At 72.3% G+C, this 115,343-nt stretch carries 98 protein-coding genes (1 of these 98 running past the window's edge); 45 read left to right on the top strand and 53 right to left on the bottom strand.

Features of this window, described 5'->3' with window-relative positions:
* From ASF17_RS15660 to pyrE, 3 genes are all read right to left on the bottom strand, one after another.
* Window positions 1-141, bottom strand: the 5' portion of a protein-coding gene (locus ASF17_RS15660) for a phosphopantetheine-binding protein (protein WP_055801141.1). Its footprint begins 87 nt before the window's first position; 141 of the gene's 228 nt are visible here — the first part of the coding sequence; the start codon lies at window positions 139-141; the stop codon falls past the left edge of the window.
* Window positions 142-216: 75 nt separating this feature from the next.
* The gene (locus tag ASF17_RS13545; protein ID WP_055801137.1) at window positions 217-2,118 is read right to left on the bottom strand and encodes a hypothetical protein; all 1,902 of its coding nucleotides are present in this window, start codon (window positions 2,116-2,118) and stop codon (window positions 217-219) included.
* Window positions 2,115-2,666 (bottom strand): orotate phosphoribosyltransferase, encoded by a 552-nt coding sequence (gene pyrE / locus ASF17_RS13540; RefSeq protein ID WP_235476645.1) that lies wholly within the window; start codon window positions 2,664-2,666, stop codon window positions 2,115-2,117. The genes ASF17_RS13545 and pyrE overlap by 4 nt, the downstream gene beginning before the upstream one ends.
* A gap of 109 nt (window positions 2,667-2,775) precedes the next feature.
* On the opposite strand from pyrE, the gene ASF17_RS13535 reads away from it, so the two are divergent.
* Window positions 2,776-3,612 (top strand): exodeoxyribonuclease III, encoded by an 837-nt coding sequence (locus ASF17_RS13535; RefSeq protein WP_055801131.1) that lies wholly within the window; start codon window positions 2,776-2,778, stop codon window positions 3,610-3,612.
* A 33-nt stretch (window positions 3,613-3,645) separates the two neighbouring features.
* Here ASF17_RS13535 and ASF17_RS13530 read toward each other — a convergent pair whose 3' ends face one another.
* The 3 genes from ASF17_RS13530 to ASF17_RS13520 are packed head-to-tail and all read right to left on the bottom strand — an operon-like array spanning window position 3,646 to window position 6,362.
* Window positions 3,646-4,566: an AEC family transporter gene (locus ASF17_RS13530; RefSeq protein ID WP_055801128.1), complete on the bottom strand. Its 921-nt coding sequence runs from the start codon at window positions 4,564-4,566 to the stop codon at window positions 3,646-3,648.
* Between the two features lie 34 nt (window positions 4,567-4,600).
* Complete coding sequence (locus ASF17_RS13525; RefSeq protein ID WP_235476642.1) at window positions 4,601-5,230, bottom strand: sugar transferase; 630 nt, start codon at window positions 5,228-5,230, stop codon at window positions 4,601-4,603.
* Entirely contained in the window at window positions 5,223-6,362 is a 1,140-nt protein-coding gene (locus ASF17_RS13520) for a DegT/DnrJ/EryC1/StrS family aminotransferase (RefSeq protein WP_055801121.1), read from the bottom strand. The genes ASF17_RS13525 and ASF17_RS13520 overlap by 8 nt, the downstream gene beginning before the upstream one ends.
* 49 nt (window positions 6,363-6,411) lie before the next feature.
* Between ASF17_RS13520 and ASF17_RS13515 the strand changes: the two genes are divergently transcribed.
* The 4 genes from ASF17_RS13515 (at window position 6,412) to ASF17_RS13500 (ending at window position 14,398) form a co-directional block, all read left to right on the top strand.
* Complete coding sequence (locus ASF17_RS13515; protein ID WP_055801118.1) at window positions 6,412-7,515, top strand: threonine aldolase family protein; 1,104 nt, start codon at window positions 6,412-6,414, stop codon at window positions 7,513-7,515.
* Window positions 7,516-7,599: 84 nt separating this feature from the next.
* Window positions 7,600-10,122, top strand: coding sequence for a M60 family metallopeptidase (locus ASF17_RS13510; RefSeq protein ID WP_055801113.1), 2,523 nt, complete (start codon window positions 7,600-7,602; stop codon window positions 10,120-10,122).
* A gap of 111 nt (window positions 10,123-10,233) precedes the next feature.
* Complete coding sequence (locus ASF17_RS13505; protein ID WP_055801110.1) at window positions 10,234-10,836, top strand: nitroreductase family protein; 603 nt, start codon at window positions 10,234-10,236, stop codon at window positions 10,834-10,836.
* Window positions 10,837-10,951: 115 nt separating this feature from the next.
* Window positions 10,952-14,398 carry a M60 family metallopeptidase gene (locus tag ASF17_RS13500; RefSeq protein ID WP_055801106.1) on the top strand — a complete coding sequence of 1,149 codons (3,447 nt, stop codon included), beginning with the start codon at window positions 10,952-10,954 and terminating at the stop codon, window positions 14,396-14,398.
* A 22-nt stretch (window positions 14,399-14,420) separates the two neighbouring features.
* On the opposite strand, the gene ASF17_RS13495 is transcribed toward ASF17_RS13500, so the two are convergent.
* A complete protein-coding gene (locus ASF17_RS13495; RefSeq protein WP_055801103.1) occupies window positions 14,421-15,626 on the bottom strand; it encodes a sensor histidine kinase in 1,206 nt (401 codons plus the stop codon).
* Window positions 15,620-16,276: a response regulator transcription factor gene (locus ASF17_RS13490; RefSeq protein WP_055801100.1), complete on the bottom strand. Its 657-nt coding sequence runs from the start codon at window positions 16,274-16,276 to the stop codon at window positions 15,620-15,622. Before ASF17_RS13490 ends, ASF17_RS13495 begins: the two co-directional genes overlap by 7 nt.
* 145 nt (window positions 16,277-16,421) lie before the next feature.
* On the opposite strand from ASF17_RS13490, the gene ASF17_RS15770 reads away from it, so the two are divergent.
* The 4 genes from ASF17_RS15770 (at window position 16,422) to ASF17_RS13470 (ending at window position 20,054) form a co-directional block, all read left to right on the top strand.
* Window positions 16,422-16,988, top strand: coding sequence for a hypothetical protein (locus ASF17_RS15770; protein WP_055801095.1), 567 nt, complete (start codon window positions 16,422-16,424; stop codon window positions 16,986-16,988).
* Window positions 16,985-18,106, top strand: a complete 1,122-nt coding sequence (locus ASF17_RS15765) for a peptidoglycan-binding protein (protein ID WP_055801092.1) — start codon at window positions 16,985-16,987, stop codon at window positions 18,104-18,106. Before ASF17_RS15770 ends, ASF17_RS15765 begins: the two co-directional genes overlap by 4 nt.
* Before the next feature lie 89 nt (window positions 18,107-18,195).
* Complete coding sequence (locus tag ASF17_RS13475) at window positions 18,196-18,858, top strand: ABC transporter ATP-binding protein (protein ID WP_200913503.1); 663 nt, start codon at window positions 18,196-18,198, stop codon at window positions 18,856-18,858.
* Between the two features lie 47 nt (window positions 18,859-18,905).
* Window positions 18,906-20,054 (top strand): ABC transporter permease, encoded by a 1,149-nt coding sequence (locus ASF17_RS13470; RefSeq protein ID WP_235476641.1) that lies wholly within the window; start codon window positions 18,906-18,908, stop codon window positions 20,052-20,054.
* Window positions 20,055-20,109: 55 nt separating this feature from the next.
* On the opposite strand, the gene ASF17_RS13465 is transcribed toward ASF17_RS13470, so the two are convergent.
* The 4 genes from ASF17_RS13465 to ASF17_RS13450 form a co-directional block, all read right to left on the bottom strand.
* Entirely contained in the window at window positions 20,110-21,108 is a 999-nt protein-coding gene (locus ASF17_RS13465) for a glycosyltransferase family 4 protein (RefSeq protein WP_055801087.1), read from the bottom strand.
* Window positions 21,109-21,148: 40 nt separating this feature from the next.
* A complete protein-coding gene (gene galE / locus ASF17_RS13460; protein ID WP_055801084.1) occupies window positions 21,149-22,171 on the bottom strand; it encodes a UDP-glucose 4-epimerase GalE in 1,023 nt (340 codons plus the stop codon).
* A 75-nt stretch (window positions 22,172-22,246) separates the two neighbouring features.
* Window positions 22,247-23,587, bottom strand: coding sequence for a hypothetical protein (locus ASF17_RS13455; protein ID WP_055801081.1), 1,341 nt, complete (start codon window positions 23,585-23,587; stop codon window positions 22,247-22,249).
* Complete coding sequence (locus tag ASF17_RS13450; protein WP_162236427.1) at window positions 23,584-25,032, bottom strand: O-antigen polymerase; 1,449 nt, start codon at window positions 25,030-25,032, stop codon at window positions 23,584-23,586. The genes ASF17_RS13455 and ASF17_RS13450 overlap by 4 nt, the downstream gene beginning before the upstream one ends.
* 125 nt (window positions 25,033-25,157) lie before the next feature.
* Between ASF17_RS13450 and ASF17_RS13445 the strand changes: the two genes are divergently transcribed.
* Entirely contained in the window at window positions 25,158-26,561 is a 1,404-nt protein-coding gene (locus tag ASF17_RS13445; RefSeq protein WP_055801074.1) for a polysaccharide biosynthesis tyrosine autokinase, read from the top strand.
* 34 nt (window positions 26,562-26,595) lie between these two features.
* The gene (locus ASF17_RS13440) at window positions 26,596-27,213 is read left to right on the top strand and encodes a phosphoribosylanthranilate isomerase (RefSeq protein ID WP_055801071.1); all 618 of its coding nucleotides are present in this window, start codon (window positions 26,596-26,598) and stop codon (window positions 27,211-27,213) included.
* On the opposite strand, the gene ASF17_RS13435 is transcribed toward ASF17_RS13440, so the two are convergent.
* Window positions 27,210-29,399, bottom strand: coding sequence for an ATP-dependent Clp protease ATP-binding subunit (locus ASF17_RS13435; protein ID WP_082475388.1), 2,190 nt, complete (start codon window positions 29,397-29,399; stop codon window positions 27,210-27,212). The genes ASF17_RS13440 and ASF17_RS13435 overlap by 4 nt on opposite strands.
* Before the next feature lie 154 nt (window positions 29,400-29,553).
* On the opposite strand from ASF17_RS13435, the gene ASF17_RS13430 reads away from it, so the two are divergent.
* From ASF17_RS13430 to ASF17_RS13415, 4 genes are all read left to right on the top strand, one after another.
* On the top strand, window positions 29,554-33,369 hold the full coding sequence (locus ASF17_RS13430; protein ID WP_156357438.1) for a hypothetical protein: 3,816 nt from the start codon (window positions 29,554-29,556) through the stop codon (window positions 33,367-33,369).
* A 58-nt stretch (window positions 33,370-33,427) separates the two neighbouring features.
* The gene (locus tag ASF17_RS13425) at window positions 33,428-33,853 is read left to right on the top strand and encodes a DUF3060 domain-containing protein (RefSeq protein ID WP_055801065.1); all 426 of its coding nucleotides are present in this window, start codon (window positions 33,428-33,430) and stop codon (window positions 33,851-33,853) included.
* A gap of 161 nt (window positions 33,854-34,014) precedes the next feature.
* Window positions 34,015-37,398, top strand: a complete 3,384-nt coding sequence (locus tag ASF17_RS13420) for an Ig-like domain-containing protein (protein WP_055801060.1) — start codon at window positions 34,015-34,017, stop codon at window positions 37,396-37,398.
* 127 nt (window positions 37,399-37,525) lie between these two features.
* On the top strand, window positions 37,526-37,987 hold the full coding sequence (locus tag ASF17_RS13415) for a hypothetical protein (RefSeq protein ID WP_055801056.1): 462 nt from the start codon (window positions 37,526-37,528) through the stop codon (window positions 37,985-37,987).
* 34 nt (window positions 37,988-38,021) lie between these two features.
* Here ASF17_RS13415 and ASF17_RS13410 read toward each other — a convergent pair whose 3' ends face one another.
* The 5 genes from ASF17_RS13410 to dnaK all read right to left on the bottom strand — a co-directional run bounded on the left by ASF17_RS13410 (window position 38,022) and on the right by dnaK (window position 43,432).
* Complete coding sequence (locus tag ASF17_RS13410) at window positions 38,022-39,188, bottom strand: class I SAM-dependent methyltransferase (RefSeq protein WP_055801053.1); 1,167 nt, start codon at window positions 39,186-39,188, stop codon at window positions 38,022-38,024.
* 29 nt (window positions 39,189-39,217) lie between these two features.
* Window positions 39,218-39,661, bottom strand: a complete 444-nt coding sequence (locus ASF17_RS13405; RefSeq protein WP_200913500.1) for a heat shock protein transcriptional repressor HspR — start codon at window positions 39,659-39,661, stop codon at window positions 39,218-39,220.
* A gap of 55 nt (window positions 39,662-39,716) precedes the next feature.
* Window positions 39,717-40,724 (bottom strand): DnaJ C-terminal domain-containing protein, encoded by a 1,008-nt coding sequence (locus tag ASF17_RS13400; protein ID WP_055801050.1) that lies wholly within the window; start codon window positions 40,722-40,724, stop codon window positions 39,717-39,719.
* Between the two features lie 120 nt (window positions 40,725-40,844).
* On the bottom strand, window positions 40,845-41,543 hold the full coding sequence (locus tag ASF17_RS13395) for a nucleotide exchange factor GrpE (protein WP_235476640.1): 699 nt from the start codon (window positions 41,541-41,543) through the stop codon (window positions 40,845-40,847).
* A gap of 8 nt (window positions 41,544-41,551) precedes the next feature.
* Complete coding sequence (gene dnaK / locus ASF17_RS13390) at window positions 41,552-43,432, bottom strand: molecular chaperone DnaK (protein WP_055801049.1); 1,881 nt, start codon at window positions 43,430-43,432, stop codon at window positions 41,552-41,554.
* A gap of 204 nt (window positions 43,433-43,636) precedes the next feature.
* Here dnaK and ASF17_RS13385 point away from each other — a divergent pair, with 204 nt between their 5' ends.
* Complete coding sequence (locus tag ASF17_RS13385) at window positions 43,637-45,004, top strand: MFS transporter (RefSeq protein ID WP_055801046.1); 1,368 nt, start codon at window positions 43,637-43,639, stop codon at window positions 45,002-45,004.
* A 2,934-nt stretch (window positions 45,005-47,938) separates the two neighbouring features.
* Window positions 47,939-49,249 (top strand): GNAT family N-acetyltransferase, encoded by a 1,311-nt coding sequence (locus ASF17_RS13375; protein ID WP_055801040.1) that lies wholly within the window; start codon window positions 47,939-47,941, stop codon window positions 49,247-49,249.
* Between the two features lie 112 nt (window positions 49,250-49,361).
* Here ASF17_RS13375 and ASF17_RS13370 read toward each other — a convergent pair whose 3' ends face one another.
* From ASF17_RS13370 to ASF17_RS13345, 6 genes are read right to left on the bottom strand one after another with little or no spacing between them, the layout of a single operon-like run.
* Complete coding sequence (locus ASF17_RS13370) at window positions 49,362-50,552, bottom strand: glycoside hydrolase family 1 protein (RefSeq protein ID WP_055801037.1); 1,191 nt, start codon at window positions 50,550-50,552, stop codon at window positions 49,362-49,364.
* A 50-nt stretch (window positions 50,553-50,602) separates the two neighbouring features.
* Entirely contained in the window at window positions 50,603-51,496 is an 894-nt protein-coding gene (locus ASF17_RS13365) for an alpha/beta fold hydrolase (protein ID WP_055801033.1), read from the bottom strand.
* Window positions 51,493-53,226 (bottom strand): ABC transporter ATP-binding protein, encoded by a 1,734-nt coding sequence (locus ASF17_RS13360; protein ID WP_055801028.1) that lies wholly within the window; start codon window positions 53,224-53,226, stop codon window positions 51,493-51,495. The genes ASF17_RS13365 and ASF17_RS13360 overlap by 4 nt, the downstream gene beginning before the upstream one ends.
* A complete protein-coding gene (locus ASF17_RS13355) occupies window positions 53,223-54,281 on the bottom strand; it encodes an ABC transporter permease (RefSeq protein ID WP_082475387.1) in 1,059 nt (352 codons plus the stop codon). Before ASF17_RS13355 ends, ASF17_RS13360 begins: the two co-directional genes overlap by 4 nt.
* The gene (locus ASF17_RS13350; RefSeq protein ID WP_055801025.1) at window positions 54,278-55,258 is read right to left on the bottom strand and encodes an ABC transporter permease; all 981 of its coding nucleotides are present in this window, start codon (window positions 55,256-55,258) and stop codon (window positions 54,278-54,280) included. Before ASF17_RS13350 ends, ASF17_RS13355 begins: the two co-directional genes overlap by 4 nt.
* Window positions 55,255-56,922, bottom strand: coding sequence for an ABC transporter substrate-binding protein (locus ASF17_RS13345; RefSeq protein WP_055801022.1), 1,668 nt, complete (start codon window positions 56,920-56,922; stop codon window positions 55,255-55,257). Before ASF17_RS13345 ends, ASF17_RS13350 begins: the two co-directional genes overlap by 4 nt.
* A gap of 267 nt (window positions 56,923-57,189) precedes the next feature.
* On the opposite strand from ASF17_RS13345, the gene ASF17_RS13340 reads away from it, so the two are divergent.
* Complete coding sequence (locus tag ASF17_RS13340; RefSeq protein WP_055801020.1) at window positions 57,190-58,590, top strand: FAD-binding oxidoreductase; 1,401 nt, start codon at window positions 57,190-57,192, stop codon at window positions 58,588-58,590.
* A 78-nt stretch (window positions 58,591-58,668) separates the two neighbouring features.
* On the opposite strand, the gene ASF17_RS13335 is transcribed toward ASF17_RS13340, so the two are convergent.
* The 4 genes from ASF17_RS13335 to ASF17_RS15655 form a co-directional block, all read right to left on the bottom strand.
* Window positions 58,669-59,925 (bottom strand): LacI family DNA-binding transcriptional regulator, encoded by a 1,257-nt coding sequence (locus ASF17_RS13335; RefSeq protein ID WP_055801017.1) that lies wholly within the window; start codon window positions 59,923-59,925, stop codon window positions 58,669-58,671.
* Window positions 59,926-60,046: 121 nt separating this feature from the next.
* Window positions 60,047-60,799, bottom strand: coding sequence for a LysM peptidoglycan-binding domain-containing protein (locus tag ASF17_RS13330; RefSeq protein WP_082475386.1), 753 nt, complete (start codon window positions 60,797-60,799; stop codon window positions 60,047-60,049).
* 317 nt (window positions 60,800-61,116) lie between these two features.
* Window positions 61,117-63,306, bottom strand: coding sequence for an acyltransferase family protein (locus ASF17_RS13325; protein WP_055801012.1), 2,190 nt, complete (start codon window positions 63,304-63,306; stop codon window positions 61,117-61,119).
* 320 nt (window positions 63,307-63,626) lie between these two features.
* A complete protein-coding gene (locus ASF17_RS15655) occupies window positions 63,627-66,251 on the bottom strand; it encodes a S8 family peptidase (protein ID WP_055801008.1) in 2,625 nt (874 codons plus the stop codon).
* Between the two features lie 251 nt (window positions 66,252-66,502).
* On the opposite strand from ASF17_RS15655, the gene acs reads away from it, so the two are divergent.
* Together acs and ASF17_RS13310 are read left to right on the top strand one after the other, a co-directional pair.
* The gene (gene acs / locus ASF17_RS13315) at window positions 66,503-68,566 is read left to right on the top strand and encodes an acetate--CoA ligase (protein ID WP_055801006.1); all 2,064 of its coding nucleotides are present in this window, start codon (window positions 66,503-66,505) and stop codon (window positions 68,564-68,566) included.
* Window positions 68,567-68,685: 119 nt separating this feature from the next.
* Window positions 68,686-69,483 (top strand): isocitrate lyase/PEP mutase family protein, encoded by a 798-nt coding sequence (locus ASF17_RS13310; RefSeq protein ID WP_055801002.1) that lies wholly within the window; start codon window positions 68,686-68,688, stop codon window positions 69,481-69,483.
* A 133-nt stretch (window positions 69,484-69,616) separates the two neighbouring features.
* On the opposite strand, the gene ASF17_RS13305 is transcribed toward ASF17_RS13310, so the two are convergent.
* The 11 genes from ASF17_RS13305 to ASF17_RS13255 form a co-directional block, all read right to left on the bottom strand.
* Window positions 69,617-70,768, bottom strand: coding sequence for a YihY/virulence factor BrkB family protein (locus tag ASF17_RS13305; RefSeq protein WP_082475385.1), 1,152 nt, complete (start codon window positions 70,766-70,768; stop codon window positions 69,617-69,619).
* Window positions 70,769-70,868: 100 nt separating this feature from the next.
* Window positions 70,869-71,240 (bottom strand): DUF3618 domain-containing protein, encoded by a 372-nt coding sequence (locus ASF17_RS13300; RefSeq protein ID WP_055800999.1) that lies wholly within the window; start codon window positions 71,238-71,240, stop codon window positions 70,869-70,871.
* Window positions 71,221-71,649, bottom strand: a complete 429-nt coding sequence (locus ASF17_RS13295) for a phage holin family protein (protein WP_055800995.1) — start codon at window positions 71,647-71,649, stop codon at window positions 71,221-71,223. The genes ASF17_RS13300 and ASF17_RS13295 overlap by 20 nt, the downstream gene beginning before the upstream one ends.
* Window positions 71,642-72,073 (bottom strand): hypothetical protein, encoded by a 432-nt coding sequence (locus ASF17_RS13290; RefSeq protein WP_055800994.1) that lies wholly within the window; start codon window positions 72,071-72,073, stop codon window positions 71,642-71,644. Before ASF17_RS13290 ends, ASF17_RS13295 begins: the two co-directional genes overlap by 8 nt.
* A 79-nt stretch (window positions 72,074-72,152) precedes the next feature.
* A complete protein-coding gene (locus ASF17_RS13285; RefSeq protein WP_055800990.1) occupies window positions 72,153-73,526 on the bottom strand; it encodes a glycosyltransferase 87 family protein in 1,374 nt (457 codons plus the stop codon).
* Window positions 73,527-73,596: 70 nt separating this feature from the next.
* The gene (locus ASF17_RS13280; protein ID WP_055800988.1) at window positions 73,597-74,571 is read right to left on the bottom strand and encodes a prenyltransferase; all 975 of its coding nucleotides are present in this window, start codon (window positions 74,569-74,571) and stop codon (window positions 73,597-73,599) included.
* Window positions 74,568-74,924: a lycopene cyclase domain-containing protein gene (locus tag ASF17_RS13275; RefSeq protein WP_055800984.1), complete on the bottom strand. Its 357-nt coding sequence runs from the start codon at window positions 74,922-74,924 to the stop codon at window positions 74,568-74,570. Before ASF17_RS13275 ends, ASF17_RS13280 begins: the two co-directional genes overlap by 4 nt.
* Window positions 74,921-75,292: a lycopene cyclase domain-containing protein gene (locus tag ASF17_RS13270; RefSeq protein ID WP_055800981.1), complete on the bottom strand. Its 372-nt coding sequence runs from the start codon at window positions 75,290-75,292 to the stop codon at window positions 74,921-74,923. Before ASF17_RS13270 ends, ASF17_RS13275 begins: the two co-directional genes overlap by 4 nt.
* Window positions 75,292-76,992, bottom strand: coding sequence for a phytoene desaturase family protein (crtI, locus tag ASF17_RS13265; RefSeq protein WP_200913499.1), 1,701 nt, complete (start codon window positions 76,990-76,992; stop codon window positions 75,292-75,294). The genes ASF17_RS13270 and crtI overlap by 1 nt, the downstream gene beginning before the upstream one ends.
* Window positions 76,989-77,882 carry a phytoene/squalene synthase family protein gene (locus ASF17_RS13260; protein ID WP_055800977.1) on the bottom strand — a complete coding sequence of 298 codons (894 nt, stop codon included), beginning with the start codon at window positions 77,880-77,882 and terminating at the stop codon, window positions 76,989-76,991. The genes crtI and ASF17_RS13260 overlap by 4 nt, the downstream gene beginning before the upstream one ends.
* A complete protein-coding gene (locus ASF17_RS13255; protein ID WP_055800973.1) occupies window positions 77,879-78,949 on the bottom strand; it encodes a polyprenyl synthetase family protein in 1,071 nt (356 codons plus the stop codon). The genes ASF17_RS13260 and ASF17_RS13255 overlap by 4 nt, the downstream gene beginning before the upstream one ends.
* Before the next feature lie 19 nt (window positions 78,950-78,968).
* On the opposite strand from ASF17_RS13255, the gene idi reads away from it, so the two are divergent.
* A complete protein-coding gene (gene idi, locus ASF17_RS13250; RefSeq protein WP_082475383.1) occupies window positions 78,969-79,544 on the top strand; it encodes an isopentenyl-diphosphate Delta-isomerase in 576 nt (191 codons plus the stop codon).
* A 153-nt stretch (window positions 79,545-79,697) separates the two neighbouring features.
* Window positions 79,698-79,898, top strand: a complete 201-nt coding sequence (locus ASF17_RS13245) for a hypothetical protein (RefSeq protein ID WP_055800969.1) — start codon at window positions 79,698-79,700, stop codon at window positions 79,896-79,898.
* 7 nt (window positions 79,899-79,905) lie between these two features.
* Here the strand turns inward: ASF17_RS13245 and ASF17_RS13240 are convergent, their stop codons facing one another.
* Window positions 79,906-81,018 (bottom strand): fatty acid desaturase family protein, encoded by a 1,113-nt coding sequence (locus ASF17_RS13240; protein WP_055800966.1) that lies wholly within the window; start codon window positions 81,016-81,018, stop codon window positions 79,906-79,908.
* 187 nt (window positions 81,019-81,205) lie between these two features.
* On the opposite strand from ASF17_RS13240, the gene ASF17_RS13235 reads away from it, so the two are divergent.
* Window positions 81,206-81,865, top strand: coding sequence for an HdeD family acid-resistance protein (locus ASF17_RS13235; protein WP_055800962.1), 660 nt, complete (start codon window positions 81,206-81,208; stop codon window positions 81,863-81,865).
* Entirely contained in the window at window positions 81,862-82,107 is a 246-nt protein-coding gene (locus ASF17_RS13230) for a hypothetical protein (RefSeq protein WP_055800959.1), read from the top strand. Before ASF17_RS13235 ends, ASF17_RS13230 begins: the two co-directional genes overlap by 4 nt.
* Window positions 82,108-82,262: 155 nt before the next feature.
* Here ASF17_RS13230 and purB read toward each other — a convergent pair whose 3' ends face one another.
* From purB to ASF17_RS15650, 4 genes are all read right to left on the bottom strand, one after another.
* Window positions 82,263-83,645, bottom strand: a complete 1,383-nt coding sequence (gene purB, locus ASF17_RS13225; RefSeq protein WP_055800954.1) for an adenylosuccinate lyase — start codon at window positions 83,643-83,645, stop codon at window positions 82,263-82,265.
* The gene (locus ASF17_RS13220; protein WP_268761079.1) at window positions 83,642-84,154 is read right to left on the bottom strand and encodes a low molecular weight protein-tyrosine-phosphatase; all 513 of its coding nucleotides are present in this window, start codon (window positions 84,152-84,154) and stop codon (window positions 83,642-83,644) included. The genes purB and ASF17_RS13220 overlap by 4 nt, the downstream gene beginning before the upstream one ends.
* The gene (locus ASF17_RS13215; RefSeq protein ID WP_055800945.1) at window positions 84,151-84,558 is read right to left on the bottom strand and encodes a phage holin family protein; all 408 of its coding nucleotides are present in this window, start codon (window positions 84,556-84,558) and stop codon (window positions 84,151-84,153) included. Before ASF17_RS13215 ends, ASF17_RS13220 begins: the two co-directional genes overlap by 4 nt.
* Window positions 84,559-84,630: 72 nt before the next feature.
* Entirely contained in the window at window positions 84,631-84,801 is a 171-nt protein-coding gene (locus ASF17_RS15650) for a hypothetical protein (RefSeq protein WP_156357437.1), read from the bottom strand.
* Between the two features lie 123 nt (window positions 84,802-84,924).
* Here ASF17_RS15650 and ASF17_RS13210 point away from each other — a divergent pair, with 123 nt between their 5' ends.
* The 14 genes from ASF17_RS13210 to ASF17_RS13145 all read left to right on the top strand — a co-directional run bounded on the left by ASF17_RS13210 (window position 84,925) and on the right by ASF17_RS13145 (window position 97,177).
* Window positions 84,925-85,992 carry a histidinol-phosphate transaminase gene (locus ASF17_RS13210; protein ID WP_082475382.1) on the top strand — a complete coding sequence of 356 codons (1,068 nt, stop codon included), beginning with the start codon at window positions 84,925-84,927 and terminating at the stop codon, window positions 85,990-85,992.
* Between the two features lie 30 nt (window positions 85,993-86,022).
* The gene (locus ASF17_RS13205; protein ID WP_055800942.1) at window positions 86,023-87,189 is read left to right on the top strand and encodes a thiamine pyrophosphate-dependent dehydrogenase E1 component subunit alpha; all 1,167 of its coding nucleotides are present in this window, start codon (window positions 86,023-86,025) and stop codon (window positions 87,187-87,189) included.
* Window positions 87,190-87,266: 77 nt separating this feature from the next.
* A complete protein-coding gene (locus ASF17_RS13200) occupies window positions 87,267-88,232 on the top strand; it encodes an alpha-ketoacid dehydrogenase subunit beta (RefSeq protein ID WP_055801264.1) in 966 nt (321 codons plus the stop codon).
* 11 nt (window positions 88,233-88,243) lie between these two features.
* On the top strand, window positions 88,244-89,830 hold the full coding sequence (locus ASF17_RS13195) for a dihydrolipoamide acetyltransferase family protein (RefSeq protein ID WP_055800940.1): 1,587 nt from the start codon (window positions 88,244-88,246) through the stop codon (window positions 89,828-89,830).
* A 132-nt stretch (window positions 89,831-89,962) separates the two neighbouring features.
* A complete protein-coding gene (locus ASF17_RS13190; RefSeq protein WP_055801262.1) occupies window positions 89,963-91,003 on the top strand; it encodes a metal ABC transporter solute-binding protein, Zn/Mn family in 1,041 nt (346 codons plus the stop codon).
* Between the two features lie 74 nt (window positions 91,004-91,077).
* Window positions 91,078-91,878 (top strand): metal ABC transporter ATP-binding protein, encoded by an 801-nt coding sequence (locus ASF17_RS13185; RefSeq protein WP_200913502.1) that lies wholly within the window; start codon window positions 91,078-91,080, stop codon window positions 91,876-91,878.
* On the top strand, window positions 91,875-92,768 hold the full coding sequence (locus tag ASF17_RS13180; RefSeq protein WP_055800937.1) for a metal ABC transporter permease: 894 nt from the start codon (window positions 91,875-91,877) through the stop codon (window positions 92,766-92,768). Before ASF17_RS13185 ends, ASF17_RS13180 begins: the two co-directional genes overlap by 4 nt.
* Window positions 92,769-92,786: 18 nt before the next feature.
* Window positions 92,787-93,224 carry a Fur family transcriptional regulator gene (locus ASF17_RS13175; protein WP_055800933.1) on the top strand — a complete coding sequence of 146 codons (438 nt, stop codon included), beginning with the start codon at window positions 92,787-92,789 and terminating at the stop codon, window positions 93,222-93,224.
* A gap of 240 nt (window positions 93,225-93,464) precedes the next feature.
* The gene (rpmB, locus tag ASF17_RS13170; RefSeq protein WP_022885355.1) at window positions 93,465-93,701 is read left to right on the top strand and encodes a 50S ribosomal protein L28; all 237 of its coding nucleotides are present in this window, start codon (window positions 93,465-93,467) and stop codon (window positions 93,699-93,701) included.
* A complete protein-coding gene (gene rpmG, locus ASF17_RS13165; RefSeq protein WP_043595944.1) occupies window positions 93,701-93,868 on the top strand; it encodes a 50S ribosomal protein L33 in 168 nt (55 codons plus the stop codon). Before rpmB ends, rpmG begins: the two co-directional genes overlap by 1 nt.
* Before the next feature lie 2 nt (window positions 93,869-93,870).
* Window positions 93,871-94,176 carry a 30S ribosomal protein S14 gene (rpsN, locus tag ASF17_RS13160; RefSeq protein WP_055800930.1) on the top strand — a complete coding sequence of 102 codons (306 nt, stop codon included), beginning with the start codon at window positions 93,871-93,873 and terminating at the stop codon, window positions 94,174-94,176.
* A 98-nt stretch (window positions 94,177-94,274) separates the two neighbouring features.
* On the top strand, window positions 94,275-94,562 hold the full coding sequence (locus ASF17_RS13155) for an HU family DNA-binding protein (protein ID WP_043595940.1): 288 nt from the start codon (window positions 94,275-94,277) through the stop codon (window positions 94,560-94,562).
* Window positions 94,563-94,748: 186 nt separating this feature from the next.
* Window positions 94,749-96,731, top strand: coding sequence for a cytochrome c oxidase assembly protein (locus ASF17_RS13150; RefSeq protein ID WP_200913498.1), 1,983 nt, complete (start codon window positions 94,749-94,751; stop codon window positions 96,729-96,731).
* 119 nt (window positions 96,732-96,850) lie between these two features.
* Complete coding sequence (locus ASF17_RS13145; protein ID WP_055800927.1) at window positions 96,851-97,177, top strand: excalibur calcium-binding domain-containing protein; 327 nt, start codon at window positions 96,851-96,853, stop codon at window positions 97,175-97,177.
* Window positions 97,178-97,184: 7 nt separating this feature from the next.
* Here the strand turns inward: ASF17_RS13145 and ASF17_RS13140 are convergent, their stop codons facing one another.
* Window positions 97,185-98,234, bottom strand: coding sequence for an LLM class flavin-dependent oxidoreductase (locus ASF17_RS13140; protein ID WP_055800922.1), 1,050 nt, complete (start codon window positions 98,232-98,234; stop codon window positions 97,185-97,187).
* Between the two features lie 124 nt (window positions 98,235-98,358).
* Here ASF17_RS13140 and ASF17_RS13135 point away from each other — a divergent pair, with 124 nt between their 5' ends.
* From ASF17_RS13135 to ASF17_RS13125, 3 genes are all read left to right on the top strand, one after another.
* Window positions 98,359-99,099 (top strand): ZIP family metal transporter, encoded by a 741-nt coding sequence (locus ASF17_RS13135; protein WP_055800918.1) that lies wholly within the window; start codon window positions 98,359-98,361, stop codon window positions 99,097-99,099.
* A 133-nt stretch (window positions 99,100-99,232) separates the two neighbouring features.
* On the top strand, window positions 99,233-100,441 hold the full coding sequence (locus tag ASF17_RS13130; protein ID WP_055800915.1) for an alcohol dehydrogenase catalytic domain-containing protein: 1,209 nt from the start codon (window positions 99,233-99,235) through the stop codon (window positions 100,439-100,441).
* An 85-nt stretch (window positions 100,442-100,526) separates the two neighbouring features.
* Entirely contained in the window at window positions 100,527-101,501 is a 975-nt protein-coding gene (locus ASF17_RS13125) for an NmrA family NAD(P)-binding protein (protein WP_055800912.1), read from the top strand.
* Between the two features lie 52 nt (window positions 101,502-101,553).
* On the opposite strand, the gene ASF17_RS13120 is transcribed toward ASF17_RS13125, so the two are convergent.
* Both ASF17_RS13120 and ASF17_RS13115 read right to left on the bottom strand, forming a co-directional pair.
* Window positions 101,554-102,372, bottom strand: a complete 819-nt coding sequence (locus ASF17_RS13120) for an ornithine carbamoyltransferase (protein WP_055800909.1) — start codon at window positions 102,370-102,372, stop codon at window positions 101,554-101,556.
* Window positions 102,373-102,430: 58 nt separating this feature from the next.
* On the bottom strand, window positions 102,431-103,051 hold the full coding sequence (locus ASF17_RS13115; RefSeq protein ID WP_055800905.1) for an HD domain-containing protein: 621 nt from the start codon (window positions 103,049-103,051) through the stop codon (window positions 102,431-102,433).
* A gap of 170 nt (window positions 103,052-103,221) precedes the next feature.
* On the opposite strand from ASF17_RS13115, the gene ASF17_RS13110 reads away from it, so the two are divergent.
* Window positions 103,222-104,181: a GlxA family transcriptional regulator gene (locus ASF17_RS13110; protein WP_055801253.1), complete on the top strand. Its 960-nt coding sequence runs from the start codon at window positions 103,222-103,224 to the stop codon at window positions 104,179-104,181.
* A gap of 102 nt (window positions 104,182-104,283) precedes the next feature.
* Here ASF17_RS13110 and ASF17_RS13105 read toward each other — a convergent pair whose 3' ends face one another.
* The 3 genes from ASF17_RS13105 to ASF17_RS13095 all read right to left on the bottom strand — a co-directional run bounded on the left by ASF17_RS13105 (window position 104,284) and on the right by ASF17_RS13095 (window position 106,975).
* Window positions 104,284-104,982: a hypothetical protein gene (locus tag ASF17_RS13105; RefSeq protein ID WP_055800901.1), complete on the bottom strand. Its 699-nt coding sequence runs from the start codon at window positions 104,980-104,982 to the stop codon at window positions 104,284-104,286.
* A 1-nt stretch (window position 104,983) separates the two neighbouring features.
* Window positions 104,984-105,718: a hypothetical protein gene (locus ASF17_RS13100; RefSeq protein ID WP_055800898.1), complete on the bottom strand. Its 735-nt coding sequence runs from the start codon at window positions 105,716-105,718 to the stop codon at window positions 104,984-104,986.
* Window positions 105,719-105,973: 255 nt separating this feature from the next.
* Window positions 105,974-106,975, bottom strand: coding sequence for a hypothetical protein (locus ASF17_RS13095; RefSeq protein WP_156357436.1), 1,002 nt, complete (start codon window positions 106,973-106,975; stop codon window positions 105,974-105,976).
* A 124-nt stretch (window positions 106,976-107,099) separates the two neighbouring features.
* Between ASF17_RS13095 and ASF17_RS13090 the strand changes: the two genes are divergently transcribed.
* Complete coding sequence (locus tag ASF17_RS13090) at window positions 107,100-108,428, top strand: ATP-dependent DNA helicase (RefSeq protein WP_055800891.1); 1,329 nt, start codon at window positions 107,100-107,102, stop codon at window positions 108,426-108,428.
* Between the two features lie 84 nt (window positions 108,429-108,512).
* On the opposite strand, the gene ASF17_RS13085 is transcribed toward ASF17_RS13090, so the two are convergent.
* From ASF17_RS13085 to ASF17_RS13075, 3 genes are all read right to left on the bottom strand, one after another.
* Window positions 108,513-109,163, bottom strand: coding sequence for a biliverdin-producing heme oxygenase (locus ASF17_RS13085; protein ID WP_055800887.1), 651 nt, complete (start codon window positions 109,161-109,163; stop codon window positions 108,513-108,515).
* A 353-nt stretch (window positions 109,164-109,516) separates the two neighbouring features.
* A complete protein-coding gene (locus tag ASF17_RS13080; protein ID WP_082475378.1) occupies window positions 109,517-111,007 on the bottom strand; it encodes an ice-binding family protein in 1,491 nt (496 codons plus the stop codon).
* A gap of 237 nt (window positions 111,008-111,244) precedes the next feature.
* Entirely contained in the window at window positions 111,245-111,670 is a 426-nt protein-coding gene (locus tag ASF17_RS13075) for a DUF4383 domain-containing protein (protein WP_055800880.1), read from the bottom strand.
* A gap of 174 nt (window positions 111,671-111,844) precedes the next feature.
* Here ASF17_RS13075 and ASF17_RS13070 point away from each other — a divergent pair, with 174 nt between their 5' ends.
* Together ASF17_RS13070 and ASF17_RS13065 are read left to right on the top strand one after the other, a co-directional pair.
* Window positions 111,845-112,753, top strand: coding sequence for a diacylglycerol/lipid kinase family protein (locus tag ASF17_RS13070; RefSeq protein WP_055800877.1), 909 nt, complete (start codon window positions 111,845-111,847; stop codon window positions 112,751-112,753).
* A 129-nt stretch (window positions 112,754-112,882) separates the two neighbouring features.
* Entirely contained in the window at window positions 112,883-115,102 is a 2,220-nt protein-coding gene (locus ASF17_RS13065; protein ID WP_200913497.1) for a choice-of-anchor I family protein, read from the top strand.
* Window positions 115,103-115,343: the final 241 nt, after the last annotated feature.

Raw genomic sequence — 115,343 nt, 5'->3', positions numbered from 1 at the left:
GGAGGAGTCGGCTTCGGCGATGAACATCGCGTTGGCGAGGGAGTCCCAGCCGATGTCGGAGAGGCGGTCCGTCAGCGCCAGGGAGCCGGGTGCGGCGTCGACGAGATCGGCGGCGAGGGTGAGCAGGTCGGTGTCGTTCATGAGTCCTCACGGGGGTCGAGGAGCACGGCTGCGCTCCGACCATCATGCTACCCGTGGTACATGTATTTCACAATATCAATCCTCATCTTCTGAGGTGACGACCGGCCCCTCCGGCGTCACGCCGATCGACCACGACGTCGTGGCGACGAGCGCCTCCGTCGAGCCGAACGCCGATCGCCCGAGGAGGAAGAGCGCGAGGAGCGCCAGCACGATGACCACCGCGGCACCGACCCCGAGGAGGATCTTGCGTCCGCGCGGCCAGTCCTCGATGCCGCCTCCCGAGGAGGCGCGGGTCGAGCGGGATCCGGCGTCGCGCCTCCTCGACGGGGTCTTGCCGGTCGCGACGGGGTCGGGCTCGGGCTCGGGCGACCGGGAGCGCCTCGGGCCGGGTCGATCGCCGGCGGCGGGACCGGCGTCCGCGCCGGGACCGGAGTCGCCGAACAGGGGGGCGAGCGGCGAGTCCGACGGGGTCCGGCGGGCCCGGAGGGGCAGCGCCGACGTGGCTGCGTCGTCGATCCCCTCGTCGTCGGACGACACCGGACGCGGCCGGTCGACGTCGTCGCCGCCGTCGGCGTCGTCAGCGAGCGACCACGACCCGGCGGGCGGCCCGTCGGACGGCTCCTCGGGTTCGGGCTGGCGGATGATGCCGAGGATCTGGGTGAAGGTCGGCTCGGGCTCGGAGTCGCCGGGGGATGCGGGCGACGAGGCCCGGACGTCGGCGGGCGCTCCGTCGACCGGCGCAGTCGCCGGAGCACCAGCCGGGGGCGTCTCGACCGGGGGCGTCGCCGCCGGCGGCGGCAGGTGACCCGCGGCCTCGGCGAGACGGCGCTCTCGACGGGTCATCTCGTGGTGCTCCTCGACCCACCACGGGGCGCCCGGCGTCGAGGCCGGCGTCTCGGGCGCGGCGGGCTCGGCGGCGGGGTTCCCGGACGTGGCTTCCCCGGGAGCGGGGTTCTCGGGTGCAGGGTCCTCGGACGCGGCGGCCTCGGGAGCAGCGTTCTCGGACGCGGCGGCCTCGGGAGCAGCGTTCTCGGACGCGGGGGCCTGCGATACGAGGCCCTCCGGCGCGGCAGCAGCGGGCGCCTCGGGCGAGGAGGGCTCGATCGTGCGCGTCGCGACGGTGGGGGTCTCGACGACGGGGGTCTCGACGACGGGAGGGGCGTGGTCGACGACCCGCTCCTCCTCGTCGACGGATCCGGCGTCGGCGGGCAGATCGAAGGCGCGGGTCGCGGTGTCGGAGACCACCACGTCGTGCGCCTGGGTGGGCGGGAGTTCATCGACGGCGGGCGCGGGCGCTGGCGGCGCGGCCTGCGGCGTCGGCTGCGACTCGACGGGAGCAGGTGCGGAGGGCGACTCCGGAGGAGCGACCTCCGACCGCGCGGTCTCGGACTCGGGCGGCAGGGCGTTCCAGTCGAACGTGCGAGGCTCGGCCGAGATGTCGGACGCGGCGGCCGGCGTCGTCAGGATCGCCGTGAACGGACCCGGTTCGCCGGAGGGCGAGGGCGTCGAGGTCGGCACGGGAACGGACCGCCCGGGCTCGCCATCCTCGGGCCTGTCGGCGGAGCGCTCGACGGCGGAGGGCTCCGCGGGCGAGGGCTCCGGGGGCGAGGGCTCCGGGGACGAGGCGGGGCGAGCGTCGTCGCTCGGAGTCGTCGGGGACTCGTCGGGGCCGGGGCTCATCGCCCCGCGGAGCGCGCCGAGATCGAGGGCCATGGGGTGACCGGAGCTCCGCGTCACCGCGGTCTCGTCGGTCGGCGGGGGCGGCACGGCCAGGAACGGCAGCTGCGCGGCCCGACGGGGGACGACCGGGACGACCGGGACGGGCGGCGTGGCCTCGCGAGGCGACTCCTGCTCCTCGTCGGACGCGGGCTCGGAGTCGGAGACCGGCTCCGTGCCGGGCTCGAACTGCGCGGCGAGCCAGTCGCTCGGGTCGCGGTCGGCGTCGTCGACGCCGCGACCGGCGGGTTCGTCCGTCACGGCTGCAACCCGAGATCGTCCAGGCCGATGGCGGCGAGGTAGGGATAGCCCGCGGCCTCGATCACCTCTCGGGCGCCGGTGCTGCGGTCGACGACGACGGCCACGGCGGCGATCACCGCGCCGACGGCCTCGAGCGCCTTCGCGGCGGCGAGGGGGGACCCACCGGTCGTCGAGGTGTCCTCGAGCACGATGACGCGCTTGCCGGCGAGCTCGGGGCCCTCGACCTGCTTGCCCCGGCCGTGGTCCTTCGGCTCCTTGCGCACGACGAAGGCGTCGTAGTCCTTGCCGAGGGCGACGCCCTGGTGCAGCACGGCGGCCGCGATGGGGTCGGCGCCCATGGTCAGCCCGCCGACGGCGAACACGTCGGGGACCCCGTCGATGAGGTCGACCATGACCCGGCCGATCAGCGGCGCGACGCGGTGGTCGAGGCTGACCTTGCGGAGGTCGATGTAGTAGGTCGCCTTCTTGCCGCTCGTGAGCGTGAAGTCGCCGTGGAAGACGGCCTCGGAGCTGATGAAGTCGATGAGCTGGGTGCGTGCGTCGGTCACGACCCACATGGTACGGCAGACCCCTCCACAGGCATCGAGGCCGCCGGTCCCCCGTCGTCGAGGGCTCCGTCGGGGGCTGTCGCCGCGCCTCCCCGGTAGCGTGGTCGACATGCGAGTCGCCACCTGGAACGTCAACTCCGTCCGCGCCCGAGCAGGCCGTGTCGTCGACTGGCTGGTGCGTGAGGACGTCGACGTCGTCGGCCTGCAGGAGATCAAGTGCAAGCCCGAGCAGTTCCCGTTCGACGCGTTCCGCGAGGCCGGCTACGAGGTCGAGCTGCACGGTCTCAGCCAGTGGAACGGCGTCGCGTTCGCCAGCAGGCTCCCGATGGACGACGTCGAGATCACCTTCCCGTCGCAGCCCGGCTTCGCCAAGGGCCACGAGGGCGCCGATCAGCCGAAGGAGGCCCGGGCCATCGGCGTGACCGTCGAGGGCGTCCGGCTCTGGAGCCTCTACGTGCCCAATGGTCGCGAGCTCGGCGACCCGCACTACGACTACAAGCTCGACTGGCTGGCCCGGCTGGCCGACGAGACGCGGGCCTGGCTCGCCGAGACGCCCGACCTGCCCCTGGCCCTGATGGGCGACTGGAACGTCGCGCCCCTCGACTCCGACGTGTGGGACATGTCGGTCTTCGCCGGCAGCACGCACGTCAGCGCGCCGGAGCGCGAGGCCTTCGCCCGCTTCGAGGAGGTCGGGCTGTCCGACGTCGTCCGCCCGCGGATCCCCACGGGCTACACCTACTGGGACTACAAGCAGCTCCGGTTCCCCAAGAACGAGGGCATGCGGATCGACTTCATCATGGGCTCGAGCGCCTTCGCGGATCTCGTGACCTCGGCCGCCATCCACCGCGACGAGCGCAAGGGCGACGCCCCGAGCGACCACGTGCCGGTCGTCGTGGATCTCGATCTCGACACCGAGCTCGACGACGACAGGCCGATGATCTTCTGATCCGACGCGGCCCACCCGCCGCGACGGCGACGGCTACGCCAGCAGGGCGGCGATGACGACGAGCACCGGCACGGCGACGATCGTCGTGACGAGCACCGTGTCACGGGCCACGACCACCCCCGTGCGGTAGCGCTGCGCGTAGTTGAAGACGTTCTGCGCCGACGGCAGCCCCGCGAGCACGACGGCCACGAACAGCTCGTGCCCCTCGAAGCCGAAGACGAAGGCGCCGAGCAGCCAGGCCACGAGCGGCATGACCACCAGCTTGAGCACGGTCGCGAGCACGACGTCGGCGCGACCCTCGCGGGCCTGCAGGGGTCGCGACCCCACCAGCGACATGCCGAACGAGATGAGCACGACCGGGACGGCGGCGCCGCCCACCAGCACGAACGGCTGCATCACCGGCTCGGGGATCTCGAGCCCCGTCACCGCCACGACGACCCCGAGGGCCGAGCCGATCAGCAGCGGGTTCGTGAACGGCCGGGCGATGGTGCGCCCCAGACTGCTGCCCCGGTTGGTCGCCGTGTCCATCACCGCGAGCACGATCGGCGTGATCACCAGCAGCTGGAAGAGCAGGACGGGCGCCACGAAGGTCGCGCTGCCCAGCACGTAGGTGGCGACGGGGAGGCCGATGTTGTTCGCGTTCACGTACGCGCCTCCCATCGTGCCGATGGCCGTCTCGGCCGCCGTCCGTTTCAGGACGAGCTTCAGCACCAGCACCGAGATGACGGCCGCCACGAGCGAGGCGGCGGCGCTGACGACGAGGAGGCGCGAGAACAGGACGTGGACGTCGGCCTGCGAGATCGTCGTGAACAGCAGGCACGGGGTCAGGACGAAGAACACCATGCGCGAGAGCACGTGGTGCCCCTGCGGCCCGAGGAGGTCGATGCGACCGACGACGTAGCCGACGGCGATCACCGCCCCGATGATCCCGAACCCGATCAGCACTCCGCCCATGCACCCATCTTGGTGCAGACCGCCGACGACGGGATCAGGCGGCGCTCCCGCCCGTCCCCCGGAACTCGGTCATCGTCGCCGAACCCTCGGCGGAGACCCCCTCGCGGGAGAGCACGACCCGGACGGTCCGCAGGAGGATCCGCGCGTCGAGCAGCGGCGACGCCTCATCGACGTACCGGACGTCGAGAGCCAGCCGGTCGTCCCACGAGAGGGTGTTGCGACCGGCCACCTGCGCGAGTCCGGTGAGGACCGGGGCGACCTCGTGCCTCCTCGCCTGCTCGGGGGTGTAGCGGTCGAGGTAGACCGGCGGCAGGGGGCGGGGTCCGACCAGGCTCATGTCCCCGACGAGGACGTTGACGAGACCCGGCAGCTCGTCGAGGCTCGTCGAGCGGAGCAGACGGCCGAAGGGGGTGAGGCGATCCGCGTCGGAGACGAGCCCCCGGGCCTCGTCCACCGGGAGCATGCTGCGGAACTTCCGCAACCGGAAGACCCGTCCGCCTCGGCCGACCCGCTCCTGCCGGAAGAGCACCGGCCGACCGAGCGCCGCCCCGACGGCCGCCGCCGTGAGGAGGAGGACGGGCGAGAGCACGACGAGGGCGGCTGCGGCGACGACGACGTCGGCGGCGCGACGGGCGGCACGGCCCGCTCGCCCGACGTCACGCACGGACGCCCGCCGCATCGAGGGCGGCCGTCAGGCGCGAGCCCACGCGATCGAGGTCGTCGTCGCCGAGCACCGAACCGCTCGGGAGGGTCAGGCCGCGGTCGAAGAGCGACTCGGCGGCCCCCGTGACGAGCCGCCCGGTCGCGGCGAAGACCGGCTGGAGGTGCAGGGGCTTCCAGAGACGCCGGGTCTCTATGGCGTCCGCGGCGAGAGCGGCCCCGACGCTCGTGACGGCCGTCGGGTCGTCGAAGACGACCGAGGTCAGCCAGGCGTTGTCGTCGCCGTCGGCCCCATCGTCGTGCAGGATCCGCACCCCGGGTCGATCGGCCAGCAGCTCGCGGTACCGGGCCCGGACTTCGTGCCGCCGGGCGATCATCCCGTCGAGCCGGGTCAGCTGGGCCCGCCCGAGGGCCGCGAGGATGTTGCTGAGCCGGTAGTTGTACCCGATCTCGTCGTGCTCGTAGTGGGCGACGGGGAGGCGCGCCTGGCTGGCCACCCGCCGCGCGTCGGCGGCGAGGTCGCCATCGTCGGTGAGGAGCATCCCGCCGCCCGACGTGGTCATGATCTTGTTGCCGTTGAACGACACGGCCGATGCCCGGCCGAACGAGCCGGCGGCCCGACCGCCCCGGACGGCCCCGAACGACTCGGCGCTGTCGCAGAGCACCGGCACGCCGTGAGCGGTCGAGACGGCCTCGATGCGCTCGAGATCGGCCACGCGCCCGTAGACGTCGACGGGCAGGACGGCGGAGACGGGGCGCCCCGATGCGGCGAGCGCCGTCAGGGCCTCGTCGAGGAGCGCGGGGTCCAGCTCGCCCGTGTCGGGGTCGCAGTCGACGAAGTAGGGCACGGCGCCGGCGTGGACCGCGGCGTTGGCCGTGGCGGCGAAGGTGAAGGACGCGGTCACGACGAGCGAGCCCGGAGCCACGCGGAGGCCGCGGAGACCCAGATGCAGGGCGGCGGTGCCGGAGGACAACGCGACGCCGTGGTCGACTCCGACCCGCGTGGCCACCTCGCGCTCGAACGCGTCGACCTCGGGGCCGAGCGGTGCGACCCAGCCCGAGCGGAGGGCCCGGTCGACGGCGTCGCGCTCGGCGTCGCCGACGTCGGGTGCGGACAGGTGGATGCGGGATCCCATGAGACTCCTTCTGTATATGACATACGGATACTACAGATGACGGAGACTCATGTCGAGAGCGGATGCGCGCCTCCTCGTCGTCCCGGTGGTCGAAGATGGAGGGGTGACGCGACTCCACGACCCCTCGGCCCACTCGTTCGCCTCCGACAACTACGCCGGCGCGCACCCCGAGGTGATGCAGGCGATCCTCGACGCCAACGGCGGCCACGTCGGCTCGTACGGCGCCGACCCCTACACGGCCCGACTGGCGGAGGTCGTGATCGAGACGTTCGGCGAGGGCTCGTCGATCGACCCCGTGGTCACGGGCACGGGCGCGAACGTCGCCGCCCTCCAGGCGCTGACACCCCGCTGGTCGGCTGTCATCTGCGCCGCGACCGCCCACGTCTACACCGACGAGGGCGGGGCGCCCGAGCGGCTCGGCGGCATCAAGCTGCTGACCGTCCCGACACCCGACGGCAAGCTCACGCCCGAGCTGATCGACCGCCAGGCCCACGGCTGGGGAGACCAGCAGCGACCCCAGCCCCTCGCCGTGACGATCACCCAGAGCACCGAGCTCGGCACCGTCTACACCCCCGACGAGATCCGGGCGATCACCGATCACGCGCATGCGCTCGGCATGCGGGTCCACCTCGACGGGGCGCGTCTCGCCAACGCGGCCGCCTCGCTCGGCGTCCCGCTCCGTGCCCTGACCCGTGACGCCGGGGTCGACTCGGTCTCGCTGGGCGGCACGAAGAACGGCCTCGTGCTCGGGGAGTCGGTCGTGACGTTCTCGGAGGAGGCGCGGGCCGGCCTGGTCTTCCTCCGCAAGATGGACGCGCAGCTGCTCTCGAAGATGCGATTCGTGTCGGCGCAGTTCCTGGCGATGCTCGACGACGACCTCTGGCTGCGATCGGCCGCCCAGGCGAACGGCATGGCCTCCCGCCTCGCCACCGGCCTCGCCGACCTGCCGGGCGTGACGATCACGCAACCCGTCGACGCCAACGCCGTCTTCGTCGTCCTGCCCCGTCACGTGGTCGAGCCGCTGCGCGAGGCTCACCGCTTCTACGACTGGAACCGCGCCTCCGGGGAGATCCGCCTGATGTGCTCGTTCGACACACGGCCCGAGCACGTGGATCGCCTCGTCGCCGATGCGCGGGAGCTGCTCGGCTCATGATCCGCGTCGAGTCTTAATATATATCATGTAACATGAGGTCTATTCGTTTTGCGGTGTCTCGACACCCCGGACAGAGGACCATCCATGCCCCGCCTCCCCCGCACGGCGCTCGCTCTCGCCCTGACGCTCTCACTGGCGGCCCCGTTGGGCGCCTCGACGGGCGCCCGGGCCGCGGCCGCACCGTCGTCGACCCCGGCGTCGACGACCCCGGCGTCGACGTCATCGCCCGACCGGTCGTCCGCCCCGGCCTCCCTCCCGGGCGGGCCGCGACCGACCTCGATCCGAGTCGCCGACGACGACTCCTCGACCAGCGTGCTGGTGCACGGACTCGGCTCGGCGAGCGCTGCACAGGCACGCGAGAACCGCTCGATGAGGCACAGCGACCTGCAGCCGACCGGCCGCTTCGCGGCGGCGGGCGACGAGCTGACGATCACCGTGCCCGAGGGGGCGCCGGCCGTGTCGGTCACGATCGGCCTGATCGGGGTCCATGAGAAGTTCAACGGCGGGGTCGAACGGGGCCAGTGGAGCCAGACCCTCGCACCCGGGCCCACCCTGATCACCTCCCCGCTCGACGGCATGGTGCACCTCGTGAGCACGGACGAGGGCGGCTCGGCCGACGTCGTCGTCGAGGGCGGGCGTCCGGTGCCCGTCTTCGTCGCCGGGCAGACGACGAACACCGGGCTCCGCGCAGAGATGGCCCGACTGGCCGACGCGCCGTTCGTGCAGGTGATCGGCGACCGGTTCTTCGGCGACTTCCAGACGCACTTCACGGGAACCGTCATCGTGCAGGTCGACATGGAGGACCGCGTGGCCGATCTGGATCGCATGATCGAGATCACGAACGACACCTACGGCCTGCGCGACGACGGCACGGGCCTGTCGCGCAAGGCGCCGCACCGCATCTACGTCGCCGCCCCCGACACCAGCGGCGGCTACGCGAACGCGACCCACGGGCGGGTCACGTTCCCCGTCAGGTCGGGGGCGGCCGGCGACCTGTTCCGCATGGCATCCCACGATCTCTGGGGGTGGTGGCACGAGGTCGGCCACACCTATCAGACGCCGACCTTCAACTGGGGCGGGCAGGGCGAGGTGCTCGTCAACCTCTCGCCGCTGCACATCCAGTCCGCCTCCGGCTGGGGGAATCGCCTCGACCGCTTCGTCGGCGGCTACGACGCGTTCTTCGCCCAGCCGATCGAGCAGCGCGACTACATGGCGACGGGCGACGTCTGGACCCGGCTCTTCCTGTACGACCAGCTGCGGCGGGCCTTCGGCGACGACTTCTACGCGCACCTCAACCAGGAGTACCGGGTCATGCGCGCCCTCGGAGAGTCGCAGCCCGTCGGCGCCGAGGCGCAGCGGCAGCTCTTCGCGGTCACGGCCTCACGGGTGGCCGACCGCGATCTGACCGAGTACTTCCAGCAGTGGGGCATGGCCCTCGACGAAGCGACGAGGGCCGTCCTCGCCGATCTACCTCCCCTGCAGCAGCCCATCTGGGAGAACAGGCTGTCGAGCGAGCCGGTCGTCGAGCACGAGATGCCGAGCTTCAGCGTGCCCGTCGGCGCCCTCGATCCGATCGCCGAGAGCGTCACCCTGGGCCGGCGAGGGCTCGACGCTCCCCCCACCGCGCGCGATCTCCGCGACTCCGACGACGCCCGGAGCGTCCGCACGGTCGCGACGGGTCTCGACGCGACCCGCATGGGGAACGGCTCGGCGCGCCTCGTCGCCGTGAACGAGGTGGGCGTCCGAGAGGTCCTCTCGACCCCCGTCACCGTCACGCGGGGCACGTCGCTCGAGTTCCGCGGTCTGTCCGACAGGGTCGTGACGACCCTCGCGCTCCAGCCGGCCACCGACGAGCTCCGCATGATTGCGGGCACCGAGTACACCTCGCACCCCGGCTTCGGCTCCGAGTACATCGGCGCGACGGTCTCGGACGGCCGGGGCAGGCCCCGGGAGTCGTTCAGCGTGACCGGCGGCGAGAACGCCCACGCGGCGGCCCGGGTCTTCGACGGCACGACCATCCGGGAGGGCTGGCACCTCACCGTCCGACACCGCGAGGCGGCCAGTCGTCTGTCGCGATGGGACTCCGAGGAGCCGGCGTCTCGGAACGGATCGACCACGCAGCACCTCCGCGTCGTCGACGGCCGCCTCGTCGCCGTCGACGCGGTCCCCACGCCACCCGACGGCCCGCTCCTGCCCGTCGCGCCCGACGGCACGCCCCTCCTGACGCGAGGCGCGCCCACGGCGCTCCCCGTCACGGTCGAGGCGACCTCCGACGTCCGAGCCCTCGACACCGAGCTGGTGCTCACCGCGCCCTCGGGGACGACCTTCTCGACCGGGCAGGAGGCGCTGGTCACCGAGGTGCGCCTCCCCGGGCGCCAGTGGGTCGTCTCACGCAGCGTGGTCGCCGCCGAGGGTGTGCTGAGCGACGACGGGCGGACGCTCACGCTCGTGGTCCGCGGGGCGGACGGCCTCGACCTGCCCGACGGCAGCCGGCTGCGCTGGATGCCGGAGGTCGTCGTCCCCCGCGACGGCGGACCCGTCGGCGGAGGGCTCGACTGGTCGTTGACCGGCACGACCGGCGACGCCGGGGGCGCCGCCGACCGCTGACGCGCCGCGGTGGGCCTGCGGGGAATGGCGGGCGCGGTCGGCGACGTTGGAGGGTCTGTGGCCCGATGACGCGCCTCCCCGTCCCGCCCATCCGCTCAGAAAGCCGAGACCATGTCGATCACCGAGAACACCGCACCTGCAGCCCCGCGCACCGCCGAGACGAGCGTGCCGATCGTCAGCCCGCTGGCCGAGCGGTGGAGCCCCCGTTCGTTCGACCCCGCCGCCACGGTGAGCGCACGGCAGCTCGACGCCCTGCTCGAGGCCGCTCGGTGGGCGCCCTCGGCCAACAACAGCCAGCCGGCCCGATTCATCGTCGCGACGCGCGGCTCGCATCACTTCGACGCCATCGTCGGCGCGCTCGTCGGCTTCAACGCCGCGTGGGCCGGCGACGCCTCGGCCCTGATCGTCGCGATCGCCGAGACGTCGTCGATCGAGGGCGACATCCGCCCGACGGCGGAGTACGACCTGGGACAGGCCGTGGCGCACCTCTCGGTGCAGGCGCAGGCCGAGGGACTGCACACGCACCAGATGGCCGGTGTCGAGTGGGAGACCCTGGTCGCGGCCTTCGACCTGCCCGAGAACATGAAGCCCCTGACGGTGACCGCCGTCGGCGTCGTCGACCGCCCCGAGAGGCTGGCCGACGCCCTCGCCGAGCGCGAGACCGCCCCGCGCAGCCGTCGTCCCCTGAACGAGCTGGTGCTCGCCCGCAGCTGACGCCGGGGGCGTACTGACACCGGGTCGGTCCTGATACGGGGACCACGCTGACATCGGGGTGACGGATCCTCACGGTCATACTGTAATATATGAGACTTCATATCTGAGGAGTCTCATGCGCACCCGCTCGATCCGTCCGGTCTCCGTCGTCAGGACGGCGTCCGCCGCCGTCCTGATCGGGGTCCTCGCCGTCCCGGCGGGGTTCTCGGCCTCCGCGTCCGAACCCGTGCCCGCGTCGTCGCCGGCCTCGGCATCAGCCTCGGCAGGGGCCGCGGACCCGGCACCGGCAGCGCCAGCGCCACCGGCCGAGCCGCTCACCGCTGCGGTGACCGGCTCGGCCACCCCGGGCGGGCCGCTCCCCACGTCGATCCGGCTGAGCGAGGACGACTCGACGACGACCGTCCTCGTGCACGGGATGGGCGACGCCGAGGCCGAGAGGGTCCGCGAGAACAGGCAGTTCCGTCACAGCGGTCTGCAGCCCACGGGTCGGTACGCCCGCGCGGCGACGGAGCTGACGATCACGGTGCCCGAGGGAGCCCCGCAGACCTCGGTCGTGATCGGACTCTTCGGCGCCCACGCCGAGCACAACGGCGGCGTGGCGAAGGACCATCACGTCACGCGCCTCCAGCCCGGGGAGAACACCGTCACGACACCCGTCGACGGCATGGTGCACCTGCGCAGCTCGGCGGCGGGCGGCTCGGCCGACATCGAGCTGGCGGGCGGCACGCCCGTCCCCGTGTTCGTGCTCGGGCAGACGACGAACGACGCGTTGCGCGCCGAGATGGCCCGCCTGGCCGACGCGCCCTTCGTGACGGTGATCGGCGAGCGCGTCCACGGCGAGTTCCAGCGTTCGAGGACCGGCGCGCAGATCCTCGCCGCCGACGTCCCCGCCCGGGTCGCCATGTGGGACCGCAGCATCGAGATCACGAACGACGTCTACGGCCTGCGAGACGATGCGACGGGGGTCTCGCGCAAGGCCCCGCACCGCATCCACCTGGCATCCCCCGACTCCGCGAGCGGCCACTACGCCTTCGCCACCCACGACCGCCTCACCTTCGGAGCCTCCGGTTCGGCGCGAGACCTCTTCGTCCGCGACGAGCGCACGCTCTGGGGCTTCTGGCACGAGATCGGGCACACCTACCAGGCCCCGAACTACCTGTGGTCGGGGATGATGGAGGTCACGGTCAACATCTCGCCGCTGCACGTCGAATCACGTCAGGGCTGGGCCAGCACCGTCGACTCGCCCGGTCATCTCGCGGGCCTCGAGCGGTTCTTCGCGACCCCGGTCGCCGACCGGGACCACGCCACGTCGGGCACCAACGAGATGCTGTTCGACCATCTGCGACGCGGCTTCGGCGACGACTTCTACCCCCGCCTGAACCAGGAGATGCGCGTCATGGCCGCACGCGGCGAGAGCGTCGGGCTGACCGACGACGACGAGAAGCAGCTCTTCGCGCTCACCGCGGCTCGCGTCGCCGACCGCGATCTGCGCGGGTTCTTCCGCGAGTGGGGCTTCCCGCTGTCGAGCCGCACGGCGGCGGCCATGGCGCAGCTGCCCCCGCTCGAGCGGCCCATCTGGCGCAACCGCCACAGCGACGACATGATCCGCGAACGCGACCTCGGGTCGTACGCCTACCCGACCGGGGCGATCGAGGGCGTCGACGAGACGGTCGCCGTCGGCCAGCGTCGACTGTCGACCCCTCCGACGATGTCGGACCTGTCCGACTCCGAGGAGACGGGGACGGTCCGCGTGATCGACCACACCCTCCGTGCGAGCTCACCCGGCACCGGCGCCGTCACGGTCACGGCCGTCACCGACGACGGCGTCCGCGAGGCCTTCAGCACGCCCGTGGAGGTCGTCCCGGGCAGCATGTTCCAGTTCACGGGCGTCTCGTCGCGGGACATCGGGCGGCTGGCCCTCGAACCGGTCGCGCACGAGCTGAGGTTCTTCGCCTCGTCGGGCTACCCGAGCCACGACTACTTCCCCGGGGAGGAGTACATCGGGGTCACCGTCTACGACGAGCTCGGACGCGAACGGTCCGCGTTCTCGCTCGAGGGCCAGGATCACGCGCACCGGGTCGCCGCGGCGTTCGACGGCAGCCGGGCCGACGACGGCTGGTACGTGGTCGTCCGGCACCGGGAGGCGCGGACGAGACTGTCGTGGTGGGACGCCGGCGTGGCCCGCCCCGCCGACGCCGCCACCGTGCGGACCCTCCGCGTCGACGGTGATCGCCTCGTGCCCGTGGCCTCGGTCCCCGGCCGCGGAATGGCGTCGACGGTCGCCCGGGGCCTGCCGGGCGGGACGACCGACTGGGCGCGGGTGGACGTGCGCTCGACGCAGACGGGGACGATGACCGTCGAGGCCCCCGTCGGCACGACGATCGCCGACGTCGAGGTCCGACGCACCAGCGACGACCACCGACGAGCCGACGTCGCGACCGACTACGACGACGACCGCGGTCGGGTCACCGTGTCGGCCCCGGCCGGCGATGACGCGCTGACCTTCGGGCCGGGAGCCGGCGACCATCTGCGCGTCTCCTTCGCGGTGGACGACGACACCGCCGCGGACTCGCTCCTCGACGACGGCCGTGCGACCCTCCGCACGTCGACCGGGGCCGACCTCCTGGCCTCGACGAGCATCCCGGTCTCGACCTCGGCCGCCGATCACGGTGCGCTCGCCCCTCTGCCGTCGGCCGAGGTCGCCCTCCCCCGCGGCGAGACCACGGAGGTCCCCGTCGCGGTCTCCGTCGCCGCCGGGTCGCTGACCCGCCCCACCGGCACGGTGACGGTCACGGCACCGACCGGCACGACGTTCGCCGCCGGGCAGGACGTCATCCGAGGCCGGCACACGGCGGGCGATCTGCCCGACGGCCGGGGGATGCGGCTCACGGGCGAACGCTCGTCCGACGGGACGACGTACCGCTACACGTGGGCGCCGTCGGACGACGGGTCCGCCGACTGGACGTCGCCCCGGCACGGCGTGCTGCGCTGGTCGCTCGACGTCGTCACGCCGCACGACGCGGCCCCCGGGCCGCAGTCGCTGCGCCACCGCATCACCGGCACGTCGGACTCCGGCGACTTCGACGCCCGGGGCGGGACTCCGACCCGCGTCGAGGGCGAGGGGGGACTCACGGCCGTGAGCCCCGACGAGCCGATCGTCGTGCTGCGAGGCACGACGACCCCCGTGCCGTTCGTCGTCGAGGCGACCGCCTCGATCGACCGGCTCGACGGCCGGTTCGACCTCATCGCCCCGGTCGGCACCGTGTTCGACGCGCGGGTCGTCGACGATCCCGAGGAGGCGCTCATCACCGAGGTGCAGGCGCCCGGTGGTCGCTGGGTCGCCGCCCCCGGGCTGATCGTCGACTCCGTCACACTCTCGCGCGAGGGTCGTTCGGCCGCCGTGCAGCTCCGGTCGGACGGAGCCCTCGGCCTCGGACCCGCCTGGCGGGTGCGGTGGCACGCCCCCGTGGCCGTGCCCGCGAGCACCGTGCTCGGCGACGCCGACCTCCGCTGGGTCTTCGACGGCGAGGCGGACGGGCGGGCGATCACCTCCCGGGGATGACTCCGGGGCGACGCCCCGCTCGTCACCCCACGGTCACGCGGAGACCCCCGCCCGGTCGCGGCTCGATCATGACCCGCCACCCGTGCGCGCGTGCGATGGAGTCGACGATGGCGAGACCCAGGCCGCTGTGCGCGACCTCGCCCGCGCCTCCTCGGCCGCGGGTGCCGCCGTGACGGTCGACGCGTGTGAACGGCCGGGTGAGGGTGACGGCCTGCTCGGCGGTCACGACCGGGCCGGTGTTCTCGACGACGACGACCGCCTCGCCGGTGCCGAGCACGCGGACGTGCCCGCCCGGCTCGTTGTACTCGACGGCGTTCGACACGAGGTTCCGCACCAGGTGGGCGATGAGGACGGGATCACCCGAGACCCGCCGGAAGGTGCCCCGCAGGATCACGACGTCGACCGAGGAGGCGCGGGCCTCGTCGATCAGACCCGTCGCGATCTCGGGGACCAGCTCGCCCAGCTCGACCACCCGCTCGTCGCCGGCCAGACCGCGGTCGGCGGTCGCGAGCGTGAGCAGCCCGTCGATGAGCGCCTCGGTCCGCCGGTTCGCCTCGAGCAGCTGCTCGCGGGTCTCGGCCAGCCCGGCGGGAGTCGGGTCGTCGAGACCGATCTGGATGGCCGCGCGCTGGACGGCGAGCGGGGTGCGCAGCTCGTGCGAGGCGTCGGCGACGAACCTCCGCTGGGCCTCGAACGAGCGCTCGAGCCGGTCGAGGAGGTCGTCGATGGTGTCGGCGACCCGGGCGAGCTCGTCGCGCGGTCCGTCGAGGGCGATCCGCTCGTGGAGGGTCCGGGCCGTGATCGCCTGCGTCGTCTCGACGATGTCGTCGAGAGGGCGGAGCATCCGCCGGCTGACGACCCAGCCGACGCCGCCGGCGGCGACGGCCGCGGCCGCCACGCCGACGCTCGACCAGATGAGCTGCTGGCGGGCCAGCACCCGGGCGACGACGGTGGGCACCGAGTCGTCCGACCCGACCGCGCCGGCGGGCCCGGGCGCGATCGCGCCGCCCTGACCGGGGACGTCGCTCGTCGACCCCGGGGTGCGCTCCGCTGCCGACCCCGAGCCGCCGGGCGCCTCGAGCGTCAGGGCGACCCCCTGCGAGGTGGCCACCGCGACGCCGAGCACGACGAGCGAGCAGAGGAGGGCGAAGGCGACCCCGAAGACGACCGCGGTGCGCAGGCCGATGCTCCACCGACGGGGATCGAGCCGTGACCGGCCGGTCAGCACAGCTGGTACCCGCGCCCGGACACCGTGCGGATCGGGTCGGGGTCGCCGAGCTTCCGCCGCAGCTTGCTGACCGTCACGCGGACCGCGTTCGTGAAGGGGTCGACGTTCGCGTCCCAGCACTTCTCGAGCAGCTCCTCCGCGCTGACGAGACGCCCGTCGGCGCGCATCAGGGTCTCGAGCACGAGGAGCTCCTTCGTCGAGAGCCCGAGATCGAGCCCCGCGCGGACGGCGAGGTGCCGGTTCGCGTCGAGCGCGAGGTCGCCGTGGCGGAGCACCGGCGGGACGGCCGGCGCCGCGCGCCGACCCAGCGCCCGCACCCGGGCCACCAGCTCGGAGTACTCGAACGGCTTGGCGAGGTAGTCGTCGGCGCCGAGCTCGAGACCGCCCACGCGATCGGCGAGGTCGCCGGCGGCGGTCAGCAGCAGGATGCGCGTGGGATCCCCCCGTGCCGTCAGGGCGCGGACCACGGCGTCGCCGTGCATCCCCGGCAGATCGCGGTCGAGCACGACGACGTCGTAGTCGTTCACCGCCAGCAGCTCGTCGGCGTCGTCACCCCGGTAGGCCACGTCGACCGCCATCGCCTGCCGGGTGAGGCCCGCCGCGATCAGATCCGCGAGCGCCCGCTCGTCGTCCACCACCAGGACCCTCATCTCCCGCCTCCCGCTCGTCGGTATGTCGCATTCCACCGTAGCGAGTCGATGTTTCGCGGATCTGTCCGTCGGCTGCGCGTCGACGCAACGGCCGCCCCGCTCGACTGGGGACCGGACGACCGACGGCCCCGACGAAAGGATCCCCATGACCCTCCCCCTCAGCACCCCGCGCCGACGCGCCTCCCGGCACCGCGCCTCCTCGGCGACCCGACTCCTGATCGCGGCCGCGCTGCTCGTCCCGGCGCTCGCCGCCTGCGCGCCGGACGCCTCGCCGACCCCGGGCCCGAGCACGCCGACGTCCGCGTCGGGCAGCACGGCGGCCCTGCTCGGCGGATGCCTCCGCGACGCCGGGTACGACGTCGACGACGCCCTGCTGGCCACGGAGGGGGTCGTCGCGCCCCCGGCGGGCGTCGACGTCGAGGCCTACTCCGACGCGCTCTCGGCCTGTCGCGAGCAGCTCCCCGCCGAACAGGGCGGCGGGGTCGATCAGCCGTCGGCGGCCGACCTGGCCGAGCAGCAGGAGGCCAACCTGGCCGTCGCCGAGTGCGTCCGCGAGAAGGGTTTCGACGACTTCCCCGACCCGGTCGACGGCTCGTTCCCCCGGGAGGTCGCGTCGGGCAGCACCGACCCGAGCGCCCGGGACCCCCGAACCGAGGCGTTCTTCGCCTGCTCGGACGAGGTCGGGCCGAACAGCCAGGGGCGGAGCGAGTGACGGAGCGGGCGACGGGATCCCCCGACCGGCGACGCTCCGGTGCTCGACGCGGCGCGGACCGGATCGCGGCCCTCGTCGCCGTGGGCCTGTGCGGTCTCGTGGTGAGCGGCTGCGCGGTCCTCGCCGGTGATCCCGACTCGTCGGACGCCGTCGCCGGGGCCGGGACGTCACCGCCCGTGACGACGCCCGTGATCGAGGGTGATCTGGTCGAGAGCGTGAAGGTGCCCGGGACGCTGGGGTATGGCGCCCGGACGCCGCTGGCGTCGGCCGGCGAGGGGACGGTCACGGGGCTGCCCGGCTACGGCGAGGTCGTCGCTCTCGACGGCATCCTGTACAGCGTCGACGAGCGACCCGTCCGGGCGCTCCACGGGAGGGTCCCCCTCTGGCGATCCCTCCAGGCGGGGATCGCGGGAGCCGACGTCGACCAGCTCAAGGACTCGCTGCGAGCCCTCGGCTACGACGTCGCCGACGACGACCGCTTCGACTGGCGGACGGCCGAGGCCGTGCGCCGCTGGCAGGCCGACCGCGACCTGGACCGCACCGGGGTGCTGGACGCCGACGACGTCGCGTTCGTGCCGGGCGACATCCGGGTCGACGAGGTCGTGGGCCGCACGGGCGACGCCGCCGGAGAGGTCGTCTACCGCTACACGTCGACCACCCCGGTGGCCACCGGCTCCGTCGCCCAGGCCGACCTGCCCCGCTTCGCCGTCGGCACGCCGGTCGACGTGCTGACCCCGGGCGGAGAGACCCTCGCCGGGACGGTCCGGTCGGTCGGCGCCTCGGGCGGCGACGACGGGACCGACGACGGGACCGGAGCGGGCACCGGGGCGGGGGACGAGCGCGTCCCCGTCGTCGTGGGCCTCGGCGACGCCCCGCCGGACGGCACGACCGGCGGCCGATCCGTCGACCTCGTCGTCGAGGGGGAGACCCGCGAGGACGTCCTCTCCGTGCCCGTCCCAGCCCTCCTCGCCCAGGGCGGGGGCTACGTCGTCGAGCGGGTGCGCGACGACGGGAGCGTCGAGCCGGTCGGCGTCGAGATCGGCTTCGTCGCGCAGGGGCGCGTCGAGGTGACCACCGGCGACCTGGCGGCGGGCGACGACGTCGTGGTGCCGTCGTGAGGGGCTCGACGATGCGGACGGGCGCCGACGAGGCGACCCGCGCCTCCTCGGTCCCCACCCCGGCGGTGGCCTCGGGCGGCGTGCTCGAGATGCGCGGCGTCACCAAGGTCCACGGCGACGTCGTCGCTCTCGGCGGAGTCGATCTGACCGTCCACGCGGGCGAGCTCGTGGCCGTCGTCGGTCCGAGCGGATCGGGCAAATCGACGATGCTGAACCTCATGGGGACGCTCGACCGCCCGAGCACGGGCTCGGTGCGCGTCGCCGGGCACGAGGTCGGGTCGTCGGACGACGACGCCCTGTCGCGGCTGCGGTCCGAGCACATCGGGTTCGTGTTCCAGCACTTCCACCTCGCGAGCGGCGCGACGGCCACCGAGAACGTGGCCGACGGGCTGCTCTACTCGGGCGTCCGGCGACCCGAGCGCCTGGAGCGCGCCCAGCGCGCGCTGACCCGGGTGGGGCTCGGGCACCGCCTCGACCACCGCCCCCACGAGCTCTCGGGCGGCGAGCGCCAGCGGGTGGCCATCGCCCGCGCGGTGGTCGGAGAACCGACGCTCCTGCTCGCCGACGAGCCGACGGGGGCGCTCGACAGCCGGTCGGGGGCGGACGTCGTCGAGCTGCTCCGCGAGCTCAACGCCTCGGGGACCACCGTCGTCGTCATCACGCACGACCTCGATCTCGCGGACCGCCTGCCGCGCCGGGTGCGCCTGCGCGACGGCGTCATCGTCGACGACTCGTCGGGCGGGATCGGATGAGGGCGCGACGCGAGGCGAGACGGCGGGGCGTCTCGAGCACGGACCTCGTGCGCCTGGGCGTCTTCGGCCTCCGCACCCGTCCGACCCGAGTGCTGCTGTCCGCCCTCGGCATCGCGATCGGCATCGCCGCCATGATCGCCGTGGTCGGCATCTCGTCGTCGAGTCAGGCCGCCCTGGCCCGCGTGCTCGACGATCTCGGCACGAACCTCCTGCAGGCCGTCCCGGGCGAGGACGCCGCCGGCGAGACGGCGACCCTCCCCGCCGACGGCGTCGCCCTGCTCGAGCGGCGGGACGACGTGGAGCAGGCCGCCGGCGTCGGGCGGGTGACCGGGCGGAACGTCTATCGCACCGACCTCGTGCCCGAGGCGGCGTCGGGCGGCATCACGCTCGACGCGGTGCAGGGCGATCTGCTCGAGGTGCTGCAGGGCGAGACGGTCTCGGGCGGGTGGTTCGCGGCCGACGACCTGCCCCAGGTCGTGCTCGGGTCGACGGCCGCGGCGACGCTCGGCATCGGCGCGGTCGACGCCGACACCCGCGTCTGGATCGGCGGCCGCTGGGTCGCCGTGGCGGGGGTGCTCGCGCCTCTGCCGCTCGCGCCGGAGCTCGACTCGTCGGCCCTCGTGCCCGCCTCGGGCGCGGACGCCGCCTTCGGCTTCGCGGGGCGCCCGACCCGGCTCTACGCCCGGGCCGATCCGACCCGCGTCGTCGAGGCGCGCGATCTGCTGGCCGCGACCCTCGACCCGGTCGACCCCCGCCGGGTGCAGGTCAGCCGACCCTCGGACGCCCTGGCCGCCCAGCAGGCCACCGAGAGCTCGATCACCGCGCTGCTGCTCGGCGTCGGCGGCGTCGCGCTGCTGGTCGGCGGGATCGGCGTCGCGAACACGATGGTGATCACCGTGCTCGAACGCCGTGGCGAGGTCGGGGTCCGCCGCGCCCTGGGCGCACGCCGACGCGACATCCGACGGCAGTTCCTGGTCGAGTCGCTCCTGCTCTCGCTGGCCGGGGGCGCGGTGGGCGTCGCGCTCGGATGCTCGGTCACCGCGGTGTTCGCCGCCACGCAGGGCTGGCCGGTCGTCATCCCCTCCTGGGCCGCGGCGGGTGGACTCCTGGCCACGGTCGTGATCGGCGGGGTGAGCGGCATCCATCCGGCGGGACGTGCGGCGAGGATGGCCCCGACCGAGGCGCTGGCGACATGAATCCAGGGAGGCGCGCTCCGAGACCCGGGGCGCGCCTCCTCGGTCTCGGCTCGCGTCAGCCGACGAGGCCGCGGTACAGCTCGATGTGGGCGGCGACCATCCGCTCGATCGAGAACCGCTCGCGGGTCCAGTCGACGTTGCCGGCGAACTGCGCCGCGACGCCGTCGTAGTCCCGCAGGAGGGCGAGGGTGAGCGGCAGCAGACTCCGGACGTCCGAGACGTCGAGGACGGGATGCGCGACCGGCAGCTGCTCGACCACGCCGCCGACCTCGAAGGTGATGACCGGCAGACCCGAGAGCGCCGCCTCGGTCACGACGGTCGGCTGCGCCTCGGTCCGCGACGCCACGACCAGGAAGTGCGCGTCGAGCAGACGTCGCCCGAGCTCGGCCCGGGTCTGCGGCCCGACGAAGGTGACGGCGTCGGCGATCCCGAGCTCGGCGGCGAAGCGCTCGAGCTCGGGTCGGAGGGTCTCGCGCTGCGACACGATGTCGAGGACGGCGGGGACGCCGGCGCGGCGCAGGTCCGCGATCAGGCGGATGGTGAGGTCGACGCGCTTGAGCTCGATCAGCTGCCCGACCGAGACGAACCGCCACGGCTCCCCCGCATCGGGTCGACGGCGCAGTCGCGACGGGAAGTGCGTGTGATCGACGCCGTTCGCGATGACGTGCAGGCGATCGGGGGCCGCCTCGTCGACCCGGTCGAGCACGAGCGCTCGTTCCGTCTCGCTCATGACGACCAGGGCGTCGCTGTGGCGATACGCGCCGGCCAGCACGCGCTGCTGCGCCCGCGAGGCGGGGGCCTCGGTCTTGTGGCGCGTGAAGACCACCCGCGACCGGGTCGGCGCGAGCAGGCGCACGCACGATCGCGTCAGGTGGTTCAGATGCACCACGTCGTAGCCCCGCCAGCTGTTGTGCAGACCGGGCGCGACGGGGGTCGCGTCGATCCCGGCGGCGATCAGGCCGTCGAGGAGGAGCGACTCGCCCGACTCCTGCAGGTTCCGAGCTCGGAACTCGGGCGGCGAGCCGAAGATGGCGGCGTCGAGGAGGATGCGCATGGGGATTCCTGTCGTGGGGGTGGGTGGAGGCGTCGGCCGGTCAGCGGGCGACGGGGGCGGAGGCGTGATCGAAGAGCCCGGAGCGCCGGGCGACGTCGGCCCAGCGCAGGGCGTCGGCGATGCCCTCGTCGACGCTCAGCCGGGCCTCCCAGCCGAGGAGGTCACGGGCGGCCGAGACGTCGGCGAACGCGCCCGCGGTGTCACCCGGGCGGCGGCCGGCGAGCTCGACGCGGGGCGCCTGCCCGGTCACCCGCCCGAAGGCCTCGACGAGCTCGAGCACCGTCGTGCCCCGACCCGTGCCGAGGTTGAGCGCGCGGAACGGGCGGAGCGCGCCGACGACCTCGTCGAAGCGGTCGACCACGAGGGCGTGCGCCTCGGCAAGATCCCAGACGTGCACGTAGTCGCGCACCCCCGAGCCGTCGCGCGTCGGCCAGTCCGTCCCGGTGATCGTGAACCGCCCGCCGTCCCGCCGGGCCGAGATGAGCTTGCCGAGCGCATGACTCGGGGTCGGGGACTGCAGACCCGTACGGAGAGACGGGTCCGCGCCGATCGGATTGAAGTACCGGAGCGCGACGGCTCGGAGGCTGCCGGCCGTCGCCCCGGCCTGGAGCACGCGCTCGACGACCGCCTTCGTGTCGGCGTACGGGCTCGGCGGGGCGACGGGCGACCCCTCGTGCACGACGCCGTCGACGGGGGTGTCGTAGATGGCGGCCGACGAGCTGAAGACGACGCGATCGAGGCCGTTGCGGGTGAGGTTCGTCAGCAGCGACACCGTCCGCGCGACGTTGGCGTCGAAGTAGCCGAGCGGATCGGCGACGGAGTCGGGCACGACGATCTTCGCCGCGCAGTGCACCACGACGTCGATGTCGGGGTTCTCGCGCACGATCCGGTCGAGCAGCGCCCCGTCGGCGATGTCGCCCCGATAGAAGCGATGACGATCGGCGAAGGCCGCGACGCCCGTGGACAGATCGTCGAGCACGATCACCTCGTGCCCTCGATCGGCGCAGGCCGACGCGATGGTGCTGCCGATGAACCCGGCCCCGCCGGTGATGAGGACCGTCACGGTCTCCCTCTCGTCGTCGCCCCATGCGGGACGAAACGTAGAATATCACATTGATGACAGATATTCAGTGTCGGGTCAGCCGCGGCGGACCGACCTCGGACGCTGGACGAGCCGCGCCGCCCGGACGACCGCGCAGACCACCGCCCCGACGAGCACCGAAACCGTCAGCCACATCGTCGGATCGTTCAGCCCGGGGGTCGCGATGGCCACGAGGCAGACGACGACCGACGCGGCCGTCGCCGCGAGGTCGCTCACCAGCCAGACGCGGAGGTGCCCCCGAGCGGCGCACACCATCGAGAGGGCCGTCGCGACGCCTCGGACGACCGCGGCGGTCAACAGGACGCCCCCCGCCTCGACGACCCCCGGGTACCGGTCGGCGAGCAGCCCGAACGAGACCCACTGCACGACCCCGGCCACGAGCGCGCAGGCGAGGCAGACGGCGGCGACGATCGCGACGAAGCGATCGGCACGGAGGGGGGACCGGCCCGACCGGGGGTCGACGACCAGCCGCCCGACGAGGTTCTTCCCGAGGTACACCGGCACGAGCAGCACGAGCGCGGCGAAGCGGTTGGCGACCGCGAAGGTCGCGACCGCCTCGAGCCCGCCGACGGCCTGCAGCCCCCACAGCACGACCCACAGCCCGATCTGGCCCGACGAGGCCGCCGCCAGCCCCGTGAGCGTCACGGATCGATCGCGGGTCGCGGCCGCCGCTCCGGCTCCGGCCTCCGCTGCGGACGATGCCGATCGCGACCCCACTGGAGTGTCGACGCGTGGGCGATGCGACCCCCAGGCGATGGCCGTCAGCACGGACAGCGCGAGGACGGCGTCGAGCAGCACGAGACCGACGGCCGCGCCGAGGGCGCCGGCCCACAGGCCGCCGAGCACGGCCAGCGATCCGGAGACGAGACCCCGCGACCCGTCGACGACCGCGGTCGGCACGGTGCGCCCCGACCCCGCCAGCACGCCGACGAGGGACTCGGTCACGGTGATGCCGCCGGCGGCGACCCCCAGGGCGAAGCCGACGAGCACCAGCTCGGGATGCCCGTAGACGGCCGCGAGACCGATGGAGACGACGACGCCGTCGACGAGCGCCACGACGCCCAGCCAGCGCTTGCGCCCCCGGACGGCCTGGGCGAAGGCGACGAGCGAGGACTCCGTCGCCGCGCCTCCCGAACGCTCCGTCGCGAGGCGATGCCGGGCGGCCGACGCCGCAGCCGACACGGCGAAGGCCGAGCTGCTGAGCGACGCCACGCCGAAGACCGTCGCCTGCACGAGCGAGAACAGGCCGAACTCCGCGGGCGCCACGACGAGGGCCAGGGTGGTCAGCGCGAGGAACTGGACCCCCTTGCCCGCCAAGCCGGAGGCGGCGGCGACCGCCGGGCCCGACCAGGAGGCGCGGGGCGATCGGGCGGTCACGGCGCGGTGACCTCGCGGACCGTCGGCTGCGCCACCATCCGCTCGGCGGCCCGATGTCGGATCGAGCCGAGCCAGACCGCGAAGGCCACGGCGGCGAGACCGAGCAGGATCGTGCTGACGGTGGTCGTCGAGGTCGACCGGATCGTGGCGAGCAGAGCCGAGAAGACGACACCGTAGACGGCGGCGTCGACCGGGCGACCGAGCCCCCTGCGGTCCCACCGGCCGAACATCATCCCGAGACCGACGAACAGCAGCGCCGAACCGGTCGTGCCGAAGTTCAGGAACGACTCGGCCACGATCGAGTAGCCGATCTCGTAGTTCTGCACCCTGTCACGCAGCAGCGTGCCGACGAGGCGCGGATCGACCGCCGAGTGCTCGCGCTCGACTCCCGCGATCAGCTCGACGAACCGGATCGTGCCCATCATGAAGGTCCGGCCGTGGTGAGGGGCCTCACCCTGCTCGACCCACGACACGGTCTCGACGACGGGCCTCAGAGTCGCGCCCATCTCGACCGTCGCCGCGAGGGGGGAGCCGAGCATCTCCCCGACGCCCGTGGCGGCGAGACCCTCGTCACGGACACGTTCGACGCCGCTGACGACGACGAGCCCCGTGACGACGACCAGCACCGCGATCGCCTGACGCGGCATGGACCTCAGGCGCGCCAGGACGACGACGAGGCCGACGAGGGCGTAGAGCGCGGACGTCCGCGAACCCATCACCAGGGTGCTCGCGGCGAAGATGCCGAAGAACACCAGCCCGGTCGTCCGAACGGGTGACCGCCGGCCCGCGACGACGAGCGACATCCCGGACAGCGTGAAGGTGATCCCGGCCGTGAGCGACGGGTTGGCGGCGACGGTCGCGTCGTACAACCGCTTGCCCCCGCGCCCGAGCAGCAGCCCCGGCTCGAGGACCGCGATCGTGCCGAGGACGTAGAGGACCGTGACGACCACGATGATCGTGCCGGTCAGGGTCATGGCCGCCGCCGTCTGCGCGCGTGCTCGCGCCGCCTCGTCGTCGTCGGGCGCCGGCACGGGCCAGGTCGATCGTCGTCGCCCGAGCAGGAGATAGCCGAGCGTGAAGGCGAGGAGGGCCTGGGCCACGAGCCAGACGGCCCGGAGGACCTGGCCGTTCGGGCTGAACCACAGGGAGATGTAGTCCACCTCGTCGCCCGGGATGTCCGCCCCGGCGAGCGCGAACCCGACGAGCGGCACGTGGAAGAGGACGAGCACGACGAAGAACATCGGCCCCCCGCTCCAGAGCCCGAGGGGGGCCGACCGGACGAGCATTCCCGTGCAGAGGACGGCCGCGATCACCGTGAGCCCGAAGACGCGCGTCTCGGCGCCCACACCGCTCGGAACCCCGGAGAGCAGCGACCACACGAGGACGGTGGCGACCGCCAGAGCGGTGACCGCACGAGACAGGCCGAGACGTTCAGGAGGGGGCATGAAAGACATACTAGAATATCACGTAGATATGAGCAACAACAATGTGAGAAGACGTCATACCCTTGTGACTGATCCTCACCTGTGTTTAGAATGCTACATATGTGTCGGCTAGCTCAGGGAGAACAGTGAACTCATCCACCATCGGCGACGTGGCGAAGAAGAACTGGCTCCTCCTGGTCGCCTCCCTCGTGCTCGGCGCCTTCGCCGGTGTCGGCCTCGCCGCACTCCAGCCGCCGCTCTACACGTCGTCCACGCAGGTCTACGTCTCGGTGGACCTGACCGTCACGCAGAGCGCCAACGACCTCCTGCAGGGCGGCAACGCCGCCGAGCAGCGCGTCCGGTCGTATCTCGACCTCGTGACGAAGTCGACCGTGCTCGAGCCGGTCGCCGAGCGTCTCGGGGTGACCCGCCGGTCCCTCGCCACCCAGGTGTCCGCCTCATCGCCCTCGCGGAGCGTGCTGATCGACATCACCGCGACGGACCCCGATCCGACGCGCGCACGTGACATCGCGAACGCCGTCCGCGAGCGCTTCCAGGAGGTCGTCGAGGACGAGATCGAGCGCCCCGCCGGCTCGGATGCCTCGTCGGTCACCCTGCTCGTCACCGAGCCCGCCGAGACCCCAGCCACCCGCTCATCGCCGTCACTGCGGACCAACGCCGTGATCGGCGGGCTCCTCGGCCTCCTCCTCGGCCTGGGGGCGTCCGCCACCCGCATGATCTTCGACACCCGCATCGACGGGGCCTCCGACATCGAGTCGTCGTTCTCGCCGCCCGTCGTCGGCTCGGTCCCGTTCGTCCGCGACGCCGCGGATCACCCTCTGATCGTGCAGCACGCCAATCGCGGTCGAGCAGCCGAGGCCTTCCGCACCCTGCGCGCCAACCTCCGGTTCCTCGACAACGGCGCGTCGAAGCGCGCCTTCGTCGTGAGCTCCGCTCAGCAGTCGGAGGGGAAGTCCACGACCGTGACCAACCTCGCCGTCGTCCTGGCCGAGACGGGAGCGCGCGTGGCCCTCGTCGACGGCGACCTGCGCCGCCCGCGCGTGGCCGACCTCATGGGGCTCGAGGGGGCGGTCGGTCTCACCGACGTCCTGATCGGCCGGTTCGAGCTCGATGACGTGCTGCAGCGGTGGGGCACGCACGGGCTCAGCGTCCTGCCCGCCGGCAGCGTCCCCCCGAACCCCAGCGAGCTGCTCGGATCGGCGCAGATGCAGCTGCTCGTCGAATCGCTGGCCTCGCGCTTCGACTACGTGCTGATCGACGCGCCTCCCGTCCTGCCGGTCGCGGACGCGACGCTCCTGGGCGCCATCACGAACGGCGTGCTGATGGTCGCCGCCGCCAAGAAGTCGAAGCGCGCCGAGCTCGCCGCCGCACTCCGGGCGTTCGACATCGCCGACGTCCGGTGCCTCGGCGTCGTCGTGACCATGACCCGGTCGAAGAGCACGACGGACGGCTACGGCTCGGGTTACTACCGCGAGGGCGTACACGACGACCAGCCGGCCGCGAGTCCGGCACCGCGCCTCCTCGCGTGAACCTCGCAGCGCCCGCCGCGGCAGACTGGTCGTCATGCGCACCTGGGTGAAGATCTGCGGACTCACGACCCCCGAGGCCGTCGACGCCTCCGTCGAGGCGGGCGCCGATGCGGTGGGCTTCGTCCTCGCCCCCGGCAGCCCGCGCACCGTCGATGCGCCGACCGCCCGGACCCTCGCGAGCCGCGTGCCGACGTCCGTCGAGACGGTGGGCGTCTTCCGCGGGCAGCCGATCGACGAGGTCCTCCGACTGGCCGCCCTCGCCGGCGTCGGCACCGTGCAGCTGCACGGCGACGAGACGGCTGCCGACGTGGCGACGGTGCGCGCGGCGGGATTCCGGGTGGTCCGGGCCGTCGGCGTGGACGCCTACGCCGACGAGACCGAGGAGGCGCGGCGCGCCTTCCGCGAGGACATCCTCCTGATCGACGCGGTCGCCCCCGGTGCCGGCGCCGCCTTCGACGCAGCGCCCCTGCTCGCCGCTCCACCGCACCGGGAGTGGATCCTGGCCGGGGGCCTCACCCCGGACACCGTCGCCGCCCGGATCGCCGAGCTCGGGCCGGCCGGCGTCGACGTCAGCTCGGGCGTCGAGTCGTCGCGCGGCGTCAAGGACCTCGGCCTCATCCGGGCCTTCGTCGCTGCGGCGCGAGCAGCCTAGGGCAGGTCGTCCAGAGTCTCGGCGTCGGGGTCGACGACGTCGAAGCGCACCACGGTGAGGCCGTCGCCGTCGGCCGCGACGTCGACGCGCACGGTGTCGCCGTCGACGATCTCGCCGCCGAGCAGGGCCATGGCGAGCTGGTCGTCGATCTGCCGCTGCATCAGTCGCCGCAGCGGACGGGCGCCGTAGATCGGGTCGTGCCCCCGCTCGGCGAGCCAGGCCCGGGCGTCGGGGGTGACGGCCAGCGACAGGCGCCGATCCGTGAGACGACGCCCGAGACGGTCGACGTAGAGGGACACGATCTGCCCCAGGTCGTCGGGCGTCAGCGTCGAGAACACCACGATGTCGTCGAGACGGTTGACGAACTCCGGCTTGAAGGCCTGTCGCACGAGGCCCTGCACGAGCTCCTCCTTCTCGGGGTCGCTGAGGGTCGGGTCGGTGATGACCTGAGAGCCGAGGTTCGAGGTCAGCACGAGGATCGTGTTGCGGAAGTCGACCGTGCGCCCCTGCCCGTCGGTGAGGCGGCCGTCGTCGAGGACCTGCAGCAGCACGTCGAACACCTCGGGGTGCGCCTTCTCGACCTCGTCCATCAGCACGACGCTGTAGGGACGGCGACGGACCGCCTCGGTCAGCTGCCCGCCGGCCTCGTAGCCGACGTACCCGGGAGGCGCGCCCACAAGACGGGACACGCTGTGCTTCTCGCCGTACTCGCTCATGTCGATGCGGACGAGCGCCTTCTCGTCGTCGAACAGGAAGTCGGCGAGCGCCTTGGCGAGCTCGGTCTTGCCGACGCCGGTCGGCCCGAGGAACAGGAACGAGCCCGTCGGGCGGTCGGGGTCGCTGATGCCGGCCCGAGTGCGGCGGACGGCCTCGCTCACCGCCGCGACGGCCGCCCGCTGACCGATGATGCGCCTCCCGAGCTCGCTCTCGAGGTGCAGCAGCTTCTCGGTCTCGCCGCTCAGCAGTCGACCGACGGGGATGCCCGTCCAGGCCGCGACGACCTCGGCGATGTCGGCGTCGGTGACGGAGTCGCTGACCAGACGGTCGCCGGACTTCTCGAACGACTCGGCGTCCGACAGGCGCTTCTCGATGTCGGGGATGCGCTCGTAGCTGATGCGGGCGGCGTCCTCGTAGCGTCCCTCGCGGAGCGCGCGGTCGGCGTCGATGCGAGCCTCGTTGAGGTCGCTGCGGAGCGTCCCGACGCCCTGCAGGGCCGCCTTCTCGGCCAGCCATCGGGCGTTCAGGTCGTCGTAGGCGGCCTGCTGCTGCTCGATCTGCTCACGCAGCGTGGCGAGCCGGGCCCTCGCGGCGTCGTCGGTCTCCTTCTTCAGCGCGAGCTCCTCGATCTGGAGGCGCACCAGGCCCCGATAGAGCTGATCGAGCTCGACCGGAGACGAGTCGATCTCCATCTTGAGTCGCGAGCCCGCCTCGTCGACGAGGTCGATGGCCTTGTCGGGCAGCTGACGACTCGGGATGTAGCGATTCGAGAGGGATGCGGCCGCCACGAGCGCGCCGTCGGTGATCGTGACCCCGTGGTGGGCCTCGTAACGCTCTTTCAGCCCCCGCAGGATGGCGACCGTGTCCTCGACGCTGGGCTCGCCGACGTAGACCTGCTGGAACCGGCGCTCGAGAGCGGCGTCCTTCTCGATGTACTGGCGGTACTCGTCGAGCGTGGTGGCCCCGATCAGACGGAGCTCGCCGCGCGCGAGCATGGGCTTCAGCATGTTCGACGCGGCCACGGAGCCCTCGCCGCCGCCCGCGCCCATGAGGGTGTGCAGCTCGTCGATGAAGGTGATGACCTGGCCGTCGCTCTTGGTGATCTCCTTCAGGACGTCCTTCAGGCGCTCCTCGAACTCGCCACGGTACTTGGCACCGGCGACGAGAGCCGCGAGGTCGAGGCTGATCAGACGCTTGTCTTTGAGGCTGTCGGCGACGTCGCCCGCGACGATGCGCTGGGCGAGCCCCTCGACGACGGCCGTCTTGCCGACGCCCGGCTCGCCGATGAGCACGGGGTTGTTCTTCGTGCGGCGGGTCAGCACCTGGCTGATGCGGCGGATCTCGGAGTCGCGACCGATGACGGGGTCGAGCTTGCCGCTGCGGGCGATCGCGGTGAGGTCGACACCGTACTTCTCGAGAGCGGACTTCTGCTTCTGGTCGGAGGCCGGAGCACCCTGCATGTTGGCCATGGAACAGCCTTTCTCGAAAACTTGAGTGGGACAGACTCAAGTTTACGCGCGGATGCCCGAAACACAAGCGGTCCTCTGTTTGGAATTACAGATGTTTTAAGTAAGCATGTCATCTGCTGCGCCGCGTCCGACGGCGCCTCACGAAAGCGATCACATGAGAAGAACCATCCGGAGACTGCTGACCGGCGGGGTCGTCGCAGCACTCCTCGCCGGGGCCGCCGCGCCTCCTGCGACCGCAGCACCATCACCCGCACAGATGACGCCCTCGGCGGCCTTCTCGGCACCACTGGTCTTCCGCGAGTCGGCATCGAGCTTCGTCGCCTACACCGCCGGCCCCAACCAGGGGAGCAGATACCGCCAGTGGTTCCGCGCCACGAGGCATGCGACCGTCGACGCCGCCCGAGCCGTGGCCACGACGGCGACGCTCCCCGGGCCGGGCGATCAGCCCGCACCCATCCGGCTCGCGAACGGACGATGCCTGGGGGCGCTCTTCGCGGGCAGCGGCACCAACACGCTCCAAGCGCATGCGGAGGACTGCTCCAGCCCCACCTTCCAGACGAACTGGTCCGTGTCGAGTCGCGGCCTCGTCACCGAGCGCGGACTCGATCAGGCGCTGGGTCACACGCAGTCCGCGGATCCGGGATTCTGGCCCAACTCCGGCCTCCGCCCCGCCCTCGGCGCGGGCCTGCCGCTGGTCGACGCGCGCTTCGATGTGACGCCGCTGACGGCGACCGTCTCGCGGATCGACCACATCGCCCGTTCCGTGGTCATCACCGGTGCGGCGACTCCGCAGGCGACGGTCCGGGTCGGCACGCAGACCACGCCGGTCGGCGCGGCCGGGACCTGGACGATGACGGTCGGCGGCCTCAGCATCGGCGCGAACAGCATCCGCGTCGAGCAGCTCCGGTCGAACGCGGTCGTCGACTCCGTGACCCTCCGGCCGACCATCATCGACGGGGGCACGATCGTGCCGGCGCCGACCTCGCGAGTCGAACTCGTTCGAGGCGCCGACACCGAGGTCCCCTTCATCGTCTCGAACCGGGCCGCGCGCGCGAGCATGACCGGCGTCGTCGAGCTGACGGCCCCCGAGGGCACGACGTTCGCTCCCGGGCAGACGCGCATCGCGGCCGGGGTCAACCGGGCGGGCGAGGGGTCGGCCTGGACGCCCGTGTCCCGTCTCGATCTGACGAACGGCCGCCTCGGCGACGGTGGCCGAACGATGACCTTCGATCTCTCGAGCGGCTCCGGGGCCCTGGCCGCGGGCGAGTACTACCGGTACGGGCTGTCCGTCTCGACCCCCGCCTCCTCGGCTCCCCGTGAGTCGAGCATGGGCTACGTCTACCGCGGCGACAGCTCGGCCGGCGACTACCGGGCCGCCGGCAGCACCGCGACGACCGTCGTCGGGGCCGCGGACATCGACACGAGCATCGGCGCGACCACGCCGGGCGGCACCACCGACTGGGGACGCAGCGACGTCCGGGCGACCGAGGTGCAGGGGGCGATGACGCTGACCGCACCCGAGGGCGCCCGCTTCGCCGACGCCGAGGCCCGACGCGCCTCCGACGACACGGCCCGCGACGACTACCGCGTCGACTACTCGACCGATCGACGCACGGTCACGCTCGATGGGCCGACCGACGGCTCCGCGGTCTGGGGCTCCGCACACCAGCACGCCGCGTTCCGCCTGACCCTCGACGCCGACTCCGAGCCCGGGGCCGTGCTGACGGGCGGCGAGGTCGTCGTCAGCGGCGCGGGAGGCGCGACGCTGGCCGAGGGCGCGTTCCAGGTCGCCGTCGACGAGGCCGTGCCCACCCTCACCGCCGAGATCGCCCTCGTCGACGAGGTCACGAGGCCGGCCGCCATCGGCGGACTCGGCGACGACGGGGGCACGGTGACCGTCCGCGAGGGCGACGTCGTGCTCGGCGAGGCGCGGGTCGTCGACGGCCGCTGGTCGCTCGAGATCCCCGTCTCGATCGGACCGGGACGGCACACGCTGACCGCCACGCAGACGGTCGACGGCCGTCCGTTCGGCAGCGTCCAGGCCGAGCTCGACCTCGGCGCGGCCGTCGACGTCGTCGCACCGGCGAACGGCAAGATCGTGCCCGGGCGGACCACCGTCCGGGGCACGGGGGCGCCGCGGGCCGAGGTCACCGTCACGGCGGCCGACGAGACGGTCGAGACGACCGTGACGGCGGACGGCACCTGGGAGGCGCGGGTCGAGATCCGCCCCGGACACACCGCCGTCCCCGTGACCGCGTCGCAGCACGCCCGCGGCGACATCGTCACCGCCGACACGGCCCAGGTCGTGCCGGACTCCCCCCAGGAGCTCCGCGACGTGGTCATCACCGAGCCGTCGTCGCACTTCTACACGCCGCTCGCCGACACCAGGGTCGAGGGGACGGCCACGCCGTACTCGACCGTCGAGATCCGCGCCCAGTGGGGCTTCACGATCGCCACGGTCGAGGCCGACGTCGACGGCCGATGGGCCTTCGACCGCGCCTTCGGACCCTCCGCCCGCTACGAGCTGACGGCCACCCAGACGCTCGTCGACGGTCGGCGCTCGGCCTCGCCCGTCTTCGAGCTGTACGCCGACGGATCGTTCGTGCCCGTCGTCGTGACCAGTCACGACGACGGCGGCACCTACGTCCCCGGCAGCGTGACCTTCACCGGTCGAGCGACCCAGGGCGCGTACATCGAGGCGCGCAACCAGTACGACCGTCTGCTGTTCTCGACCCGCGCCTCCCAGGTGGCCGGCGCCTGGACCGCCACGACCGGGCTCGGACCCGTCGCGTCGTACGACATCACGATCACCCAGAAGGCGCCCGACGGCACGACGGGGCAGACCAGGCTGGCCCTGTCGCCCGAGCTGACGTTCGCCGACCTGACCGTCACGAGTCACACCGACGGGCAGACGTACCGGCCGGGGACCGTCGTCTTCAGGGGCGAGGGCACCCCGACCGGCCGGGTCGTCGCGACGAACCAGTTCGGCGCGTCCGTCGGAGAGACGACGATCGGAGCGGACGGCACCTGGTCGTTCGACCGCGAGCTCGGACCCGACGCGGACTACGAGCTGCTGTTCACGCAGACGTTCCGCCAGTCGCAGGACTCGGTCGCGCTCGGTCTGCGGGCCCCCGTCTGGCAGCCGCTCGCGATGACGAGCCCGTCGATCGGCGACCGCTACACGCCGGGTGAGCCGACGGAGTTCACCGGGACGGCCACGCCGTACTCGACGATCACCGCGACCACGGCCCTCGGCACCCCGCTCTTCACCGTCGAGACCGGCGGCGACGGCGTCTGGCGGAACACCCGGGTCTACGGCCCCGACAACGTGTACCGCATCGACGTCGCCCAGGAGGCGCGCAACGGTCGGACCGACGCGCTCGAGACCTTCGTCTGGGGCCCCGACCTGCCCTGGCGGCCGCTGACGGTCACCAGCCACGCGGACGGCGAGACGTACCGCCCCGGCGAGCTGGTGCTGAGCGGGACGGGGACGCCGGGGGCGGTCGTCGAGATCACGAACCAGTGGGACACCCTGATCGGGCGGCCCACGGTCGAGTCCGACGGCACCTGGGCCCTCCGCCGGTCGTTCGGACCGACGGCGGACTACGTGCTCCGTCTCGTTATGACCAGAGACGGGCAGGAGGACGAGATCGAGCGGTTCGAGCTGCGCGCCCCCGTCTGGACCGAGATCGAGCTCGACCGCCCCGAGCCGGGCGAGGGCTACATCGAGGGCCTGAACTACACGATGACGGGCCGCGCGACGCCGTTCGCGACGATCCGGGCCACGACGGCCCTCGGCGGACAGCTCTTCGAGACGACCGCCGACCGCGACGGTCGCTGGTCGCACACCCGCCGTTACGGGCCGACCCACGTCTACGTCATCGATCTGACGCAGGAGAGCCTCAGCGGCCGGACCGGGACCCACCCCCGATTCGAGTTCGCGCCCGACGACGGGACGGAGGCACCGTGACACCCACGACCGCCCGGCAGCGGCAAGCCACCCACACGACGGAGAGAGCGAGACGACCATGACGAGACGCCTCAGCCGCACCCTGGGCACCCTCGCGGTGCTCACGGCAGCGCTGACGACGACGGGCTGCACGCCCGGCGACGACGACGCCACCAGCGCCCCGCCGGCGCCCCCCGAGACCGTCGAGGTCACCGAGACGGTCTACGGCGAGTGCGTCGACGGCGTCGCGACCATCGTCGCCGACGACCTCGACGGGCCGTTCGACCTCGGAGACTGCGCCTCCGTGAGCATCGTGGGAGTCGACGGGAGCATCACGCTCGGCGAGGTCGAGCAGCTCGTGCTCGAAGGGGACCGCAACACCGTCGTCGTGGCCGACGTGGGGCGCGTCGCCTTCGGCGGGAACGGCAACACCGTCGAGCACGGAGGCGACGAGCCCGAGGTCGTCGACGAGGGAGACGACAACACGGTGACCCCGACCGGCTGAGCCCGCGGTCGTCGGAGCCGTCCGTCCTCCCCCGGAGGGGCATCGCGTCGCGATGCCCCTCCGGCATGTCACCGGTGTCGCTTATTCGGACAACATGTGTCATTAATGAGAGTCGTGATCGTTCACCTCGACCGATCGGCGACCAGAAAGACGGATCTCAGATGACACGACTCCCTCTCGCGGGGAGCGCCCTGGCGCTCTCCGCCCTCCTCGTCGGCGGGGTGATGACACCGCCGGCGACCGCGGCGTCACCCGCGCCGAACCCCTTCTCGACCCCGCTCGCGTTCCGGACCGCGGAGGGCGGCTACGTCGCCTACCGCGAGAGTCCGGAGCCCGACGACGACGGCCGGTACTCGTTCCGCGCCACCCGGCACGCCGCCCTCGGCGACGCCCTCACCACGGCGACCCGCGTCGCCCTGCCCGAACCCGGCGAGGCGCCCGCGGCCGTCGGCCTCCCGACGGGAGACGCCTGCCTCGCCGTCGTGCCGACCGACGGCGCACCCACGCTCGTCGCGGCACCCGGGGCGTGCGACGACCCCGCCGCCCTCTGGGCCGTGACCCGAGACGGACTGGTCCGCACCGCCGGCGACACGACCTCCGGTCTCGGCGGCGTCCAGGCCGCCGACCCCACGGTCTGGCCGAACACCGGCCTCCGACCCGCCGTGACCGGCACGGCGTCACCGCTCGCCGACCGCCGCTTCGACCGACGGCCGCTCGACGGCCGGGTCGCGCAGGTGAACGACATCGCCCGCACGGCGGTCATCACCGGCACCGCGACGCCCTACGCGACGATCCGCGTCGGCGGGGTCAGCACGACGGCTCGCGACGACGGCACGTTCCGCCTCACCGCCACGCGTCTCAGCGCGGGGCCCAACAGCCTGCGCCTCGAGCAGCTCGTCGCCGGCGAGGTCTCCGACGGCGTGACCCTCGACGCCGAGGTGGTCGACGGCGGTCGCATCCTCCCGGTGCCCGGCGCGACCGTCGACCTCACCCGCGGCGGCGACACCTCGGTCGGGTTCGGCGTCACGTCGACCGACGCCTTCGACCGCCTCGAGGGCATCGCCGAGATCACCGCGCCCGCGGGGACCCGCCTCGCCTCGGGGCAGCGCACCCTGGCCGGCGAGCGCCGCGCCGACGACGGGACGTGGGTCGCCGACACGAGGCTCGACCTCGTCGACGGGACGATCGCGGCCGACGGACGCCGCGCCTCCTTCGATCTGCACTGGCCCGACGCCGGCGAGCCGCTGCCGGACGGCACCGACGTCCGGTGGTCCGTGGTGCTCAGCACTCCGGCGTCCGCCGGTGCGGCGAGCGGCTCGCTCGGCTTCGGGATCTCGGGGACGGGCACGCCGTCCGACTTCCGAGCCGTCGGTGCGACGACGACCACCATCACCGTGCCGCCCCGCGAGGTCACGGCCACGGTCACCCTCCCCGAGGAGCGCGACCGTCGAGCCGTCGTGTCGGGCACGGGCCACGAGGGTGCGCGCATCGACGTGAGCTCGGGCGGAGCCCCCGTCGGGACGACCGAGGTCGTCGACGAGGCGTGGTCGCTCGAGATCGATCCGGCCATCGGACCGGGTCGCCACGTGCTCGAGGTCGAGCAGTCCATCGACGGCGCCCCCTCCGGCAGCACGAGCACGGAGATCGATCTCGGCCCGGGCGTCGACGTCGTGTCCCCCGCGACCGGCCAGGTCGTGCCCGGTCTCACGACCGTGTCGGGCACCGGGGCGACCGGGGCCGAGGTCAGCGTCGAGGCGGGCGACCGCACCGGGACCGCGATCGTCGTCGACGGCTCCTGGTCGGTCGACGTCGAGCTCGTTCCGTCGCACGACGAGACCGTCGTCGAGGTCACGCAGCACGCCCGTGGCGACGTCCGGTCGAGCGACCGGGTCCGCGTGGTCGCCGACGCCCTGCAGGACATCGCGCCGGTCGAGGTGACCGGGCCCGCCGACGGCTGGTACCGCGGCGGTGAGACGACGACGCTGACGGGCACGGCGACCCCGTACGCCCGGGTCGTCGTGCGGAACCAGTGGGGCAACGAGGCCGGACGCGCGGTGGCCGACGCGGCCGGCGCCTGGTCGTTCGACCGGTCGTGGGGTCCGACCGCGGCCTACCGGCTGATCGCGACGCAGACGCTCGTCGACGGCCGGACGGGTCGGTCGGTGGAGTTCACGCTCCTGCCCCTCGGCTCGTTCCGCTCGCTCGAGGTCACGAGCCACTCCCCCGTCGACGGCTACGTGCCCGGGTCCACGACGTTCACGGGGCGCGCCACGCCGGGCGCCTGGGTGACGGCGACGAACCAGTGGGACCGACGGCTGTTCTCGACCCGCGCCTCGCAGACCACGGGCGAGTGGAGCGCCTCGGCCGAGCTGGGACCGGTCGCCGACTACGACGTGAGCATCGCGCAGACGGCGCCCGACGGCCAGCCCGATCAGGTGCGCCTGCGGCTGACGCCGATCATCGGCTGGATGCCGGCGACCGTGACGAGTCACGTCGACGGGGGCGAGTACGTGCCCGGCCCGGTCACGCTGGGCGGCGCCGGGACCCCTCGCGCGACGATCTCGGTGACGAACCAGTGGGGCGGGTCGATGGGCCGGACGACGGTCGGATCCGACGGCCGCTGGTCGATCCGGCGCGACATGGGCCCCCGGGCCGACTACGCGCTGACCGTCGAGCAGACCCGCGGCTCGGACTCCAACACGATCAGGCTCGTGCTGAAGGCACCCGCCTGGCAGCCGCTGGAGCTGCTGAGCCCCGAGGTCGGCGAGCGCTACACCCCGGGTGAGCGGACCGAGTTCAGAGGGCGGGCGACCCCGTACTCGAGCGTGACGGTGACGACGGATCTCGGGGCGGAGCTGTTCACCGCCGCCGTCGCCGCCGACGGCACGTGGTCGCACACCCGCGCCTACGGGCCGGTGCGCACCTACACGCTGAGCATCGCGCAGGCCGCGACGACCGATCAGGCCGACGCGCTGCGGTTCGTCTGGGCACCCGACATCGCCATGCGACCCGTCGCGGTCACGAGCCACGTCGACGGCGAGACCTACCGCCCCGGTCCGGTCGTCCTGACCGGCACCGGCACCCCCGGCGCGAACATCCGGGTGACGAATCAGTGGGACGTCCCCCTGGGCACGGCCGAGGTCGACGCCGACGGCGGGTGGAGCATCCGCCGCGAGCTCGGACCGCGGAGCGACTACGCGCTCACGGTGCGACAGGAGCGCGGCGGCGAGGTGAACGAGACATCCGTGACCCTCCTCGCCCCCGTCTGGCAGCGCGTCGTGATCGAGTCGCCGGAACCCGGCGAGGGGTACGACCGCGAGGTCGACGCGACGTTCACCGGGCGGGCGACGCCGTTCGCGACGGTCGAGGTGACGGCGGCCTCCGGGGCCCCCATCGCCCAGGCGACGGCCGACCGCGAGGGCGCCTGGTCGTTCAGCCGCCGATTCGGGCCGGAGCACGTCTACACGCTCATCGTCACGCAGAGAGCCGCCGGGCACGCCGACGATGCGCTCGAGCCGTTCCGGTTCGGGCCCGCCGCGGACTGATCCGACGCAGAACCGCGCCCTCCCACCCCTCGGGGTCGGGAGGGCGCGGCGCATCCGCGTCCGAATGGATCGGCGACGGGACGGGCCCGTCGAGCATCGTCACGGGACCGGGGCGCAGACTGGGCCGATGCTCGACGTCACCCTCGCCCGACGCCTCCACGACGCCGGTCTGCGCTGGCATCCCGCCACCGGCGACCGCTTCGTCATCGACCGGGGCGAGTTCGTCGGCGACGTCTTCACGATCAGCGAGATGACCATCGAGGCGCACGAGTACCCGACGGGCACGGTGCTGGGGTTCAACGGCACGACGGAATGGGCGCTCGATTCGGTCGCCGCCGACCAGTCGCTCTGGCTGCCTCGCGAGGATCAGCTGCGGGCGCTGCTCGCACGGTCGTTCCGCTCGCTGAGCCGGGTCCCGGTCGCGGCGGACGCGGGCCCTGGCGCGGACGCCGACCCGGATGCCGACGGGGTCGAGTACGAGGTCCGCGTGGCGACCCCCACGGGCGAGCGGGTGCATCGAGCCGCGGACCCCGAGGACGCCTACGCGCACGCCCTCCTCGCGTACATCGACGCGTCGCTGACGCTCTGACGGGCATCGACCCGCCACCGCGGGGGCGGAGCGATCAGCCCCGGCGGCGGGTCGACACCGTGACCGTGAACTTGGGTGTCCGAACGACCTGGCGGGTGGGCCCCACCATGCGTTCGAGCGCCGCCCGGTAGGCGAGGTGCGAGTTCCACACGCACCACAGCTCGCCCCCCGGAGCGAGGATGCGCGCGGCGGCGTCGAACAGTTTGTGCGCGATGCCGGCGTGCACGGTCGCCCCGACGTGGAACGGCGGATTGAGCAGCACCACGTCGGCCGACCCGTCGGGCAGCGAGGCTCCCGCATCGTCGCGCCGCACCTCCACCCGGTCGCCCAGGCCGTTGGCGGCGGCCGTCGCCGACGCGGACGAGACGGCGGCCCACGACTGATCGGTGGCGACGACCCGCCAGTCGGGCCGGGCCCGCGCCCAGGCGGTCGCGAGAACGCCCGTGCCGCAGCCCAGGTCGACCGCGAGACCGCCGTCGGCCGACCACGACGGAGGCGTCGAGTCGTCGTCGGCCGACGGTCCCCGCCGGAACGGCCCGTCGTCCAGCGCCGCGAGCAGCGCGCGGGTGCCGATGTCGATGGAGGCGCCGGCGAACGCGGCCCCGTGGGCGACCACGAGCAGGTCGCCGTGGCGCTCGGTGCGAGGCCAGACGGAGGCGTCCGCTCGGATCGGCCCCGACGCCGTGACGACGCGCGACTTCTGCCGGGCCAGCCCGGCGCGCACCTCGGCGAAGTGGCGACCGAGCACGTCGTTCATCGCCGTGCTCATGTGCTTCACGCGGCCGCCGGCGAACACCACGACCTCGGGGTGCGCGTGCCGGGCGACGAGGGCCGCGATCTCGTCGAGGGCGTCGAGCCCGCGCGGCAGCTGCAGCACGACGACGCGGGCCCCCTCGACGAGCGTCGCGTCGAGGGGGTGCGAGACCACGACCGCCGGGGAGCCGAGGCGCGCGGTGTTGGCCTCGAGAGCGAGCTCGCCCGACCGGGAGTCCTGGTGCGACCGGATCGGATGCGGGCCGACGAGCTCGGCGACGCCCAGCGCGAGGGCCCCGTAGCGGTCGCCGACGACGGCGACCCGATCGGGGTGGCCGACCAGCGCCTCCTCGGCGGTGTCGAGCAGCAGACGATCGGTGGCGTCGTGGGCGACCAGGTCGGGGGCCTCGACGTCGGGCCATCGGCGGAGCCGGTCGAAGTCGATCACCCCGCCACGGTACCGGTGTCGGGGCGGTCTCAGCGCAGCGGGCGCCAGACGACGAGCGAGGTCTGCCGGGCCGGCCGGGTGCCGTGGCGCAGCGGGACGACGCCGCTCTCGCCGGCGGCGAACACCCGGCTGCCGGGGCGGTTGACGAGCTCGTCGGCCAGGGCCCGCTCGAGCTCGCGCACCCGCGAGTTGAGCGCCGTCACCTGGTTCTCGAGTTCGAGGATGCGACGGATGCCCTCGAGCGAGACGCCCTCGCCGCCGAGCCGCGCGATCTCGCGGAGCTGCACGACGTCGCGCATCGAGTACCGACGCGACTTGCCCGCCGTGCGCTGCGGCACGACCAGCCCGAGCCGGTCGTACTGCCGCAGCGTCTGCGCGTGCATGCCGGCCAGCTCGGCGGCCGTGGCGATCGCGAAGATCGGCGACGTCTCGTCCAGGGGCCAGCTCGTCGCGGGATCCGTCGGGTCGTTCATCGTCACCTCCGGTTCGTCGAGCGGGATCGTGGGTCGGTCGGATGGGGCCGGGCGGTCAGGCCCGGGCTCTGGCGATCAGGTCGTCGCGCGGGTTCTCGGACGGCAGCGCCGCCGCGAGCGCCTCGACGGCCTCACGGGCCTTGTCGTTCAAGTGCGCCGGGACGGCCACCTGGACGGTCGCGAGCAGATCGCCCGTGCCCGCCTTGGTCGGCACGCCGCGACCCTTGACGCGCAGCACGCGACCGCTCGGCGTCCCGGGCGCGACGCGGAGTCGGACGGGCTCGCCACCGAGGGTGGGCACCTCGATCGTGGCACCGAGAGCGGCCTCGGCGAACGTGACGGGCACGTCGACGCGGAGGTTCGGCCCGTCGAGCTCGAACACCGGGTGCTTGCGGACGGCGATCGTGAGCACGAGGTCGCCCGCCTCGCCGCCGTCGGGGCTCGGCTCGCCGCGGCCGCGCAGACGGATCTTCTGCCCGTCGTGCACCCCCGCGGGGATCCGGACCTTCATCGGCTTGCCGTTCGACGCCTGCAGCGAGATGGTCTCGCCGACGATGGCGGTCTGGAAGTCGAGCGTCGTCGTGGCCGTCATGTCGCGGCCCTTCTGCGGACCGCCGAAGCCCCGGTAGCCGCCGCTGGTCTGACCGAAGCCGCCGCCGCCACCGCCGAACATGCCGCTGAAGATGTCGTCGAAGCCGCCGCCACCGCCGGACTGCCGGTACTGCGTGCGCTGACCGCCGCCCTGACCGAACATGTTGCCGAAGACGTCCTCGAAGCCGCCGCCACCGCCTCCGGGGCCGCCGCTGCCCGCGGTGAAGCGCGCACCGCCGCCCATGGCCCGCACCTGGTCGTACTCTTTGCGCAGCTCGGGATCGGAGAGCACCGAGTGCGCCTCGCTGACCTCCTTGAACTTCGCCTCGCTGGCTGCGTCGCCCGGGTTGGAGTCGGGGTGGTACTTGCGAGCGAGCTTGCGGTACACCTTCTTCAACTCGGCGGGGGTGACGTCTTTGGAGACACCGAGGACGGCGTAGAAGTCCTTGTCGAACCAGTCCTGACTCGCCATGCGGCACCTCCTTCCATGAATTCAGGCCACCCGTCGACGGGGGCCGGGGAGAATGGGGGAGGCGGTGGGCGCCTCCTCGAGGCGCCCACCGCCGGTCGCGACTCGCGTCGCGGGGTGGTTCTACTGCGGTGCGTGCACCGCGACCTTGGCGGCCCGGATGACCCGGTCGCCGATCTTGTAGCCGGGCTCGATCACGTCGGCGACCGTGTTCACGGTCACGTCGGGGCTCGGCAACTGCACGAGGGCGTCGTGCATGGTCGGGTCGAAGACGTCGCCCTTCGCGCCGATCTGCACGAGCCCGAACTTGTCGAGACCCCCGCGGATCTTCTGCGCGATGACGGTCATCGGGCCCTCGGCGAGGTCGCCGTGCTGCTCGGCGCGGACGAGGTCGTCGAGCGCGGGGAGGAGCGACCGGACGACCTCGGCGACGACGGCCTCGCGGTTCGCCTCGCGGTCGCGCTCGACGCGACGTCGGAAGTTCACCAGCTCGGCCTGAGCGCGCAGCATGTCCTGTCGCATGTCGGCGACGAGATCGCGGCTCGCCTCGTCGAGGATCGCCTCGTCTTCGGCGCTCATCTCGGCCGCCGCCTCGGCGGCGCCTGCGGGCGCCTCGGCGTCGCTCGGGACCTCGACGTCGGGCGCCTCGGCGGACGGGAGGTCGTCGACCCCGTCGACCGCCGCGGTGCCGCCGTCCTCCGACGGCACGTCGGCGCTCGACTCGGACCGGACCTCGCCGGTCTCGGGGTCGAGGCGACGCTTGTCGCGCACGACCGGCTCGGGCTGATCGTCGTTCTCGGGACGGTTCTGCTCGTCAGTCATGCGGACCTCTACTTCTTGTCGTTGTCGTCGTCGTCCACGACCTCGGCGTCGACGATGTCCTCGTCGTCGCCGTCGGCCGGGGCGTCGGTCGCCGCACCGTCGGCGCCGGCCGCACCCGCGGCGCCGGCCTGGTCGGCCTGACCCTGCGAGTAGATGGCCTGGCCGAGCTTCGACTGGCTCTCGTTGAGCTTGTCGAAGGCGGGCTTGATCGCGGACTCGTCGTCACCGGCGAGGGCCGACTTCAGCGCGTCGACGTCGCCCTGGACCTCGGACTTGACGTCCTCGGGCAGCTTGTCGTCGTTGTCCTTGATCAGCTTCTCGATCGAGTAGACGAGCTGCTCGGCGTTGTTGCGGGTCTCGTTGGCCTCGCGACGCGCCTTGTCTTCGGCGGCGTGCTCCTCCGCCTCGCGGACCATGCGCTCGATGTCGTCCTTCGACAGCGACGAGCCGCCGGAGATGACCATCGACTGCTCGGTGCCGGTGCCCTTGTCTTTCGCCGACACGTGCACGATGCCGTTGGCGTCGATGTCGAACGTGACCTCGATCTGGGGCACGCCGCGCGGGGCGGGGGCGATGCCGGTCAGCTCGAAGGTGCCGAGGTTCTTGTTGTCGCGGGTGAACTCGCGCTCGCCCTGGAACACCTGGATCGCGACGGACGGCTGGTTGTCGTCGGCCGTCGTGAAGGTCTCGCTGCGCTTGGTCGGGATGGCCGTGTTGCGCTCGATGAGCTTGGTCATCGCACCGCCCTTGGTCTCGATGCCGAGGCTCAGGGGGGTGACGTCGATCAGCAGGACGTCCTTGCGCTCGCCCTTCAGCACGCCGGCCTGGAGGGCGGCGCCGACGGCGACGACCTCGTCCGGGTTGACGCCCTTGTTGGGCTCGCGACCGCCGGTCAGCTGCTTGACGACCTCGGTGACCGCGGGCATGCGGGTCGATCCGCCGACGAGCACGACGTGCGAGATGTCGCCGACCTTGACGCCGGCCTCTTGGATCACGTCGTTGAAGGGCTTCTTGGTGCGGTCGAGCAGGTCGCTCGTCCACTGCTCGAACTGCGAGCGCGAGATCGTCTCGTCGAGGTTGAGCGGGCCGTCGGCCGTCAGCGTGAGGTAGGGCAGCTGGATGCTGGTCGAGGTGCTCGACGACAGCTCCTTCTTGGCCTGCTCGGCGGCCTCCTTGAGGCGCTGCTTCGCGATCTTGTCGGTCGAGAGGTCGACGCCGTTGTTGTCCTTGAACTTCTTGATCAGGTGCTCGACGATGCGGTTGTCCCAGTCGTCGCCGCCGAGGCGGTTGTCGCCCGAGGTGCTGCGCACCTGGATCGTCGAGAAGTCGTCGTCTTTGCCCACTTCGAGCAGCGAGACGTCGAAGGTGCCGCCACCGAGGTCGAAGACCAGGATGAGCTCGTCCTCCTTGCCCTTGTCGAGGCCGTAGGCGAGGGCCGCGGCGGTGGGCTCGTTGATGATGCGGAGCACGTTCAGACCGGCGATCTCGCCGGCCTCCTTCGTGGCCTGACGCTCGGAGTCGTTGAAGTACGCGGGCACGGTCACGACCGCGTCGGTGACCTCTTCGCCGAGGTACTGCTCGGCGTCGCGCTTCAGCTTCGCGAGGATGCGCGCGCTGATCTCCTGAGGGGTGTACTTCTTGTCGTCGATCTCGACCTTCCAGTCGGTGCCGACGTGACGCTTGACCGACGCGATGGTGCGGTCGACGTTGGTGACGGCCTGGCGCTTGGCGGTCTCGCCGACCAGCACCTCGCCGTCCTTCGTGAAGGCGACCACCGAGGGGGTGGTGCGGAGGCCCTCGGCGTTCGCGATGACGGTGGGCTCGCCGCCCTCGAGGACGCTGACGACCGAGTTGGTGGTTCCGAGGTCGATTCCTACTGCACGTGCCATGTGCTGTTTCTCCTTCGTGGTGCGCTGTTGCGGAAAGTCGTGGGGCCGGCCTTGAGTCGGCCAGGCTCAACTTTACTCACGACGTCGCCGAGGTCAAGCTGTGAACCTGAAAGTTGAGCCAGAAAGACTCAAGTCTCGAACTGGGGTCGACCCCTCAGGAGGCGCGGGTCGAGCAGGACACCCCCGGCCACTAGGTTGACCCCCATGACCGCAGCGCAGACGCTCGCCGACACCACCCCGATCCCGCGACGACGGGTCGTCTCGTGGGCGCTGTGGGACTGGGGCTCGGCCGCGTTCAACGCGGTCGTCACGTCGTTCGTCTTCAGCACCTATCTCGCGAGCGGCGCGTTCGTCGACCCCGCCGTCGTCACGGCGGGCGGAGACGCGCTGGTGGCGGCCAAGGCGGACAACGCGACCGTCATCTCGACGGCCCTGACGATCGCCGGGCTCCTCATCGCGCTGCTCGCGCCCGTGCTCGGCCAGCGCAGCGACGGCTCCGGTCGCCGCAGGCTGTGGCTCGCGATCAACACCGGCCTCGTGGTGCTCGCGATGGCCGCCATGGTCTTCGTCGCCCCCGCGCCCGGCTACCTCGTGTTCGGCGCCGCCCTGCTGGCCGTCGGCAACATCTTCTTCGAGTTCGCCAGCGTCAGCTACAACGCCATGCTCGTGCAGGTGTCGACCCCGAAGACCATCGGCAAGGTGTCGGGCTTCGGCTGGGGACTCGGCTACGTCGGCGGCATCGTGCTGCTCCTGCTGCTGCTCGTGGCCTTCCTGCAGAGCTTCGGCGTCGAGGGGCGAGGAGGCCTGCTGGCCGTCCCGACCGGGACCGAGGGAGGCGCGTGGGACGTCCGCTGGGCCATCGTCGTCTCCGCCGCCTGGTTCGCCGTGTTCGCGGTGCCGGTGCTGCTCGCCGTGCCCGAGCTGCCCGCCACCGCCGCACGCGCCCGGGTAGGGCTGTGGCGTTCGTACCGCCTCCTCGGCTCCACGATCGCGAAGCTGTGGCGCACGAACCGGCAGGTGCTGATGTTCCTGCTGGCCAGCGCGGTGTTCCGCGACGGCCTGGCCGCCGTGTTCACCTTCGGGGCGATCATCGCGGCCCAGGTGTTCGGCTTCACGCCGAGCATGGTCATCTACTTCGCGGTCGGCGCGAACCTCGTCGCCGGCATCGGCACCTTCGTCGGGGGCTGGCTCGACGACCGGCTGGGGGCGAAGACGATCATCGTCGGATCGCTCGTCGGCCTCGTCGTCGCCGCCTTCGCCGTGCTCGCCATCGGCACCTCGACGAACCTGTTCTGGGTCTTCGGGCTCGCGCTCGCCCTGTTCGTCGGGCCGATCCAGTCGGCGAGCCGGTCGTTCCTCGCCCGGGTCACGCCGCCCGGGCGCGAGGGCGAGATCTTCGGGCTCTACGCGACGACGGGGCGGGCGGTCAGCTTCCTCGCGCCGGGGCTCTTCACGCTGTTCGTCACGGCGACGAACGACACGCGCTACGGCATCATCGGCATCGCGCTCGTGCTGCTCGCCGGCCTGATGCTGATGCTCCCGGTGAAGGGCGTCCAGCGGTCCATCGACTGAGCCATGGTCTCGGTGGGTGCCACTCGAATGTAATATACGAGTCGGCCGTCCCGATCGGTCTTCCCTGCACCTCATCCGAGAGAAGACATGAAGAAGATCACCACCGGGCTGGCCGTCGCCGGCCTCGCCGCACTCACCCTGGGCACGGCCTCGCCCGTCGCCGCCGAGCCGGGCGGGGTGGCCACGACCACGACCGAGTCGTCCTCCCCCGCGTCGCCGGCCGCCGACTCGGCGGCGGACTCCACGCCCCGCATCGCATTCATCGAGCACACCAGCGGCGACCAGCTGACGGTCGCCGGCCTGGCCCCGGGCGCGTCACTGGCGGGCATCCGCGTCCACGGGGGCGCCAGCCACGGCACCAGCGTGTGGGACGACCGCTTCGCGACGCTCCTCGACGCCGCCGATCTGGGCAAGACGGCCACGCTGGTCTCGTACGCCCCCGGGGGCCGGATCGAGGTCGACTTCGTCATCGAGCCCCAGTACGCCGAGGGCGAGGGCGAGCCGCCCGCGACGCCCGTCGTCCACGCCGTCAGCCAGTACGACGACGACCACGTCGTGATCGAGGGCACGGTCGCGCACCGGCCCGGTCTGTTCTCGAAGACCGAGGTATGGGCCGCCCGATCGGGCATGTCGTGGGACTTCCCGTCCGAGAACGGCTCGTTCTCGCTCAAGGTGCCCGCCTCGCGCGCCGGCGAGATGATCGACGTCACGGCCTACTACCGGGGCCAGGCGAGCGAGACGACCCGGGTCGAGCTCGTGCCCACCGAGACGAACACCGCCTCGGACGTCCACCCGCTCGAGGTCGAGTCGCCCACGGCGGGCGACGTGCTCGTGGCCCCCGAGGCGACCTTCGCCGGGACGGGCATCCCGAACTCGCAGATCGTCGTGACCCGCGACGAGAAGACGAACCGCACCTCCTCGACGCTGTGCGAGACCCGCGTCACGTCGCTGGGCGACTGGAGCTGCACGTCGCCGAGCCTGCCTGCCGGGAGCTACGACACCGTTGTCACCGAGACGCCGACCTGGGCCACGGCCCCGAAGCAGACCGCGGGAGCGGCGTTCTCCGTCGCCGACACCGCGCCCGATCCCGGCGCCTCGAACACCGGCGGCCCCGCGACCCCGATCCTGTCGTCGGTGACCGAGGATGCCGACGGCAGCCTGACCGTCCGTGCCATCGTCACCGGGGCCGGTCAGGCCCGGATCGACGTGGGCGACCACAGCGAGACGCTGACCCGCGGGCAGCACGGCCGGTTCCCGTTCGTGCTCGACGGCTCGCTGGCCGGGCGTACCGCGACCATCACGGGCGTGTCCCGCGACGGCGACGGCCCGTCCACCGAGATCGATCTCACCCCGAGTGAGGCTCCCGCCGGGTCGCCGCTCGCGGCCCCGCAGGTGCACGGCGTGACGCAGCCCCTCGGCGACTCCTTCTACATCCAGGGCACCACGTCGTACTTCGACGACGAGTACTTCGTGCCGTCGGTCATCGCCCAGGTGGACGGCGAGTTCGTGAGTGCGACGCAGGCCACCTGGAACGGTGCGTACATCGTCCGAGTCCCGGTCGACTACGCCGGGCAGGACATCGACCTGATCACCGTCCGCAACGCCGAGACGTCGGAGGCCACCACGATCGCCCTCGAGACCACAGAGCAGAACACGGCCGCCGAGACGTTCCCCCTCGAGGTCACCTCGCCCGCCGAGGGCGAGAGCATCGCCCCCGACACCGCATCCGTGGCCGGCCAGGGGATCCCGGGCTCGACCATCTCGATCGAGTCGTCGGCCGCCGCCGACGACTCGCCGCTCACGACGAGCGTGCTCGGGGACGGCAGCTGGAGCGTGCCCCTCACGGCGCCCCTGACCATCGGCGATCACGACATGACGGTCACCGAGACGCCGTACTGGCGGGGCGTGCCCGCCGTCGTGTCGGCCCGGTCGTTCACGGTCGCCGACAGCCCCGAAGGCGGCGACGGCTCCGAAGGCGGTGAGGCCGACGAGCGCGCGGTCACGGTCACCGCACCGGTCGACGGCAGCACCTTCGCCGCCGGCAGCGTCGTCACCTTCACCGGCACCGGCACCCCGGACGCCGACATCGCCGTGCACCTCGGCTACGGCCTCGCCCCCGTCACCGGCGAAGCCAACGCCGCCGGCGACTGGACCGTCTCACGCTGGCTCGGTAACGCGCCCTACACGGCGACCGTGACCCAGTCGAAGGACGGCCGACAGATCGGCGGAGCACACACCGGACCGACCATCACCCCCGCCACCACCGCCCCGATCGTCGTCACCGCACCGGCCGCCGACAGCACCTTCGCCGCCGGCAGCGTCGTCACCTTCACCGGCACCGGCACCCCGGACGCCGACATCGCCGTGCACCTCGGCTACGGCCTCGCACCCCCTCTCTGCTCCGGTGGGCTGCTGGTTGACGACCAGCACGCGGTCGTCGGTGACGTGCACCTCGTCGTCCGCCCNACGGCCGACAGATCGGCGGAGCACACACCGGACCGACCATCACCCCCGCCACCACCGCCCCGATCGTCGTCACCGCACCGGCCGCCGACAGCACCTTCACCGCCGGCAGCGTCGTCACCTTCACCGGCACCGCCACCCCGGACGCCGACATCGCCGTGCACCTCGGCTACGGCCTCGCACCCGTCACCGGCACCGCGAACGCCTCGGGTGTCTGGACGGTGTCGCGCTGGCTCGGCAACGCGCCCTACACCGCGACCGTCGTGCAGTCGAAAGACGGCAAGCAGATCGGCGCCGCCCACACCGGACCTCGCATCACCCCCGCGAGCTGACCCGGACACGCCGCCGAGGACCGACCCCGACCGGTCCGAGACGCACCGAGCCCCGGGGCGAGCGACCCGCTCGCCCCGGGGCTCCGTCGTCCCCCCTCCGGACGATGACGCCGTCGGGGGTCCGCCCTAGGCTGACGACGTGAGCGACTTCGACGACGACTACGACATCCGCACCTTCGCGGCCGCCCTCTCCCCCGAGTCCACGGACGACCGGCCGCGGGCTGACGACGAGACGGCGGCGTGGATCCGCGCCGAGGCCCTGGGCTTCCACGAGGCCGCCCCCGACGACGACGCGGTCGGTCGCACGGCCCGGCGACTCGTCGCCGACGGTCGCGTCGAGACCGGCGTGCACCCGCGCGACCCGCGCGAGGGCGCACTCGACGGCGACGGGCTGCCGGTGGCGACCTTCGAGTCGTTCGTCGAGTCGCTGAACGTCGGCGGGGGCCGGCTGATCGACGCCCATCTGATCTCGGGCGTCACGGTGCAGCCCACCCATCGTCGCCGCGGCATCCTGCGACGCATGATGACCGACGATCTCGCACGCGCGAAGTCCGCGGGGCTGGCGGTCGCCGCGTTGACGGCCAGCGAGGGCTCCATCTACCGCCGGTTCGGCTTCGGGGTGGGCGTGCGCGAACGCACGATCGAGGTCGACCCGCGCCGCGCCTCCGGCCTGCTCGGCGACCCCGAGGGCGGTGTCGAGCTCGTGTCGCGCGATGCGCTGATCGGTCTCGCCCCCGAGGTCTTCGCGCGCTTCCACGCCCGCACGCCCGGCTCGATCGACCGGCACGAGGGCGCCTGGAACCGCCTGCTCGGCCGCGAACGACCCGACGGCACGCCCGACCCCGCCGTGCGCGGCGCCGTCCACCGCGACTCCGCCGGCACGATCGACGGCTACGTCGCGTACCGGCTCGAGGGCGAGAACGAGACGCACACGCTCGTGGTGCTCGACCTCGTGGCCGCCACCGACGACGCCTATTTGGGGCTCTGGCAGCTGCTGCTGTCGGTCGACCTCGTGACCGGCGTCCGGTTCGCCGGCGCCTCGCAGAGCGATCCGATCGGGCACGCGCTGGTGAACGGCCGCGCCCTGCGGGTGACGCACGACGAGGACCACGTGTGGTTCCGCATCCTCGACACCGTCGCGGCGCTGCAGGCGCGACCGTGGGCCGCCGACGGCGTCGTCACGATCGCGGTCGGTGACTCTCTCGGGCACGCCGCCGGCACGTTCCGCGTGACGAGCGAGGGCGGCAGCGCGACGGTCAAGCGCGCCGCCGTGCGCCGGGCCGACATCGAGCTCGACGTGGCGACGCTCGGCTCGCTCTGGCTCGGCGGCGTCGACCCGGTCACGCTCGCCGCGGCCGGTCTCGTGCGCGAGCGCCGCAAGGGCGCGGTGCAGACGGTGCGGGCCATGATCGCCGCCGACCGGCCGGTGCACAGCATCACGCACTTCTAGCCGCGGCGCGGGGACGACGAGCAGACGCAGGAGGCGCGGGTCGGGTGACCCGCGCCTCCTGCGCTCCGGGATGGGGCACGGCGCCGCCGCGGCACGCGACGACGCCGCGGTCTCAGTGGGCCGAGTCGCGCTCGAGGCCGTTGGCCCGCGCCACCCCGCCGTACCAGCGGGCGCTCGGCTTGGGGGTGCGCTCGAAGGTGTCGCGGTCCCAGCCGATCAGGCCGAAGGTGGGGCGGAACCCGCTGGCCCACTCGTAGTTGTCGAGGGCGCTCCAGTGCTGGTAGCCGAGCACCTCGATGCCCTCGTCGATGGTGTCGTGGATGTGCTCGAGCGCACCCTGCGTGTACGCGATGCGGCGGGTGTCGTCGGCGGTCGCGATGCCGTTCTCGGTGACCATGACGGGCACGTGGCCCGAGAGCTCCCACGCGCTGCGGATGCCCTCGGCGGCGGCGGGCGGGTGGAACTCCCACCCGGTCAGGGTGGTCTCGAGCCCCTCGGCGACCGGTCTCGGACCCTCGGGGCCGACGAACGTCTGCGTGTAGGCCTGGACCCCGACGAAGTCGTCGCCGGCGGCCATCTCGCTGTACCAGTCGTCGCGCACGTAGCCGTACTCGCGGGTCATCTCGGCGGCGCCCGGCTCGTCGACGGCCTTGAACGCCTGGGTCGCGACCGTCCAGCCGGACTTGAGGCCGTCCACCTGCGACAGCACCTCGCGGCTGCGCTTGTGCGAGGCGAGCAGCGCGTCGGCCACCTCGAGATCGGGGTTCGGCAGACCGTACGCGACCAGGTTCGAGGCGTCCTCGCCGCCGGCGAGCATCGCGGCGATGTTCGGCTCGTTGATCGTGCAGACGTACTCGACGCCCTCGGCGACCACGGGCAGGGCGAGCTCGGTGTAGCGCGCGAACAGATCGGCGGCGTCGGGGGCGCGCCAGAAGCCGTCGCGCTCGAACCAGCGCGGCACCGTGAAGTGCATCAGCGTGACGATCGGCTCGATGCCGAACTCGTGGCAGGTCTCGACCATGCGGCGGTAGTGCGCGATCTGCGCCTTGCTGACGACGCCGCGCTCCGGCTCGATGCGGGCCCACTCGATGCTGAACCGGTAGCTGTTCAGCCCCAGCTCGGCGAGCAGCCGGATGTCGTCGCGGAACCGGTTGTAGCTGTCGGCGGCGTCGCCGCTCGGCTCGACGATGGTCGTGCCGGGCGCGTGCTCGTGCACCCACCAGTTCGAGTTGACGTTGTTGCCCTCGATCTGGTGGGCGGCGGTGGCGGCGCCCCAGAGGAATCCGTCGGGGAAGGTGAGCACGAGGTGCTCCTTTCGGTGGTCGTGCGGCGGTGCGGGTCAGGAGGCGCGGGTCAGGAGGCGCGGGTCGGCCCCGGCACCGAGCCCCAGAAGTCGGCGAGCAGCGCGACCGTCGCCGCCGGCTGCTCGATCTGCGGCGAGTGCCACGCTCCGGCGACGATCTCGTAGCGGGCGCCGAGCCGGGAGGCCATGTCGCGCTGCCAGGGGATCGGCCAGGCGGCGTCCCATTCGCCGTGCGCGACGAGCACGGGCACGCCGGTGGCGGCGAGCGCCTCGGTGGTGTCCTCCGGCAGCTCGAGGATGCGCGCGCCGCCGATCAGACTGTGCGGGCTCGTCCGCCGCATGCGCGTGCGGACGAAGGCCAGCTCGGGGTCGAGGGCGGCGAGCTCGGCGTCGTCGAGGCCGAGCGTGATCGGGTTCGTCGAGTCGAACAGCGCGGCGCCGCCCTTCTCGGCCACGAGATGGCGTTCGAGGTATTTGCGATCCGCCCAGCCGTGCGGGCCCGAGCAGAGCATCGTGTACGACGAGAACAGCTCGGGCGCCTGCAGCACGGCTGCGCGGCCGATGACGCCGCCGAGACTGTGGCCGAGCAGGTGCACGGGGCGACCGTCGGCGAGCAGCGGGGCGATGCGCACGATGTCGCGCGCCTCCTCGTCCAGGGTGTGATCGTCGAGCGACGGAGGCGCGACCGAGTCGGCCTGACCGCGTCGCGAGACCACGATCACCTCGAACCCGGCGTCGCGCAGCAGCGGCATCGTGACGCGGAAGTCCTCTTTCGAGCCGGTGTACCCGGGCACGACGAGCACGGTGCCGACGGTGGGCCCGTCGGGCACCACGCGGTAGGCGCTCAGCCGACCGACGGGCAGGTCGATCGCCACCGTGTCGACCCCCTCGGCCACCGGCAGGTCGCCGAACACGGGGTGCGAGGCGAAGTCGTGCAGGCTCATCGCGCACCGCCCGTCGCCAGCGAGCGCCGGGGGTTCGGCACCGCGTCGAGCAGCGTGATCGTGTACAGGTCGGTCGGCCGCTGCAGCACCTCGGCCGTGCCGCCCCGCTCGACCACGGCGCCCTGGTTGAGCACCATGATGTCGTCGGTGATCAGCCGCGCGCTGAGCAGGTCGTGCGTGATGTAGAGCAGCGAGACGCCCCACTGCTCGCGGAGATCCTCGAGCAGGGCGAGCACGCCGGCCCGCAGCGAGACGTCGAGCATCGAGACCGGCTCGTCGGCGATGATCACCTGCGGGTCGCTGGCGAGCGCCCGGGCGATGACGACGCGCTGCCGCTGACCGCCCGACAGCTGGTGCGGCAGCTTCGCCGCGAACTGCTCGACCGGCGTCAGACCGACCGTCTCGAGCAGTTCGAGCACCCGGCGCCGCGCCTCCTGACCGGTGAGGCCCGTGAAGTTCACGACCGGGCGCGTCAGCGTGTACTCGACCGTGTGCAGCGGGTTGAGGGCGGCGTAGGGGTCTTGGAAGACCATCTGCACGTCGCTGCGGAAGCTCCGCAGCGCGCGGCCCCGCAGCTTCGTCACGTCGGTGTCGCCGAACGTGACGCTGCCGCTGGTCGGGCGCTCGACGCCCGTCACGAGCTTGGCGATCGTGCTCTTGCCCGAGCCGCTCTGACCGACGAGGGCCAGCGATCGACCCGGCTCGAGGCTGAACGAGACGTCGCGCACCGCGCGCACGGGCTCGTCACCCCGCCGAGGAGGCGCGTAGGTCTTCGTCACCCCGCTCACGACGATGGGCTGCTGCGCGACCCGCTGCCCCCGCGTCGACACGGTCGGCACCGAGGTGGTCGTGTCGACCCGGCGCTCGCCCCGCGCGTGACGGATCGAGCGGTCTTCGAAGCCGGGCAGCGAGACGACCTCGGCGCGTGGGTCGGCGTAGTGCGAGAGCAGCATGCGCGTGTAGTCGTCCTGCGGGTTCTCGAGCACGTCGGCGCTCGCACCGTCCTCGACGATGCGGCCCTCGTGCATGACCAGCACTCGCTGGGCGGACTCGAGCACGATGCCGAGGTCGTGACTGATCAGCACGGCCGTGAAGCCCTCGCTGCGCTGCAGCGCGATGATCGTGTCCATCACGGCGTGCTGCACCAGCACGTCGAGGGCCGTGGTCGGCTCGTCGAACACCATCAGCTGCGGCTCGAGCGACAGGGCCAGCGCGATCGACACCCGCTGGCGCATGCCGCCCGAGAGCTCGCCCGGGAACCTCGCGAGCACGCTCGGGTCGAGCTCGACCTTCGAGACGAGCTCGACGGCGCGGCTGTGCCACTGGTCGCGCGGCACGTGGCCGTGGGCCTTGAAGACGTCGACGAAGTGGTTGCGGATGGTGCGCACCGGGTTCAGCGCGTTCATGCCCGACTGCAGCACCATCGCGAAGCCGCCCTGCCGCTGCTGCCGCAGGGCCTCGGTGCCGAGCCCCTGGACGTCGGCGCCGTCGAACAGGATGCTGCCGCCGTTGGTGCGGGCCGGCGGCTTCTGCAGCCGGGTGAGCGCGTAGCCGAGGGTCGACTTGCCCGAGCCGGACTCGCCGACCAGGCCGACGAACTCGCCGCGCCTCAGCTGGAACGACACGTGGTCGACGGCCTGGACCGGCTCGGCTCCCGCGCTCTCGTACACGACGCTCAGATCGCGCACGTCGAGGAGGACGTCGTCGCGGACGTCGTTGCTCGTGCTCATGATTCGTCCTCTGTTCCGGTTGCTCGCTGGTCCGATCCGGCAGGCCGGCTCGGCGCTGGCGTCGCGGAAACGCTTCGCGTTTCTTCGAGCTCCAGCGCGCATGCGCGCGCCTCCTTCGCCTTCTTGGCTCCGCCTTCGCGGAGGCGGGGGTTGCCGACGGCGTCGACACCGAAGTTGATGAGGGTGAGGCTCATCGCGAGCAGGGCGATGCAGAGACCCGGCGCGAACAGCAGGATCCACTGACCCGTGAGCAGGGCGTTCGAGTTCTGGGCCCAGTAGAGGATCGTGCCCCAGCTGACGATCGACGAGTCGCCGAGCCCGAGGAACTCGAGACCGGCCTCGGCGAGGATCGCGCTCGTGGCGGCGCCGAAGAACGAGCCGGTGATGAGCGAGGTCATGTTCGGCAGGATCTCGCGGAACACGATGCGCCCCGAGCTCTCGCCCGAGAACCGGGCCGCCGTGACGAAGTCCCGCGAGCGCAGCGACTGCGTCTGGCTGCGGAGCACCCGCGCGCCCCAGGCCCAGCCGGTCACGACGATGACGGCCATGATCACGAGGATCCCGCCGTTCTGCAGATACGCCGCGATCACGATCATGAGCGGGAGGCCCGGGATCACCAGGAACAGGTTGACGACGAAGCCGACGACCTCTCCGCCGAAGCCCTTCATGTAGCCCCAGCTGAGACCGATCCCCACGGCGATCAGAGTCGAGAGCACGCCGGCGACGACGCCGACCAGCACGCTGATGCGGGCGCCGTAGATGAGCTGGCTCAAGACGTCCTCGCCGGCGGCCGTCGTGCCCATCCAGTGGGCCCAGCTCGCGTCGGCGTTGCGCTCGAAGCCGTTCTCGCTGCCGCCGTAGGGGGCCAGCAGCGGGGCGAAGATCGCCGTCAGCACGAAGACGCCGAGGATGATCACGCCGATCTTCGCCTTGGGGTTCGACCAGATGGTCGCGGCCATGCGGCCGATGGTGAGCCAGCGACTGGGCGCCTTCTGCTCGGCGGGGCCGCTCGGCGGCGCGCCCTCGGGCAGGTGGACGGACACGGTGGAGGTCATCGGCGGGTCCTTGGGTCGAGCACGCCGTACAAGATGTCGACGAGGAAGTTGGCGACGAGCACGCTGACCGTGATCATCAGGAAGAGGGCCTGCATCAGCGGGTAGTCCTGGCCGATGACGGCGTTGAACAGCAGGTAGCCGATGCCGGGGTAGCCGAACACCTGCTCGACGAGGATCGAGCCGCCGACGACGCCGCCGAGCGCGAGGCCGAAGCCGGTGAGGTTCGGCAGGATCGCGTTGCGGGCCGCGTAGCGCACGGCGACCGTGCGGCCCTTGAGGCCGTTCGCCTCGGCGAAGGTGACGTAGTCGTCGCCGAGCGTCGAGATCATCGCGTTCCGCATGCCGAGGATCCAGCCGCCGAGGCTGGTCAGGAGGATCGTGACGGCGGGCAGGACGGCGTGCAGCAGGGCGTCGCCGATGAACGCGGGGGTGAACCCGGGCGTCGTCGTCGCCCCGTAGGCGCCGGTGGTCGGGAACCAGTGCAGCACGTAGCCGAGGAAGAACAGCAGGAGGAGCGCCGTCCAGAAGTACGGGAACGTGCTCATGAAGCTGCCCGACAGGGTCGGCAGCGAGTCGAGCCAGGTGCCGCGCTTCCACGCGGCGGCCACGCCGATCAGGGTGCCGAGCACGAAGGCGATGATCGTGCAGACCCCGACGAGGATCAGCGTGTACGGCAGCGCCTGGCCGACCAGGTGGCCCACCGTCTCGGGGAAGAACGTGTAGCTCGTGCCGAAGTCGAGTCGGACGACCTGCCCGAGGTAGCTCACGTACTGCTGCAGGACGTTGCCGGACGGCACGCCGAGCTGGGCCTCGATGGCGGCCCGGGTCGCCTCGGACACCGGGCCGTTCTGCGACAGCTTGGCGATGGCGGCGTCGGTGGGGCTGCCGGGCATGAGCCTCGGCAGGATGAAGTTCAGGGTGACCGCGGCCCACAGGGTGAGCACGAACAGGCCGAGCTTCTGAGCGGCGTACTTCACTGGTCTCCCCCGTCGTTCTGAACGCGCTTGAGCTTGGTGAAGATCAGCAGCGGGGCCTGGTCGTAGTTCTGCGGGGCCATGTACGGGTCCTCCGCGGTCGGCCAGCCCGTGAACTTGGCGTCGTTGAACAGACCCCAGAGACCGCCGTAGTAGAGGCCGATCACCGGCAGCTGGTCGTAGACGACGTTCTGCAGCTCGTACGAGAGCCGCTGCTGGTCGGCGGGGTCGGTCGAGGCCTTCCACTCGTCGAGCAGGGCGTCGACGGCCGGATCGCTGAAGCGCTCGAAGTTCGCCGCGGTCGTCTCGCCGACCGGGGTCGCGAACTCGCTGTTCAGCAGGTTGTTGAACGCCTGGTAGACGTTGCCGTTGCCCATGCCGCCCATCGCCATGTCGAACTCGCCGTTGGCGATGGCCGACTGGTAGCCGGCCGGCTGGGGAGCCTGGATCTGCACGTCGACGCCGATCGCGCCCAGCTGGCTCCGCACCTCCTGAACCGCCCGCAGCCAGTCGGTGTAGCCGTTGGCCGTGAGGATCGTGATGCGCAGCTGCTCGCCGTCGGGACCGACGAGGCGGTCACCCTGCTGCGTGTAGCCCGACTCGGCGAAGGCCGCCAGGGCCCCGTCGACGTCCTGCTCGACGATGCCGTCGTTCGGGATGGACGGGTCGAGGTCGTCCTGCTGGTTCGGCAGGATGAGCCCGGTCTGACCGGCCGGCTCGAGGTAGCCCTCGGTCGCGGACTCGGCGATGCTGTCGCGATCGAGCGCCAGGGCGATGCCGCGACGGAGGTTCACGTCGTCGAACGGGGCCTTGGTGAGATTCGGCACGAGACCGATCACGCCTCCCGGCGGGAACCAGTACTGGTTGTCGGGACTCGCCGCGCCCCAGGTGCCCTCGACGTCGCTGATGAACGAGTACGACCAGTCGTAGCCGCGCGTGACGGTGTCGAGCTGGTTGTTCGTCGCGGGCAGGATCAGGTGCGCGATGTCGATCTTCTCGGCCTGCCAGTAGGTCTCGTTCTTGTCCATCGAGTACTGCTGGGGCGAGTAGTTGCCGAGGGTGAACGGGCCGGTGCCGACCGGATCGGGGTTGCGGTACGTCGTGGGGTCGTCGACGGTGCTCCACAGGTGCTCGGGCACGATCGTCGTCTGACCGATGATCTCCATCGCCGGCACGTCGTCGGTCTGCAGATGGAAGATGACGTGGTCGCCGTCCACCTCGATGGTGTCGATGTGCTGCCAGGCGCCCTTGAGGTCGAGCGTCGGCTCGTCGCGGATCAGCTCGAACGTGTACTCGACGTCGGCCGGGGTCATCGGCGTGCCGTCGGACCACTCGACGCCGCTGCGGATCGTCATGTCGACCGTGCGGGCGTCGGGCAGGGTCGTCTCGCTGGCGAGCCAGGGGGTGATCTCGCCGTCGAGCGGATTGATCTCGAGCAGGGGCTCGTAGATCCAGGTCGACGCGGTGCGCTTGTTCGTGAGGAACGGGTTGAAGTTCCGCTCGAACTGCGGGTTGCCCTTGTCGGCGTTGATCAGCATCGTGTCGTCGCCGATCGTCGGATCGGGTTGGCTGCGGATCTGGATGCTGCAACCGGCCAGCAGCAGCGCGGCAGCCGTGGCGGCCGCCGCTGCGCGCACGAGCGCGCGGGGTCTTGACGTGTGCTTCATCGCCACGGTTCTCTCATTCGTCGTCGAGGTGAGTCTGATGAGTGTAAGCGCATACATGGTGGAACGGCAAGCGGTGTCCCGGGTGGTGGGTGCGCTGCGAGCCATGCGGGTGCAGGCAGGTGCGGCGACTGCGTGTCACCGCGTGAGCGAGCGCGGTGGCGCTGGCGCGATCATTCGAGATCGAGAGAGTGCGCAGCGGGTCCTCATCTCGAGCCGCCATCATCGAGAGCAGGCCGGACGCCCGATCCCGCCGCGAGGAGCGTCCCCATGGTCACCGCGTCGCAGCTCGCCGCCCTGACCCGCACGCTGCCCCCCGTGGCCGCCCACGCCGACGCGATCGCGACGGACTTCTACGACCGGCTGTTCGCGGCCCGGCCCGACCTGCTGCGCGACCGCTTCAACCGCGGCGAGCACGCTCAGGGCCGCCAGGCTCGCGAGCTCGCCCGCACCGTCGTCGCCCTCGCCGAGGCGGTCATCGACGCCGCACCCGGCAGCGGCACGAGCAGCAGCGCCCGTGCGGCGGCGACCCTGCACCCGACGTCGCGCCAGGCCGGGGCGCCCACCCTCGCCGGGTCCACCGCGGCCGAGATCACCTCGCGACTCGCCCAGCGGCACGCCGCGCTCGGCATCCGTCGACACGACCACCCCGCCTTCGAGGCCGCTCTGCGGGAGGCGATGCGCGCCTCCTCGGCCTCTGCCTCCTCCTCGCACTCGGATTCGGTCTCCGTCTCCGACGAGGCCAGCCCGGAGGCCCTCGACGACGAGGCCGTCGAGGCGTGGACCGCCCTGTACCGCCAGGTGATCGCCGAGGTCGCCGACGCCGTCGACGACCTCTACCGGCACGCCGACCTCGAGCCCGACGAGGAGTGGCGCGAGGCCATCGTCACCGAGCATCGCCTCGAGGCGGAGGACGTCGTGGCTCTCACCCTCGTCTCGGCCGACAGCGAGGCGCTGCCCCGGTACCGTGCCGGGCAGTTCGCGTCGGTGCAGGTCGAGCTCGCCGACGGGGCCCGCCAGATCAGGCAGTACAGCCTGCGCGGCGGCCCCGACGAGCAGTGGCGGATCAGCGCCCGGGTGCTCGACGGGGGCGGGTTCGCGCCCGACGGCGAGGTGTCGACCCACCTGCGCGACGAGATCGCCGTGGGCGGCGTCGTCCGGGTGTCGCCGCCGATCGGGTCGCTGACCATCGACGAGCTCGACGACGCCCCGCTGCTGTTCGTCTCGGCCGGGATCGGCTGCACCCCGGTGCTCGGGATGCTCGACCACCTCGCGCGGACCGAGCCGCTGCGCCCGGTCACGGCGCTGCACTTCGAGCGCACGCCCGAACGGCACGCCCACCGCACCGAGCTCGAAGCCCTCGTGGCCGCCATGCCGAACGCCTCGCTGCGCGTGAGCTACACGCAGGGCAGCCTCAGCGCGCTGACCGCCGCGGGCGGGATCGGCGAGTCGATCGACGGTCAGGGCGCCTACCTCGACCCCATCGATCTCGGCACGGTCGCCCTCACGGCGGAGCACCGCGTGTTCCTCTGCGGGCCCGTCCCGTTCATGGCGATCGCCCGCGCCGCGCTCATCGAGCACGGCGTCGAGGCCGACCGGGTGCACTACTTCGTCTTCGGCCCCGACGACGGGAGCGTCACCGGGATCGACACCGGGCAGCGCGGGCGGTAGGCGGGAGCCCAGGAGGCGCAGGCCGCGAGCCGAGGAGGCGCGGGCCGCGAGCCGAGGAGGCGCGGGTCGCGCCGTCGCTCACCGGGCGGGGCAGCTCTCGCGCAGCAGCACCTCGACGGGCAGGGTGACGCGCTGCGGGGCGAGCCCCGGGTCGGTCAGCCGCCGGACCACCGAGCGGACGGCGACGCGGCCGAGCTCGCCCATCGGCTGGCGCACGGTCGTGAGCCGGGGTGAGGAGAAGCGCCCGGCCTCGATGCCGTCGAAGCCCGTCACCCGTACACGACCGGGGACGTCGACGCCGGCCCGGCCGAAGACGTCGAGCACGCCGAGCGCGGTCTGGTCGTTGGCGCAGACCACGGCGTCGGGCAGGGGCTCCGCCCGGGCGAGCAGCTCCTCCGCCACTCGGCGCCCGCCGTCGCGGCTGAAGTCGCCCCGCTCGACCCGCACCCGCACCTCGGCGTCCGCGTCGGCGGCGGAGCGGGCGCCCGCGCCGCTCGAGCGAGCGGCGGAGCGGTGCGCGGCGACGGCCTCGTCGAAGCCGCGGTGCCGGTCGGCCTCGTCGGGCGAGTCGCTCGGGCCGGTGACGTAGACCAGATCGGACGCGCCCGGCCCGTCGAGCACGAACGCGGTCAGCGCCCGCATGCCGGCGACGTTGTCGACGCTGACGTGGTCGAGCTCGTCGCCCGGGCGGGAGTCGGCGAGCACGACGACGGGGATCCGCCGCGAGACGTGGGCGAGGAGGTCGGCCGGCACCGTCTGCGCGAGGACGGCCAGACCGTCGACCCGGCCCGCGATGTCGTTCACGATGACCTCGCGGCTCGATCCGCGACCGGCGGCGACCATGAGCGCGAATCCGCGTCGCCACGACTCCACCTCCGCGCCGCGCAGCACCTCGTCGAAGTAGAGGTTCGCCGGGTTCGACCAGTGCCGAGCGGTCGCGACGGGGGCGCCCGCACCCAGCGGGCCGCCGCTCGGGCCGCCGCCCCGTGAGGCCGGCTCCGCACCCGGGGCGGTGCCCTGGGCGGACGGGGCGACCCGCGCCTCCCGGTCGTCGACGAGGGGGATGCGACTCGAGTCGGTGAGCATCGCCCAGTCGGGCTCGGGCTCGTCGATCGCGTCGTGCCCCGGCAGGAACAGCCCCAGCACGCCGTGCCGTCGACCCGCGAGCCCTCGCGCGGCGCCGCTCGGCACGTAGCCGAGCGCGCGCACCGACTCGAGCACGCGAGTGCGGGTCTCGGGACGCACGTCGTCGGGGCGCCGCAGCACCCGCGACACCGTCGCGATCGACACGGCCGCGTGCGCGGCCACGTCGTAGACGGTGGGGGCCTTCGTCACGGGGTCCTTCTTCAGGTGGCGGTCCGGACCATCCTAGGCATGCGACGAGGAGGCGCGGGTCGACCCGCGCCTCCTCGTCACGCCCTCGAGGGGCGCCTGCGATCCGCTCCGCGCGGAGCGACTACTTCTCGGCGGGGAGCTGCAGCTCCTGTCCGACGGTGATCATGTCGGGGTCCGCGACCGTGTCGAGGTTGGCCCCGGCGAGGGTGACCCAGCCGCCCTCGATGTCGAGGTCGGTGGCGATGATGTCGAGACTGTCGCCGGCCTCGACCGTGTAGGTCTCGCCGCTCGTCGGAACGGCCGCGATCTCGGGCACGACCGGAGCGGCGGGCGCGGGTGCGGCCGCCGGGGCGGGGGCCTGCGCCTGAGCGGGGGCCTGCGCCTGAGGAGCCGGGGCGGCGGCGGGCGCCTCGGCGGCCGGTGCGGGCGCCGGAGCCGGTGCGGGCGCCGGAGCGGGAGCGGCGCCCGAGGTGCCGCTCAGCCCGAGCTGGGCCGAGCACGAGGGCCAGGCGCCCCAGCCCTGCGATGCGAGCACGCGCTCGGCCACGGCGATCTGCTCGCCCTTGCTGGCGCTCGCCGCGCTGCCCGTCCCCCCGAAGGCGGCCCAGGTGCTCGGGCTGAACTGCAGGCCGCCCGAGTAGCCGTTGCCGGTGTCGATGGACCAGTTGCCGCCGCTCTCGCACTGGGCGATGGCGTCCCAGGTCGAGACGTCGGCGGCGCTGGCGGGAGCGGCGGCCAGACCGACGCCGGCGCCGGCGAGAGCGACGACGGCTGCCGTCCCGAGGAGACCGCGGGTCCGTCCCGGGCCGGAGGCGGTCTTCGCGGCGAGGTGCTTCGGGGCGGTCGTGCGGGAGGTGCGTGTGATTCGTGACATGTGTGCGTGTGCTCCGTCGAGGTCACCCCGGCACGGCGCTGACGCGCTCGAACCGTTGCCCGCCTCTCACCAGATCGGTCGGATGGCGGCGACCGCAGCCCGGGCAACGGGGTGACGTGCGGTGCCGTCGTGGCCCCGCGCGACGGCGGGTCGTTCCACGAGTCCCTGGGCGGGACGACGGCCCACCGTAGTCAGGGGGCCGCCGAGGGCCAAGTGCGACGGATCGGTCCACCGGAGGCGCGGGCTGGGTTCTCCACAGCCCGATCACCATGGGCATGGGGCGGGCCCCCGGAGGATCAGCGTTCGCTGGGAATCGTTCAGGGGGCGTCGCCGAAGCCCCTGACCCCGGCCGTGGCGAGCCGCTCGCCGAGCGCCGGGGCCATGTCGACCGCGAAAGGCCCCGAGTAGTGCACGTAGTCGATCTTGACGACCGAGTCGCCGACGAAGGCCGGGCACACGCCGTCGACGCAGGTGAGGTCGCGGGCGTCGATCCACGGCTGCTCGCGAGCCTCGGCGAGTGCGCCGATCGCGGCGGCCCTCTCGAGCCAGGGGCCGCCGACCCGGGTCAGGCAGTCGACGGGAGACCCGCCGGGCCGATAGCACTCGCGGATGCTCGCGCCCGGTGGCGGCGGCGAGAGATGGACCACCTGGCCCGCCGACGCCTCGACGAGATCGAGATAGCGTTCGAGCCCGCCGACGAGCTCGCCGACGGTCGCATCGCGCCCCTCGCCGGCGAGCGGCATGGGCTCGTAGGTGTTCTGCACGAGCAGCACGTCGGGCCGGAGCGCCTCGATCGTCTCGAGGGTGGCCGCCCGGTAGGCGGCGCAGGCCTCCGTGTCGTCGGTGTCCCAGGCGAGGTCGACGAACGAGCAGGCGAAGCCGACCCGCGCCACCACCCGCAGGTCGCTGCCCGGGGCCTCGGCGAGCGTCACGAGCGAGTCGAGCTGGTGGGCGGCGGTCGAGTCGCCGGCGAGCACGACGGTCGTGCCCGCGTCGCTCGGCCCGAAGGCGCACTGATCGGCGGGGGCGAGCTCCTCGATGTCGCCGCAGGGCAGGTGCGCGCCTCCCGGGACGACCCCGTCGGCCGGGGGATCGAGCTCGGGCCAGGTCGTCGCACCGAGCGCGGCGACGATCCGCTCCCGGAGGGCCGTGCCCGCCGGACCGAGTGCGGGCCCCGACGCGGCCCCGACGTCGTCGCCCGCGCCTCCTGACGGGCCCTCGCCGCCCGCTTGCGCACCCCCGGCCGCCGAGCCCTGGCCCCCGGAGGCGATGACGGGCGGCGCCGGCAGCGGCCTGACGTTCTCGGCGGCCAGCGCGACGGCCGCCGTGGCGACGAGCGCGAGCGCACCCACGGCGGCGAATCGCTGCTCGCGCCCCCGGCCCGGCGTCCGCGACCGCTCGCCCCGAGGGCGCCGCAGCCGCCAGGACGAGGTCATGGCCGGCTTCTCGACGAGGTGGTGCCCCACGACGGCGAGACCGACCGAGGCCACGTACACGGCGACGATCGCCCCGGGGGCGACGGCCTGGATGACGACGAGCGCCGGGAAGTGCCACAGATAGAGCGAGTAGCTGATGTCGCCGAGATAGCCGCTGACGCGGTTGGTGAGCACGACCGGCGATCGAGCGCCCGGCACCGAACCACCCGCCAGCATGGCCGCGGTCGCGAGCACGGGCACGACGGCCCAGGGCCCCGGGAACCCCCACCCCTCGTCGATCACGAGCATCGACGCGACGACCACCACGAGACCGAGCCACGACAGGATCGTCCCCACCGCAGGAGGCGCGGCTCGCCAGATCCCGATCGTCACGGCGAGCAGGGCGCCGGCTCCGAGCTCCCACGCGCGGGTCAGGGTCGAGTAGTACGCCGTCACCGGCGCCTCGGCCGTCTGCACGACGGCCCAGGCGAACGAGCCGAGGCAGAGCACGGTCAGGGTGACGGCGAGCACGCCCCGGAGACGTCGCGTCGAGACCGCCGCCACGAGCAGCACGACCAGGGGCCAGACGACGTAGAACTGCTCTTCGACCGAGAGCGACCAGAAGTGCCGGAAGGGCGAGACGGGCCCGTCGGCCGCGAAGTAGTCGGTGCCCTGCGCGGCCTCGTGCCAGTTGGCGACGAACACGGCCGACCAGGCGGCGTCCACCGCCGACGAGAGGAGCCTGCTGGTCGACAGCAGGGCGGCGACCGCCCCCAGGGTCACGACGAGCACCACGAGGGCGGAGGGCAGGAGCCGCTTGACACGGCGCCGGTAGAAGCCGCGCATCGAGATGCGGCCCGTGCGCTCGTGCTCGCGCACGAGCAGCCCCGTGATGAGGAACCCCGACAGCACGAAGAAGACGTCGACGCCGACGAAACCGCCGCGGGGCCAGCCCGACACGTGCTCGACGACGACCGCCGCGACCGCGAGAGCGCGGAGGCCCTGGATGTCCCGGCGGCGACGGCGCGGCGCACGAGGTGCCGCGCCCGGCGTCGAGGGTGACGTCGAGGGCGTGTCGATGTTCTGCACCATGGGCTCCTGGAGTCCTTCCGACGGAACGGTCGAGAGGAATGCTACAGGCTTTCATGCCTCATGCATTCAGAGCGCATGCCACGACCGGAGCGCGGTGATCGCACGACCGCTGGTCCATATTTCACGCATAGCGTGCGATATGCAAATCTGTCATTCGGGATCGGTGGATGAACCCTTCTCGGGCCGGTGCCGGCGGGTCCCGGCGCCGGTTGGGGCGCACCTCGCCGGGCCGGCGGGACGGGCCCCGGTGCCGACGGAACGGACCCCGGTGCCGTCGGCGCCGGGGTCCGTGGAGCGGGAGGGTCCGTGGAGCGGGAGGGTCAGTCGGACGGGAGGACGCCCGTCGTGTCGACCCGCGCCTCCTCGGCCCGCCGCCGACGTCGCCCGGCAGCCGTCGCGATCACGAGGGCGAGACCCGCCACGACGAGCATCCCGGCGAGCCCGAGGGCGGGCGCGGACTCGGAGCCGGTGTAGGCGAGGGCGGTCGGGCCGCCCGCGGGGGCGATGTCGGGGGTGGGCGCGGCTCCGGCCGGCTCGACGGGCGCGACCGGGTCGGTCACGGCCGGCGGGCTCTCGGGAGCCGGCGGGACCTCGGCCACGGCGCGTTCGACCGAGAAGGCGACGGGGTCGCCGGGGGCCGAGACGCTGCCGTCCGAGAGGACCTGCGCGAGGCCGACCGCGATGAAGTCGCCGCCGGGGACGTCGGCGAACTCGACGCTCCATGCTCCGCGCGCGTCGGCGAAGGCCGCCGCCACGGTGATGGGGGCGTCGGGGTCGAACGGGACGGGCTCGGCGGCCTCGAGCCCCGCGGCGACCCGTCGCTCGGCGGCGGCGAGCGCGTCGCCGGCCAGACCGGCCTCGTCGACGCCGGCGCGCACCATGTCGTCACCGGACAGGGCGATGCCCGCGACCACCCCGGCGCCCGGTCGTGCCGTGCCGGTCACCGTGACGGTGTCGCCGTCCAGCGTGTCGCCGTCGGCGGGCGACGAGACCCCGGGCCCGGCGAGGGGCGCCGTGACGTCGACGGCGACACGTGCCCTGGGCCCGCCCGCGCCCGTGATCTCGATCGTGGCGGGACCGACCGGCGCCGCCGGCCCGAACTGCCCGACGACGTCGAGACGGCCGTCGCTCGAGGCGACGGTCGAGACGAGGTTCGGGTCGTCCTGATCGACGCCGCCCGCTTCGAGCGTGAGCACGACGGCCTCACCCGGCGCGAAGCCCGCTCCGAGCAGCCGGAACGGGACCCCGGCCTGGATGGTGGCGTCGGCGACGGCTGCCGTCGGGCCGAGGTCGAGGCCCTCGGTCACGGCGGCGAAGGCGTCGACGAGTCCGGCGCCGTAGAGCTCGCTGTCGCCGAGATCGGCGGCCTGCGAGGTCAGCAGGGTCTGCAGCTCGGCGGGGCTCGCATCGGGGTGGGTCGTGGCGAGCAGAGCAGCGACGCCGGCGACGTGCGGCGACGCCATCGAGGTGCCGCTGTAGACGTCGTAGCGACCGCCGAACACCGTGCTGAGGATCGCGGAGCCGGGTGCCGCGACGTCGATCTCGCCCTCGCCGTAGTTCGAGAACGACGACTTCGCGACCGAGCCGTCGGGCTGCTGCGCGACCGAGGCGACCGTGACGACGCCGTCGACGCCGGCGGGCAGGTCGACGCACCCCTCGGACACGTCGCGGTCCTCGATGGGCCGCGGACCCGAGACGTGGTTCCCCTCGGAGTCGTAGACGCCGTCGTCCGGGCTGGTCGACTCGGTGGTCTTGTTCGCGAGGTCGTAGTCCTCGTTGCCGGCCGCCGCGATGTTCAGCACGCCCTGCTGCTGCGACCAGGCGACGGCCTTCTCGACGGCGTCGAGCGCGGGCTGCTGCTCGGGCTGCCCCTCGCACCAGAACGCCCACGGGTCGACGTAGTAGCTGTTGTTCGTGACGTCCATGCCCTGCGCGGCGGCCCACATGAAGCCGCAGAGCGCGTACTCGGGGTAGATGAACCCGTCGTGGTTGACGACCTTGACGCTCGCGAGGGTGACGCCCGGCGCGACGCCGGTGATGCCGCTGCCGTCGGCGTTCGCCGCGATCGTGCCCGCGACGTGCGTGCCGTGCGACTCGCTGTCGTCGACGGGGATCCACGCGGATCTGCTCTGATCGGGGATCCCGTTGACCGAGCAGCCGACCGACGCGGCCGGGTCGACCTGCGTCGCGAGATCGGGGTGGTCGACGGCGATGCCGCTGTCGAGGACGCCCACGAGCACGTCGGCGTCGCCCGGCTCGAGGGAGCGCGCCTGCGGGGCGCCGATGGCGTCCATGTCCCACTGCTGCGAGACGAGAGGCGCGGCGGTGATCCCGGCCTCTGCGCGGGGTCGGTCGATCGCGAGGGTGCCACCCGCCCAGTCGGCGGCGACGGCCCCCTCGGTGACGGCGGCCTGGCGCGTCGGTCCGGCCGACCGCACGCCCGAGGAGGCGCGGATCGCATCGAGGAAACCGGTGTCGGACGACTGCGCGGTCACCACCCCGATCTCGGGGTAGCTCATCAGCACGACCCCGCCGGAGGCGACCACGGCCGCGCGCGCCTCGGCGACGGCGGTCTCGGTGGCGTCGACGTTGACGACGTAGTTCATGAGCTCGACGGCGGCGAGCGCCTCGGGCGCCACGGCGGCGGTCGGCTCGACCGGGGCGGGCGCATCGGGCGTGTCGGCCGGCGCGGGCGTCTCGGCCAGCGCGGGCGTCTCGGCCAGCGCGGGCGTCTCGGCCGGCACGGCCGTCTCGGCCAGCGCGGGCGTCTCGGCCGGCGCAGGCGTCTCGGCGACGGCGGAGGTCTCCGTCGGCGCTGCAGACGGCGCAGGCGTCTCGGGGGCCGGCTCGGCGGCGACGGCCGCCAGAGGCGAGAGCACGAGGGCTCCGGCGAGCGCGAGGGCGGTGCCGAGGCGGACGCGCCCACGACCTGAGGTGATCTGCACGTCTGCTCCTGTCGTCGCACCAGGAGTCGGCGCGGTCCGACCCCCGGGGCGGACCGCCGTCTGGAGCGGAGTGAGTCTCAGAGTAAGACGATCGGCGCTCATCCGCACCTGATCCGTCCGCTTCCGTGGAGAGCTCGTCCGTCCCCAGGAGTCCGCGCGTCGCTCCCTCCCCCGGCCGCGGGTGCTCGGGCGTGTTACGCCGGGTTGCCGACGCCCCGGTGGCGCACCCGCCCGGCTCGTAGCATCGTCGGATGGCGACGACCGACACCATCTCGAATCTGCTCGACGAGCGGCGGCGGTTCCCCGCGCCTCCCGGGCTCGCCGCGACCGCGAACGTGGCCTCGTCCGAGCACGCGCGAGCCGCCGCCGATCCCGTCGCCTTCTGGGAGGAGCAGGCGCACCGACTCGAATGGGACACCCCCTGGCGCACGGCCCACACCTGGTCGCCCGTGACGGAGGGCCCTGACGGCGAGCTGACCGTCCCCGAGGCCACCTGGTTCGCCGGAGGGCGCCTCAACGTCGCGGTCAACTGCGTCGACCGTCACGTCGCGGCCGGGCGCGGAGAGAAGGTCGCACTGCACGTCGAGGGCGAGCCCGGCGACCGGCGCGACATCACGTACGCCCAGCTGCAGCGCGAGGTCGTCAAGGCGGCGAACGGCCTGCGATCGCTCGGCGTCACGAAGGGCGACCGCGTCGTCGTCTACCTGCCGGTGATCGCCGAGACGATCGTCGTCACCCTGGCCATCGCGCGCATCGGGGCGATCCACTCGCTCGTGTTCGGCGGCTTCTCGGGCGAGGCCCTGAGGTTCCGCGTCGAAGACACCGGGGCCAAGCTGCTCGTGACCACCGACGGCCAGTTCCGTCGAGGAGGCGCGGTGCCGGTCAAGGCGAACGCCGACCACGCGGTCAGCGGCTCCAACGCCATCGAGCACGTGCTCGTCGTCCGCCGGACGGGCGATCAGACCCCCGACGTGCCCTGGACCGAGGGCCGCGACCTGTGGTGGCACGACGTCGTCGACCCCCAGCCCGACACCGACGACCCCGAGGCCTTCGACGCCGAGACGCCGCTGTTCATCATGTACACCAGCGGCACGACCGGTCGCCCGAAGGGGCTGGTGCACACCAGCGGCGGGTACCTCACGGCGGCGAGCTACACGCACTGGGCGGTCTTCGACGCGAAGCCCGACGACGTCCACTGGTGCACGGCCGACCTCGCCTGGGTGACGGCCCACACGTACGAGATCTACGGGCCGCTCTCGAACGGCCTGACCCAGGTGATCTACGAGGGCACGCCCGACACCCCGCACCCGGCCCGGCACCTCGAGATCATCGAGCGCTACGGCGTGACCACGTACTACACGGCCCCCACCCTGGTGCGCACCCTCTCGTCGTGGTTCCCCGACGGGCTCCCCGACACGTACGACCTCTCGTCGCTGCGTCTGCTCGGCACCGTCGGCGAGGCGATCAACCCCGAGGCGTGGGTCTGGTTCCACGAGCAGTTCGGCCGCGGCGAGTGCCCGATCGTCGACACCTGGTGGCAGTCCGAGACGGGGGCGAGCGTCATGGCGCCGCTGCCGGGCGTCGACACCCTCAAGCCGGGCTCGTCGCTGCGGGCTCTGCCCGGAGTCTCGACGGCTGTGGTCGACGACGACGGCGCTCGCGTGCCGAACGGCGCCGGCGGCTACCTCGTCGTGCAGCAGACGCCTCCGTCGCTGGCCCGCACCGTGTGGGGCGACCCGAAGCGCTATCGCGACTCGTACTGGGCGAAGTACTGGCGCCAGGGCTGGTTCTTCTCGGGCGACGGCGCGAAGTACGACGCCGACGGCGACATCTGGGTGCTCGGGCGCGTCGACGACGTGATCAACGTGTCGGGTCACCGTCTGTCGACGATCGAGATCGAGTCGTCGCTGGTGGCGCACCCGCTCGTGGCCGAGGCGGCGGTCGTCGGTGTCGCCGACGACCGCACCGGTCAGGCGATCGCCGCCTTCGTCGTGCCCGCCTCCCGACCCGCCGGAGGCGCGGTGCCGGATTCCGGGTGCGCGCGCGAACCGCAGATCTGGGCTCCGCTCGCGGGGTCGCTGTCGGGCGCGCTGCGAGCCCACGTCGCCGACCAGATCGGCCCGATCGCCAAGCCCGCGACGGTGCTGGTCGTGCCCGACCTGCCCAAGACCCGCTCGGGCAAGATCATGCGTCGCCTGCTCGGCGACATCGTCGACGGCCGCCCGCTCGGCGACACCACGAGCCTGCAGGACGACACGGTGCCCGGCCGCATCGCCGCCATCCGCGAGCAGCTGACACCCGCTGACACCCGCTGACACCCCCGAGAACCGCTCAGACCCCCGCTCGCGCACAGGGGCCTGAGCGGTCTCCCGGGGTCTCGGCCTCGGCCGGGCGGGGGCTGGTGCCGCACAGCCTGGGCTGGTTGGCTGGGGGCATGTCCATCTCCTCCACAGCCGAGAAGGCCGAACTGCTCCGCTCGCTGCACGTCCCCGGCGATCCGCTGATCGTGACCAACGTGTGGGACAGCATCACGGCGCGGGTCGTCGCCGGCGCACCGGGCGTGCGGGCCCTGGCCACCGCCTCCCACTCCATCAGCGAGGCGCACGGCGTCGAAGACGGCGAGGGCCTCGACGTCGACGAGATGCTCGCCGCGGCCCGCATCATCATCCGCTCCGTCGATCTGCCGGTGTCCGTCGACTTCGAGAAGGCGTACGCCTCCGATGCCGCCGGGACGCTCGACAACGTCTTCCGCCTCATCGAGGAGGGCGCGGCCGGCCTCAACATCGAAGACAGCATCGGCCAGGCCAAGGCCCCCCTCTACGACATCGACACGCAGGTCTCGAAGGTGGCCGCCGCCCGTCAGGCGGGCGACCGCGCCGGCGTGCCGATCGTCATCAACGCCCGCGTCGACTCGCTCGCCGGCGACCCCGACGGCTTCGACGACGCCATCACCCGGGCCAACGCGTACCTCGCGGCCGGCGCCGACTGCGCCTTCGTGCTCGGCCTCGGCACCGAGGACCTCGTCAAGGCCGCCCTCGACCGCATCGACGGCAAGGTCAGCGTCATCTCGAACCCGTCGGCCGTGCCCCTGGCGCGTCTCGCCGAGCTCGGCGTCTCGCGGGTCAGCTTCGGGCCGACGACCATGGGTCTGACGCTCTCGCACCTGCGCGACGCCGCCACCACCCTGACCGCGCGCGGCGACTACCCCGGCGAGCTCGGCTTCTCGTTCTGAGCACGCCGCTACACCTCGAAACCCGCGCTACACCCCGAGAAATCGGGGTGTAGCGCGGGTTTCGGGGTGTAGCACGCGGCCGGCGGTGCGCAGCCGGCGGCGCGCAGCCGGCGGCGCGCAGCCGGCGCAGCGGTCAGCGCTTGCCAGCGTCCGGCGAGTCGGGGTCGGGGTGGTCGTCGGACGGGGCCGAGCCGCCGTCGCCGTCGGCCTCGGGCTGCTCCTCGCCCCGGCGCGCCATCTCGGCGGCGGCGGCCTGGCGCAGGCGCATGCCCTCGAGCTCGTCCTTGGCGAGCGCGGCCGCCTTCTTCTCGGTCTGGGCGGTGTCGCGCGGCGGCAGCAGGATCTCGCTCTCGGCCTTCATGCCGGCCTGCAGCTCGCGCCCGCGCTCGAGCTCGGCGTCGAACTCGGCGCCGAAGAGCAGGGCGTTGTTCGTGATCCAGAGCCACAGCAGGAACACGATGACGGCGCCGAGCGATCCGTAGGTCGCGTTGTAGTTCGAGAAGTTGGCGACGTAGAAGCCGAAGCCCACCGAGGCGATCAGCCAGATGACCAGGGCGACGAGCGAGCCGAGGCTCATCCACTTGAACTTCGGCTGCTGGATGTTCGGGGCCCAGTAGTACAGCACCGCGACGATGACGATCGCGATCACCGCGAGCACCGGCCACTTGGCGACGTTCCAGACGAACACGGCGGTCGAGCCGAGTCCGATCAGGTCGCCGGCGGTCTGCGCGATCGGCCCGCTGATGACGAGGATGAGCGCGGCCGCGACGATCAGCACGACGGTGAAGGCCGTCACTCCGAGCATCGTGGGACGCAGCTTCCAGATCGGTCGTCCCTCGTCGATGCCGTAGATGCGGTTCATGGCCCGACCGAAGCCGCCCACGTATCCGGAGGCCGACCAGAGGGCGCCGAGCACACCGACGATCAGCGCGACGCCGGCGGCGGGCGACTTCGTCAGCTGCAGGATCGGCCCCTCGAGAAGCTCCGCCACCTGGGGCGATCCCGCCTGGCGCACCAGGTCGAGCAGGGTCGTGGCCGTCGCTTCGGCCTGTCCGACGACGCCGAGCAGCGACACGATGGCCAGCAGCGCCGGGAAGATCGCGAGCACGGCGTAGTACGTCAGCCCCGCGGCGAGGTCGGTGCACTGGTCGCGGGTGAACTCGCGCAGCGTCTTGCCGAGCACGTACCCCCACGAGGGCTTCTTGACGTCGGTGAGGTCCTGCGGCTTGCGCTCGTCGTCGGCCGACGGCGACTGCTGCTCGCGCTCGGTGCTCTTCTGGGCCATGGGGGTGTGTCCTGTCGCGTGTTCGGGTGATGAATCCAAGGAGGCGCGGTGCCCGGTCACGACGACCGGTCACCGCGCCGAGGCGGTCGCCGAGGCGTCGTCAGCGGCGTGCGGCCTTGACGACGCCGGCGACGATCGCCGCGAGGCCCGCCGCGCCGGGGGCGGCTGCGGCGACGACCGGCTTCGGGTCATCGGCGTAGCGCCGCTTGACGCTCGCCTTCAGGCGACGGGCGTGAGCGGGGACGCTCAGCTTGTCCTCGATGGCGTCGAGGGTGGCCGCGAACTCCTCGCGGGTCCGGGCGATGTCGAGCTCGATCTCGGGGATGCTCGCGCCGGGGCGCGGCCCCTTCTCGTTCTCCGCGGGCGTCTCGTCACCGGTGGCGCCGGCCTTCTCGACCCGCGCCTCCTCGGCTCGGGCCTCGGCGAGCTCGCGTTCGGGGTCGGGCTTCGGCTCAGTGCTTCGCGGAGTCATAGCCACCCTGCCCCTTCAACGCGGTCACGTCGGCCTTGACGCTGGCGACGGTCTTCTCCGGGGTGGGCGGGACGCCCTTCTTCAGCGCCTTGACGCCCAGCAGGGCGAGCACGGCGGTGACGATCAGCAGGACGGCGGCCACGATCAGGGCGGCCAGCCACGGGGCCACCACGGTCGCCAGACCGAGCACGGCCGCGGTCAGCAGCACGGCGAGCAGGAAGAAGCCGAAGAGCGCGGCTCCGACGAGCAGACCCGCACCGACCCCGACCTCCTTCAGCTTCGTCGCGAGCTCGGTCTTCGCCAGCGCGATCTCTCCGCGGATGAGCCGCGAGATCAGCTCGGGCAGGCTGCCGAGCAGCGAGCCGAGCGACTTCTTCGTGCTCTCCTGGGGGTTCTTGAGGTCAGTCACCGACGCTCACTCCCGGGAGCTTCGAGGTGCCGTTGTCCCGGTCGTCGGTGTCGGCCGAGCCCTTGTCGGCGCCGACGGCGGACGAGCCCTTCGAGGCGCCCTTCGAGCCGGACGTCTTCGACGTGACCTCGTCGGCCTTGTCCGCGACCGCGTCGGAGGCCTTGCCGGCCTTCTTCGACGCGGACTTGACGGTGGACTGGGCGGCCGAGGCGGCGTCGCTCGCGACGTCCTTCAGCTTGCCGCCGACGACGGGTGCGTTCTCCTTGACGAAGTCCTCGGCCTGGTGGACGGTCTTCTGCACGGAGGGGTTCTCCCACAGGTCGCCGGCACGGTCCTTGATCTTGATGTATGCGCCACGGCCCGCGCGGGCTCCGAGGACGTACCCGACGGCCGCTCCTGCGACGAAGAGGATCTTGCCTTTCATGAGTGCTCCTAGTTGCTCGTTGTCGTGCTCTGGACCCTCCACGGTGGCACGACACGGCCCCGGAGGCCCAGATCCACCGTCAGCGCAGCGATCGCAGTCCGGCGCCCACGGGCTCGACGACCGGCGAGCGCCGGGTCAGCCCGACGGCGGAGAGCGCCTCGGACAGCACCCGGAGCGCGCACCACCCGAAGAGCACGACGAGCAGCGCGTTGCGCACCGTCAGCACGACCACCGCGAACGGGTTGAGATCGAGCAGCGCCAGGTACAGGATCGGGAACACCAGCGTGGTCAGACCGGCCGTCCAGGCGACCAGGATCGACGGCACGCGGAACTGCTCGGGGCGGAGCGCCAGCCCGACGGCGACGACCGGCGCGATCCACAGCACGTACTGCGGCGAGCCGACCTTGTTGAGCGTGACGAACGTGGTGGTCAGGGCGAGGGCGCCGAGCAGGACGACGCCGGTCTCGTCGACGGCGCGAGCCCCGCGACGGGCGCCCGGCAGACCCCTCGCGGCCACGGCGGTCAGGAGCGCCAGCACGATCAGCACGCCGAGCATGAGCCCCGTGCTGCCGTTGATGAGCCAGGCGTCGCCCGGCCCCATGACCTCGTTCGTCGCGAGGCCGACGTTCTCGTAGACGGATGAGCCGGGGACCCCGAGCATCGACAGCCAGACCCAGGGCATCGACATCGGCGCCTCGAGCTGCAGACCGCGACTCGACTGCATGGTGATGAAGCTGTCGAGGTGCGAGGCTCCTCCGCCGACGACGACGAGCCCGACGATCGCGGCGCTGGTGGCCACCCCGGCGCCGACGATCGTGCCGCGCCGCCTCGAGGCGGCCACGGCGGCGGCGATGACGGCGGCGGGCCAGACCTTGATCCAGGTGGCCACGGCGAGCAGCACGCCCGCGATGCGGGGGCGGGTGGCCAGCAGCAGCAGAGCCGCCACGATCATCGGGGCGCTGAAGCCCTCGAGCCGGAGGAACCCGACGGGCGCCAGCAGGAACAGGATGAGCAGCCACCACCAGGCCGCCGTGGCGTCGACGGTCTTGCGGCCCCGGTCGGTCAGCAGCCACAGCCCGCCGGCGTTCGCCGCCGTCAGCAGGAGCAGCCAGACGAACTGGTAGAGCGACTCGCCGAGGATGTTCGACAGGACGATGGGCCCCAGAGCGCCGGCGGGGTAGACCCAGTCGTAGTCGAGCACGGGCCAGCGACCGTCGGCCAGGGCGCCGCTCGCCCACGACCGGTAGAGGGGCAGATCTCCGGTGACGTCGCCCGCGACCATCAGCGGGGTGAGCGCGAGCATGACCGTGCCGTGGAGCGACGCGAAGGCCCACCAGATGGCGTGCGGGTGCTGCCGGATGACGGCCCAGCGCTCGGCCACCTTGTGGCCGGTGTCGTTCCAGGCGCGGGCACGGCGCACGGCGGCGGCGGATCGTCCGAGGCGAGGGCTCACGGGGCGACCCTAGGGTCGTCGCCTGTCACGGAGGTGAACGGCATGCGGCGGGTCGGCTCGAGACGCCGGGCTAGGCCAGCGCCACCCACCAGATCAGGAGCATCGTCGTGACGAAGCCCGACAGGAAGTTGAGGGTCAGGAACCGCTTCCACCCGCGGTTGACGCCTTCCGCGTCGGCGTCGGCGACGTTCCACCACGGCGCGCAGCTGAGCGCGTAGACCACGGGGATGACGGCCGCGATCGGACCGGGGAACTCGGTCAGCGTCATCAGGACACCGGCGAGGAGGTACGCCACGACCGAGAAGCGGACGGTCGCCTTCGCGCCGATGACGGTCGCGATCGACGCGATGCCGCCCTCGCGGTCGGCGAGGACGTCCTGCACGGCGCCGAACGCGTGACTGGCCATCCCCCACAGGAAGAACGCGGCGAGGAGGGCGACGAGCTGCGGCGTGACCGTCGCCCCGGCGAGCGCCAGACCGTAGACGGCGGGGCTCACGAAGTGCGTGCTCGACGTGATCGAGTCGATGAACGGGCGCTCCTTGAAGCGGAGACCGGGGGCCGAGTAGGCGATGACGGCGAAGACGCTGACGGCCAGCACCAGCCAGCTGAGCGGGCCGCCGACCGCGACGAGGAACACGAGGAACGGCACGTTCGTGACGACGGCCGCCCACAGCGTCGTGCGGTGCAGGCTCCGGTCGAGCAGCGCACCCTCGACGCCGCCCTTGCGCGGGTTGCGGAGGTCGCTCTCGTAATCGAAGACGTCGTTGATGCCGTACATCGCGAGGTTGTAGGGCACGAGGAAGTACACGATGCCGACGACCGCGATCAGCCACGGCACGGCCGAGAAGTCGAAGAAGCCGGTCGCCCCGCCCGACGACAGGACCGCGAGGGCGCTCGAGCCGTCTTGGCCGACCGGCCCGTACGACCCGCCGTACGACACGGTGCCGCTCGCCGAGGTGAGGATGAACGCCGCCGCGAACGGGAACGCCGTGTTGATCCAGCTGAGGGGCCGCGACGACCAGAACAGGGCGGTCACCGTCTTCACGAGCGCGCCTCCTTCGGGGTCCGGCGACTGCCGAGCAGCGTCCACACCGACGGCAGGAGCACGAGCGCCGCGACGGCGTAGGCGAAGTCCTCGAGGGGGGCGATGCCGAGCTTCACCCCGCTGATGCGGTCGGGGGCGTAGTCGACGAGCCCGACGCCGATCATGATGTTGTCGAAGACGGCGGTCATGACGAGCAGCACGACGGTCGCGAGACCGGCCGCCCGCACCCGGGCGGCCCGGGCCGCCGAGGAGGCGCGCTCGGCTCGACCGCGCAGCCAGGCCGCCAGCACGGCCGCCCCCGCCACCACGGCCACGAGCGCGAGGAACACCGCGTTGATCGCCCAGTACGTCATCGCGTGCCCCCCTGGCGGGCAGAGGCGTCACGGGCGGAGGCGTCGCGAGCGGAGGCGCGGCGGTCGACGATCAGACGGGTGCCGGCCAGCAGGTTCATCGTCAGGTAGCAGAGCAGCGTCAGGAAGAAGACCTCTTCGAGCGGCAGCTCGGGGGCGATCTGGATACCGGTCATGAACGACGTCTCGCCGCGGAAGAACACCCCGGCGTCGATCCCGACGATGTCCCAGATCAGGAAGAACACGACGCCGATCAGCAGGGTCACGAAGGCCCGCCCGGCGTCGCGCCAGAAGAACAGGGTGAAGCGGCGGTCGAGCATGGCCATGCCGAAGAGCGAGATGCCGAGCGCGACGAGGTACAGCGCGCCCATCAGGCCGCGGACTCCGCTCGCGTCGCCGGAGCGCCCGACGCCGACCCCGACGGCTCGGGGAGCGGCTCGGTGCTGCGGTCGCCCCGCAGGTTCTTGAGGAGGATCTCGGCGCTGATCAGGCACATCGGCAGACCGATGCCGGGTCGCACCGAGCCGCCGACGTAGAACAGGTTCTCGACGTGCTCGGACGTGTTGCCGGCGCGGAACATGGCGCTCTGGTCGAGGGTGTGGGCCGGGCCGAGCATGCTGCCGCTCCAGGCGTTGACGTCGTCGACGAAGTCGCGGGGGCCGCGCGTCCGGCGTACGACGACGCGGTCGGCGAGATCGGCGACGCCCGTCCAGCTCGCGATCTGATCGATCACGAGGTCGGCGAGCCGCTCGATCAGCGTGTCGCCGTCGCCGTCCAGGTCGCCGCCGCCGAGCGCCGGGTCGGCGGGCAGCGGCACGAGCACGAAGAGGTTGGTGTGCCCCTCGGGCGCGGTCGACGGGTCGACGGTGCTCGGCTTGCAGACGTAGAGCGACGGCGGGTCGGGGATGCGCTTGTCGGCCCCGAAGATGCGGTCGAAGTTCTCGTGCCAGTCGTTCGCGAACAGCAGCGTGTGGTGCTCGAGCTCGGGGATCTCGCCCTCGACGCCGAGGTACATCAGCAGCGCGCTGGGGCCGGGGTCGCGCTTCGACCAGTAGTCGTCGTCGAACGTGCGGAGCGACGGCGGCAGCATCGTCGTCTCGACGTGGTGCAGATCGGCCGCGCCGACGACGACGTCGGCCTCGAGGCGACGCACCGCCCCCGTCGCGTCGGCGTACTCGACGCCGGTGGCGACGCCGCGCGAGCGCGGCTTGCCCGACCCGCGGCCCGCCTCGGGGTCGGCGGTGAGCACCCGGGTGACGGACGCCCCCGTCTCGATGCGGACGCCGGCCTGCCGGGCGACGCGCTCGATGGCGTCGATGACGGTGATGAGCCCGCCGCGCGGGTAGAGCACCCCGTCGTCGAGATCGAGCGTGCTCATCAGGTGGTACATGCTCGGAGTCCTGAACGGCGACGATCCGAGGAACACCGCGGGGTAGCCGAGGATCTGCCGCAGCCGCGGCTCCTTCACCGTCCGCGACGCGAACGAATCCAGGTCTTGGAGCAGGAGGCGCGCGAGCTTCGGCAGGCGGACGACGACGTCTCCGCGCAGCAGGGGCCCGACGCTCTCGAAGCTCGTGTAGAGGAACCGCTGCTTGGCCATCTCGTAGGTGTCGCGGGCCGAGCGCAGGTAGCTGCGCATGCGGTCGCCGCTGCCCGGCTCGATCGACTCGAACAGCGCGATGTTCTCTTCGAGGCCGCGGGGGACGTCGATGGGCGCGTCGGACGCGCCGTCGGCCGACGGCTCGAAGTAGACGCGGTAGCCGGGGTCGAGCTCGACGAGGTCGAGCTGCTCGGCCGACGAGGTGCCCATCAGCCGGAAGAAGTGGTCGAACACCTCGGGCATCAGGTACCAGCTCGGGCCCAGGTCGAACCGGAATCCCTCGTGGCTCCACGAGCCGGCGCGACCGCCCACGGCGTCGTTCTTCTCGAGCAGCACGACGTCATGGCCCTCGCGGGCCAGCAGCGCGGCCGAGGCCAGCCCGCTGATCCCGCCGCCGATGACGACGGCCCGGGAGCCGTACCGCTCGACGGTGGTGTCTCCGGTGGCGCGGTCGAGCCAGGGTGTGCTCACGAGGTCCTCTCGGCGGGGCGATCGGGGATGCGGGTGGTCCGGCCGGCCGCCGCCGCGAGGGCGATGCGGACCTTCACCGGGTCGGGGACGCGGACGCGCGCCCGGATGAGCGAGGAGGCGGGGGTCGCCTCGATCCGCCGGTTCAGCTCGGCGAACAGGCCGTGGGCGAGGGCCACGGCACGTCGCGAGCTGCTCGGCAGCACGGGGATGATGTCGCCGGCGACCCGGAGGTCGTCGTCGATGTCGGCGACGAGTCTCGCCTTCGTGGCCTCGTCGAACGACCCGACGTCGACGCCGGGGAAGTAGCTGCGACCGAGCTGCTCGAAGTCGGCCGCGAGGTCGCGGAGGAAGTTCACCTTCTGGAAGGCCGCCCCCAGGCGCCGCGCGCCCTCGTCGAGCTCGGCGACCGTCGTCGCCGGGAACGCGTGCCCGAGCAGGAACGCGCGCAGGCACATGAGCCCGACGACCTCCGCCGAGCCGAAGACGTAGCGGTCGAACGACTCGGCGTCGTGCTCGCGGGCGCTGAGGTCGGCGCGCATCGAGGCGAAGAACGGCCGTGTCAGCTCGTGGCCGAAGCCGGCCGTGCGGGCCGTCCGGGCGAAGGCGTGCACGACGAGGTTCGCGCTGAAGCCCGTCTCGACGGCCCGCTCGGTCTCGGCCTCGAACTCGTCGAGGCACCGCGCGGCCGACTCGGGGTCGAGTCCGGCCTCGGCCGCCGGGCCGTCGACGATCTCGTCGGCGACGCGCACGAGCGCGTAGACGTTCTCGACGTGCTGCCGCACATCGGCCCCGAGGAGGCGCGAGGCCAGACCGAACGACGTCGAGTACCGGCGGATGACACCGGACGCGGTCTCGTCGGCGACGGTGTCGTACAGCGCCAGACCGGTCATCGGACCCTCTCGAGGACGGTCGCGACGAGCGGCGTCAGCGCCTCGCGCAGGGCGTCTCCGACGGCGGGGCCGTCGAGGACGTCGAGGGCCCGCTGCGCGTGCTCCTCGACGAGGGTCTCGGCGAACGCGCGCGCCCCGCAGGCCTCGAGTCGGCCCCGGACGTGCGCCGCCTCGTCGGGAGTCAGGTCGGCCTTGCCGATGAACGGCTGCACGGCGAACCACTGGTCGGTCGTCGCCGCGTGGGCGATGAGCACGGTGCGCTTGCCCTCGCGGAGGTCGCCGAGCGTCGTCTTGCCGGTGCTCTCCTCCGTTCCGAAGACGCCCAGGAGGTCGTCGACCACCTGATAGGCGACGCCGACCTCGCGCCCGAACTCGCCGACGGCGTGGACGACCTCGTCGTCCGCACCCGCGAGGACGGCGCCGGCCTGGAGAGGCGCCTCGAACGAGTACACGGCCGTCTTGGCGCGCTCCATGTTCAGGATCTCGTCGACCGTGGGGACGTCGTCCGAGAGCGAGAGCTCGACGTCGACCATCTCGCCGCCGGCGCTGACGAAGATCGCCTCGTCGAGGATGTCGAGGAGGCGCGCCTGCACTCCGCTGCCGCACCTCACCTGCAGGAGGAGGCGGCTGGCGCCGGTCAGCGCGAGGTCGCCTGCGATGACGGCGGCCGACATGCCCCGGTGCTCGGCGGCGGGGGTCGAGAGCCCGGCGGTCGTCGCGGTGTCGCGGTAGCTGCCCGAGACGTTCGGGATGCCCCGACGCGAGAAGTCGCGGTCGATGACGTCGTCGTGGACGATCAGCGCGGTGTGCAGCAGCTCGAACGCCGCGCCGACTCCGGCGACAGCTTCTTCGTCGTCGCCGCCCAGGGCGTCGTAGGCCGTGAAGACCATGCGCGGGCGGAACCGCTTGCCGCCGGCGCTGTTGCGCTCGAGCACGGACCAGAGGTCGACGTACCGCGAGCCGACCGACTCGGCCCGCCGCTTGGCTAGGCTGAAGAAGCCGTCGAGGACGGCATCGACACGCTCGTGTCGCTCGCGCGTCCGCGCGCGGAGAAGTTCACCGTCCACGCTAGGCAGACTACCGCTCATGACATCCGAGAAACCCTCCGCGCCCGACGAGGTCGGCACGATCGCCACCGAGGCGCAGCCCGAGCTGGTCGTCCTCCTCGACGACGCGGGTCGACCGGTCGGGACGACCGAGAAGGCGACCGTCCACACGGCGACCACGCCCCTCCACCTGGCCTTCAGCTGCCACGTCGTCGACGAGCGCGGGCGCGTGCTCGTCACCCGTCGCGCGCTGTCGAAGAAGACCTGGCCCGGCGTCTGGACGAACTCGTACTGCGGTCACCCGGCACCCGGTGAGACGCCGGCCGAGGCCGTCCGCCGCCGGGCCTCGCAGGAGCTCGGCATCGAGGTGAGCGACGTCGAGGTGATCCTCCCCGACTTCCGGTACATCGCCACCGACGCCTCCGGCGTCGTCGAGAACGAGATCTGCCCGGTCTTCACGGCCCGGGTCGTCGGGGTCCCCGACCCCTCGCCCGACGAGGTCGCCGAGTGGGCCTGGGTCGAGCCGTCCGAGCTCCGCCGGGCCGTCGCGGCCGCACCGTTCGCCTTCAGCCCCTGGCTCGGGTGGCAGCTGGAGGCGTGGCCCGCGACGTCGTGAGCGACGGGCCCGCCCGACCCGCGCCTCCTCGACTCGACTCCTGAATCAGCACCGAGGGGGCCTTGTCAAGCCCGTACCCCGATCTACCCGCCAAATCTAAGGTGAAGACTCCTCCGCACCTCGGCGGGGCTCCTGACGGAAGGCGGACCGATCGTGACGAGCACCTACACCAGCGATCCCGCCACGGAGCCGATCCGCATCGTGGGTTACCGCAAGCCGAGGGCCCGGCCCTACGACGAGGTCGTCGAGCGACGACGGCGGAACGCCCAGGAGGCGCGGAACCGACCCGAGGTCGACCCGCGCCTGCGCTACATGGACTTCCTGGTCGTCCGGCAGGACGAGCGCACCGGCTGAACCGCGATCAGCGGGGGCGGAGCGCCTGCGCGGCCGGGCAGTCGAACGGGTCGCGCGCGGCGAGGCCGACGCGGTTGAGGTAGCGGACGACGATCCCGTACGACTTCGTGATGGTCGTCTCGGTGTAGGGGATGTCGTGTTCGGCGCAGTGCTGCTTCACGAGGCGGCTGGCGGCGCGCAGGTGCGGCCGGGCCATGCTCGGGAACAGGTGGTGCTCGACCTGGTAGTTGAGACCGCCCATGAACGCGGTCGAGAAGCGACCGGTGATGTTGCGCGACGTGAGGACCTGCTTGCTGAGGAAGTCGACCTTGGCGCCCTCGGGGATGATCGGCATGCCCTTGTGGTTCGGCGCGAACGACGAGCCCATGTAGAGGCCGAAGACGGCCATCTGCACGCCGATGAAGGCGAAGGCCATGCCGAGCGGCAGGAACCAGAACACGACGCCGAAGTACAGCGCGAGGCGCACGGCGATGAGGGTGATCTCGAGGGCGCGGCCCTCGACCTTCTCGCGACCGAGCAGGGTCTTGAACGAGGTCACGTGCAGGTTGACGCCCTCGCCGAGCAGCAGCGGGAAGAAGAAGTAGCCCTGGCGACGCGTGATGAAGCCGAGCACGCCGCGCTGCTTGGCAGCGTCCTCCTCGAGGAAGGAGATCGTGTCGAAGGCGATGTCGGGGTCTTTGCCCTTGGTGTTGGGGTTCGCGTGGTGACGGCTGTGCTTCGTCATCCACCAGGCGTAGCTGATGCCGACGACCCCGGCGGCCAGCACCCGGCCCACCTTGTCGTTCGTGGTGCCCGACTCGAAGACCTGACGGTGCGAGGCCTCGTGGGTGAGGAACGCGAACTGCGTGAGGATGACGCCGAGCGCTGCGGCGATCAGCAGCTGGAACCAGCTGGAGCCGAGCAGGACGAAGCCGGTGGCCGCGCCGCCGAGGCTCAGCGTCAGCACCACGAACACCGTGATGTAGAAGCCGGTGCGACGCTTCAGCAGCCCGGCCTCGCGCACGCTCTTCAGGAGGGCCGAGTAGGTGCTGGTGGGCTTGCTGACCTGACCGGCCACGGTGGGTCGGAACCCGGCCTCGGTCAGGCGGGCGGCGGTGGGGGATGGTGCAACGGACGTCATCGGGCTCCGGCGGTGGTCGACTTCCCAGCCGCGTGTCGTGAGCGATGCGCCCTTGGATGTAGCGAACGTAGGGGAGCCCCCTGGGTAACCGTCGTGAGAAGGGGTGAGCGACGGGTGATCGTCCCGGAGGCCTGTCAGGGGAGGGGCGGTAAACTCCTCGGGTTCCCCGACGCCCGAAAGAGGTCCCGTGTCTGCCCATCCCGACGCTGCCCGCAGCGCGCGCTACTGGCCGGTCCCGCTGCTCCGCGCGGTGCCCGCCCTGGCGATGGGCGTGATCATCACGTTCTCTCCCGACCACTCCCCGCGCATCGGTCTGCTGTTCTTCGGTGCGGCCGCCCTGCTGAGCGGGCTCGTGCTGGCCGTCGGCGCGATCACGCGCCTGGCGTCCGACCCGTCGAGCCGCACGCTGCACGTCGTCCAGGGGGCCGTCGGCATCGTCGCGGGCGCCTTCGCGCTCGTGTTCTCGTCCGGGGGCCTCACGGCCCTGGTGGCGACCGTGCTCTCGTGGGCCTTCGTGACCGGGGCGCTCGAGCTCGTCACCGGGCTGCGTCGTCGCGGGCGGTCGCCGCTCGCCAGAGACTGGACGACCGTGGGCGCGCTCACCCTCGTCCTGGCGCTGGCCTTCGTGCTCGTGCCCCCCGACTACGCCCGCGAGCTCGGCGGCATCGAGCGGATCGAGGGCGTGCTGACGTCGTCGACGGTCCTGGTCGGACTGCTCGGCGCGTACGGTGCCCTCATCGGCGTCTTCCTCGTCATCGCCGGGCTGTCGCTGAAGTGGCAGACGACCTCGCCCGACCCGACCGGCGCCCCCACCGACCTCACTTCAGACGGAGTACCCCAGAGATGACCCAACCCAGCTGGCGCGAGCGCGTCCGCCCCGCCGAGTTCCTCGGCCTCAGCGCGGCCTTCGCCGTCTTCATCGGCGTCGTCGTGCTGCTCACCACCCGTGAGCTCGACCTCGCCCTGATCTTCCTGTGCATCGGCTTCATCGTCTCGCTCGTGATCATCGCCATGCTGGCGCTGGCGGCCAAGCCGAACGACGACGAGCAGCACGAGCTCGACGAGTCCGACAAGCCCCGCGGCCACTGAGGCTTCTCGCGCCCGGCCGACCCGCGCCTCCTCGGCTCCGCCCTGCGCGCCTCCGTCGGGTTCGGCGGGTTCCCGTAACTCGCGGCGGGTCAGCGCTGACCCGCCGCGGATGACAGCGACCAGCCGCATCGTCCCGCGGCCCCGCCGGGCGGGGGCTAGGCCAGGCGGTCGACCAGCTGCGACGCGATGCCCGTGTACGTCGACGGTGTCAGGGCGATGAGACGTCGCTTGGCGTCGTCTCCGATGTCGAGACCCTCGACGAAGGCGACGAGCTCGGCCTGGCCGGTCCGCTTGCCGCGCGTCAGCTCCTTCAGCATCGCGTAGGGGTCGGCGATCGACGATCGGCCGGCGACGACCTCGGCTCGGATGACGGTCTGGATGGCCTCGCCGAGCACCTCCCAGTTCGCGTCGAGCTCGGCCTCGAGGGCCACGGTGCCGACCGCGATCTCGCCGAGGCCGCGGCGCAGGTTGTCGAGGGCGAGCATCGAGTGCCCGAACGCGACGCCGATGTTGCGCTGCGTCGACGAGTCGGTGAGGTCACGCTGCTGACGCGAGGTGACGAGGGTCGACGCGAGGGAGTCGAGCAGGGCGCACGAGAGCTCGAGGTTCGCCTCCGCGTTCTCGAAGCGGATCGGGTTGATCTTGTGCGGCATCGTCGACGACCCCGTGGCGCCGGCCTGCGGGATCTGCGTGAAGTACCCCATCGAGATGTACGACCAGACGTCGGTCGCGAGATTGTGCAGCACGCGGTTCGCGTGGGCGACCCGCGAGTACAGCTCCGCCTGCCAGTCGTGCGACTCGATCTGGGTGGTGAGGGGGTTCCAGACCAGACCCAGGCTGTCCTCGACGAAGCCGCGCGAGATCTCGGGCCAGTCGGCGGAGGGGTCCGCGACCACGTGCGCCGAGAACGTGCCCGTCGCACCGCTGAACTTGCCGAGGTACTCGGTGGCCACGATCTGCGCGCGCAGACGCTGCAGGCGGTGGACGAAGACGGCGAACTCCTTGCCGACGGTCGTCGGGGTCGCGGGCTGACCGTGCGTGTGCGCGAGCATCGGGACGTCGCGGGCGTCGGTCGCCCACTGCGACAGGGCGGCCAGCACCGCGTCGAACGCGGGCAGCCAGACGTCGGTGACGGCGGCCTTGACCGTGACCGCGTACGAGAGGTTGTTGATGTCCTCGCTGGTGCAGGCGAAGTGGGTCAGCTCGGCGATGGAGTCGAGACCGAGGTCGCCGAGGCGCGCACGCACGAAGTACTCGACGGCCTTGACGTCGTGGCGGGTGGTGGCCTCGAGGCCGGCGAGCTCGTCGATGGCCTCCTGACCGAAGTCGGCGACGATCGCGCGCAGGGCTCCCTTCCGCCCCTCGTCGAGCGGGCTCGACCCGAAGGCCCCGCGGTCGGTCTGCGCGATCAGCCATTCGACCTCGACGTGCACCCGGGCGCGGTTCAGACCGGCCTCGCTGAGGTGGTCGCCCAGGGAGCCGACGGAGGCGCGGTAGCGGCCGTCGAGCGGGCTGAGGGGCTGAGGGGGCAACGTCATGAGGGTCCCTTGCGGAGTGCTGGTTCGATCTGGCGGAAGAGTGCTGCGCACGACTGCTCGACGAGGTCGAGAACGGTGTCGAACATGGCGGCGTCGGAGTAGTAGGGGTCGGGCACGTCGGTGCCCGGGACGCCGGCGCGCGGTGCGGCGGCCGGGTCGAAGGTCAGCAGCAGTCGCACCTTCGAGCGGTCGGAGTCGTTCGTCGCCCACGACCGCAGGACGCGCTCATGACCCCGGTCGAACGCCACGACCAGGTCGTGCCGGGCGAAGTCGTCGGCGCCGAACTGCTTGGCCCGGTGCCGTGAGCCATCGTATCCGCGAGCCGAGAGCGCGGCCTCCGTGCGCGGGTCGGCGCCCTCGCCGACGTGCCAGTCGCCCGTGCCCGCGCTGCTGATGACGAGGTCGTCGCCGTGCCCCGCGGCGCCCGCGATCGACCGCAGGACGGTCTCGGCCATCGGAGACCGGCAGATGTTGCCGGTGCAGACGAAGCAGACGCTGAAGCGGTTCACCGCCGACGGTCGCCGGACTCGACGATCGGGCGGATGACGATGCCGATCAGCCACGCGAGGATCGCGAGCACGAGGGCGCCGAGCACGCCCCACCAGAAGCCGTCGATCTCGAGGCCGAAGCCGATCCGCCCCGAGATCCAGGCGACGATGCCGAGCAGCAGGCCGTTGACGATCAGCGAGACCAGCCCGAGCGTGAGGATGTAGAGGGGGAACGCCACGACGCGGATCGCCGTACCGACGATGCCGTTGACCACCCCGAAGATGAACGCCACCAGGAGGTACGTGAGCACCGTCTCGGTGGTGCCCCCGGGGCCGTAGGGGTCGACGGCGACCCCGGACACGATCAGCGTGGTCAGCCAGAGGGCCACGGCGTTGATGAGCAGCCTCACGATGAATCGGGTCATGCCCCCATCATGCCGAACCGGCGCCCTCACGCGGTAGTGCGGAGCCCCCGGCCGAGGAGGCGCGGTGCCGCGTCATCCGTCGGGGTCGTCCTCGACCGTTGACGCGGCCCTGTGCGCCACGATGCAGGCCAGGGTCGGCCCCACGACGAGGACGGCCGAAGCGGCCAGCAGGAACGCCAGGTACAGCGACTCGTCGGCCCACGCGAGGACGGAGAGCAGCGCGGCAGAGAAGAAGTCACTCACGTCATGCCTCCTTTCGCGAGCAGCCCCGATCCACGATAAAGATCGCGCCAGTCATGTCAACTGGGTGTCATGCATGCAGGTGCCGCGTCATCCGTCGGGGGCAGCCCGTAGGGTGGCCGGGTGATGACTCCCGTTCGACTTCGCCCCGAGATCGCCGCCCTGCCGCCGTACCGACAGGGCAAGCAGGCGTCGCCCGACGCCTTCAAGCTGTCGTCGAACGAGAACCCGTTCGAGCCGCTGCCGGCCGTCGTCGAGGCCCTCCGCGGCGCCGTCACGGTCAACCGCTACCCCGACGCCACGGCCTCGGCCCTGCGGGGCGCCCTGGCCGAGAAGTCCGGCGTCACCATCGACGAGGTGCACGTCGGCGCGGGCTCCGTCTCGCTGCTGCTGCAGTTCATCCAGGCCGCCGCCGCCCCCGGCGACGAGGTCGTCTACGCCTGGCGCTCGTTCGAGGCCTACCCGGGGCTCGTCACCGTCGCCGGCGCCACCAGCGTGCAGGTGCCCACCCGCGCCGACGGCAGCCACGACCTCGTCGCGATGGCGGCGGCGATCACCGAGCGCACGCGGCTCGTCATCGTCTGCTCGCCCAACAACCCGACGGGCACCACGGTGTCGACCCACGACTTCGAGACGTTCATGGCGGCCGTGCCCGACGACCTGCTCGTCATCCTCGACGAGGCGTACGCCGAGTTCGTCACCGACCCCGACGCCGTCGACGGCGAGTCGCTGACCGAGCGTCACCCGAACCTCGTCGTGCTCCGCACCTTCTCGAAGGCGTACGGACTGGCCGCACTGCGCGTCGGGTACGCGATCGGCGCCTCCTCGGTGCTCGACGCCGCCCGGGCCACGGCGATCCCGCTCTCGGTCACCGAGCAGGGTCAGGCGGCCGCCCTCGCGTCGCTCGCCCACGAAGCCGAGCTGATGACCCGCGTCGACCGCATCGCCATGCTGCGCGATCAGGTGCGGCAGGCGCTGGTCGACCAGGGCTGGGACATCCCGGAGGCGCAGGGCAACTTCGTCTGGCTGCCGACCGGGGAGCAGACGGCGACCGCCGCAGGGGTGTTCGCCGACCACGGCATCGTCGTCAGACCCTTCGCCCCCGAGGGCATCCGGATCACCATCGGCGAGCCCGCGTCGGTCGACAGACTGCTGCGCGCCGCCCAGCAGGTGCGCCGGAACTCATCACTCTGACGGCATGTGGCCGCGGGTATATTGGACGACATGTCTTACATCGATGCGGATCACGGCGTCACGACGATCCAACTGCTCGATCCGGCGGGTCGGCTCGTCGAGTCCGAGGCCGGCTCCGAGCTGCGACCGTACGTGGACGCCCTCGGCGATGATCAGCTGAGGGCCATGCACCGAGACATGGTGCTCACCCGGCGGTTCGACCGCGAGGCCGCCGCTCTCGCCCGCCAGGGTCAGCTCGCCCTCTGGGTGCCGAGCCACGGCCAGGAAGGCGCGCAGGTGGGCGTGGCCCATGCGTCGCGACCCCACGATCACCTGTTCCCGTCGTACCGCGAGCACGCCGTCGCCCTGGCCAAGGGCGTCGACCCCGTCGACATCCTCCGTCTGCTGCGCGGCCACACGCACGGCGGCTGGAACCCCGCCGACCGCGGGAACTTCCACGTCTACACGCTCGTGATCGGCTCGCAGACGCTGCACGCCACCGGCTACGCGATGGGCCTGACCCTCGACGGCAAGACCGCGACGGGCGACCCCGAGGTCGACCAGGCCGTCGTCACGTTCTTCGGAGACGGGGCCACGAGCCAGGGGGACGTCAGCGAGGCGCTCGTCTTCGCCGCCAGCTTCCAGACCCCCGAGCTGTTCTTCCTGCAGAACAACCAGTGGGCGATCAGCGTGCCCGTCGCGACCCAGTCGCGCACCCCGCTCGTCAACCGGGCCATCGGCTTCGGCGTGCCCGGCACCCGCATCGACGGCAACGACGTGCTCGCCAGCTACGCGGTCAGCCGCCGCGACCTCGACGCCGCGCGCAGCGGCGCCGGGCCCCGCTTCATCGAGGCCATGACCTACCGGATCGGCGCCCACACGTCGTCCGACGACCCGACCAAGTACCGCACCGACGACGAGCTCCAGAGCTGGATCGCGCGCGACCCCATCGAGCGGTTCGAGGCGTTCCTCCGCTCCCGCGGCGAAGGCGACGCCTTCTTCGCCGGTCTCGACGCCGAGGGCGACGACCTCGGCGCCGACATCCGTCGACGCACCCTCGAGCTCGCGAAGCCCGAACCGCGATCGATGTTCGACCACGTCTACTCCGAGCCCCACCCCGTCATGCGCGAGCAGCGCGAGTGGCTCGCCTCGTACGAGAGCAGCTTCGGCCAGGACGCCGACCCGACCACGGCCGCCACCGACGGAGGACGCGCATGACCGACACCGCCACGAACCCGATCACGAGCGGCGACGCGACGTCGACCGGCGACGCCACCCGCTCCTCCCTCGAAACCATGCCGCTCGGCCGGGCGATCAACGCCGGTCTCCGCAAGGCCATGGCCGACGACCCCCGCGTGCTGCTCATGGGCGAGGACATCGGCACGCTCGGCGGCGTGTTCCGCGTGACCGAGGGGCTGCAGGCCGAGTTCGGCGCGAACCGGGTCATCGACACCCCGCTCGCCGAGTCGGGCATCGTCGGCACCGCCATCGGACTCGCCATGGGCGGTTTCCGCCCCGTGGTCGAGATCCAGTTCGACGGCTTCATCTACCCGGGCTTCGACCAGATCACCTCGCAGCTCGCGAAGATGACGGCCCGCCACGAGGGCTCGCTCCAGATGCCCGTCGTGATCCGGGTGCCCTACGGCGGGCACATCGGCGCGGTCGAGCACCACCAGGAGAGCCCCGAGGCGTACTTCGCGCACACGGCGGGTCTGCGGGTCGTCAGCCCGAGCACCCCGCACGACGCGTACTGGATGATCCAAGAGGCCATCCGGTCGAACGACCCCGTCATGTTCTTCGAGCCCAAGAGCCGCTACTGGCCCAAGGGCGAGGTCGACCTCGCCGATCCGCACGCCCCCCTGCACGCCAGCCGCGTCGTCCGCACCGGGACCGAGGTGACCCTGCTCGGTCACGGCGCGATGGTCAGCACCCTGCTGCAGGCCGCCGAGATCGCCGCGGGCGAGGGCATCAGCGCCGAGGTCGTCGACCTCCGCTCGCTGTCCCCCGTCGACTACGGGCCCATCCTCGAGTCGGTCCGCAAGACCGGCCGACTCGTCGTCGCCCAGGAGGCCCCCGGGTTCGTCAGCGTCGGATCCGAGATCGCCGCGACCGTGGCCGAGAAGGCCTTCTACTCGCTCGAAGCTCCCGTTCTGCGCGTCAGCGGCTTCGACACCCCCTTCCCTCCCGCGAAGCTCGAGACGCTGTACCTGCCCGACGCCGATCGCGTCCTCGAAGCCGTCGACCGCGCACTCGCGTACTGAGAGAGACCTTCATGACCAGCGAATTCGCTCTGCCCGACGTCGGCGAGGGCCTCACCGAGGCCGAGATCGTCGAATGGCGCGTCGCCCCGGGCGACACCGTCCAGATCAACCAGGTGCTCGTCGAGATCGAGACCGCCAAGTCGCTCGTCGAGCTCCCCTCCCCGTACGCGGGGGTCGTCGAGAGCGTGCTCGTCGCCTCGGGTGAGACGGTCGACGTCGGCACCCCGATCATCACCATCGGCGAGGGCGGAGCGCCCCGCACCCCCGGCGATCGCGCCGCCGAGGCGGAGGCGTCCGAGTCGGGCGGGTTGGCGCGCACCGCCCAGATCATCTCGCAGAACGAAGAGGCGCTGTCCGAGCAGCGGGCCAGGGGCCTCGACACCGCGTCGATCCCGGTCGTGACGACCCGCGCCTCCTCGGAGGGCGGCTCCGACGACGCACCGGTGGCTCAGGCTCAGGCTCCTGCGGCGGCCGCCGCGGCTCCGGCCGCACCCGCCGCGCCCGCCCCCTCGGCGGACGCCGTCGCGGCGAGCGGCGGGACCGGCTCGGTCGCCTCCGCCCACGACGAGTCCTCCGACGGCGGCTCGGGCGCCGTGCTCGTGGGCTACGGGGCCGCGGGCGGCTCGGGCTCGACCCGTCGCCGCAAGCCCGCCCAGAGCGAGGTCGACGCGCGCCAGCTGCGCGTCGCCGAGCAGGCCCGCCGGCGCCCGACGACGTCGGTCCCCGCCGCGCAGGCCCTGCCGATCATCGCCAAGCCGCCGATCCGCAAGCTCGCCAAAGACCTCGAGGTCGACCTGTCGAGCGTCCAGCCGACCGGTCTCGCCGGCGAGGTCACCCGCGACGACGTCATCCGTCACGCGCAGCAGGCGAGCGTGTTCCGCAACATCGAGACGCCCGAGTGGGGCGAGGAGCGCATCGAGCGGATCCCCGTCAAGGGCGTCCGCAAGGCCATCGCCCGGGCCATGACGTCGTCGGCCTTCACCGCGCCGCACGTGAGCCTCTTCGTCGACGTCGACGCCACCCGCACCATGGAGTTCGTCAAGCGCCTGAAGAACTCGCCGCAGTTCGCCGGCGTGAAGGTGTCGCCGCTGCTGATCATGGCGAAGGCGATCATCTGGGCCGTGCGCCGGAACCCGATGGTCAACAGCGCGTGGACCGACAAGGAGATCCTCGTCCGCCACTTCGTCAACCTCGGCATCGCGGCGGCCACTCCCCGCGGCCTGATCGTGCCGAACGTGAAGGAGGCCCAGTCGATGAGCCTGCTCGAGCTCGCCCAGGCGCTCGAGCAGCTGACGCTGACGGCCCGCGACGGCAAGACGACGCCGACCGACATGCAGGACGGCACGATCACCATCACGAACATCGGCGTCTTCGGCATGGACACCGGCACGCCGATCCTCAACCCCGGCGAGGTCGCCATCGTCGCCCTCGGCACGATCAAGCAGAAGCCGTGGGTCGTCGACGGCGAGGTCCGCAGCCGCATGGTGACGACCATCGGCGCGAGCTTCGACCACCGCGTGGTCGACGGCGACGTCGCGAGCCGGTTCGTCGCCGACGTGGCGAGCGTGCTCGAAGAGCCGGCGCTGCTGCTCGACTAGGTCGCGTCACACCCCGGAACCCGCGTTGCACCCCGGAATCCCGGGGTGCAACGCGGGTTCCGGGGTGTCGCGTCGGCGGGGCAGCCGGGGGCGGTTTTGACAATCATTATCAGTAGCAATAGCGTGGCCGTCATGAGCCTCCGTCGCACCCTGCCCCTGCTCGCGCTGCCCGCCGCCGCAGCCCTCGTCCTCTCGGGCTGCTCGTCGAGCGGCGACGCGGGCGCCACGGGCGACGACACCTCAGGAGGCGCGATCTCGGTGGTCGCGTCGACGAACGTCTACGGCGACATCGCCCGGACCGTCGGCGGCGACGCGGTCGACGTCACCAGCATCATCAGCGACCCCTCGCAGGACCCGCACTCGTACGAGGCCGACGCCCGCACCCAGCTCGCGGTGTCGCGCGCCGACCTCGTGATCGAGAACGGCGGCGGGTACGACGCCTTCGTCGACACCATGATCAGCGCCAGCGACACCTCGGCGGTCGTCGTGAACGCCGTCGACGTCTCGGGGCTCGACCCCGAGGCCGAGGGCCACTCCGACGACGAGCACGCCGACGAGGCCCACTCCGACGACGAGCACGCCGACGAGGCCCACTCCGACGACGAGCACGCCGACGAGGCCGACGGCGAGCACGACCACGAGCACGGCGCCTTCAACGAGCACGTGTTCTACAGCCTGCACAGCATGGGCGCCCTCGCCGACGAGATCGCGCACGAGCTCGGCGAGCTCGACCCTGAGCAGGCCGACGTCTTCACCGCGAACGCCGCCGCGTTCGCCGACGACGTCGCCGACCTCGAGACCCAGGCGGCCGAGATCAAGACGGCCCACGACGGCGAGTCGGTCGCCTACACCGAGCCCGTGCCCGGCTACCTGTTCGACGAGATGGGTCTCGTGAACGTGACCCCCGCCTCCTTCTCCGAGGCCATCGAGGAGGGCGACGACGTGTCTCCGGCGGTGCTGAACGAGACGCTCAAGATGTTCACCGACGGCCGGGTCGACCTGCTCGCGTACAACGAGCAGACCTCCAGCCCCGAGACCGAGGCGGTCGAGAAGGCCGCCACCGACGCCGACGTCGCGATCGTGCCGGTCACGGAACTCCTCCCGGAGGGGGATGATTACATCTCGTGGCAGCAGAGCAACATCGACGCGATCAAGGCGGCACTCGACCGGTGACCCAGGGATCCCCCGACGACTCCCCCGCCGTCGCGACCCGCGCCTCCTCGGCCGGGCGCGGCGGCGACGCCGTGCTGCGCCTGCGCGACGCCGGCGTCGGCTTCGGCGGCCGCACCCTCTGGTCGGGGCTCGACCTCGACGTCGCCCCCGGCGAGTTCATCGCCGTGCTCGGACCGAACGGGGCCGGCAAGACCACGATGCTGCGGACGATCCTCGGTCAGCAGGAGCTCACGACGGGGTCGATCGAGTTCCTCGGTCAGCCCGTCGCCCGCGGCCACCGCCGCATCGGCTACGTCCCGCAGCAGCGTCTGATGGAGGCGGGAACGCCCCTGCGGACCCGCGACATGATCGCCCTCGGCGTCACCGGTCACCGGTGGGGCCTCCGCCGGGAGAGCCCGAGCGAGCGGGCCGCCATCGACGCTCTCGTCGACGAGGTCGGCGCCACGTCGTTCGCCGACGCCCCCGTCGCCTCTCTCTCGGGCGGCGAGCAGCAGCGGGCCCGCGTCGGTCAGGCCCTCGCCGCCGATCCCGCCCTGCTGCTCTGCGACGAACCCCTGATCTCGCTCGACCTGCGCCACCAGCGCGGCGTCACCGAGCTGCTCGACCGTCAGCGCCGTGCACGTGAGACGGCGGTGGTCTTCGTGACGCACGACGTCAACCCGATCCTCGACGTCGTCGACCGGGTGCTCTACCTCGCCGGCGGCTCGTTCCGCATCGGCACGCCCGACGAGGTGCTGCAGGCGTCCGTGCTCAGCGAGCTCTACGGGACGCCCGTCGACGTCATCCGCACGATGGGGCGCATCGTCATCGTCGGGAGCCACGGGCACGACGACCACCACCTCGAACCGCTCGACGACGGCGGAGGCCCGCGATGACCGACCTGTGGGCCCAGCTCTTCTCGTTCCAGGACTTCGGCGAGCTCGTCGCCCTCGTGCGGAACTCGATCATCGCCGGTGCGGTGCTCGGTCTCGTCGGCGGTCTGATCGGGCCGTTCGTGCTCACCCGCAACATGCCGTTCGCGGTGCACGGCATCAGCGAGCTCTCGTTCGCCGGCGCGTCGGCGGCTCTGCTGTTCGGCGCGAACGTCGTGGCCGGATCCGTCGTCGGCAGCGTCGTGGCCGCCCTGCTGATCGGACTGCTCGGCTCGCGGGCGCGCGAACGGAACTCGATCATCGCCGTGCTCATGCCCTTCGGCCTGGGCATCGGCATCCTCTGCCTCGCGCTGTACCAGGGCCGGTCGGCCAACCGCTTCGGCCTCCTCACGGGTCAGATCGTGGCCGTCGACAACCCGCAGCTGGGCTGGCTGATGACCATCTCGGCCGTCGTGATCGTCACGCTGCTGGTCATCTGGCGGCCCCTGACCTTCGCGAGCGTCGATCCCGACGTGGCGGCCGCCGCCGGCGTGCCGGTGCGCACGCTGAGCATCGTCTTCATGCTCGTGCTCGGCCTCGCGGTCGCCGTGTCGGTGCAGATCGTCGGCGCCCTGCTCGTGCTCTCGCTGCTCGTGACACCCGCCGCGGCCGCCCTGCGCCTGACGGTCAACCCCCGCCTCGTGCCGCTGCTGAGCATCGCCTTCGCCGTGACGTCCGTCGTCGGCGGGATCCTGCTCGCGCTCGGCGGCGGCCTGCCGATCAGCCCCTACGTCACCACCATCTCGTTCGCCATCTGGCTCGTCTGCCGCCTCATCGGGCGACGTCGCGACGCGCGGACGCTCAGGCCCCGCCGACCGGCGCGGGTAGCCTTGGCCGCGAAACAGGAGGCCTGAGATGCTCGGCGGTGCGAAATGGTAGTCCGGCGCAACACGTGGCAGCGCGAGGCCGTGCGCGAGGCGCTCGGCAGCAGCGAGGGCTTCGTCAGCGCCCAGTCGCTGCACACCCAGCTGCGCGAGGCGGGATCGCCCATCGGCCTGGCGACGGTCTACCGCGCCCTGTCCGATCTCGCCAACGACGGGTCGGCCGACTCCCTGCAGCAGGAGGGCGAGAGCCTCTACCGCGCCTGCACTCCCGGAACGCACCACCATCACCTCATCTGCCGGGTCTGCGGCACCACCGTCGAGATCGAGGCGGACGCCGTCGAGACCTGGGCGCGGCAGGTCGCCGCACAGCACGGCTTCACCGAGGCCCAGCACATCGTCGACGTCTTCGGCCTCTGCGCCGCGTGCTCGGCCGAGAAGGCCGCGGGGCGCGACCCGGCGGTCACGCGGGCTCCGTCGCGCGACTGAGCCGCGCCTCCTCGGCTGCCGCCGTCGACCCTCAGGAGGCGCGGGTTGCGTCTTCCCGGGCGTGTCGCGTACTCTTGCTCTTTGGTTGGGCGCTCTCTGCGCCCATGTGCACCGAATCCCGAGCCACACCGACCCCGCCCTGCGGAGTCACCGGGACGACGCGCGCCGACAAGTGACCTTGGGTAGAGGACTTCCGTTCGCAGAACGGGGTGCCCCTACGGTATCTACGGAGGAAAGACCATGGCAGCAACATGCCAGGTGACTGGAGCCATCCCCGGCTTCGGACACAACATCTCGCACTCGCACCGACGCACGAAGCGTCGTTTCGACCCCAACATCCAGAAGAAGACGTACTACGTGCCGTCGCTTCGTCGTAACGTGACCCTGCAGCTCAGCGCCAAGGGGATCAAGGTCATCGACGCTCGTGGCATCGAGTCGGTCGTGAAGGACCTTCTCGCTCGTGGGGAGAAGATCTAATGGCTCGTCAGCAGGACGTCCGTCCCATCATCAAGCTCCGCTCGACGGCGGGCACCGGTTTCACGTACGTGACCAAGAAGAACCGTCGTAACAACCCCGATCGCCTCGTGCTGAAGAAGTACGACCCCGTGATCCGCAAGCACGTCGAATTCCGCGAGGAGCGCTAAAAATGGCCAAGAAGAGCATGATCGCGAAGAACAACCAGCGCGCCGTCATCGTCGCCCGCTACGCCGAGAAGCGTCTCGAGCTGAAGAAGGCGCTCATCGACCCCAACGGCACCGACGAGAGCCGCGAGGCCGCTCGCAGCGGTCTGCAGAAGCTGCCCCGCGACGCGTCGCCGGTCCGCCTCCGCAACCGCGACTCGGTCGACGGACGCCCCCGTGGTCACCTCAAGGCGTACGGCATCAGCCGTGTCCGCTTCCGTGACATGGCTCACCGCGGTGAGCTTCCGGGCATCACGAAGTCTTCCTGGTAGGTTTTACGCGGTTCCACAGGGCCCTCGGGCCTGTTACCGCACGGACGCGGTGAACGCCGCGTCTCGTCTTACGAACGAAGTCCGAGGAGGACAATCACATGGCTGACAAGTCACTGAACCGCACCGAGCTCGTCGCAGCTGTCGCTTCCGAGTCCGGCCAGAGCCAGGCCGCCGTCAGCGGCGTCGTCGACGCTTTCTTCTCCGTCGTCTCGAAGTCCGTCGCCGACGGCACCAAGGTCACCATCCCCGGATGGATCGCCTTCGAGAAGACGCACCGCGCCGCTCGCACGGGCCGCAACCCCCAGACGGGTGAGGCTCTCGAGATCGCCGCGAGCGACAGCGTGAAGGTCAGCGCCGGCAGCAAGCTCAAGGCCGCCGTCAAGTAGTCCTCCGCTTCTCACGAAGCCCAGGGGGTGTCGACTTCGGTCGGCACCCCCTTTTCGCGCGCCGGGCGGCGGGTGCTGCCGGTCGCCGACCCGCACCTCCTCGGGCCCGCCCCGGCGACCGCCTCGGTCTCTCGGAGCCGAACGATCCGCGTCCGCACCCAGGACACCCGACCTAGGCTGGAACCCGTGCCGAAACTCACCCGCATCACAGGGCCCGCACTCCTCGTGCTCGTGGCGTTCGCGTCGCTGCTCGTCGCCCTGAAGCTGGGTGGGGCCGCCGATGCGCCGCTGGTCGTCGACCCGGGCGAGGTCGTCCGCTACGGGCTGCCGATCGCCAAGATGATGAACAACATCGGCGCCGCCGCCACCATCGGCACCCTGGCCCTGACCTGCTTCGCCCTGGCGCGGACCAGACCCGAGTACGACCGGGCGCTCGACATCGCCGCCGGCGCCGCGGGGTTCTGGGCGGTCGCGTCGGCCGTCACCACGTTCTTCACGTTCCTCAGCGTCGCCAACGTGGCCGTCACCTTCGATGACCAGTTCGGGCGCACGCTCGCGTTCTTCCTCACCGACACCGAGCTCGGCAACGCATGGCTCATCACGACGCTGATCGCCGCCGCCGTCACGGTGCTCTGCTTCGTCGTCCGCAACATCTGGGCGCTGATCGGCGTCACGCTGCTCGCCATGGGCGGGCTGATCCCCATCGCCCAGCAGGGTCACGCGGCCGGCTCGAGCGGGCACGACGCCGCGGTCACGAACCTCGCCCTCCACCTCGTGGGCGCCTCGGTCTGGCTCGGCGGCCTGATCGCCCTGGCGCTCCTGCGGGGCTCGTTCGACACGGGTCGCCTGGCCATCGTGCTCTCGCGCTACTCGACCCTCGCCATCGTCTGCTTCGTCGTCGTGGCCGTCTCGGGCGTCGGCAGCGCCGCCCTGCGGATCGGCAGCTGGTCGGCGCTGACGACGGGCTACGGGGTGCTCGTGCTGATCAAGACGTTCGCCCTCGTCGGGCTCGGGCTCTTCGGCGTCGTCCAGCGGCGGTTCCTGGTCGCGCGCATGACCACCCACCCGAAGGCGACCACCCGGCTGTTCTGGTGGTTCATCACGGCCGAGCTCGCGTTCATGGGCATCGCGTCCGGGGTCGCCGCCGCCCTCGGTCGCACGGCCACCCCCGTCGAGCAGGTCGCCGCCGCCGATCTGGCCGACCCCACCCCGGCCGAGATCCTCACGGAAGAGCTGCTGCCGCCCGAGCTCACGCCGATGCGCTGGATCACCGAGTGGAACCCCGACATGCTCTGGGCGCTGCTGTGCGCCTTCGGCGTCTTCTTCTACCTCGCCGCCGTGGTGCGCCTCCGCCGCCGGGGCGACCGCTGGTCGGCCGGACGCACCGTCTCGTGGATCGCCGGCATGGTCGTGCTGTTCTACATCACCTGCGGCGCACCGAACGTCTACGAGGAGTACCTGTTCAGCGCGCACATGCTGGCCCACATGGCGCTCGGCATGGTCGTTCCCGTGCTGCTCGTCCCCGGCGCCCCCGTGACGCTGGCCCTCCGCGCGATCCACAAGCGCACCGACGGCACCCGCGGCCCCCGCGAGTGGATCATGATCCTGGTGCACTCGCGCTACGCGCACGTCATCAGCAACCCGATCGTGTCGGCCGTCCTCTTCGCCGGGTCGCTCTTCGTCTTCTACTACACGTCGCTCTTCAGCTGGGCCACGACGACGCACCTCGGGCACTACTGGATGATCGTGCACTTCCTGATCGTCGGGTACCTGTTCGTGCAGTCGATGATCGGCATCGACCCCGTCAAGGGCCGCCTGCCCTACCCGATGCGCCTGCTCGTGCTGCTGGCGACGATGGCGTTCCACGCGTTCTTCGGACTCAGCATCATGACGAGCACCGGGCTGTTCCTCGCCGACTGGTACGGCGCCATGGGCCGCACCTGGGGCGCCACCCCGATGGAGGACCAGTACGCGGCCGGCGGCATCGCCTGGAGCGTGGGCGAGATCCCGACGGTGTCGCTCGCCATCGCGGTCGCCATCATGTGGAGCCGCAGCGACAGCCGCGAGGCCAAGCGGAAGGACCGCAAGGCCGACCGCGACGACGACGCCGAGCTGAAGGCGTACAACGAGCAGCTCGGGGCGCTGGCGCGGAGCGACCGAGGGCGCTGAAGCGACCGCAGCCGCCGCGCTCGGGGCGCCCGGGACGCGCACACCCGATCGGGGCTGTCCCGCGGCGATGACGTGAGGCAATCTCGACAGGTGCTGCCCGAGCACGTCGAGAGGACCCCATGCCCACCACCGCCCTCGCCCGCACCCGAGTGACGTTCGTCGCCCTCGCCGTCGCCGCCGGCCTGACCCTCGGGGGCGGACTCACCCTCGGCGGCGCGGCACCCGCCCACGCCGCCCCCAAGGCCTACGCGAACTGCACCGCGGTGCAGAAGGCGTTCTCGGGCGGGATCGCCAGACCCGGCGTGAAGGTCAACCTCGTCAAGAAGTCGAACGGCACGGTCGAGAAGCGCAAGCTCAAGGGCACGGTCAAGTTCGACAAGGCGCTCTACGACGCCAACGCGAAGATGGACCGCGACAAGGACGGCATCGCCTGCGAGAAGAGCTGACCGGGCCTCAGGCCATCAGCTCGCGGACGCGGGGCACGACCTCGGTTCCGTAGAGCTCGATGCTGCGCATCATGTGCTCGTGCGGCAGGCGGCCCATGCTGTAGCGGAGGTCGAAGCGCGACGCTCCGAGCAGCGTGAGGTTCTTCGCGATCTTCTGCGCCACCGTCTCGGGCGACCCGACGTAGAGCGCACCGGTCGGGTTCGCGCTCTGCTCGTACTGCGGGCGCGAGTAGGGCGGCCAGCCGCGCTCGCGTCCGAGCTGGTTGGTCTGCTCCTCCTGATAGGGGTAGAGGATCTCCATCGCCTCGGCGTCCGTGTCGGCGATGAAGCCGGGCGAGTGCATGGCGATGGGCTGCGAGGGCTTGCCGAACTCGGTCAGCGCGCGGCGGTACAGGTCGGCGTAGGGGGCGAACTGGGCCGGCTGCCCGCCGATGATCGCGAGGAACAGCGGCAGCCCGTAGTGGGCGGCGCGGATCACCGACTGCGGCGACCCGCCGACGCCCACCCACGTCGGGAGGGTGCCCGACTCGGGCCGCGGGTAGACCCACTGATCGCTGAGCGACCCGCGGACGCTGCCCTGCCAGGTGACCGGCTCGTCCTTCAGCAGCTCGGCGAACAGCTCGATCTTCTCCTCGAAGAGCTTCTCGTAGTCCTGCAGGTCGAGGCCGAAGAGCGGGAACGACTCGGTGAACGACCCGCGCCCGAGGATGACCTCGGCCCGGCCGTTCGACACCGCGTCGAGGGTGGCGAAGCGCTCGTAGACGCGGACGGGGTCGTCGGAGCTCAGCACGGTGACGGCCGAGCCGAGGCGGATGCGCTCGGTGCGGGCGGCGATCGCTGCCAGCACGACCTCGGGGGCCGAGACGGCGAAGTCGACGCGGTGGTGCTCGCCGACGCCGATGAAGTCGAGCCCGACGCGGTCGGCCAGGACGGCCTGGTCGATCAGGTCGCGGATCGCCTGGGCGTGGCTGATGAGGGTGCCGGCTCCGTCGGCGCCCGCGGGGCGCTCGGTGACGTCGCCGAAGGTGTCGAGGCCGAACTCGAGGGGGTGTGACATGGGGCTCCTGACCGTGCTATTCATGCGTTTGCATGAATTGTACGCCCCGAGGAGGCGCGCGTCCAGCAGGTGCGGAGCCGCACCTCCTGCGGACACGCGGCCGAGTCGGGACTAGACCGGACCCGTGCTCTCTCCTCTGCTGCTCGCGACGGCGGCCGGCCTGCTGTCGGGGCTGTCGCTCGTCGCCGGGGCGGCCGTCGCCTGGTGGGTGAAGGTCCCCCGCGAGGTGATCGCCCTGGTCATGGCCTTCGGCGCCGGCGTGCTCATCTCGGCGCTCTCGTTCGACCTCGTCGCGGAGGCGACGAGCAGCGGCGGCCTGCTGCCGACCATCGTGGGCGTGCTGGCCGGCGCCGTCGTCTACGTCGTGCTCGACCAGCTGCTCGAGCACGGCGGGTTCCGGCGGAAGCGCCACAGCCGAGGAGGCGCCGCCGGCGGGACCGGGCTCGGCATCGCACTCGGCGCGCTGCTCGACGGCGTGCCCGAGACGGCCGTGCAGGGCGTGAGCCTCACCGGCGGCGGATCGCTGAGCGTGGCGATCCTCGTGGCGGTCGTCATCTCGAACATCCCCGAGGGCATGTCGAGCACCGCCGACCTCAAGTCGTCGGGGCGCTCGGCCGGCTACGTCTTCGGCCTCTGGTCGGGCATCGCCGTCGTCTGCGCGCTCTCGGCCCTCGGCGGCTACGCGCTGCTCGGCTCCGTCGCCGAGGGCGGGCAGTCGTTCGTCATGGCGTTCGCCGCCGGCGCGATCCTCGCGATGATCTGCGACACGATGATCCCCGAGGCGTTCCGCAGGACGCAGACGCTCACCGGACTCGTGACGGTGGTCGGCTTCATCGCGAGCTACGCGGTTCACGAGCTCGGCTGAGGCTGGGCAGGCGGCCGACCCGCGCCTCCTCGGGATCGGTCCCCCGTTCTCACGGGAACGACACACGTCGGCTGCGATCCGGGCCGCCTACCGTGGCGCCTGGCACGCGAGTGCCCCGAGAGGAAGGACCACCATGAAAGCAGTCGTCTGGCACGGCATCGGAGACATCCGACTCGACGAGGTCGCCGACCCCGCGATCATCGACCCCACCGACGCGGTCGTCCGCATCACCCGCAGCGCCATCTGCGGCACCGACCTGCACTTCGTCCGCGGCACGATGGCGCCCATGACCGAGGGGACGATCCTCGGGCACGAGGCCGTCGGCGTCGTCACCGAGGTCGGCGACGACGTGCGCGGCTTCAGCCCCGGCGACCGCGTCGTCATCAACTCGACCGTCTCGTGCGGCAGCTGCCGGTACTGCCGGATGGGGCAGACGGCGCAGTGCGACGTCGCCAACCCGAACGGCCCCGACGCCGGCACGTGCTTCTTCGGCGGGCCCGCCTCGACCGGGCCGGTGAACGGCCTGCAGGCCGAGCAGGTGCGCGTGCCGTTCGCGCAGAACACGATGCACCGGCTGCCCGACACGGTCAGCGACGAGCAGGCGATCCTGCTGAGCGACATCTTCCCGACGGGCTGGTTCGGGGCGGAGCTCGCCGGGGTCACCCGCGGCGACGTCGTCGCCGTCTTCGGGGCGGGCGTCGTCGGCCAGTTCGCCATCGCGTCGGCGTTCCAGCAGGGGGCGAGCCGCGTGCTCGTCGTCGACCGCGAGCCCACCCGCCTCGCGCAGGCCCTCGCCCAGAACGCCGAGATCGTGGACTTCGACGAGGAGGACCCCGTCGAGACCATCAAGCGCCTGACGGGCGGGGTGGGCGTCGACGCCGTGATCGACGCCGTCGGCGTCGACGCGCAGCACGCCGCGCACGGGCCGGCGGCCCCCGACGACGCGACGGCCGCCGAGTTCGCGGCCGAGGTCGAGCAGGTCGCCCCCGACGCGGACCCCACGGGCGACCAGTGGGTTCCCGGGAACGCACCGACGCAGGCGCTGCGGTGGGCCGTCGAGGTCGTCGCGAAGTACGGACGCATCGGGGTCATCGGCGTCTACTCGCCGACCGTCACCTCGTTCCCGTTCGGCGAGGCGATGCTGAAGAACCTCACCATCCGCATGGGCAACTGCGACCACCACGCGGTGACGCCGCCGCTCATCGACCTCGTCGCCTCGGGCCGGTTCGACCCGACGGCGTTCATCACCGAGCACGAGGGCGTCGCATCGGCCATCGAGGCCTACGAGGCGTTCGACCGACGCGAGCCGGGCTGGCTGAAGGTCGAGCTCGTCGCGTCGTAGGGCCCCGGGCGCGGGACGTGGTGTGATGGCCGAGGAGGCGCGGGTCGACCGCGCCCCTCCACCACCCGACAGTGAGGCGCACGCCATGACCACCACCGCTCTCGTCGCCGGCGCCACCGGCGATCTCGGTCACCGGATCGTCCGCGAGCTGCTCGCCCGCGACGTCCGGGTCCGCGTGCTCACGCGTCCGGGCGGCGGCGCCGCCTCCGCGCGGTTCGGCGACGACCCGCGCGTCGACGTCGTCACCGCCGGCTACGACGACCACGAGTCTCTGACGGCGGCCGTCTCGGGGGCCGACGTCGTCGTGTCGGCCGTCAGCGGGACCCGCCAGGTGATCGTCGACGCGCAGCGAGCGCTCCTCGCGGCGACGGTCGCCGCGGGCGTGCCGCGCTTCATCCCGTCCGACTACTCGGCGGACTACCGGCGCATCACGCCCGGCACGAATCGCAACTTCGACCTGCGCCGCGAGTTCGCCGCCGAGGTCGACGCCGCACCCGTCCGGGCGACGTCGATCCTCACGGGCATGTTCGCCGAGCTCCTCACCGGCGACGCCCCGATGATCCTGTCGGGTCGCCGGCTCGTCCTCTTCTGGTCGTCGGCCGATCAGGTGCTCGACTTCACGACGAAGGACGACGTCGCGCGGGTCACGGCCCTCGCGGTGCTCGACGACGGCGCCCCGCGCGTCGTCGAGATGGCGGGCGATCACCTGTCGGCCCGCGATGTGGCGCGGATCATGACCGAGGTGACCGGCGCCTCCCACCGGGTTCAGTGGGCCGGCACCGCCGGGACGCTCTCGGTGATGAGCCGGATCGGCAGACTGCTGTCGACGGACCGCGACGCGACGTTCCCGGCCTGGCAGGGGATGCAGTACTTCGTGAGCATGTTCAGCGGCGAGGCGCAGCTGCGGCACGTCGACGACGAGCGGTACGGCGTGCTCGAGTGGACGCGCGTCCGCGACGTGCTGGCGGCGCACGTCGCCGCGACGGGCGGAGCGGGGTCGGGGTCGGGGTCGGGGTCGGGGTCGGGGTCGGGGTCGGGGTCGGGGTCGGGGTCGGCCTAGGGTCGGGCTCGCCGTCCGACCCGGGGATGCTCGGGGCGGGCTGCGACGGCCGTCACGCGAGGCAGTGCGCCATGATCGCCTGCTGCACCGGCAGGAGCGACGCCTTGAAGCCGTGGCCGACGAACGCCGGGTGGTCGATCGCGTCGGCGCCGACCTCGCGCCCGCGGACGAACGGCGGGCACGGGTTCAGACGGACGCCCTCGGGCGCCGTGTCGAGCAGCGCGGCGGTGATCCGGTACGGCGCGAGCTGCTCGGCGTGGGCGCCCGGCCCGTCGGTGAGGACGACGTCGGCGGATCGGATGGCCGTCTCGAGGTCGTCCGTCGTGCGGGCGCCGGGTGACGCGAGCCCCGTCGGGCAGCACTGCACGAGGTCGAGGTGCAGCAGCCGCGCCGCCTCGTGCCAGGCGCGTGAGATGTTGCCGTCCGCCCCGACGAACAGGAACCGGGTCGACTCGAGCCCGCCCCGCAGCCGCCGGAGCGACCAGAGGTCGGAGAGCACCTCGCACGGGTGGTTCCGATCGGTCATGGCGTTGACGATCGGGAGGGTCCCGGCGTCGGCGAGCCCCTGCACGACGGCGAGGTCGGGGTGGCGGACGACGACGATGTCGGCCCAGGCGTCGAGGTAGGCGGCGACGTCGCCGAGCGCCTCGGCCTTGTCGAGCGTCGTGTCCGGCAGCACGATCGGCTGGAGCCCCATGAGCGCCGCACCCCGTTCGAACGTCACGCGGGTGCGCAGGCTCGTCGCGGGGAAGAACATCACGGCGCAGCCCGTCGTCACGGGCCCTCGACCGTCGCGGTAGGCGTCGGCCAGGGCGAAGACCTGCTCGACGTCGGAGGGGGCCCAGTCGTCGAGCGTGATGAGAGATCGCATGCTGCCACCGTACGAGACGCCGGAGCGCGGCAGAGGCCGAGGAGGCGCGGTGCGGCCGTCAGGGGCGCGGCACCGCGTCGAGGGGGTTGGCCCGGGCCCGGGCGGGCAGCCCCGCGCGGACGGACCGACCCGCCTCCGACGCGGGCTTGCGATGAGCCTGCGCGGCGGCGAGCGTCGCGAACTCGTCACCGAAGCCGTCGCGGGGCAGCCGTTCGACGACCGCCGCGACGAAGCCGCGCTCCCAGTCGCCGGGGGCCGCCCCGCTCACGTCGAGACTCGTGGCCCGCTCGAGAAGATGACCCTCGACGTCGAGCTCGGCGGCCACGGACGGCCACATGTGGCGTTCGATGATCTCGGCGACGCGCCTCCCCCGCTCGTCGTCCCAGCCCGCTCCCGCCGCGAAGACCCGCGCGACGTCGGCACCGGCCCGCTCGAACGGCACCGTGTGGCTGTCGAACGACGGCGACAGCCCCAGGTCGTGCAGCATCGACGCCACCCAGAGCAGTTCGCGATCGACGCCCAGGCCCTCGGAGTCGCCCAGCGCGGCGGCGAAGGCGAACGACCGGAGGCTATGAGCGGCGAGGCCCGGCGAGGCGTGCGCGGAGACGACGGCGAGCGCCCGCGCGGCGACGGGCGTCGGAGGGGTGAGCAGGCGGTCGAGATCCCGGGAGTCCGTCATGGTGGGGAATCTACGAGTGGACGCATCGCGCCACCAGTGGCAGTCTGGCCACGGTTGCTCGAGAAGCTGCCAACCCCGCGTCGTCTGGAGCCCTCGTGACCGCCACCGCCCCTCCTCGGCCCCTCCCCCGGCATCCGACGCCGGCGGCCGGGCTCGTCGTCGCGACCCTCGTGGCCGACGGCGTCGCCCCGTTCGAGTTCGGCGTGCTCTGCGAGGTCTTCGGACTCGACCGCTCGGCCGACGGCGGACCGACGTTCGACCACCGCGTCGTGACCGAGCACCCCGGCGTGATCCGCACCAATCAGGGCTTCGGCATCACGGTCGACCTCGACCTGTCGGCGGCCGCCGACGCCGACGTGATCTGCGTGCCCGCGCTCGCGGACCACGGCGACAACGGCTCGCTGTCGCCGGCCGTCCGCGATCTGCTCGTGGCCGCCGAGGCCCGCGGAGCCTGGCTGATCAGCGTCTGCAGCGGTGCCTTCGTGCTCGCCGAGGCCGGCCTGCTCGACGGGCGCCGGTCGACCACGCACTGGCTGCACTCCGACCGCCTGCAGGCCGAGCACCCGGGCACCACCGTCGACGCCGACGTGCTCTTCGTCGAGGATCGCCGCGTGATCACGAGCGCCGGCACCGCCGCCGGCATCGACGCGTGCCTCCACTTCGTGCGGCGGATGCACGGCGCGGCGGCGGCGAACGTGATCGCCCGACGCATGGTCGTGCCCGCGCACCGCGACGGCGGGCAGAGCCAGTTCATCGAACGGCCGATGCCGGTGGAGGCCGACTCGTCGCTCGCCCCCCTGACCGACTGGATGCTCGCCCACCTCGACCGCGACCTGCCGGTCGAGGTCCTGGCCGCGCGGGCGCACATGTCGCCGCGCACGTTCGCCCGCCGCTTCAAGGCCGAGCTCGGGACGACGCCGGCCGCGTGGCTGACGTCGCAGCGCCTCCTGCGATCGCAACGGCTGCTCGAGAGCACCGGCCTCGGACTCGACGCCATCGCCGGCGAGGTCGGGTTCGGGTCGGCGGCGGTGCTGCGGCACCACTTCGGACGAGTGCTGGGGACGACGCCGCGCTCGTACCGGGCGATGTTCGCCGGCCCGGACGAGCTGGCCGAGCTGGCGCGCGCGTAGGTCGCAGGCGGGAGGCGCGGGGTGGGTCGGGAGGCGCGGGGCGGGTCGGGAGGCGCCGAGCGGGTCGGGAGGCGCGGGGCGGGTCGGCAGGCGTCGGCCGGGTCAGCGGGCGGCGCGGCTCCGCAGCCTGCGGGCGAAGAACGCCAGGGCGAGCCCCAGCGCCACGAGCACGGCGGCGAGGCCGCTGACGATCTGGCCGACGGGGTAGGCGGCCGGGACGCCGAGCGTGACGAGCCCGATCGCGAAGCGGACGATGGCGAGCACGCCGCCGGCGCTGAGCAGCAGCGACGTGAGGCGGGCGCTCGTCTGCGAGCTGCGCACGCCCCGGACGACGTGCGGCAGCAGCAGCGCGAAGAGGTACGCGGGGTAGGCGGTCGCCACCGTCGAGTAGAGCCGCACGACCCCCTGGTCCAGGTCGAGGGCGAGATCGGCCGCACGCCCCGTCGGCTCGGATGCGACGAAGAGCGCCACCTCGACGACGAACACCCCGACGAAGACGAGCGCCCCGGGCGGTCCCGAGACGAACCGCAGCGTGCGGGGCGCGTCGTAGGCCCGGGCGACCTGCGTGCCGGCGAGCAGCAGGCCGGTGAAGAGCAGCAGCTTGGCGAGCAGGTCGGTCGCGTTCTCGAACGGCAGGACTCCGTCGACGGCCCGGTAGACCTCGGGCGTGATCAGCGCGAAGGCCAGGGCGATCGCGAAGGCCGACGCCACGACGAGCGGGTTGCGCCCCCTGATCGCCCCCGGGAGGCGTGTGAGGGCCAGGGCCGCCAGTACGGCGACCACGAGGAATGCGATGGTCATGTCACCCCAGGGTGTCTTGGATTCGGTGCGCCTGCTCGGTGTCGGCCGCGAGACGCCTCGCCTCGCGTTGCGCCGCGGCGAGACGATCGGCGACCAGGTCGTTCAGGTCGACGTCCGAGAGGCGCGTCAGCGCGTCGGATCTCGCGCCGCGCCTCCATCCTGCCTCCTCCAGTGTGAGGACACCTGCGGCGGCGAGTCCGCCCGTCCACGAGGTGCCGGCGATGCGGGCGATCTCGACCAGCTGCGACGGGCGCAGCTTCGAGGCGCTGATGGCCGCCGAGACGTTCGAGGGGGCCATGCGCCAGCGCTCGGCGAGGGTGGCGCGGAGGCCCCCGGGGTCGATCGCGTCGATCCACTGCCGCACCGAGCCGGGGAGGGGCGGGTCGGCCATGCCGCGGACGCCCGAGAGAGCGGCACGCGCACCCGGGGCCTGCCGGTCGAGCAGCACGACGAGGGCGTCGGCGAGCTCGACCTGCGCGAGGACCTCGGCGGGGGTCGGCTCGATCGCCGGACCCCGGAGGTCGGCGTAGCGGTCGAAGGCGGTCAGCGCGTCGACGGGGGCGACGCCGGCGACCCGGGCCGCGGCGACGATCTGCGCCTCGGGCACCCGACCGCGGAGCAGCTGCGCCTGCAGCGTGCTGCGGCTGACGCCGAGGGCGCGGGCGAGGGGGAGGGCGGCGGCGGGGAGGCCGACGGACGCGGCCCAGGCTCGGAACTCGCCGGAGGGGACGGACATGCACGTCTCCTCTCGAGTCGTCGCGGGGGTCGATGCCGGCGGCCTGCGGAGCCCGTGTGCGCACTCTGACCACCCGAGAGTGACGGACTTCTGTCATTCTCGCAGGATCTATGTATTCTTGACACCGGGGAAGCGCCGCGCACGGTCGACTGCCAGGGCATCAAGAGGGGTGCGTCACGGGGGTGACGGCTCGACGACTGCCGCCGAGCCTACGACGGGCGGGCCGTGCGCGGGCGCTCCTGCCCGGCCCCGCCGCTACTGGAAGCTGAGGGTGTCGTCGGAGTCGATGGTCATCGCGTAGCTGACCGTGAACGGGACGTCCTCGTCGATCGTGTACACCGAGCCGTCGAACAGCGACTGCGCCTGGACGACCAGATGCGCGGTGCCCGGCGCCTCGTCGACGAGCCACTGGCCCGGCGTCGACGACGACGGGACGACCGTCACGGCCGGGTGGTCGACGATCGACCAGACGGGCTCGTCGACGATGCGGTCGTCGACCGGACGACCGAACGGGCAGCCGGCCGGCAGCAGCACCTTCTGCGTGACGCACGACTCGTCGAGCTGCCGGTCGAGCTGCCGCTGCAGGACGGCCGCGAAGGAGGCGCGGGGCCGGATGTCGACGGCCGCCGCCGTCGTCGACGCGACGCCGAGGGCGCTCACCTCGACCGGGTCGGCGTGCAGGTAGGTGCTGTCGTGCGAGAGCTCGAAGCGCGACGGAGCGAGGACCGTGAACCTCGTCGCCACGTCGCCGCCCGTGGTCGTGATCTCGCGGCCGTCGACCTCGAAGCGGGCGTCGTTGCGCGGAGTCACGTCGATGGTCGCCGTGGGCTTCTGAGCGAAGCTCCACTGCCGGAAGACGAGGAACCTCGTGCCCGCCTCGCGCACCACGAACTGCGACTCGCCGGCCACCCCGTCGAGCGTGTACGCGAGCGTCACGGTGCGGGTGCCGTCGCCGAGCGGCAGCTCGGACACCTCGCGCACGTCGTCGAGGCCGCCGAGCGACGGGACCTCGAGCAGGCTGTCGTCGAGGTCGTCGGTGACCTCGACCCCGGCCAGGGTGAGGGCGCTCGACACATCGCCCCGGTCGACGGCGTCCATGTAGCCGCGGGCGAAGCCGCCGGCGCTGTAGACGGTCGCGTTCAGCGCGGCGACGGTCACGACGAAGGCGACGACGACGAAGAGGGCCGCGCCTCCCCAGATCGCGACGAAGGGCCATCTCCGTGAGGCGGGTCTCTTCTCCCCCACAGCAGAAGACATGCCCACAGCATAGGTGGACGCGGGTCACGGGAAGCCGTGGACCCGAGGAGGCGCGGGTAGATTGGATCCGCTCCCCGCGCCTCCTCGGCTCCTCCCGAGTCCCGTCGAAAGGTCCCGCCCGCTCGTGCCCGTCGCCCTCTCCGCCGAACAGCAGGCCGTGTTCGACGCCATCGAGAACACGCGCGAGCACATCTTCGTCACCGGCCGCGCGGGCACCGGCAAGTCGACGCTGCTGAATCACCTGTCGTGGAACACCGAGAAGCAGGTCGTCATCTGCGCTCCGACGGGTGTGGCCGCGCTGAACGTCGGCGGTCAGACGATCCACTCGCTGTTCCGGTTGTCGATCGGCCTGATCGCCGATCACGACATCGACCAGAAGCCCGAGCTGCGCAAGCTGCTCAACACGATCGACACCCTCGTGATCGACGAGGTGTCGATGGTCAACGCCGACCTGATGGACGCCATCGACCGGTCGCTGCGCCAGGCGCGTCAGCGCAGGTCCGAGCCGTTCGGCGGCGTGCAGGTCGTACTGTTCGGCGACCCGTACCAGCTGCCGCCGGTGCCCGGCGACGCCGAGGAGCGCGCGTACTTCCGAGACAACTACCGGTCGATGTGGTTCTTCGACGCCCACGTCTGGAACGACGCGGCTCTGCGCATCTACGAGCTGGCGTTCATCCACCGGCAGACCGAGGGCGACTTCAAGGAGATGCTCAACGCCGTGCGGCACGGCCGGGTCACGGGCGAGATCGCCGGTCACCTGAACGCCGCCGGCGCCCGGCCCGTGCCGCCCGACGCCGACGCGATCACCCTCGCCACCCGCAACGACACCGTCAACCGCATCAACAAGCTCGAGCTCGAGCGGCTGCCCGGCAAGGTGCTGACCGCCAAGGCCGAGGTCAGCGGCGAGTTCGGCGGCCGGTCGTTCCCCGCCGACGAGGCGCTCGAGCTGAAGCGCGGGGCGCGCGTGATGTTCCTGCGGAACGACAGCGACCAGCGCTGGGTCAACGGCACCACGGGCACGGTGACGAAGGTGCGCGACACCGTCTTCGTCGAGGTCGACGGCGAGGAGCACGAGGTGCAGCCGGCCGTCTGGGAGAAGTTCAGCTACAGCTACTCGCAGTCCACGAAGCAGCTGCGGAAAGACGTCGTGGCCGAGTTCACGCAGTTCCCGCTGCGGCTGGCCTGGGCCGTGACGATCCACAAGTCGCAGGGCAAGACGTACGACAGCGCCATCGTCGACCTCGGATCACGGGTGTTCAGCGCGGGGCAGACGTACGTGGCACTGAGCCGCATCACGTCGCTCGACGGGCTGTATCTGTCGCGTCCGCTGCGACCCGCCGACATCATCGTCGACCTCGACGTGCGGCGGTTCATGAGCCAGGCGACGCGGGTGCCGGCGATCCACGCGGCGGCCGACGCCGCCGGGGCCGGTGCCGAGGCCGCGGGCGAGTAGCGGGGCCGACTGCGGACGACCGGCTGCTCGCCGCTGCTGCCGGCTGCTGGCCGGTGCCCGCCGACTGCTGGCCGATCGTCGCTGTCAGGCGGCGGCGGCCTTGGCGGCGGCGAGCTCGACGAACAGCTCGGTGCTGAACCGGTACGCGACGGCGACCTCGTCGAGCACCCGCTCACGCGCCTCCGGGCTCCAGTCGACGGAGTCGAGCTGCCGCCGGTAGGTGGACTTGAACTCCTTCGGGGCGGCGATCTCGGCGAACAGGAAGAACCCGACGCCGTTGGTGTCGAACCCGAACTGCCGCTGCATGAGGCCGCGAATCAGCTGCCCGCCCGACAGATCGCCGAGATACCGCGTGTAGTGATGGGCGATGAATCCGCCGACCCACTCGGACGCCGCGCGGATCCGGGCGCAGTAGTCGCTCGTGACCTCGAGCGGGCGGATCCGCGACCGCCAGTCGTCGCCGAGCAGGAACTCCAGATCGGCCGTGATGGCCGGCAGCCGGGTAAGCGCCGGCGACAGGAACGGTGCGGCGACGGCGTCACCGGCGAACCGGGCCGCTGCGGTCTCGAGCGCCTCGTACACGAACCAGTGCTGGGCGAGCATCTCGATGTAGTCGTCACGCGTGCCGCGACCCGTCATGAGGTCGGCCATGAACGTGCAGCCGATGTCGCCGGTGGCGCTCGACGCCGAGGTGCGCTCTCGCAGGGCCTGCGAGAAGGGGATGACGACGGACATCGGGCCCCTCCGTTCCGTGAGTCGGTTAGGTGACCCTAACCATAGCGAGGGAGGCGCGCGAGGGCCATGGGGTTCGGCGAAACGTCAGCAGACGGCGAGGAGTCGGACGGGTGCGGGGCGTGCGGTGGCGGGCGTGCGGTGTGGGGCGTGCGGTGTGGGGTGGCGCGGGTGGCGGGCTGCGGGGGATGTAGACGCCGAACGGCTATCACGCATGTGTGCGTGATAGCCGTTCTGACGCGGTCACACCCGCCGGGCCCGAGGGGGCCAGGCGAGTGCCTGCGAGGGGGCCGGTGCCGACGGCCTGGACCGACGACACCGACCCTCCGAGAAGGCGCCCTCCGAGGAGGCGCGGTCTACTTCTCGGACGTCATCCCGCGACGTCGACGCACCACGGCGCCGACGAGGAGCGCGATCCCGGCGAGCAGCGCCAGGCCTCCGATCGTCAGAGGCACCGTCGACTCGGAGCCGGTGAAGGCCAGGTCGCCGCCCGTTCCGGAGTCCGAACCGGAGCCGGAGCCGCCGTCGAAGCCGTCGAAGCGGTCGGTCACGGGCACGACGGGGGTCGGCGAGTCGGACGGAGCCGGCACGTCGGGAGTCGGCGAGTCGGACGGAGCCGGCACGTCGGGAGTCGGCGAGTCGGACGGAGCCGGCACGTCAGGAGTCGGCGAGGGAGCCGGCACGTCGGGCGTCGGCGCGGGGCTCGGCGCGGGCGACGGAGCGGGACTCGGTGCGGGCGACGGAGCGGGCGACGGGCCGGGGCTCGGCGCGGGGCTGGGCGCCGGCGAGGGGCCGGGGTTCGGGTTGGGCACCGGCACGACCGCCGCCTCGTCGACGTCGATCGTGTACTCGACGCTGTCGGACGGGTTCTGGCCGTTGTCGGCGGCGATCGTCACCGTGGTGCTGCCGGGCGTGGTCGGCGTGCCCGAGATGACACCGGAGTCCGAGTCGAGCGTGAGACCCGCGGGGAGCGTGCCGGCCGTCACCGTGAAGGTGGGCGCCGGGTTGCCCGAGGCGGTGACCTCGAACGAGTACGGAGTCCCCACGGTGCCGTCGGACGGGCTCTCGGAGGTGATCGTGGGGACGTTCGTCGCCGAGGGCGTGCCGGGAGCGGCGCAGCCCTGGGGGACGGTGATGTTGGTCGTGTCGAGCGTGACGGCGCCGGTGCGGGCGAGGAGGCGCCCGATGACGGTCGCGCCGGTGGTCGTCGAGATCGACTGCTGCGCGAGGACCGTGCCGCGGAACTGCGCGGCGCTGCCGATCGTGGCCGAGCTGCCGACCTGCCAGAAGACGTTGCAGGCGCTGGCGCCGCCGGAGAAGGTCATGGTGGTCGCCGCCCCGATGGTCAGCGAGCTCGCCGCCTGGATGACGAAGACCGACTCCTCATCGCCGGCGAAGGCCAACGCGCCGGTGTCCGCGAGATTGATCGCGCCTCCCGAGTACACGCCGGGCGACAGCGAGCGGCCGTTCAGCTCGGAGATGCCGCTCTCCTGCGGGGTCAGGCTGCGCGCGACCCCGTAGGCGCTCGTGAGATCGGCCTTGGCCTGACGGGCCGGAGCGTTGTTCACCTGCTGCGTGCCGCCGACGATGACGCCCGGGCCGCCGGAGAAGCCCGTGACGGACGTCCCCGGGCTGAGGCCGATGCTGCCGCGCACGACGCTCGTGCCCGTGTTCGTGATGGTGGACCCGGCGAGGACCCCGTACGGCGCGGCCGTCCGGAGGTTCACCGGCCCATCGATGATCGTGTCGGCCTGGGCCGCGCTGCCGCCGGCGACGGTGAGCGCTGCGGCGACGCCGAGCACCAGCGCCGTCCGGGCGAATGAAAGGAGGGACGTCGTGCGGGCCATGGAGGCACCTGACTGAGAAGAGGAGGCACCTGAGCACACGACCGGGCCGTGTCGGTGTTCCCCGTTGACTGAGGTCTACGGGGTCTCGACCGGGATGTCGACGCATTGTCCACCAGACGAACCGGGTGAGGACTACTCAAGGTCCACACCCAGCGGAGCGGCCCCCGAGCAGGGGCCGTCACGGCCGTTCGGGGGCCGTCACGGCGATTCGGGGGCCGGCGGTCGCGGCCGCGCGCCTCAGCGGCGGCGGTCGGCGCCGATCGCCGTCAGGAGCAGCAGCCCGCCGACCACGAGGTGCGTGATGTTGTCGGCGAGGTTCACGGCGAGGTAGTTGACCTCGGTGCCCTCGACGAAGAAGCCGACGATGCCGAAGACGACGTAGACGAGACCGACGACCGCGCCGAGCGAGCGGGCGGCCGAGACGCCCGACGTCCCGCCGAGGATCAGCGCGGCGCCGGCGAGGACCCAGATGACCGTGAGCGCCGGGTTGACGTTCCAGACGCCGAAGAGGGAGGCGCCGGTCGTGTCGAAGAACGAGCCCATGTCGGGCGCGAGGAATCCGCAGACCCCGAGCAGCAGCACGATCGTGCCGAGGGCGAGCGTGAGACCGCGGTTCGGCGACTCGCGGATGCTCGGGGCGGGAACGGTGCTGGTGGTGGTCATGCTGCGGCCTCCTGCGGATCTCTTCTCGGGCGGACGCCCGGCGTCCATCCAAGCACCCCCGGGAGGCGCGCGCGAGCCGGGCACGATCCCTCCCCATCCCCGGCCCCGCGGGCATCCGCCCCGGAACGCGGGCGCCGACCCGCCCGCGGGCGGACCAGGTGCCATGATCGGACGATGAGCCCCACCCCCCTCCGCCTCGTCGTCGCGGTCAACCCCTCCGCGTCGTTCGGGCGACGGAGCGACGTCGGCGCATCGGTCGTCTCGGCGCTGACCGCCGCCGGCCACGAGGTCACGCTGCTGCTGAAGGACTCGTTCGACGACCTCGTGACCGCTGCGCGCCGCGAGATCGCCGCCTCGCCCGACGCCCTCGTCGTCGTCGGCGGCGACGGCATGATGAACCTCGGCGCGAACCTCGTCGCCGGCACCGGCGTCCCCCTCGGGCTCGTGCCGACCGGCACCGGGAACGACATGGCCAGGGCCCTGGGGATCCCGCACGACGATGCGGAGTCGGCCACGCGCCTCCTCGTCTCGCAGCTCGACCGACCGGCCCGCGTCATCGACGCCGGGCGCGTGACCCGGGGCGACGAGACGACCTGGTTCGCCTGCATGCTCTCGGCCGGGTTCGACGCGGTCGTCAACGAGCGCGCCAACCGCATGCGGCGCCCCCGGGGCCGCAGCCGGTACACCATCGCCCTGTACCTCGAACTGATCCGGCTCAAGCACCTGTCGTACCGCCTCGAGATCGACGGCGAGACGCTCGAGCTCGACGGCACCCTCGTCAGCGTCGGCAACGGCCGCTCGTTCGGCGGGGGCATCACCGTGCTGCCCGACGCCCTGCTCGACGACGGGCTGCTCGACGTGCTGGTCGTCGAGCGGCTGGGGAGGCTCGGGTTCCTGCGGCTGTTCGCGCAGGTCGCCCGGGGCACGCACCTCGCCGATCCGCGCGTGCACGTGCACCGCGCACGGCGGGTCACGATCCACTCCGACGACGTCGCGGCCTTCGCCGACGGCGAGCGGGTGGGGTCGCTGCCGGTGACCGTCGAGGTCGTGCCGGGCGCGCTGCGCGTCATCGCGCCCGCCTAGCGCGACACGGGTCGGAGGCGCGGCGCCGGCCGGGAGGCGCGGTGCGGCACCCGCTCGACACCGGTGGTTCACGTGCGCAACACCTGTGGTCCTTACCGTCGACGCGACCCCCGACGAAGGACCGTTCCCATGCGACCAGCCCGCCGCCCCTCCCCGCTCGACGCGACCCGCGCCTCCTCGGCTCCGCGCAGCCCGCGCACCCGTCGGACCGCCCTCGCCGGCGCCGCCGGTCTGACGGGCCTCGGCCTCGTGGCCCTCGCCGCCGTCGGGCCCGGCGCCACGACCGCCCCGGCCTCGGCCGCCGTCGTCGCCGCGCCCATCAGCTCGTTCGCCGACGCCGACGCGTTCTCGATGGCGCCGGTCGGCGGTTACGAGACGGGCGTCTTCGACGAGAGCGCCGCCGAGATCGTCGCCCACTACGCCGCCGGGCAGCGTCTGCTGGTCGTCAACGCCGCGGCCGCTCGCGTCGAGGTGCTCGACGTCGCCGATCCGACCACCCCGACGAAGCTCTTCGACCTGCAGACCACCGGCGTGCTCGCCGCCGACGGCTCGGTCGTGCCCGCCGACGCCGTCGCGAACTCCGTGGCGGTGCGGGCCGACGGACTCGGCGTCGTCGCCGTCGAGTCGAGCCCCAAGACCGACGCCGGCTGGATCGTCTTCTTCGACGCCGCGGGCGACGGCGACGCCCTCGGAGCCGTGCGCGTCGGCGCCCTGCCCGACATGGTCGCCTTCTCGCCCGACGGCACCCGCGTGATCGTCGCGAACGAGGGCGAGCCGGCCGACGACTACTCGGCGGACCCCGAGGGCGCCGTCAGCCTGATCGACGTCCCCTCCACCGTGGCGGTCCCGGCCCAGACCGCCGTGCGGACGGCCGACTTCCATGCGTTCGAAGCCGATGGCGCCACCCCCGTCGACCCCGCCGTGCGCATCTTCGGCGGGCGGGACGACGCCGGCACGGTGACCGCGGCCGACCCGCTGGTGCGCCCCGTGTCCGAGAACCTCGAACCCGAGTACGCCACGTTCTCGGCCGACGGCGCCACCGCGTGGGTCTCGCTGCAGGAGGCGAACGCGCTCGCCCTCGTCGACGTCGCCTCGGCGACCATCACCGACGTCGTGCCGCTCGGCACGGTCGACCGCTCGGTCGTGCCGTTCGACCCGTCCGACCGCGACGGCGTCGACGGCGGACCGGCCGTCGCGATCGGCACCTGGCCGGTGCAGGGGTACCTCATGCCCGACACGATCGACAGCTACGAGGTCGACGGCGAGACCTACATCGTGACCGCGAACGAGGGCGACTCGCGCGACTGGTCGGCCTACAGCGAGGTCGCCCGGGTGAAGGACCTCGGCGACGACGGTCTCGCCCCCGTCTGCGACTCGATCGACCCGTCGCTGCTGACCGACGCCGGTCTCGGCCGCCTCAACATCACGACCGCCGACGGCCTCTCCGCCGACGAGAGCTGCTACGAGACGCTGTACACGTTCGGCGGCCGGTCGTTCAGCATCCTCGACGCGGGCGGAGCCTCGGTGTTCGACTCCGGCGACGCGTTCGAGCAGCTGCTCGCCGAGGTCGCCCCCGAGTCGTTCAACTCGAACCACTCCTCCACGGGCGTGGACGGCCGCAGCGACGACAAGGGCCCGGAGCCCGAGGGCGTCGCCCTGGGTGAGATCGACGGGCGGACGTACGCGTTCATCGGATTCGAGCGCGTCGGCGGGATCGCCGTGTACGACGTGACCGAGCCGACCCGCGCCACCTTCACCGCCTACGTCAACAACCGCGACCTCGCCGTCTCGGCGGAGGACGAGATCGACGCCGGAGCCGACCCCGCCGACGTGCTGACCCGCGCCGGCGACCTCGGCCCCGAGGGTCTCGCCTTCATCTCGGCCGACGACTCGCCCACCGGCGAGCCGATGCTGGCCGTCGGCAACGAGGTCTCGGGCTCGACGACGATGTACGCCATCTCGGTGCCGACCGCGGCCGAGCCGACCACCCCGCCGGCCGAGCCGACCACGCCGCCGGTCGACCCGACCACGCCGCCGACCACCGAGCCGACCTCGACCCCCACGGCCCAGCCGGGAGACCCCGATGACGGCGGCACGATCGCGCCGGTCCCCGTTCCGACCGACGGCGCCGACGGCTCGGCCGACGGCATCGGCGGCTCGGACTCGGGATCGGGGCAGGACTCCGACCCGGCGGACGCAGGAGGCGCGGGTGACGACGGCGACGACGGTGCGCTGGCCTTCACCGGCTCCGACGCCGCGGGGCTCGCGGCGGGCGTCGGCGCCGCGCTGCTCGCCCTCGGAGCCGGGCTGCTGATGCTCGCTCGCCGGCACCGCGCCTCCTCGAAGTAGCCCCGTCGACCGGATCGGCGAACCTGAGTGTCTTCTGTGTTCGCCGATCCGGTTCCCATCCGATCGGGCGATGGTGGCGAATCCTTTTCATCCCCACCGGGAATCACAGAAAAGGACCTGATCATGAACGCTTTCTCCCGTAAGAAGATCACCAAGGTCGGACTCGGCATCGTCGCCTCCGGCGCCCTCGTGTTCTCCCTCGCCGCGTGCTCGATGGACTCCAACAGCGGATCGACCGAGT

Source organism: Frigoribacterium sp. Leaf263, assembly GCF_001422285.1.
Lineage (GTDB): Bacteria > Actinomycetota > Actinomycetes > Actinomycetales > Microbacteriaceae > Frigoribacterium.
Note: the sequence above shows the minus strand (reverse complement) of the source record. Positions and strands in the feature narration are given on the sequence as shown.

Bases quoted from the DNA above. Each gene is read 5' to 3' on its own strand.
- ASF17_RS13535 (WP_055801131.1), top strand. From the start codon at position 2,776: ATGCGAGTCGCCACCTGGAACGTCAACTCCGTCCGCGCCCGAGCAGGC.
- ASF17_RS13530 (WP_055801128.1), bottom strand. From the start codon at position 4,566: ATGGGCGGAGTGCTGATCGGGTTCGGGATCATCGGGGCGGTGATCGCC.
- ASF17_RS13520 (WP_055801121.1), bottom strand. From the start codon at position 6,362: ATGGGATCCCGCATCCACCTGTCCGCACCCGACGTCGGCGACGCCGAG.
- ASF17_RS13515 (WP_055801118.1), top strand. From the start codon at position 6,412: ATGTCGAGAGCGGATGCGCGCCTCCTCGTCGTCCCGGTGGTCGAAGAT.
- ASF17_RS13510 (WP_055801113.1), top strand. From the start codon at position 7,600: ATGCCCCGCCTCCCCCGCACGGCGCTCGCTCTCGCCCTGACGCTCTCA.
- ASF17_RS13505 (WP_055801110.1), top strand. From the start codon at position 10,234: ATGTCGATCACCGAGAACACCGCACCTGCAGCCCCGCGCACCGCCGAG.
- ASF17_RS13500 (WP_055801106.1), top strand. From the start codon at position 10,952: ATGCGCACCCGCTCGATCCGTCCGGTCTCCGTCGTCAGGACGGCGTCC.
- ASF17_RS13490 (WP_055801100.1), bottom strand. From the start codon at position 16,276: ATGAGGGTCCTGGTGGTGGACGACGAGCGGGCGCTCGCGGATCTGATC.
- ASF17_RS15770 (WP_055801095.1), top strand. From the start codon at position 16,422: ATGACCCTCCCCCTCAGCACCCCGCGCCGACGCGCCTCCCGGCACCGC.
- ASF17_RS13475 (WP_200913503.1), top strand. From the start codon at position 18,196: ATGCGCGGCGTCACCAAGGTCCACGGCGACGTCGTCGCTCTCGGCGGA.
- ASF17_RS13465 (WP_055801087.1), bottom strand. From the start codon at position 21,108: ATGCGCATCCTCCTCGACGCCGCCATCTTCGGCTCGCCGCCCGAGTTC.
- ASF17_RS13450 (WP_162236427.1), bottom strand. From the start codon at position 25,032: ATGCCCCCTCCTGAACGTCTCGGCCTGTCTCGTGCGGTCACCGCTCTG.
- ASF17_RS13440 (WP_055801071.1), top strand. From the start codon at position 26,596: ATGCGCACCTGGGTGAAGATCTGCGGACTCACGACCCCCGAGGCCGTC.
- ASF17_RS13435 (WP_082475388.1), bottom strand. From the start codon at position 29,399: ATGGCCAACATGCAGGGTGCTCCGGCCTCCGACCAGAAGCAGAAGTCC.
- ASF17_RS13430 (WP_156357438.1), top strand. From the start codon at position 29,554: ATGAGAAGAACCATCCGGAGACTGCTGACCGGCGGGGTCGTCGCAGCA.
- ASF17_RS13425 (WP_055801065.1), top strand. From the start codon at position 33,428: ATGACGAGACGCCTCAGCCGCACCCTGGGCACCCTCGCGGTGCTCACG.
- ASF17_RS13420 (WP_055801060.1), top strand. From the start codon at position 34,015: ATGACACGACTCCCTCTCGCGGGGAGCGCCCTGGCGCTCTCCGCCCTC.
- ASF17_RS13415 (WP_055801056.1), top strand. From the start codon at position 37,526: ATGCTCGACGTCACCCTCGCCCGACGCCTCCACGACGCCGGTCTGCGC.
- ASF17_RS13405 (WP_200913500.1), bottom strand. From the start codon at position 39,661: ATGAACGACCCGACGGATCCCGCGACGAGCTGGCCCCTGGACGAGACG.
- ASF17_RS13400 (WP_055801050.1), bottom strand. From the start codon at position 40,724: ATGGCGAGTCAGGACTGGTTCGACAAGGACTTCTACGCCGTCCTCGGT.
- ASF17_RS13395 (WP_235476640.1), bottom strand. From the start codon at position 41,543: ATGACTGACGAGCAGAACCGTCCCGAGAACGACGATCAGCCCGAGCCG.
- dnaK (WP_055801049.1), bottom strand. From the start codon at position 43,432: ATGGCACGTGCAGTAGGAATCGACCTCGGAACCACCAACTCGGTCGTC.
- ASF17_RS13385 (WP_055801046.1), top strand. From the start codon at position 43,637: ATGACCGCAGCGCAGACGCTCGCCGACACCACCCCGATCCCGCGACGA.
- ASF17_RS13365 (WP_055801033.1), bottom strand. From the start codon at position 51,496: ATGAGCCTGCACGACTTCGCCTCGCACCCCGTGTTCGGCGACCTGCCG.
- ASF17_RS13360 (WP_055801028.1), bottom strand. From the start codon at position 53,226: ATGAGCACGAGCAACGACGTCCGCGACGACGTCCTCCTCGACGTGCGC.
- ASF17_RS13355 (WP_082475387.1), bottom strand. From the start codon at position 54,281: ATGACCTCCACCGTGTCCGTCCACCTGCCCGAGGGCGCGCCGCCGAGC.
- ASF17_RS13345 (WP_055801022.1), bottom strand. From the start codon at position 56,922: ATGAAGCACACGTCAAGACCCCGCGCGCTCGTGCGCGCAGCGGCGGCC.
- ASF17_RS13340 (WP_055801020.1), top strand. From the start codon at position 57,190: ATGGTCACCGCGTCGCAGCTCGCCGCCCTGACCCGCACGCTGCCCCCC.
- ASF17_RS13330 (WP_082475386.1), bottom strand. From the start codon at position 60,799: ATGTCACGAATCACACGCACCTCCCGCACGACCGCCCCGAAGCACCTC.
- ASF17_RS13325 (WP_055801012.1), bottom strand. From the start codon at position 63,306: ATGGTGCAGAACATCGACACGCCCTCGACGTCACCCTCGACGCCGGGC.
- acs (WP_055801006.1), top strand. From the start codon at position 66,503: ATGGCGACGACCGACACCATCTCGAATCTGCTCGACGAGCGGCGGCGG.
- ASF17_RS13310 (WP_055801002.1), top strand. From the start codon at position 68,686: ATGTCCATCTCCTCCACAGCCGAGAAGGCCGAACTGCTCCGCTCGCTG.
- ASF17_RS13305 (WP_082475385.1), bottom strand. From the start codon at position 70,768: ATGGCCCAGAAGAGCACCGAGCGCGAGCAGCAGTCGCCGTCGGCCGAC.
- ASF17_RS13300 (WP_055800999.1), bottom strand. From the start codon at position 71,240: ATGACTCCGCGAAGCACTGAGCCGAAGCCCGACCCCGAACGCGAGCTC.
- ASF17_RS13290 (WP_055800994.1), bottom strand. From the start codon at position 72,073: ATGAAAGGCAAGATCCTCTTCGTCGCAGGAGCGGCCGTCGGGTACGTC.
- ASF17_RS13275 (WP_055800984.1), bottom strand. From the start codon at position 74,924: ATGACGTACTGGGCGATCAACGCGGTGTTCCTCGCGCTCGTGGCCGTG.
- ASF17_RS13270 (WP_055800981.1), bottom strand. From the start codon at position 75,292: ATGGGCGCGCTGTACCTCGTCGCGCTCGGCATCTCGCTCTTCGGCATG.
- ASF17_RS13260 (WP_055800977.1), bottom strand. From the start codon at position 77,882: ATGACCGGTCTGGCGCTGTACGACACCGTCGCCGACGAGACCGCGTCC.
- idi (WP_082475383.1), top strand. From the start codon at position 78,969: ATGACATCCGAGAAACCCTCCGCGCCCGACGAGGTCGGCACGATCGCC.
- ASF17_RS13240 (WP_055800966.1), bottom strand. From the start codon at position 81,018: ATGACGTCCGTTGCACCATCCCCCACCGCCGCCCGCCTGACCGAGGCC.
- ASF17_RS13230 (WP_055800959.1), top strand. From the start codon at position 81,862: ATGACCCAACCCAGCTGGCGCGAGCGCGTCCGCCCCGCCGAGTTCCTC.
- purB (WP_055800954.1), bottom strand. From the start codon at position 83,645: ATGACGTTGCCCCCTCAGCCCCTCAGCCCGCTCGACGGCCGCTACCGC.
- ASF17_RS13215 (WP_055800945.1), bottom strand. From the start codon at position 84,558: ATGACCCGATTCATCGTGAGGCTGCTCATCAACGCCGTGGCCCTCTGG.
- ASF17_RS13210 (WP_082475382.1), top strand. From the start codon at position 84,925: ATGACTCCCGTTCGACTTCGCCCCGAGATCGCCGCCCTGCCGCCGTAC.
- ASF17_RS13205 (WP_055800942.1), top strand. From the start codon at position 86,023: ATGTCTTACATCGATGCGGATCACGGCGTCACGACGATCCAACTGCTC.
- ASF17_RS13200 (WP_055801264.1), top strand. From the start codon at position 87,267: ATGCCGCTCGGCCGGGCGATCAACGCCGGTCTCCGCAAGGCCATGGCC.
- ASF17_RS13195 (WP_055800940.1), top strand. From the start codon at position 88,244: ATGACCAGCGAATTCGCTCTGCCCGACGTCGGCGAGGGCCTCACCGAG.
- ASF17_RS13190 (WP_055801262.1), top strand. From the start codon at position 89,963: ATGAGCCTCCGTCGCACCCTGCCCCTGCTCGCGCTGCCCGCCGCCGCA.
- ASF17_RS13180 (WP_055800937.1), top strand. From the start codon at position 91,875: ATGACCGACCTGTGGGCCCAGCTCTTCTCGTTCCAGGACTTCGGCGAG.
- ASF17_RS13175 (WP_055800933.1), top strand. From the start codon at position 92,787: ATGGTAGTCCGGCGCAACACGTGGCAGCGCGAGGCCGTGCGCGAGGCG.
- rpmB (WP_022885355.1), top strand. From the start codon at position 93,465: ATGGCAGCAACATGCCAGGTGACTGGAGCCATCCCCGGCTTCGGACAC.
- rpmG (WP_043595944.1), top strand. From the start codon at position 93,701: ATGGCTCGTCAGCAGGACGTCCGTCCCATCATCAAGCTCCGCTCGACG.
- rpsN (WP_055800930.1), top strand. From the start codon at position 93,871: ATGGCCAAGAAGAGCATGATCGCGAAGAACAACCAGCGCGCCGTCATC.
- ASF17_RS13155 (WP_043595940.1), top strand. From the start codon at position 94,275: ATGGCTGACAAGTCACTGAACCGCACCGAGCTCGTCGCAGCTGTCGCT.
- ASF17_RS13145 (WP_055800927.1), top strand. From the start codon at position 96,851: ATGCCCACCACCGCCCTCGCCCGCACCCGAGTGACGTTCGTCGCCCTC.
- ASF17_RS13140 (WP_055800922.1), bottom strand. From the start codon at position 98,234: ATGTCACACCCCCTCGAGTTCGGCCTCGACACCTTCGGCGACGTCACC.
- ASF17_RS13130 (WP_055800915.1), top strand. From the start codon at position 99,233: ATGAAAGCAGTCGTCTGGCACGGCATCGGAGACATCCGACTCGACGAG.
- ASF17_RS13125 (WP_055800912.1), top strand. From the start codon at position 100,527: ATGACCACCACCGCTCTCGTCGCCGGCGCCACCGGCGATCTCGGTCAC.
- ASF17_RS13120 (WP_055800909.1), bottom strand. From the start codon at position 102,372: ATGCGATCTCTCATCACGCTCGACGACTGGGCCCCCTCCGACGTCGAG.
- ASF17_RS13115 (WP_055800905.1), bottom strand. From the start codon at position 103,051: ATGACGGACTCCCGGGATCTCGACCGCCTGCTCACCCCTCCGACGCCC.
- ASF17_RS13105 (WP_055800901.1), bottom strand. From the start codon at position 104,982: ATGACCATCGCATTCCTCGTGGTCGCCGTACTGGCGGCCCTGGCCCTC.
- ASF17_RS13100 (WP_055800898.1), bottom strand. From the start codon at position 105,718: ATGTCCGTCCCCTCCGGCGAGTTCCGAGCCTGGGCCGCGTCCGTCGGC.
- ASF17_RS13095 (WP_156357436.1), bottom strand. From the start codon at position 106,975: ATGTCTTCTGCTGTGGGGGAGAAGAGACCCGCCTCACGGAGATGGCCC.
- ASF17_RS13085 (WP_055800887.1), bottom strand. From the start codon at position 109,163: ATGTCCGTCGTCATCCCCTTCTCGCAGGCCCTGCGAGAGCGCACCTCG.
- ASF17_RS13080 (WP_082475378.1), bottom strand. From the start codon at position 111,007: ATGGCCCGCACGACGTCCCTCCTTTCATTCGCCCGGACGGCGCTGGTG.
- ASF17_RS13075 (WP_055800880.1), bottom strand. From the start codon at position 111,670: ATGACCACCACCAGCACCGTTCCCGCCCCGAGCATCCGCGAGTCGCCG.
- ASF17_RS13070 (WP_055800877.1), top strand. From the start codon at position 111,845: ATGAGCCCCACCCCCCTCCGCCTCGTCGTCGCGGTCAACCCCTCCGCG.
- ASF17_RS13065 (WP_200913497.1), top strand. From the start codon at position 112,883: ATGCGACCAGCCCGCCGCCCCTCCCCGCTCGACGCGACCCGCGCCTCC.